The following is a 112595-nucleotide window of genomic DNA, read 5'->3' as shown; positions in this document are numbered from 1 at the left end:
CGACGTCGCCCCCGAGGCCAGTATTTTCCAGGAGGAGATCTTCGGTCCGGTGGTCGCCATCACTGCCTTCGACACCGAAGCTGAAGCTCTGGAGTTGGCGAACAACACCAAGTACGGTCTGGCTGCTTATGTCTGGACCAACGATCTGAAACGCTCCCACAACTTCGCCCAGGCCGTCGAGGCCGGAATGGTGTGGCTGAACTCCAATAATGTCCGCGACCTGCGCACCCCCTTCGGCGGGGTGAAGGCCTCGGGTCTGGGTCATGAGGGTGGTTACCGCTCCATAGACTTCTACACCGACCAGCAGGCAGTGCACATCAACCTCGGCGAGGTGCACAACCCCGTTTTCGGAAAAGCTGACTGAGACCCCCCGCCATGACTGAGCAAGGATGCCCGACATGACTGACCCCACCGCTGCCGCCATTCCCACCCCGAAGGCTCCGGCGCCCGATATTCTCCGCTGCGCCTACATGGAGCTGGTGGTCACCGATCTGAAGCGTTCCCGCGACTTCTACGTGGACGTATTGAACCTGGTGGTCACCTATGAGGACGACGACGCCATTTACCTGCGCTCCATGGAGGAGTTCATCCACCACAACCTGGTCCTGCGGCAGGGCGAGGCGGCCGCCGTGGCCGCGTTCTCCTACCGCGTGCGCAGCCCCGAGGAGCTCGACAAAGCCGAAGCGTTCTACGCCGAACTGGGCTGCCCGGTGCGGCGGAAGAAGGACGGGTTCGTCAGAGGCATCGGGGATTCCGTGCGCGTCCAAGACCCCCTGGGCTTCCCCTACGAGTTCTTCTACGACGTGGACCACGTGGACCGGTTGGCGTGGCGCTACGACCTCTATACCCCCGGTGCGCTGGTGCGCCTGGACCACTTCAACCAGGTCACCCCTGATGTGCCGAAAGCTGTGGGGTACATGGAGGATCTGGGCTTCCGCGTCACCGAAGACATTCAGGACCAGGCCGGCACCACCTATGCCGCCTGGATGCGCCGCAAACCGACGGTGCATGATACCGCCATGACCGGTGGGGCAGGCCCGCGCATGCACCACGTCGCCTTCGCGACCCACGAAAAGCACAACATTCTGGCCATCTGCGACAAGCTCGGCGCGCTGCGGCTCTCGGACCGGATTGAGCGGGGCCCCGGGCGCCACGGAGTCTCCAACGCGTTCTACCTCTACCTGCGGGACCCGGACGGGCACCGTATTGAGATCTACACCCAGGACTACTACACCGGCGACCCGGACAACCCGGTGGTGACCTGGGATGTGCACGACAACCAGCGCCGCGACTGGTGGGGCAATCCAGTGGTGCCCTCCTGGTACACCGAAGCCTCCACCGTGCTGGACCTCGACGGCAACCCTGTGGCGACCACCGAACGCACCGATGACTCCGAGATGGACGTCACCATCGGCGCCGACGGGTTCTCCTACACCCGCAAGGACGACGAGGAATCTCTCCCGGAGTGGAAACAGGGCGAGTACAAGCTCGGCCACCAGCTGTAGAGGAGCCAATATGCTGAGCAAAGAGACCATCACATCTATCGCCGACGAACTCGCCCGGGCCGAACGGAGCCGGACCACGGTCCCCCTGCTGACCGCCCGCCACCCGGAGATGACCATCGAGGACTCCTACGCGGTACAGAATGAATGGCGCCGCCGCGGAGTCGAGGCCGGACGAAGGCCGGTGGGACGCAAGATCGGGCTGACCTCCAAAGTCATGCAGGCCGCCACCGGCATCACAGAACCCGATTACGGCGCGATCTTCGCTGACATGGTCTACGAGAACGGTTCGGTGATTGACCACAGCCGGTTCTCCAATGTTCGCATTGAAGTGGAGCTGGCCTTCGTGCTCGGCAAAGCGCTCGCCGGCCCTGAGGTGACGGTCTTCGACGTCATCGACGCCACGGACTACGTCATCCCCGCGCTGGAGATTCTCTCCTCTCGGATTGAGATGCAGAACCGGACCATTGTGGACACCATCAGTGACAATGCGGCCATGGGAGCCATGGTCTACGGCGGAAACCCGGTCAGGCCCCAGGACATTGACCTGCGCTGGGTCTCGGCGTTGCTGTACCGCAACGAGACCATTGAGGAGTCCGGGGTGGCCGCGGCGGTGCTGAACCATCCAGCCAACGGTGTGGTGTGGCTGGCCAATAAGCTCGCCGCTCATGGCGACTCGCTGGCCGCCGGGGAGATCATTCTCGCCGGCTCCTTCACCCGGCCCATGTGGGTGGAATCCGGTGACACTGTCCTGTGCGATTACGGCACGATGGGAACGGTGACATGCCGCTTCAGCTGAACCCCACCTTCGCGTACGAGCTCTCCCAGGCCCAACGCCCCCTCTACGGCGGATGGGTCAGCTCCGGATCTGCGGTCGCGGCTGAGATCATGGCTGGCTCCGGCTTGGACATGCTGCTCATCGATATGGAGCATGCACCCAACGGCCTGGACTCGGTGCTCGCCCAGCTGCACGCCGCTTCCGGGTACCCCACTTCCGTCATGGTGCGGGTGCCTGCGGGCGATCCGGTCATCATCAAGCAGGTCCTGGACCTCGGGGTGCAGAACCTCTTGGTGCCGATGGTCTCCACCGCTGAGCAGGCGGCGCAGATCGCAGCGATGGTCCAGTACCCTCCACGCGGAATCAGAGGGGTCGGTAGTGCGCTGGCGCGCTCCGGGCGGTGGAACCGGGTGCCAAACTACGTGCAGGAGGCGGCAGAGCACGTGTGCGTATTTGTCCAGATCGAAACCCAAGAAGGCCTGGCCAATACCGCCGAGATCGCAGCAGTGGAGGGCATCGACGGCGTCCTGCTCGGCCCCAGTGACTTAGCGGCCTCCATGGGTCTGCTCGGCCAGCAGACGCACCCGGATGTGGTCTCTGCGGTCAAGAGCGCCTTCGCGCAGATCGACGCCGCCGGGAAACCCGCTGGAGTCAACGCCTTCGACCCCAGCGCCGCCCACGACTACGCCGCCGCTGGCGCCCGCTGGATTCTTGTCGGGGCCGACGTCGTCCTGATGGCCCGCGGCTCCGAGAAACTCGCCGCAGACTTCATTGACCAGCCCACCACGCCGGCGGCCGAACTGCCGTCCGGCACCTGAGGAGATCACATGCAGTTCCACCACCACGGTTATGTCTCCACCGACCCAAGAATCCAGCCGGTGGCCGGCATCGGGAAGGACCGTCCGGCTGAGCTGCCGGACCAGATGGACGTGCTGATCGTCGGCAGCGGACCTGCCGGAATGATCGCCGCCGCCCAGCTCTCCCAGTACCCCGAGGTGCACACCCGGATCATCGAGCGTCGGCCCGCGCGGCTGGAAGTCGGCCAGGCCGACGGCATCCAGGCCCGCAGTGTGGAGACCTTCCAGGCCTTCGGCTTCGCCGAGCGGCTCATCACCGAGGCCTTCCACCTGACGGAAATGGCATTCTGGAAGCCCGACCCCGCCAACCCCGCCCATATTGCGCGGTCCGCCCAGAAGGTCGATGACCCGCAGGGAGTCTCAGAGTTCCCCCACCTGATCGTGAACCAGGCCCGAATCTTGGACTATTTTGCGGAATTCATGGCCAACTCACCGAGCCGAATGCGCCCCGACTACGGCATTGAGTTCCTCGACCTCCAGGTCACCGGCGAGGGGGAGTACCCGGTTGAGGTGCGGGTGCGCCACACCTCCGCAGAGCGGGAGGGCGAGGAACGCACCATCCGGGCCAAGTACGTGCTCGGAGCCGATGGTGCCCGAAGCGGCGTGCGCACCGCCATTGGCCGCAGCCTGGAGGGCAAACAGGCCAATCACGCCTGGGGGGTCATGGACGTACTGGCCCGGACCGACTTCCCCGACATCCGGCTCAAATGCGCCATCCAGTCGCAGTCCGGCGGCTCGATCCTGCTCATTCCCCGCGAGGGCGGGCACCTCTTCCGGATGTACGTTGATCTCGGTGAGGTGAGCCCCGAGCGGGCACGTGAGATCCGCAAGACCACCCTGGACGAGATTGTGCAGAAGGCCAATGCCATCCTCCACCCCTACACCGTCGACGTCCGGCATGTGGCTTGGAACAGTGTCTACGAGGTCGGCCATCGCCTCACTGACAAGTTCGACGACGTCCCGGCCGAGCTCACCGGCGAACGCACCCCTCGGGTCTTCATCGCCGGAGACGCCTGCCACACCCACAGTGCGAAGGCCGGTCAAGGGATGAATGTCTCCATGCAGGACGGCTTCAACATCGGCTGGAAGCTCGGGCAGGTGGTCACCGGCCGCAGCCCTGAATCGCTGCTGGCGACCTATTCCGAAGAGCGCCAGGTGGTGGCCCAGAACCTCATCGACTTTGACCGGGAATGGTCAACCATGATGGCCAAGCGGCCCGAGGAGTTCGACGACCCCGCAGAGCTTGAAGAGTTCTACGACAAGACCTTTGAGTTCCCCGCCGGCTTCATGACCGAATACCAGCCCTCCATGATCACCGGCAAGGCCGACCACCAGGAATTGGCCGCAGGCTTCACAGTCGGCAAACGTTTCAAGTCTGAGAAGGTGGTGCGCGTCTGCGACACCAACCCGCTGCACCTGGGGCACTTGGCTGAAGCAGACGGCCGCTGGCGCATCTACGCTTTCGCGGATCAGCCTGCAGCCGGGCAGGCGTCGGCACTGACCGAGTGGGCGGCATGGATGGCGGAATCGCCTGAGTCGCCGGTGCGCAGGCACACCCCCACGGGGGCGGACACCAATTCGCTGTTCGACATCAAAGCGGTGTATCAGCAGCGGCACACGGAGTTCGAAGTGCTGGACGCCCCGGCGCTGTTCCTGCCCGAGGTCGGGCCCTTCCGCCTGCGGGACTTCAACAATGTTTTCGCCGTGGACCCGGAGCACAATATCTTCGAGCAGCGCAGCATCAGCCGCTCCGGAGCCGTGGTGGTGGTGCGGCCGGATCAGTACGTGGCACATGTGCTGCCGCTGACGGACACCGCCGCTCTGGCAGAGTTTTTCGCCGGGATCTTCACCGAATCCGCCGGCTGAACCTGCCGAGCCGCATGTGACCCCGCCTTACCAGGATGACCCTGCGCTATAGCCAGGGGTAGATCCGATAAGGCGGGGTCACACGCTGGAGCAGGGCCGGTGCAGCCTCAGAGGTGGCAGGGCCGCCGCGCAAGCGGCGGAGGGCCTACTCGTAGGAGTAGAACCCCTTGCCGGTCTTGCGCCCCAGTTCGCCGCGGGCGACCATATCGCGCATCAGCTGCGGAGGGGCGAACCGCTCGCCCAGGGTGGAGTGCAGGTACTCCGCGATCCCCAGCCGCACATCAAGGCCAACAATGTCGGTCAGCGCGAGCGGTCCGATGGGGTACTTGTAACCCAGCACCATCGCGTTGTCGATGTCCTCGGCGGAGGCCACCCCTTCTTCCACCATGCGAATCGCTTCGAGGCCGATCGCCACCCCGAGCCGGGAGGAGGCGAAGCCAGGGGCGTCGTTGACCACCACGGGGGTCTTCCCCAGAGCTTCCACCCATGTGCGCGCCAGTGCGGGAAGGTCGCTGTGCGTGCGCTCACCACGGACCACCTCCACCAGCTTCGAGGCAGGCACCGGGTTGAAGAAGTGCAGTCCGCAGAACCTCTCGGGCCGCCGCAGCGTGTTGCCCAGCTCCGTCACCGACATCGAGGACGTGTTGGTGGCCAGCCACGCGGTCTCTGCCAGGTGAGCTTCCACCTGCTGCAGGGAGGACACCTTCAGCTCCCACTTCTCCGGAACCGCTTCGACCACCAGCGAGCAGTCAGCGAAGACCGCAAAGTCGGTCGAGACTTGCAGCACTGACGCCCACTGAGCAAGGTCCCCGCTGATTTTTCCGCGATCCAGGCTGGAGCGCAGGTCGGCGAGGATGCGCTCATGCGCGGCAGCGGCGGCGTCGTCGTTGACCTCCACCACCGTGACCCGCTGTGCGCCCGCCACGATGAAGGCATGGGCAATACCCGAGCCCATGCGACCGCCGCCCAGGACGCCAACCTCTTGGGGAACTGCCTCGGTCACTGTGCTGCCTCCTTGGGGCGGGGTGTCTTCTTGCGGTCCAGAAATGCCTGCATGCGGTCGAACTTCGCCTGGGACTCGAACAGGATGGCCTGGGCGAGGTCGTCCACATGAGGGTGGGCCTCCCGCGGCATGGCGAACACGCGCTTCGCCACATGAACAGCGAGCGCATCCTGCTCAGCGATACGGTCAGCCAGCGCCTCAGCGGCGGGGAGCAGCTCGGCAGGTTCGTGCACGGAGGTCACCAGGCCGAACTGCAGCGCTTCATCGGCGCTGAGGACCCGGCCGGCAAGCAGTATCTCCTTGGCCAGGGACTCACCGGTGAGCTCCTTCAGCCGCCACAGGGCGCCGGCGGCGGGAATAATGCCCAGCTTGGTCTCCGGCTGACCCACCTTCACACGCGTGGTGGCCACCCGGAAGTCAGCAGCCCAGGCCAGCTCCGCCCCGCCACCCAGGGCGTACCCGTCCAGGGCGGCGATCACGGGCATCGGGAGCTTCGCCAAGCGGTCGAAGACACCGGAGTTGATCCCGCGCAGCGCGTCGGCCCGCCGGCGTTCGCGTAACTGGCCGATATCCGCCCCGGAGGCGAAGATCCCCTTGCCGTCGGCTTCCGCCCCGGAGAGGATCAGAATCTTCGGTTCGCTCTCCAGGTGGTCGCAGAGCGCATGCAGCTCAGCGACCATGGCGGCGTCGATGGCGTTGCGCACCTCAGGCCGGTCAAGCCGGGCGTGGACCCGGTCGGCCGACTCGGTGATGCGCAACGTGGTGAAATCGGCAGGGTGCCACTCCATGGAGCGTCACACCCTCTCGAGGAGCATCGCTGAGCCCTGACCGACCCCGACGCACATCGTGGCCAGGCCGCGGCGCAGATCATTGTCCTCCAGCCGGCGCAGCAGGGTCAGCACCAGGCGTGAGCCCGAGGAACCGAGGGGGTGCCCCAGCGCGATGGCTCCACCATCGGCGTTGACGATCTCCTGGTCCAGGCCCAGCCGGCGGATGCACGCCAGGGACTGGCTGGCGAATGCCTCATTCAGCTCCACTGCGTCCAGGTCCTCGATACTCCATCCGCTGCGGGCCAGGACTTTCTGTGTGGCGGGTACCGGGCCGATACCCATGATCTCCGGCGCCACGCCAGCGTTTGCCGCGCCGACGACGCGCGCCCGCGGCTGCAGGCCGTACTTCTCAACTGCGGCCGCACTGGCCACCAGCACCGCGGAGGCGCCGTCGTTCAGCGAGGAGGAGTTCCCCGCTGTGACCACACTGCCGCCGGCGACGACCGGACGCAGCCCGGCGAGGACCTCCAGGGTGGTGTCCGGCCGGGGCCCTTCGTCCTGGGTCACCGTGGTGCTGTTGCCCCGGCGGCCAGGAATCTCCACTGGGGTGATCTCGCGGGTCAGGCGACCCGCCTCGGTGGCTGCTACTGCGCGCCGGTGGGACTGCAGGGCGAACTCGTCGGCGTCCTCCCGGGTGATGTTGTCCACCCGGGCGACCTCCTCGGCCGTCTCCGGCATGGAGAAGGTGCGCTGCGGGTGCTCAAGGTGCTTAGGGTTGACGAACCGCCATCCGATCGAGGAGTCCACCACCTCACCGGGACGCCCGAAGGCCTTCTCCGGCTTGGCCATCACCCAGGGTGCGCGCGACATGGACTCGACGCCGCCGGCGACCACCAGGTCGGCAGCCCCGGCGGCGATCATCTGCTGTGCCTGGGCCACAGCCGAGAGCCCGGAGGCGCACAGCCGGTTGACCGTGATTCCGGGGACGGTGTCTTCAAAACCAGCCAGCAGCCACGCCATCCGGGCGACGTTGCGGTTCTCCTCGCCGGCGCCGTTGGAGTTGCCCAGAATCACTTCATCCACCTCGGCGGAGGGGATTCCGGCCTCCTGTACTACCTGCCGGATGACCAGCGCGGCCAGATCGTCCGGTCGGACGGTGGACAGTGCCCCGCCATAGCGTCCCACCGGGGTGCGCGTTCCGGATACGAGAAAAGCATCAGTCACAGTGTGTTCTCCTTCAGAAGTCGGCCAGGGCCACGGCGGGGTTCTCCAGGCAGCTCGCCACGTACCCGAGGAAGCCGCCTGCAGCACCACCGTCACAGACCCGATGATCGAAGGCCAGTGTCAGTGTGGTGATCTTCCGCACAACGATCTCTCCGTCCACCACCCACGGCCGGTCCAGGGTGCGTCCGATCCCCAGAATGCCCGCCTCCGGGTGATTGATGATGGGGGTAGCGCCGTCGGAGCCGAAGACCCCGTAGTTGTTGACCGTGAACGTCCCGCCCGAGAGCTCTTTGCCGCCGAGGGCGCCGGCCCGGGCAGCTTCCGCCAGACGGCGGATCTCCTGGTGCAGATTCTGCGCGGAGTGCTGCTCCGCGTGCCGGATCACCGGCACCACCAGTCCGGCGTCAGTCTGCGCGGCAAAGCCCAGGTTGACCCCCTCAAAGTGGACAATCTCTTCACCGCTGCCGGAGTCCACGATGCGTGAATTCAGCTCCGGGTACTTCTGCAGTCCTGCGACCACGAACCGGCTGAGGAAGGCGAGGATGGACGGTGCCGTATGCCCGGCGTCCTTCAGCTGCTGGCGCATGCTGCTCAGCTGGGTGACATCCACGTCCTGCCACACCGTCGCTTCGGGGATCTCGGTCCGGGACTGGGACATCTTATTGGCGATCGCCCGGCGCATTCCGGTCATGGGGACTCGTTCGCGGATCTGCAGTCCGGTGGGCGCGTCCTGCGCTGACGTCGGCGAAACCGCAGCTGCGGAGGCCGACCGGCTCACGGTCTGTTGGCCGGCCGCGGCCTGGACGTCACGACGCATGATCATTCCCTCCGGACCGGAACCGGTCACCGAGCGCAGGTCCACCCCGCTTTGGCGCGCCATCTTCCGCACCAGGGGGGAGGAGACCCGGGGTGCCCTGGTCTCTGCTGCGGTGGTCTCTGCTGCGGCGGGAGCGGCGGCGGCACCAGTGCCTCCGGCGGGCCGCTTGCGACGCCGCCTACGACCATTCTTGCTGGCAGAGGTGCCATAGCCGATGAGTACGTTTCCGGAGCCCTCCTCCGCTTCGGCCTCGGCCGGGACCGCGGTTCCGGCGCGCTCCTCCTCGCGGTAGGACAGCGCGCCGGAACCTGCCGGTGCAGAGGTCCCGTTGGCCTGGTCCTCGCTGGTGGTCACGGTGATCAGCGGCTTACCCACTTCGAGGGTCTCGCCCACTGCGCCGTGCAGCGTATGGACCGTCCCGGCGTAGGGGGAGGGGACTTCGATCGCGGACTTGGCGGTCTCGACCTCAGCGATGGCCTGGTCCACGGCGACCTCGTCGCCTTCGGCGACCAGCCAGCTCAGCAGCGTCGCCTCGGTGAGCCCTTCACCCAGATCGGGCAGATTGAACGTCGTCATGGTCAGTCCTCCCACTGCAGTTCGTCGAGGGCGTCCAGGATCCGGTCCACATCCGGAAGGTGGTGTTCCTCGAGCTTGGGGGAGGGGTAGGGGATGTCGAAGCCAGTCACCCGCAGCACCGGTGAGGCCAGGGAGTGGAAGCACCGCTCCTGGATGCGAGCGGTGATCTCGCTGGCCACCGAAACGAACCCCTGAGCCTCAGCGACCACTACGGCCCGGCCGGTCTTCTCCACGGTGCGCACCAGGGCGTCCTCGTCAAAGGGCACAATGCTGCGCATATCCAACACTTCCGCGCTGATCCCGTCCTCCGCAGCAGCTTCGGCGGCCTTCAGCGCGGTTTCCACAGACGGGCCGTAGGAAATGATCGAGACATCCTGACCTTCCCGCACCACCGCCGCCTGACCCTGGGCTCCGATCTTCCGGGAATCCTCGGCGCGGGACTCGTAGATCTCGCGCAGGGTGGAGAGGTCCTCGGCAGCTTTGGACCAGTAGAGCTTCTTCGGCTCGAAGAAGACCACTGGGTCCTCAGTGTCGATTGCCTCCCGAAGCATCAGGTAGGCGTCGGCGACCGTGGCCGGGGTGAAGACCTTCAGCCCAGCGGTGTGCGCGTAATAGGCCTCAGAGGAGTCACAGTGGTGTTCCACACCGCCGACGCCGCCGCCGTAGGGAATACGGATGACCATAGGGAGCCGGACCCGGCCGCGGGTGCGGTTCGCCATCTTGGCCACATGGCTGAAGATCTGCTCCAGCGCGGGATAGGCGAAGGCGTCGAACTGCATCTCGATGATCGGACGCATACCGTTGATCGCCATCCCCACGGCGGTCCCGGCGATGCCGGACTCGGCCAGGGGAGTGTCGAAGCAGCGGCTGGTCCCGAAGCGTTTGGTCAGCCCGTCAGTGATCCGGAAGACACCGCCCAGGGTGCCGACGTCCTCGCCGAAGACGACCACCGAGTTGTCGGCCTCCATGGCGTCAGACATGGCGGTGTTCAGCGCGGAGGCGAAGGTGGTGGTGGTCTTGGTCGCAGTCGTGGTGCTCATCACTTCTCCCCCTGGGTGGGTCCGGTGCGCTGCAGCTCGTCGCTGAGCTGGGCCCGCTGGGCCACCAGCTGCGCAGTGGGCTCGGCGTAGACGTGGTCGAAGATCTCCAGCGGATTCTCGGCCGGCTCGGCCGTCATCGCCTGGCGCAGCGAGCTGGCCACCTGCTCAGCTGCCTCGGTGATCTCGGCGGCGACGGCGTCGTCGAGAATTCCCTCCGAGGTCAGGTATCGCTGCATCCGCAGCAGGGGATCTTTCCGCTTCCACTGCTCCACTTCCTCGCGGTCTCGGTAGCGGGTCTCGTCGTCGGCGTTGGTGTGGGCCTGCATCCGGTACGTGACGGCCTCCAGCAGCAGCGGCATGGAGTTCTCGCGCGCCAGGTGAACGGCGCGGCGCAGCGTGGCCAGCACCGCCACCATGTCATTGCCGTCCACCCGTTCACCCGCCATGCCGTAGCCGATGGCTTTGTGCGCCAGCGAGGGCGCAGCCGACTGGCTGGAGAGCGGCACTGAGATGGCGTAGCCGTTGTTCTGGACGAAGAACACCACCGGGACCTCGAATACGGCGGCGAAGTTCAGCGCCTCGTGGAAGTCGCCCTCACTGGTGGCACCGTCACCGCACATGGCCAGGACGACGGTGTCCTCGCCGCGCAGCTTGGCGGCATGGGCGACCCCCACCGCGTGAAGCAGCTGGGTGGTCAGCGGAGTGGACATGGAGCCCACGCGGTGCTCCTTGGGGTTGTACCCGCAGTGCCAGTCACCGCGGAACGAGACCATCACTTCCAGCGGGTCCACCCCGCGGGAGATCACGGAGACGGTGTCGCGGTAGGTCGGGAACAGCCAGTCGCCGGCGTCCAGGCACAGCGCCGCACCCACCTGGCAGGCCTCCTGGCCGTGCGAGGACGGGTAGACCGCCAGCCTGCCCTGCCGGACCAGCGCGTAGTTCTGGTCATTGATCCGGCGCCCTGCCACCAGAGCGGTGTAAGCCTTCAGCAGCACCTCCGGCTCGGGGATGGGGTACTCGTGACCGGGCCCGGTGCCCTGCTGGTCGCTGGGAATGAGCGTGCCCTCGGGGTCCAGCATCTGGATCTGCTGCTGGGCCGGCAGCATGTACTGCTCGGGTGTGATGCCGAAGCTGCGGCTGGCCTCAAAAATTCTGGAAGCCTGCTCGGCCTTCGCGTGTCCGGGCTCCGCAGTTGTTACGGGTTCGTCCATGATCACCCTCTCTGGATGGACGGGGGGAATTGGCACATGCCATGTGTGATACCTGTCACGCTAGTGTATCGTAAATACTGACCGATTGGTCGGTAACATTTTGGACGACCAATGAAAGCCCGCAATCCGACTGTGGAGTTGAGGACGCTGATGACTGTCGAAACCACCCCTGCCCGTGCCCCTGAGGACATTCTCCCCAGCTTTATCGCCGGGGAGTGGTGGACGCCGCAGCACCCGGAGAAAGCCGCTGACATTCACGACGCCGCTACCGGTGAGCTGGTCTGCCGGATTTCCACCAGCGGCCTGGAGACCTCACGGGCGGTCGAGCACGCCCGCAGCGTGGGACAGCGTGGGCTGGGGGAGCTGACCTTCCACCAACGGGCGCTGCGGCTGAAGCAGCTGGCCCTCCACCTGGGCGAGCACAAGGAACTGCTCTATGAGCTCTCCGACAAGACCGGAGCCACACGCAAAGACCACTTGGTCGACGTCGACGGTGGCATCGGGACGCTGTTCGCCTACTCGTCGAAGGCCCGCAAAGAGCTGCCCAATTCCAATGTGATCATCGACGGCGCAGTCGAGCAGCTCTCCCGGGACGGCAGCTTCATCGGCGAGCACATCTACACGCGGCTGCCTGGTGCCGCAGTGCAGATCAACGCGTTCAACTTCCCCGTCTGGGGCATGCTGGAGAAGCTCGCCCCCAGCTTCATCGCCGGGGTCCCCACCATCGTGAAGCCGGCCAGCCAGACGGCCTACGTCACCGAAGCGTGTGTGCGCCTGATGCTGGAGTCCGGGCTGCTTCCGGAGGGCTCGCTGCAGCTGATCTCAGGTTCGGCCCGGGATATGCTGGATCACTTGGATTACCGCGACCATGTCGCCTTCACCGGTTCGGCAGGCACCGCCCAGCTCCTCCGGGCCCACCCCAATGTGCAGAACGAGGGCGTGCGCTTCACCGCCGAGACCGACTCACTGAACTCCGCGATCCTCGCTCCCGACGCTGGGCCCGGCACCCCGGAGTTTGAGGCGTTCATCAAGGCCGTGGTCCAGGAGATGACGGTGAAAGCCGGCCAGAAGTGCACCGCCATTCGCCGCACGATCGTTCCGAGCGAGCACGTCGATGCTGTGGTGCAGGCGCTGCGGGAGCGGGTCGAGGCCCGCGCAGTGCTCGGTGACCCGCGGGATGCGCAGACCACCGTGGGCGCACTGGCCTCAAAGGACCAGCAGGCTGAGGTCTCCCGTGCCGTTCAGCGGCTCGTGGACGCCGGAGCAGAGGTGTGCTTCGGCGGACCGGAGGCGCCCACCGGAAGCGCGAACGCCGAGACGGGTGCCTTCTACCCGGTGACCACGCTGAAATTCAGCGATGCCCGGACCCCTGAGGTCCACCAGGTGGAAGCCTTCGGGCCGGTCACCTCCGTGCTGGGCTACACCGACATCGACGACGCCGTGGAGCTGGCCGCCCTGGGCGGCGGGTCACTGGTGGCCACGGTGTGCACCCACGATCCGCTCATCGCTGCGGAGTTCGTCCGAGGCATCGGCGCACATCACGGACGGGTGCACCTGCTGGACCGCGACGACGCCAAGACCTCCACCGGGCACGGCTCGCCGCTGCCGCACCTGATCCACGGCGGGCCTGGGCGCGCAGGCGGGGGAGAGGAGCTGGGCGGTATGCGTGGAGTAAAGCATCATATGCAGCGCACCGCCATACAGGGCACCCCGGACCTGCTGACCGGCATCACCGGCGTCTGGCACCGGGGAGCCGCGGCGCGCACCGCAACGCCGGAGACCGTGGCGGAGGGAAGCGCGAGGCACCCGTTCCGCAAGTCCCTGTCCGAGCTGCGTATCGGAGACCAGTTTGCCTCCGGTCTGCGGAAGGTGCGCTTGGAAGATATCGAAGCTTTCGCAAAGTCCACCGGGGACACCTTCTACGCTCACACCAACGAGGAGGCGGCGACTGCGAACCCGTTCTTCCCGCGGAGGGTGGCACACGGCTACCTGCTTGTCTCTTGGGCCGCCGGGCTGTTTGTGGAGCCGGCCCCGGGTCCGGTGCTGGCGAACACCGGGCTCGAGAACCTGAGCTTTGTCACCCCGGTGACCTACGAGGACTCCATTCGGGTGACGCTGACTGCGAAGCAGATCACTCCGCGGGAGACCGACGACTACGGCGAGGTCCGCTGGGACACTGTGCTGCACAACCAGCATGATGAGATCGTGGCGACCTACGATGTGCTCACCCGGGTGGCGAAGGAGACCCCCGACTGGGCGCAGTGACACCGGCTGTGCGCGGTGCTGAGAGCCCGCCCTTGGGGGTTGACTCTCAGCACCGCGGCGGTGCGAACGACTAGGCGGTCACGGCGGCGTCCTGGTAGGCGGCGGACATTACCGCTTGAGCTACCCCTGCCGCGACCCGGTCGTCCAAGGGTGAGGGCACGATGTAGTCGGCACGCAGGTCATCACCAACAGCATCGGCGATGGCGGTGGCGGCAGCGACCTTCATCGCCGGGGTGATCTTTCGCGCCCCAGCGTCGAGTGCGCCCCGGAAGATGCCGGGGAAGGCCAGGACATTGTTGATCTGGTTGGGGAAATCAGAACGCCCGGTCGCCACCACGGCGGCGTGGCGGGCGGCCACATCAGGAGCGATTTCCGGATCCGGGTTGGACAGCGCAAAGATGATGGCGTTCTCCGCCATTCCGGCCACCGCCTCCTCGGGCACCGAGGATGAGGAGACGCCGATGAAAACATCCGCGCCCTGAAGTGCCTCCGTGATTCCGCCGGCGGTCTTGGCCAGATTCGTCTTCTCTGCGACGCGGGCCTTGGTGGAGTTGAGGTCCGAGCGGTCGCTGTGGATAGTGCCCTGGGAGTCGGTGAGGGTGATGTGGGAGACGCCTGCTTCGAGCAGGATCTCGGTCACCGCGATGCCGGCCGCTCCGGCACCTGCGATCACCACGCGCGTGTCAGCGAAGGTGCGGCCGGTCAGCCGCACCGCGTTGGTCAGCGCTGCCAGCACCACCACGGCGGTACCGTGCTGATCATCATGCATCACGGGGCAGTCGAGGGCCTCAATGAGCTTCTCCTCCAGCTCAAAGCAGCGGGGCGCGATGACGTCCTCAAGGTTCACCGCCCCGAAGCTGGGCCGCAGCCGCACCATGGTTTCGACGATCTCGTCCACATCGGTGGTGTTGACCACCAGCGGGATGGAGTTCAGCCCTCCGAATTCGCGGAAGAGTGCAGACTTGCCCTCCATCACGGGAAGGGAGGCTGCTGGTCCGATATCACCCAGGCCCAGCACCGCAGACCCGTCGGAGAGGACCACCACCAGCCGTGAGGCCCAGGTGTGGGAGGCGTGCATGCTGGGGTCATTGTGGATGGCTCGGGAGACCTGCGCCACTCCGGGGGTGTATGCGATGGACAAGGCCCGCTTGGAATCCAGGGGCCGCGTGGTTTCCACGCTGAGCTTGCCGCCCTCGTGAGCGGCAAAGATTTCCTGGTCGGTGATCGGTTCGGTCGCGCGGTTTTCCGGCATGAGAAAGTGCTCTCCTTGAAAGTAACTGTTCGGGTCGACACGGCGCATCGCGGATCCCGCGGGAGCCCCCACACATCATTGGGTGGGCCGAGTGCCCCGGCCGTGCGCTGCCGTGGGTGCCGAGATCGTCGGTTCTCCACGCCGTCGCAGTGGTCAGTACTTTCTTTAGACCGTCTCTGACAGAGTAATTGAAATCCTGCGCCGCAGTGCGGATTGCGGCGCAGGATTTCACTACGTGGACTTGTCCGTCCTACTGTCCGCTGAAGGCCGGGGTCCGCTTCTGTTGGAATGCGGCAAACCCTTCGATGTAGTCTGCCGAGGCGCACAGTGCCGCCTGCGCGTGGTTCTCCGCGGTCAGCGATTCCCACAGGCCGATGCGCTCATCGCGGATCTGGGCCACCAGCTTCTTGGACTCGCGGAAAGCCAGGGTGGCTCCCCGGGCGGCAGTCTGCGTCTTGTCCTTGGCGAAGGGAACCAGCGACTCGGCGGGTACTGCACGGGAGAAGAGCCCGGACGTCACAGCTTCCTGCCCTGACATCAGCTCTGCGGTGTAAATCAGGTCCAGGGTCCGGTGCGCGCCGAGCCGCTCCACGAACAGGGCGTGCCCGCCGGAGTCAAGGGTGGCGCCCAGTGCTGCGAAGGGGGAGCCGATCTTGGCGTCTTCGGCGACGTAGACCACGTCGGTGGCGATGGCCAGTCCCAGTCCCACGCCCAGGCAGGCCCCGTGGACGGCGGCGAAGGTGGGCGCGGGGAAGCTCGCCATGCGCTGCAGCAGCGGCGTGACCTTCCCGCCCAGGTATCCCAGCACGTCGTCGCTTTGTGGATCCACAGCGGAGATGTCCCGCCCGGCGCAGAAACCGCGGCCCTCACCACGCAGCAGCAGGGCTCGGACCCCGGCCTCCTCTGCTTCGCGGTAGGCGGCGTCGAGTTCCTCGAGTGCCTGCTCGTTGAGCGAATTCAGCTTCTGCGGCGCGTTGAGCACCACCTCGGCACAGTCGTCTCGGATGGTCAGGTCAATCATCGTCTGCTCCCTCACGCGGTGGCGTCGGCTGGCTGGGTCAGGCGTCGTAGTCGACGACGAGGCGGTCTGAGGTGGGTCGAGTCTGACAGGTCAGTACGTAGCCGCGTTCGATCTCGTCGGACTCCAGGGCGTAATTCTCCTGCATTTCAAAATCTCCGGAGACGACTTTGGCCCGGCAGGTCCCGCAGACTCCGCCGGCACATGCAAAGGGGACATCGGAGCGCTGCCGCAGCGCGGCATTGAGCACAGTCTCACCGGAGCCGGCCGGGGAGTCGACCTGGCCGGTGAGCCCGTCGAGGGTGAACTCAATACGGCGGGTGGGCCCACCGTCGGCCTCTTGGACCCGTCGGCCCTGCTGACCGGTAGGACGGTCCGGGCGGCCGGTGGAGAACAGTTCGAATCTCACATTGTCAGCGGGCACCTCGCGGGCGGCGAGCTCATCCCGGACCAGCTGGACCAGTTCGAAGGGTCCGCAGAGGAACCACTCATCAGTCTGCTCGGGCAGCAGTACGTGGTCCAGCAGCGCGGTGAGCTTCTCGGCGTCGATCCGGCCGGTCAGCAGGGGATTCAGCCGCTGCTCCCGGGAGAGCACGTGATGGACGGCGAACCGGGAGGGATACCGGTCCTTGAGGTCTCCCAGCTCCTCGGCGAACATCACATCAGCAGCGGAACGGTTGGCGTAGACCAGCTCGAATGTGGTCTGGTCCGAGGCTCGCAGCACAGACCGCGCAATGGCCATGATCGGGGTGATCCCGGAGCCCGCTGCGAACGCGACCAGCCGAGGGCTGGTGTGCCGGGAGACTGCCTCCTCGGCCAACTCGTCGGGGTGATTCATAGACGTCAGCGCCGTCTTGGAGATGAAGGCTCCGGAAGGGTTCATCACTTCAAGGGTGTCCCCGGCAGCCAGGTGCTCGTTGGCCCAGGTGGAGAAGACCCCGCCGATATCCCGCTTGACCGCTACCCGGATCTCACCGGGGACCGGCTCGGTGCAGATGGAGTAGGAACGCCGCACCTCATGGCCGTCGATCTCAGTGCGCAGCGCCACGTACTGCCCCGGGGCGTAGTCAAAGTCATCCGTCAGGTGCTCCGGCACCTCGAACGTGACCTCCACGGAATCGGCGGTGAGTTTGCGCACCTCTTGCACCCGCAGCGGGGCGAAGGTGGCACGGCGCCGGGCAGCGGGGCCGGCGTCAGTGGTGGGGGTTTCGAGAGTCATTACAGCACCTTGAAGTAGTCGAAGGGTTCCAAACAGCTGCGGCACTGGTACAGGGCCTTGCACGCGGTGGAGCCGAAGCGGGCCAGCTCCTGGGTCTGCAGCGAGTCGCACCGCGGGCACTTCACGCTCAGTCCCACGCGCACCGGGCCGCCGCGGACCGGGGCTGTGCCGCTGGGAGGAGTGATGCCGTATTCGCGCAGCTTCCGCTTGCCATCCTCCGTCATCCAGTCGGTGGTCCAGGCGGGGGTGAGAACGGTCTCCACCCGGACCTCGGCGTAACCGGCGGCGCGCACCGCTGCGCCAACATCGGTGGTGATGGTCTCCATGGCCGGGCAGCCGGAGTAGGTGGGAGTGATGATGACGACGGCGCCGTCGGGGGTGGCGGCCGCGGCCCGCAGAATGCCGAGATCAGCGATGCTGAGCACAGGAATCTCCGGGTCTGCCACCTGGGCGGCAGCATCCCACACCGCAGCGTCGGCCGGGTTCTCTGGGCGCACGCCGTCGGGGGTCAGCGGGTGCTCTGTCACTGCGCTCATGAGGGTCGCTCCGCTCACCACGTCGCGCCAGGGTGTTGACGGGCCAGCACCTGCATCTCAGCCAGAATGAAGCCGCGGTGTTCGGAGAAGCGACCGCTTCGGTCCGCTCCCAGTGCGCCTTTGGCCTCAGGCACACGCAGTCCGGCCTCTTCGATAGTGGTCCGCAGTCGGTGCAGCACCGGCTCCCGCAGCGAGGAGGGCAGTACCGCGATGCCCTGCTGCGCCAGTGCGGCAGTTGGCTCCACGTCGGCGAAGAGCTCCTCGAGGTATGGCCAGACGGCCTCCAGTCCGGCTTGCATCCGCCGGGCGGACTCCTCAGTGCCTCCGCCGAGGCGGAATAGCCACTGTGCGGCGTGGTCCTGGTGGTAGTCCACCTCCTTCAGCGCCTTGTCGGCAACGGCTGCCAGCGTGGTGTCGGCGGAGTCGACGAGGCGCTGATAGAGCTCGTAGGTGTAGAAGCTGAAAAGCAGCTGACGGGCGATGGTCTGCGCGAAGTCGCCGTTGTCCTGCTCCACCAGACGGCAGGAGCGGAACTCCTCCTCGGAGCGGAAGTAGGCAAGGTCATCCTCGCTCTTGCCCCATGCGGAGCCAGCGTAGGTCAGCAGGAAGCGGGCATGTCCGAGCAGGTCCAGGGCGATGTTCCCCAGGGCGATATCCTCCTCCAGCTCGGGGGCACGGGAGATCCAGTGCCCCAGCCGCTGGGCCAGGATCAGGCAGTCATCGCCCAGCAGCAGCGCATAGCGCGCCGTCTCTTCAGGAGCGGGGTCGCTGCTGGCGCCGAGGCTCTCGGGGGTGATGGCTTCCCCCACCGAGATGCGGGTGGCGGAGTCCTGTGAGGTGAAGTCTGCTGCGCTGTTCACAGGTGCGGCACTCCCTCGGACTGGGTGTAGTAAGTGGCATGGCGGTAGGCCTTGCCCTTGGCGGATTCGAAGTAGCCGCCCTTGGAGTCCGGGTCCGAGGCGACGATCTCAGCTGCCGGAATGACCCAGATGGAGGTGCCCTCATTGCGGCGGGTGTAGAGGTCACGGGCGTTGCGCAGTGCCATCGCCGCATCGGGGGCGTGCAACGAGCCGGCGTGGACGTGGGACAGTCCGCGGGCGGACCGGACGAACACCTCCCAGAGAGGCCAGACGCTGTGGTCGGCCGGATCCTCAATGACCACCCCACCGTCGGGGATGTGGTCGGCAGCGGCAGTGGGATCAGTCTTTGCCATTGTTCGGGCCTTTCTTGGCGAGGGGGACGTCAGAAGCGTCAGGCGCTGAGCAGTGCGCTGTCGCGGGAGGAATCAGCCTGTTTGGCTGCATAGGCTGCGGCGGCTTCACGGACCCAAGCGCCGTTGTCGCGCGCGGCCCGGTAGTGAGCCAGTCGCTGGTGGTTCAACGGACCGTTGCCCTTGACCACGCTGAAAAACTCGTCCCAGTCCAGGTCGGAGTAGTCGTAGTGGCCGCGTTCCTCGTTCCATTTCAGCTCTGGATCGGGCAGGGTCAGCCCCAGCGCCTCGGCCTGCGGGACGATCATGTCCACAAAGCGCTGACGCAGCTCATCGTTGGAGAAGCGCTTGATGTTCCAGGCCATGGACTGCTGTGAGTTCGGTGAGTCTGCGTCGGGCGGGCCGAACATCTGCAGGGCAGGGCCGTAGGTGCGGTCGACGGCGTCCTGTGCCATCTGCTTTTGGGCGGGGGTTCCGTGGGAGAGGGTGTAGAGAATCTCCCAGCCCTGCCTCTGGTGGAAGGACTCTTCCTTGCAGACCCGGACCATCGCACGCCCGTAGGGACCGTAGGAGGCACGGCACAGCGGGACCTGGTTGGTGATCGCGGCCCCGTCCACCAGCCAGCCGATGGCGCCCACGTCGGCCCAGGTGCGAGCCGGGTAGTTGAAGATGGAGGAGTACTTGGCTTTACCGGTGTAGAGCTGCTGATACATCTCATCCCGGGAGGTGCCCAATGTCTCAGCGGCCGAATAGAGATAGAGGCCGTGGCCAGCCTCGTCCTGGACCTTGGCCATCAGCACAGACTTGCGCTTCAGCGAAGGAGCCCGTGAGATCCAATTGCCTTCGGGCTGCATGCCGATGATCTCAGAGTGCGCGTGCTGGGAGACCTGGCGCACCAGTGTCTTGCGGTACTGCTCCGGCATCCAGTCTCGCGGCTCGACGCGCTTATCCTCCTCCATGAGCTGCTGGAAATGCTCCCAACCCACCCGGGCGTCGTCGGCGGCGGCCTGCGCCTGTTCTGTGATGGACCCATGCGTGGTGTCGACGGCGCGCAGATCTGGCTTCTCATTGGACATTGCGGAACCTCCTGAATTACTGACCGTTCGTTCAGTATATACCAGAAGGGGTGTGACCCACAACACCCGGAGGAGAGAGCGGGGCTTCAGTTCGCGGCGCGGCGCAGACCGCTCAGCAGAAGGTCGATCACCGCGTCCGCGACCGGGGCGGAGGAGTCCGCTCGTTCGGGGCGGTACCAGTCCACGATGGAGTTGACCATACCCATGGCCAGTCGGGAGGCGGTGCGGGCATCAATATCCGAGCGCAGATCGCCGTCAGCCTGGGCCTGGGCGATCAGCGCGGCGATGCGCCGGGTGATCTCACGGCGTCGGGCCAAGGCTGCGGTCTCCAGCTCGGAGTTGCCGCGGAGCCTGAGCAGCAGCGTGACATATGGCAGCGACCGAGTGAGGACATTGACCGATTCCCTGATGATCGTCTCCAGCTCCACCACTGCGGGGGTGCCCAGCGCCTCGGCCTCGGCCACCACCCGCTCCAGCTCACTGAGCGAGTGGGTCAGTGCGGCATCGAGGATCTCTTCCTTGGAATTGACGTGGTGGTAGATGGCTGACTTGGAGATACCCAGCTCTTGGGCCAGGACACCCATGGAGGTGGCCTCATACCCGCGGAGATTGAAGACCTCCACACACACCCGCACCAGAGTCTCCCGGTCGTATCCGGGGCGGCCGCGCTTGGGCGAGGTGCGTGGGCGGTGGGCACTGGCCTGGCGGCGTCGCTGCGGTGGCATGGCTCCTGCGGGCTCCCCTGAGTGGTCGCTGATCGTTCGGCTGTCAGAGTATCCCGTGGAGACCGCTCACCGGGGGCGCCGGTCGTAGATCCGGCGCAGCTTCCCGGAGGACCGAGCGAGCGTCTCGGGCTCGGCCACCCTGACCTGGCAACTGGATCCCACTTTGACTTTGATCTGGCGGCCCAGCTCCGCACCTGCGGCTTCAGCCTCCTCGCGGTCCATCTCCGGGCGACGTTCGATGTGCACGGTCATCTGGTCCATGGTGCCCGGGCGGGTGAGCTCGAGCTGGAAGTGCGGGGAGAGACCCCGGATCCCCAGTGCGATCTCCTCGATCTGGGTGGGGAAGAGGTTGACTCCGCGCAGGATGATCATGTCGTCGCTGCGGCCGGTGATGCGTCCCATGCGGCGGTGACCGGGGCGGTCGGTGCCCGGGGTGAGCCGGGTGAGGTCGTGGGTGCGGTAGCGAATCACCGGCAGAGCCTCTTTGGTCAAGGTCGTAAAGACCAACTCGCCGTGCTCACCGGTGGGCAGCACGTCCTCGGAGAGGGGGTCAATGATCTCGGGTCGGAAGTGGTCCTCCCAGATGGTCGAGCCGTCCTTGCTCGCCGCTGACTCGCCGGCCACACCGGGCCCCATCACTTCGGAGAGTCCGTAGATGTCACACGCGGTGATATTCCAGGCGGATTCGATTTCGCGGCGCATCTCCTCGGTCCACGGCTCCGCCCCGAGGACGCCGACCTCCAGGGAAGTCTCCCTCGGGTCGAGGCCCTGGCTGCGGAAGGCATCGGCCAAAGCCAGCAAGTAGGTGGGCGTGCAGAGGATGACGCGGGGCCGGAAGTCCTGGATCAGCTGAATCTGGCGCTCGGTCTGGCCTCCGGACATGGGGATGACCGTGCCGCCGAGCTTCTCAATGCCGTAATGCGCACCGAGGCCGCCGGTGAAGAGACCGTAGCCGTAGGCGTTGTGCACAATGTCGCCGGGCCGGACTCCGGAGAAGCGCAGGCAGCGGGCCAGCAGGGAGGCCCAGCGGCTGATGTCACCCTCGGTATAGCCCACCACCGTGGGTTTGCCGGTGGTGCCGGAGGAGGCGTGGATGCGCCGCACCTGATCCATCGGCACTGCAAAGGACTTGAAGGGGTAGGCGTTGCGCAGGAACTCTTTGTCCGTCAGCGGGAACTTGGCCAGATCCTCCAGGGTCTGCAGGTCAGCAGGGGTGACTCCGTGGGCGTCGTAGAGTTCACGGTATGCGCTGATGTTCTCGTAGGCGTGCGAGACAGTGGCCTGGAGGCGGGTGAGCTGAATCCGCTCGATCTCTTCCCGGCTCAGCATCTCCTCGGCATCCGGCTCTCCGGCGGCGGTGGGCTCCAGCTGGGTCGCGGTGATCGCTGCGGCCACGGCATTGGCCGCAGCGGAGCCTGCGGGGACGGTGCCGCCCTCAGGGGCGCTGGTGATGCTCATCGTGATCCACCTTCTTGCGGGAATGGAATGGTGCGGGAACGGCCGCGGAAGACCGCAACGGTCTCACCGGCACGGGTGACGACGACGTCGTAGACTCCGCTGCGGCCTGCTTGGGCGACGGGGTGGGCCTCCGCGGTGAGCACGTCTCCGACTCGCGCGGATTTCAGAAAGGTGATGTCGGCCCCGGAAGCGACCGTCACGGTCCCCTCGTCACCCTCAGGATGGTTGCACGCCATGGCGAAGCAGGTATCGGCCAGGGTGAAGATCATGCCGCCGTGGACAATGTCGAATCCGTTAGTCATTTCCGGGCGAACCGTCATCTGAATCTTGGCGTGTCCGGGGTCAGCAATGAGCACCTCTGCGCCGAGCCACTGCGTGCAACGGTCGGCGGCCAGCATGGTGTGCCGGGGTGTCTCAGGGGAGCCGGTGGCGCCGTCGAGCGTCGCGGGGGAGGCCTGATGGGCGTGGGTCATACGTGCTCCTGCTGTCACTGCTGATAATTACAGACCAATCGGTCAGTAAGTCAACCTAAGCAGTGTCACTCTGTGATGTCAAGCACATGCGGTGTCTCAGACAAAGGCTGAGACACCGGTCAGCGCCCGGCCCGCAATCAGCATATTAATGCCGTAGCTTCCCTCGTAGGTGTAGATGGCGTCGATGTCGCCGGCAATCTTGGCCACTTCGTGAGTGCTGAGTATCCCATTTCCGCCCAGCACATCGCGGGCTGTCGCTGCTGATTCGCGGGCCAACCGGGTCAAGGTGGCCTTCGCCAGGCTGGCCCGCAGCATGGTCAGGCGGCCTTCCTCCTGCAGCCGGGTCAACTCGCCCATCAGCGCCGTGGAGACTGCGAGATTGCCTGCCATGGTGGCCAGGGCAGTCTGCACCAGCTGGAAGGCGGCTAAGGGCTGCCCGAACTGCTCTCGGTTCAGCGCATAGCTGCGGGCGAGGTCGAGCAGTGCCTGCTGAGCGCCCACGGCCTGCCATCCGACCCAGGCCCGTGAGCCGCGGAGACCTTCGCTGGTGGCGGCAAAGCTGGTGGCCTTGGGCATCAGCGCCGATGCTGGGACGCTGAGGTCCAGCTCGACCTCGGCGTTCTGCATGATGCGCAGCCCCGTCTTGTGGGTGATCTTCTGTGCGTGGTAGCCCGGGGTGTCAGTGGGAACAAGGAAGCCCTTGATCTGGCCGTCAGCGGTGTCACGGGCCCAGATCACCGCCACCTCAGCGACGGTGCCGAGGCCGATCCAGCGCTTGGACCCCCGGATGTGCCACTGGTCTCCTTCCAATGTGGCGGAGGTGGCCAGTCCTCCCGCGATGTCGGAACCGTGCTCTGGTTCTGTGAGGCAGAAGGCGCCCAGGGTGGTCAGACGCTTGAGCCCGGGAAGCCACCGCTGACGCTGCTCAGTTGATCCCAGTGACTCGATGGTGCCCACAATCAGCTCATTGTGGATGCCGATAATCGCCGAGAAGGAGACATCGGCCCGAGCCAGTGCCGCGTGGGCCAGTCCCTGGAACAGCTGTGAGGAATCACCGGTGAACAGCTCGCCGAGCCCCAGTTCCCCTAGCGGCTGCAGCATGTGCAGAGGCAGTGTCTCCTGGTTCCACGGCTCGATGCTCTGGTGGCGGATGTGGGCCTGTGCATGTGCCTCGATTTGGCGCAGGCGCTCACGTTCCTCAGGGCCGAGGTGGCGCGCTAACTCGAGGAGCTCAAGGGGTTCCTCGAGCACCGACGTGTTCGTGGACTCCGGTGCCGACGTCGTGGCGTGCAGGGGGTGCATCACAGGTCTCCGTTCTCGCTCGGGACCATGGGTGAGGTCCCGAGCGATGCCGCGTTTTGGGGGTTACCAACTATAGGACTTCCAAGTATATTCGATGGTGACCAGTATCACACCTGCTGTCGCAGTCCTGGCGTGGGACACAGACTGCTGCAGCTGGCTCAGGTGTGTGGACGTGTGGTGGACCGGGTGCTCAGAGAAGTCCATAGAATGGGTTCCACCCTTCCGCCCGATAAGGAGCTCTGCAGATGCACCCCCCGATGGCCAAAGACCCGATCGCCGAGGTCCAGAAGAATTGGCGCCGGCACGGGTGGGTCTCGGCGGCGGCCCCAGCGGCAACTGTGACGGCCATCATGCGCACCCAGCAGATCCTGCTGGGCCGGGCTCAGGAGATCCTGAAGCCCTTCGATCTGACCTTTGCCCGGTATGAGGTCATTTCGCTGCTGAGCTTCTCACGCGAGAAACGCATGCCCATGAACAAAGCCAGCCGGCTGCTCCAGGTGCACCCCACCTCCATCACCAACGCAGTGGACCGGCTGGAGGCTGCGGGCCTGGTGGAGCGACAGCCTCATGACTCCGACCGCCGGGCGATACTCCTGGTCCTCACCCCGGAGGGCAAGCGGACCGCTGAGCAGGCCACCGAAGTGCTTAACGCGGAGCTTTTCGAGCAGACGGGCTTCACCCCCGAGGAGATCGAGGACTTGAACCGGATTCTCGCGAACTTCCGCGAACGCGCCGGGGACTTCACCCGCTGATCAGCAGCTTCAGCGGTGCCGCCATTCCGGGCCGCGCTTTTCCGCGAATGCGCTCATGCCCTCTGCCTGGTCCGCCAGTGCGAACAGCGAGTGAAAGAGCCGGCGCTCCAGACGCAGCCCCTGCTGCAGCGTCGTCTCGAACGAGGCTGCCACCGCCTCCTTAGCCATCTGCGCAGCTGGCTTGGACTTGGTCGCGATCAGCTCCGCGACCTCCTCAGCTGTGCTTGTGGCCTGGTCATCCGGCACCACGCGGGAGACCAGGCCGATCCGTTCAGCCTCGTCGGCGCCGATATGCCGGCCGGTGAGCACCATGTCCATGGCCTTAGCCTTGCCCACGGAGCGAGTCAGGCGCTGAGAGCCTCCCATCCCCGGGATGACGCCCAGGTTGATTTCGGGCTGCCCGAATGTGGCGCTTTCGCCAGCGACGATCACATCGGCCATCATTGCCAGTTCGCATCCGCCGCCCAGGGCATAGCCTTTGACCGCAGCCACAATCGGAGTGCGCAGCTGAGCCAGGTCCTCCCATCGGCGGAACCAGTCGGCAGCGTACATCTCGGGATAATCCTGCTGCGCCATTTCCTTGATGTCCGCACCAGCGGCGAAGGCCTTGTCCGAACCCAGGAGCAGAATCGCGCCGACCCCGGGATCGGAATCGAAGGTGACTGCCGCCGAAACCACTTCCTCCATCAGCTGCTGGTTCAGTGCGTTCAGCGCCTTGGGCCGATTGAGTTGGATTCTGCCGACTCTGCCTTCAGTGGAGACCACGATGGTCGAGGATTCGCTCATTCCTGTACTCCTTTGGGTGTCGAATTGTCACGGATAGTGTTGATGATCGCGGAGAAGTCCTTTCCCGCGCCGTCGCCGGCGGCAAAGTCCTCATAGATCGCTGCGGCCAGGCGCCCGAGTTTCGCGTCGACTCCCTGCTCATCCAGTGCGTTGGTGGCCAGCCCCAGGTCCTTGGCCATGAGAGCACCGGCGAACCCTGGGGTGTAGTCCCGGTTGGCCGGCGAGGTGGGGACCGGGCCCGGGACCGGACAGTTGGTGGTCAGTGCCCAGCATTGACCCGAGGCTCGGGAGACGACGTCGTAGAGCGCCTGGTCGCTCAGCCCCAGCTGTTCGGCCAGCACGAAGGCTTCCGCCACGGCAATCTGGGTGATGCCCAGGATCATGTTGTTGCAGATCTTCGCCGCCTGGCCCAGTCCGTTGTCTCCGCAGTGGACCACCCGTGCGCCCATGATGTCCAACAGCGGGTGCACCTGGTCAAAGACCTCGGAGTCCGCTCCGACCATGAAGGCCAGCGTGCCGGCCTCGGCGCCCACCACTCCGCCGGAGACGGGGGCATCAGCGGCCCGGAAGCCCGCCTGCTGGGCCAGCGCTGCCGCCTGCTGCGCCTCGGAGATATTGATGGTGGAGCAGTCCAAGAAGATCGTTCCCGGTTGCGCAGCGGAGAGCAGTCCGGGGGACTGCTCATAGGCGGACAGCACATGTTGACCGGAAGGCAGCATGGTGAGCACCACCTGCGCCTGCGCGACCGCGTCCAGCGGGTCGGAGACCACGTTGACGCCATTGCGGCGTGCGGCGTTCATCGCCTCGGGGACCACGTCGAAGCCCCACACCTGGACTCCGGCCTTAACGAGGTTGGCGGCCATGGGGCCGCCCATGTGTCCTAGGCCGATGAATGCGGTGCTGGGCAACGGGTGCGGATTCTCTGCTGTGGTGCTCATGAGGTGATCTCCTGGTGGGCTGCGTGGATAAGGGGGCCGTACCGGTGGGGCGGGACGCTCAGCTGCCCTCCGGCATCACGAAGCTGGCACCTTCCTTGGTCCCTGACGGCCAGCGGGTACTCACAGTCTTAGTCTTGGTGTAGAACTTCAGCCCGTCTGTGCCGTGCTGATTGAGGTCCCCGAACCCGGATCCCTTCCACCCGCCGAAGGTGTAGTAGGCGATGGGTACGGGAATCGGGACATTGACCCCCACCATTCCCACCTCAACGCGGGCAGTGAAGTCCCGGGCGGTGTCGCCGTCCCGGGTGAAGATCGCGACCCCGTTGCCGTATTCATGCTCCGTGGGAAGCCGCAGCGCCTCCTCGTAGTCAGCAGCCCTCACAATGCTCAGCACCGGCCCGAAGATCTCCTCGCGGTAGATCCGCATCTTCGGGGTGACGCGGTCGAAAAGTGTGGCACCGACCCAGAATCCGTCCGGATAGCCGTCGACTTCCACGCCGCGGCCGTCAGTGACCAGCTCTGCGCCTTCCTCCACGCCGATGCTGATGTAATCTTCGATCCGCTTCTTCGCATCGGCACCGACCACAGGTCCGAAGTCGCTGCCTGGGTCGAGCGAGGGCCCTACAGTGAGGGTGCTGATGCGTTCTACGAGCTTCTCACGCAGGGCCTCGGCCGTGGCCTCGCCCACCGGTACTGCGACAGAGATGGCCATACACCGTTCCCCGGCGGAGCCGAAGCCGGCCCCGATGAGGGCATCGGCGGCTTGGTCCAAGTCAGCATCGGGCATGATCACCATGTGGTTCTTGGCGCCGCCGAAGCATTGGGCGCGCTTGCCCTGCGCGGCCGCTGCTGCGTAGAGCGACTGTGCAATCGGTGTGGAGCCGACGAACCCGATGGCCTTGACGCGGGGGTCAGCGATGAGCGCGTCGACGGACTCCTTGTCTCCGTTGATGACGTTCAGTGTCCCCGGAGGCATCCCGGCCTCCAGCGCCAATTCCGCCAGGCGCAGTGGCACGGAGGGGTCGCGTTCGGAGGGTTTCAGGACAAAGGTGTTCCCGGCGGCCAGCGCCACACCGGCCTTCCACAGTGGGATCATGGCCGGGAAGTTGAAGGGGGTGATCCCGGCAACGACGCCCAGCGGCTGCCGCAGACTGTGCACATCGACCCCGGTGGCGACATCCTGGGAGAACTCGCCTTTGAGCAGATGCGGGGCGCCGGCACCGAACTCCACGACCTCGACGCCGCGCTGAATGTCACCCTTGGCGTCGTCGAAAGTCTTGCCGTGCTCGTTGGAAAGGGTCTCGGCGAGTTCGTCGCGGTGAGCCTGGATCAGATCGACCCATTTCAGCAGGATGCGTCCCCGCCGCTGCGGGTTCAGAGCGGACCATTCGGCAAAAGCCTCCTGCGCCGAGTCCACTGCCTGCCCGACCTCAATGCTCGTGGCCAGCGGCACATGGGCAGAGACTTCACCAAGTACGGGGTTGAAGACTTCCCGGAAGCGGCCGGAGGTGCCTCTGACATGCTCGCCGTGGATAAAATGGGACAGGTCGGGCATGTTGGGGGCTCCTTCGCGCACTGAAAGTGATCTAACTCTCATGTGCTAGCCTAGGCTCGAGTCGTTGGACGTGCAACTAATTGCTACACACAGTGAGGTGTCATGGCGGAATCAGTGATCATTGCCGGTGCACGCACCCCGATGGGAAAGCTGCTGGGCGGGTTGTCCTCCCGATCGGCAGCCCAGTTGGGCGGCGTCGCCATCCGGGGCGCCTTGGAACGCGCCGGGCTCAGCGCCGACGCGGTCGATTACGTGATCATGGGTCAGGTCATCCAGGCCGGTGCCGGTCAGAACCCCGCCCGCACCGCTGCATTGGCGGCCGGGATTCCTGCTGCCGTACCGTCCATCACCATCAATAAGGTCTGCCTCTCCGGTCTCAACGCGGTGGCCACCGCTGATCAGATGATCCGTGCTGGAGAGTGCGAGGTGCTCATCGCCGGGGGAATGGAGTCCATGTCTCAGGCTCCGCACCTGCTGCCGCAGTCCCGCACCGGCATCAAGTACGGTGACGCCACCGTCGTGGACTCCATGGGCCACGACGCTCTCTTCGATCAGGCCACGCAGCAGTCCATGGGCGCACTGACCGAGTCCTGCAACGTCGACGAGGTCAAAGTCAGCCGTGAAGAGCAGGACCAGATCGCCGCGGCCTCCCATCACCGGGCCGCCGCTGCGGCTGAGCAGGGCATCTTCGCGGAGGAGATCGTTCCGGTCAGCATCCCGCAGCGCAAAGGCGCGGATCGGGTGGTCGACACCGATGAGGGTGTCCGTCCAGACGTCACAGCGGAGGCTCTCGGCGCGCTGCGCCCGGCCTTCAGCAGGGAGGGCACGCTCACCGCCGGGTCCGCCTCCCAGATCTCCGACGGGGCGTGCGCCATGGTGATCATGTCCAAGCAGAAGGCCCAGGAGCTGGGCCTGGAGTGGATTGCCGAGATCGGTGCCCACGGCATGGTCGCAGGCCCCGACTCCAGCCTGCAGCTGCAGCCGGCCCGCGCCATCGAAGCGGCCTGCAGCAAGGCCGGTGTGGCCGCCCAAGATTTGGATCTCATCGAGATCAACGAGGCGTTCGCCGCAGTCTCGGCCGCTTCGGTGCGCCAGCTCGGCATCAATGCGGAGAAGGTCAATGTCAACGGCGGCGCGATCGCCCTGGGCCACCCGGTGGGCATGTCCGGGGCGCGCCTGGTGCTGCACCTGGCCCTCGAACTGGGACGCCGTGGCGGGGGCACGGGTGCGGCCGCACTCTGCGGCGGCGGCGGACAGGGTGACGCCCTGATTCTGCACGTGAACTCATGAGCCACGCCTGGGCCCCGGGCCTCGACCTCTCCGCCTCCAGCGCAGTCGTCACCGGTGGGGCTTCTGGCCTCGGCTACGCTACCGCCCGGGCGCTGATCAGCGCGGGCGCTGAGGTGGTGGTGGTCGACCTCCCGGATGCAGACGGCAGCGCCGACCGTGCCGAGGCGGTGGCCGCCCTCGGCGGTGCCGCGCACTTTCACCCCGGCGACGTCACCGACCCGCATACCAGCATCGAAGCGGTGACAACGGCCACGGCCAAGGCTCCGCTGCGCGTGGCTGTCAGCTGCGCCGGCGTTGCCACCCCCGGGAAATTGCTCGGACGCCGCGGCACCCTGCCGGCCGAACAGTTCATGAAGGTGATGGCGATCAACACTGGCGGCACCGTGAACCTCATGACCGCCGCCGCAGCGGCCATGCAGCACAATGAACCCGTCAACGGAGACCGGGGTGTGCTGGTCAATACTGCCTCCGTGGCAGCTTTCGACGGCCAGATCGGCCAGATCGCCTACTCTGCGTCCAAGGGCGCGGTCGCTTCCCTCACCCTCCCAGCCGCTCGCGAACTCGCCCGGCATGCCGTACGGGTGGTCACCATCGCCCCAGGTCTGTTCGAAACTCCCATGATGGCTGGTCTGCCGGAGGCGGCCCGGGAGTCCCTGCGCGCCAAGACGCTGCACCCGCCCCGGCTCGGCCAACCCGCGGACTACGCCCAGCTGGTGATGCAGATCATCGCCAATCCCATGCTCAACGGGGAGACCATCCGGCTCGACGGCGCGGTCCGCCTGGAGCCCCAGTGACTAGCATGTAGCTCATGCCTGCCGGTCGATACGCTCCCAGCCCGTCCGGCGACCTGCACGTGGGGAACCTGCGCACCGCAATGCTGGCCTGGCTGTTCGCCCGGGCCTCCGGCAGGCCGCTGCTGCTGCGTTACGAGGATCTCGACGCCGGGCGCACTGTGGAGGGATCCGCCCAGCGCCAGCGCGCCGACTTGCACGCCCTCGGGGTCACCTTCGAGGCCGAGCCGGTCTTCCAGTCGCACCGCAAAGCTGTCTACGACGACGCCGTCGCCACCCTTGCCGCACGCGGCCTCGTCTACGAGTGCTACTGCAGCAGGCGGGAGATCCAAGAGGCCACCCGGGCGCCGCACGCTCCACCGGGGGCCTACCCGGGCACCTGCCGCTCGTTGAGCGAGCAGCAGCGGAAGCGGCGTCGAACCCAGCGGCCCGGGGCGCTGCGGCTGCGCACTGATGGCTCGCGCAGCACTATTGACGACCGGCTGTTGGGTGCGGTCTCCGCGCCGGTGGACGATTTCGTGCTGGTGCGCAATGACGGTGCTGCCGCGTACAACCTGGCGGTGGTCGTCGACGACCAGCTCACCGGAGTTGACCAGGTGGTCCGGGCTGATGACCTCGCAGACTCTGCACCCCGGCAGCAGTATCTGCGCGGTCTGCTCTACGGGGACGCCGCTGCCGCGGCGGTGGAGTACGCGCATGTTCCGCTGGTGGTCAACCAGGCCGGGAGGCGCTTGGCCAAGCGTGATGGCGCAGTGACTCTGGCGCAGTTGCGGGACCAGGGTGTGACGCAGGAGCTGGTGCGCGACACCCTGTTGGCCTCGCTCCAGCTCCCGCCCGGGCCGCTGGATCAGGCGGTGCAGCACTTCGACCCCGACCGGCTGCCCCGCACCCCGTGGACGTGGCGGACGCCGGATCCGGATTGACCCCCGTGGCCGGTCCTACCTCCAGACCTCTCCTGACCCGCCCCTGTCCGCCGCTCTCCGCCGCTCTTCTCCCGGAGCGCGTCTCTGGATGTGGGAAACTGCCGCTGAATCGGCCCCCATTCCCCACATTCAGAGACGCTGTGTGCCGCGGAGAGGCCGGAGAGGCCTAAGGGGGGGCGGGAGAGGACCTGCCGGGGCCGGCGGCCGGCCTGAGGGGCCGCGGAATGCCGATGCGTCCCATATGACGGAATGTTGTGCGGCGACTTGCGCCGCCCAGGGACTTTCCGCAGACTTATGACCTAGGTCAAGAGTGCCACTGCAAAACCCCGGTTTAGTGGCCGGCAACCCTCCAGTTCGCGGTGGGGTGCCCCGGGTGAGGACCTGGCCGGACGGAACACCCCGCCCGGCAAGCGCGGACCTGACTGGACTCCAGTGCAGGTCTAGACGACCTTTGGAGTTCCATCAGTGACAGACACCAACAGCCCACCGAGATTCGAAACCCGGCAGATTCACGCAGGAGTGGAACCCGACCCAGGGTCAGGGGCCCGGGCGCTGCCCATCCAGCAGAGCACCAGTTTCGTCTTCCCCAGCACGGAGGCCGCCGCCAAACGGTTCGGGCTCGAGGAGCTCGGCCCCATCTACTCCCGGCTGACCAATCCCACCGTGGAAGCTGTGGAGAACAAGATCGCCTCGCTGGAAGGCGGCGTCGGCGCGCTCGCGGTGGGCTCCGGCCAGGCCGCTACCACACTGGCGCTGCTGAACGTCGCCCAGTCCGGAAGCCACATCGTCGCCTCGCCCTCGCTCTACGGCGGCACCCAGAACCTGTTCAAGCACACGCTGCCCAAGTTCGGCATCGAGGTCAGTTTTGTGGCCGATCCCGACGACCCGGAGTCCTGGCGGGCCGAAATCAGAGACAACACCGTGGCCTTCTTCGCCGAAAGTGTGGCCAATCCCCGCGGGGACGTGCTCGACTTCGCCGCAGTGACAGAGATCGCCCGCGAGTTCGGCGCTCCGCTGATCGTCGACAACACGCTGCCCACCCCCTACCTGCTGCGGCCGATCGAATTCGGAGCCGATGTGGTGGTCCACTCGGCAACCAAGTTCCTCGGCGGCCACGGCACGGCGATCGCCGGGGTCATCGTCGACTCCGGCAACTTCGACTACGGCTCCTACCCGGACCGTTTTCCCGGCTTCAGCCAGCCGGATGAGAGCTACCACGGGCTGGTCTTCGGCCGGGACCTCGGACCCGGTGGCCTGTTCGGGGTGAACATGTCCTACATCCTCAAGGCGCGGGTCCAGCTGCTGCGCGACATGGGCCCGGCGCTCTCACCGCACAACGCCTTCGAGATCAATCTGGGGCTCGAGACGCTGAGCCTGCGGGTGGAGCGCCACGTGGCCAACGCCGAGAGGGTCGCCCAGTACCTGGAGGAACACCCAGCGGTGCGCAGAGTGTTCTACTCGGGCCTGCCCTCCAGCCCGTGCTACGAACGCGGCAAGAAGTACCTGCCCCAGGGCGTCGGCGCGGTGCTGTCCTTTGACGTCCACGGCGGCGCTGAGGCCGGCCGGGCGCTGGTGGACGCATTGGAGCTGCACTCCCTGGTGGCGAACGTCGGTGACGTGCGCTCCCTGGCCATCCACCCCGCCTCCACCACACACCGTCAGCTCAACGAAGCCGACCAACGCGCCGCGGGCGTCAAACCCGGCCTGGTGCGGCTCTCCGTGGGGCTGGAGCACATCGACGACATCCTCGCCGACCTGGAGCAGGGTTTGGCCAAGACCGCATGAAGCAGAGAGCACAGTGACCACTATCAGCACCAGTTCCAACGGACGTTCCGCCGCCGCTGAATCGTATGCACCCACATCGCCCAGTGCGGCGCCTGCGGGGGAGTCCCACGTCCGGGACGTGGAGAATGACGGCGTGGAGAATGACTACGGGACGCGGCCTGACGGGGTGCTGAAAACGCACGACGCCGGCAGCTTCACCTTTGAAACCGGAGGTTACCTCCCGGCGGTCACCCTCGCCTACGAGACATGGGGAGAACTCAACGAAGCCGGTGACAACGCGGTGCTGGTCGCGCACGCGCTCACCGGTGACACACATGTGGCCTCCTCTGCGGCAGACCCGAGCGCCGGCTGGTGGGAGGGCCTGCTGGGCCCGGGACGGCCGATCGACACCGAGAAGTGGTTCGTGATCGCTCCGGCGATGGTCGGCGGGTGCTACGGCTCAACGGGTGCGAGCTCGCTGGACCCCGAAGGAGTCCCCTGGGGTGCCAGATTCCCTTTCGTCACGGTGCGTGACGCCGTCCATCTGGAGAAGCGTCTGCTGGACGCCCTGGGGGTCACCACCCTGCACACGGTCATCGGCGGCTCCATGGGCGGCGCGCGTGCACTGGAGTGGGCGGTGAGCTATCCCGAGTTCGTCCGAGGGTTCGCGGTCTTCGCCTGCGGTGCCGCCTCGACAGCCGAACAGATCGCCTTCGGCCAGGCCCAGGTGCTGGCCATCCGCAACGACCCCCACTTCAACGGTGGTGACTACTACGCAGGGAAGTCGCCGCAGACCGGACTGGGGATAGCCCGGCGCATTGCGCATGTGACATACCGGACTGAAGCTGAGCTGCAGCTGCGCTTCGGCCGTGCGGCCCAGGGCGAGGAAGACCCCTTCGGCGGCGCCCAGCTTGCTCAGCCGCGGCCGCGCACCGGCCGCTACCAGGTGGAGTCCTATCTGGACCACCAGGCTGCGAAACTTTCCCAGCGGTTCGACCCCAATGCCTACATCACCCTGGCCGAGGCGCTGATCAGCCACGACGTCGGCCGCGGCCGCGGGGGAGTGGAAGCCGCATTGGGCCGGGTCACCGCCACGCCGTTCCTCGCCGCAGTGGACACTGACCGGCTGTACTTCCCCGAGCAGTCCCAACAGATCGCGGACCTGATCCCCGGTGAGCACGTCGTGCACACCATCACCTCGCACATCGGCCACGATGGCTTCCTCACCTCCGCCGAGCAGTTGGGCGATCCCATGCGCGCCACGCTGGGCCTATAAGGTGAAACCCGTGACCGAAACCCTTCAGGAGCCTCAGCCCATGAACCCCACCGACACGATCGCCACCTCCGTCTGGCGCACCAAAGAGACTCCTCTGGTGCCGGGCTCGCCCCGCGGGCCGCTGCGCGGGGAGTCCGTGGCCGTCAAAGATGTGTTTGCTGTCGCCGGGGAGCCGATCGGGGCCGGCAACCCGCTGCGTCTGGCCCAGCAGCCGGCGCAGCCCCGCCATGCGGCGGCCGTTCAGGCGCTCATCACCGCCGGGGCGGACCTCACGGGCATCACCCAGGCGGACGAATTCGCCTGGTCCATGTCCGGCACCAACGCCCACTACGGGACGCCGCCGAATCCTGCAGCCCCGGGCCGAATCTCCGGCGGGTCCTCCAACGGTTCGGCCTCCGCCGTAGCGCTGGGCGAGGCGACTGTTGGGCTGGGCACTGACACCAGCGGCTCTGTTCGCGTTCCGGCGGCCTACCAGGGCTTGTGGGGGATCCGCACCACGCTGGGCCTGATCCCCACCACCGGGGTGCAGCCGCTGGCGCAGAGCTTCGATACTGTCGGCTGGTTCACCCGCACACCAGAACTGCTGTCTCGAGTGGCCCAGGCGGTCATCCCAGCTCCCAAGAAGGTCGCTCCGACCGCCCCCTCGGCCCTGGGTGGAATGGGCACCGGGTCCATCCCGGCCGTCCCGAAGGGCCCGGTGGCATGGGAGGCTGACCGCCCCCTGGGGGAGCTGCGCGTCCTACCGGACCTGTTCTCCCTGGCCGATGACGACGTCGCCGCAGCCTGCCGCCGCCTGCTGACTCAGCTGGAAGCCGGCGCAGGAGGAAGCGTGGCCATTCAGTGCCCCGGCCAGCAGGAGCTCCAGGAGTGGAGAGGAGTCTTTTCCACCATCCTGTCCCGGGAGGCTTGGGCGAACCACGGCCAGTGGGTTAGCGCGCACTGGGAGGCGATGACCCCCGAGGTCGGCGCCCGCTTCCGCGCGGCCCGCGACTACACCGACGAGGATGAAGCGGCGGCCCGCACCCGGCACTCCAGCATCCGCGAAACCATCCGTGGGTGGGTGGGAGACGGAGTGCTCGCACTTCCCTCAGCGGCCACAGTGGCCCCGCTTCTGGAATCCGCCGACGGTGCTGACAGCTTGCGCCAGCGGCATCTGCTGCTGACCATGCTGGGCTCCCTGGCCGGGCTGCCGGTGGTCAACGTGCCGACCCTCACCGACGACGGCCTGCCCACCGGGCTGAGCCTGATGGGCCCCTCCGGCAGCGACAAAGCGCTCATCGCGTACGCCGCACAGCTGGCCTAAGACCTCACCCGCCGGCAAAGGGTGGCAGCACGTCAACGACGTCGCCGGCGCGCACCTGGCCGGTGTCCACCGCGGCCCGGGTGCCGTTGATCAGGAAGCTGGACTGGTCACAGACCCGCTGCAGGCTGGGGCTCGTGCCGGAAGCTGCCGTCGAGGAGCTGGTCGCTGAGTCAGACGCTGCCGGGACGGTCTTCTGCAGCTGTGTGATCAGCTGCTGCAACGGGGCCGGGTCGTGGGGCAGCTGCAGGCCTAGCTGATGGGTTCCGGCAGCCTCGGCAGCTGCGGCGTAGAGCCGCACGGTCACCTCACCCATCTCAGCCTCCTATTGCGGACATTGAACGGTCCGGTCGTTCGAACCCGGGGAGGTCGAACCCCGGACGGTCGGTGCCGTGCGCGGCCGGTTTGGCCCACATGGCGTCCGCCCAGCGCTGGGCCACGGCCAGATCATCAGCGCCGGAACGCAGCAGGTCCATCAGGTCCACTTCTGTGCGGGAGAACAGGCAACTCATCACTCGGCCCTCTGCGGTGATCCGGGTGCGAGTGCAGGCGGCGCAGAACGGCTCGGTCACACTGGCGATGATCCCCACGGTGCCCCGAGCCTCGGCGGTGGCGGCGTCGCGCTTGTCCCAGACCGTGAACCGTTCTGCCGGGGCTCCGCCGCGTTCCTCGGCGGAGGGCCGCAGCCGGAACTGTTCGCCCAGCAGGCGGCGTGTCTCCGCGGCGGTTACGGTAGCCTCCCGCTCCCAGGTGCGGTCTGCCTCCAGCGGCATCTGCTCAATGAAACGCAGCTCATACCCCGCCTCCAGCGCCCAGCGCAACAGCTCGGGAGCCTGGTGGTCGTTGACCCCGCGGACCAGCACCGCGTTGACCTTCAGCGGAGTCAGGCCCGCCTCCGCCGCAGCCGCCACCCCGGTGAGCACCGCGTCCAGCGAATCACGCCGCGTCAGCTGAGCGAAGGTCTCGCGGTGCACCGAGTCCAGCGAGATGTTGACCCGGGTCAGCCCGGCACGCCGCAGGCCCTCCGCCCGGCGCTCCAGCCCGATCGCATTGGTGGTCAGCCCGATGGGCAGCTGCGGGTGATCGTCCCTGATGCCGGCGATGACCTCTTCCAGATCCTTGCGCACCAACGGCTCACCACCGGTGAGCCTGAGTTCACGGATCCCCAACTGCTCGACCCCGATGCGCACTAGCCGACGGATCTCCTCGGCACTGAGCAGCCGTTCTTTGGCAAGCCACGGCAGGCCCTGCGCCGGCATGCAGTAGGTGCAGCGCAGATTGCACTTATCGATCAGGGAGAGTCGGAGGTCGGTGGCCCGCCGGCCGAACCGGTCAAGCAGACCTGCCGCCGGGTCACCACCTTCGGGCGCGGCACCACGGGCCGCGGTGGGGGTCGGGAGCGCTACCCTGGGACTCATGGCTGACCAGTCTACGTCCTCGACCTCATCAGCCGCTGAGCGCGTCAGCCTCGAGGTGCATATTGCCCGGCTGCGCGAAATTCTGGGCCCAGCCCTGGCAAACCGCAGGTCAGAGACGCTTCAGCTGCACCCGCAGGTACCTCAGGGTGCGCACTCGCAGGGGTGCGCTGCAGGACGAGTCAGCGCCGCAGCAGTCACCGCGCCCGTGGCGCTGCCCGGGTTCGACAACTCTCAGATGGACGGCTTCGCGGTGCGCCTCACTGATGTCCCGGAGGCGGCAAGGCCCTTCTCGCTCCCGCTGGGCGGAGTGGCCCCCGCCGGTGCTGCCGCTGGCGAACTGCCGGCGGGTCAGTGCATGGCGGTGATGACTGGCGCGCCGATCCCTGCTGGGGCTGAGGCCGTGATCCCGGTGGAGCAGACCACTGAGGGCTTCGCGGTGCTTAACGCCCTCAGGTGCGGCGACGAGGTGTCGGTGCACTTCACTGAGACTGCCGCTGAGCAGGTGCACGCCGGGCGGTTCATCCGCCAGCGAGGCTCGGATGTCGCCGCCGGGGAGACCCTCCTGCGCGAGCAGCAGGTGCTGACCCCTGCCGCACTGGGGTTGTTGGCAGCCTGTGGGATCTCCCAGGTAGAGGTGGTCGAGCGGGTGCGCACGCTGGTGGTGGCCACCGGCCAGGAGCTGCGCCAGCCCGGCGACCCGCTGCGTACCGGGGAGCTCTATGACGCCAACACACCGCTGGTGGCTGCGGTGTGCCACGGGTTCGGCCACACCGTCCACACGGCGACCGTCGCCTCAGACGAGCCGGACGAATTTCAGTCCGCGTTTCAGGACCTGTTGGCCCGGCACCGCCCCCACCTGGTCATCACCGCCGGGGGTATCAGCGCCGGGGCTTTCGAGGTGGTACGCCAGGCGCTGTCTGCGCAGGGAGTCCGCTTCGGCGCGGTCGCCCAACAGCCTGGCGGCCCGCAGGGCTGGGGTCTGCTTCTCGGGAGCGCAGGTCCTGCGGCGATGGTGGCGCTTCCCGGGAACCCGGTCAGCTGTGCGGTGAGTTTGGAGACCCTGCTGCGGCCCGCGCTGGCCAGCCTGGACCCCGGCTGTCCCCCGCAGCGGCGAATCTGGACCACGGTGGGGGAGCCGCTGAGCTCCCCAGCGGGAACTCGTCAGTTCCGCCGCGTAGAGTTGAGCACCGGCGACGACGGCACTCCCACCGCCCTGCCCGTCGGCGGACCCAGCTCCCACCTGCTGGGTCACCTCGCCCGCGCGCAGGCCCTGCTTGAGCTGCGCGAAGACGACACTGACGTCCCTGCGGGGACCCGACGAGAGGCGATTCTGCTATGACCGAGTCTGTGCCCCCGCAGCTGACCCACGTGCAGCCCGACGGCAGCGCGCAGATGGTGGACGTTTCCGCCAAGCCGTCCACCGCGCGCACCGCACGCGCAGTCTCCACCGTGCAGACCACCGGAGAGGTGACCCAGCTGCTGGCACAGCACGGCCTGGCCAAGGGTGACGCGCTGGGCACCGCCCGGATCGCCGGCATCATGGCAGCCAAGAAGACCCCCGAGCTGGTGCCCCTGTGCCATCCGCTTCCGGTGGCCAAGGTCACTGTGGACCTCGAGCTCGATGCACCCGCACACGGAAGCGTGCGCATCACCTCAGAAGTCAAGACCACCGGCCCCACCGGAGTGGAGATGGAAGCCCTCACCGCAGCGTCGGTGGCTGCACTGACCCTCTACGACATGATCAAAGCAGTGGACCGCTCCGCAGTCATCGCCGAGACCAAAGTGCTCAGCAAATCAGGTGGCGCCTCCGGTGAATGGAGCCGCGCCTGATGAGCAAGCGCCTGATGAGCACGGTGCACGCCGAAGTCTCCGCACAGCCGCTGAGTCCCGCGCGGGCCGAGGCGGAGGTGTGGTCGCCGGAGTGCGGCGGCGTCGTCGTGTTCTCCGGCATTGTGCGCGACCACGACGGCGGCAGGTCGGTGGCGGCGCTGAACTACAGCGCTCACCCCACCGCCGAGCAGACGCTGGGGCAGGTCTGTCAGCTCATCACCGACAAGCATCCCGGGGTCCGGGTGTGGGCCAGTCACCGGATTGGACCGCTGCAGATCGGTGACCATGCGTTGGTGGCCGCCTGCGCCTCCGCGCACCGGGCTGAAGCGTTTGCCGCCTGTGCGGACCTGGTGGAGACCATCAAGGCGCAGGTGCCTATCTGGAAGGAGCAGCACTACACCGACGGCAGCAAGGACTGGGTAGGAATCGCTACGTAGGATGTCCCTATGACTGGTGACTACACAGTGGAATGGACGCGTCCGGAGACTCAACGGGAGGGCACCCCGCTGGCGGTGCTGCTGCACGGCCACGGGGCCAACGAACAAGATCTGCTCGGCATGGTGCCGGGACTTCCCAGTGAGTTCACCTACGCCTCCGTCCGCGCCCAGGTCTCCATGGGATTCAGCGCCTACACCTGGTTCGACTTGGATGTGGAGCGGCTGGCGTACTCTTCGGCTGCGGCGCGCCAGGCGGTGGACGACCTCTGGGAATGGATCGACTCGGTCCGTGGGCAGCACAGCTCGGTGACGCTCATCGGCTTCTCCATGGGTATGGCGATCGCCACCAGCCTGCTGCGGAGCAGGCCTGAGGCCTTCCAGGCCGTGGTGGGCCTCTCCGGCTTTGCGGTGGACCCGCAGCGTGGGGAGGGGATCGAGGGCTTCTTCGACGACGAGGCCCTCCGTGCCCGTCACATTCCCTTCTTCTGGGGCCGGGACCAAGCTGACCCCATCATCCCCGAGGACATGGTGGAGTACACCCACCGGTGGGCCAACTCAACAGTGGACCTGACCAAGGTGCTCTACGCCGGTGCCGGCCACGGCGTCGTCCCCCAGGAGATCTCCCATGTGGGAGAGTTCCTGCGCATGGCGGTGCTCGGCCGCCGCGTCAGTCCGCAGCGGTCACATTGAGCACAGCCTCCGGCAGGCCGTACTCCTCGCCGGAGAACTGCACCCGCTGGCCGGGCCGGATCTGCGCACCACGGCGGGTCTCCAACTCGCCGTCGACCCGCACCAGGCCCTCGGCGATCACCTCCCGGGCGATCACTCCGGTGTCGACCACGCCCGCCAGCTTCAGCAGCTGGCCCAGCCGGATCGCGCCCTCGCGGATCGGCACATCAATCGTTTCGCTCATAGTTCCATCCTTCCACGCAGCCCGGTCTACGCTTAGTGCCATGTCCTCTGAGCGCTCCTCCACCCCGCCGGCACGCTCCCCGCTGGTCTTGGCGGGCCTGCTGGGGGTGATGATCCTGGCCGGTATGGCCATCCCAGGTCAGGGCCGGGTCAACGCTGCACTGGCGGCCGAGACCGGTGACCCCTACCTTGCGGCGCTGCTGAGCTTCGCCATCGGCTTCGTGGTGATCTACGTCATCGCTTTCCTCACGCCGGCCGGGCGGCGCACCATGGCCCGGGTACGCCCGGCCATCCGCAGCGGGGCGGTGAAATGGTGGTACTTACTGGCCGGCTGCGTCGGCGGGTACTTCGTGCTCACGCAGACCCTGACCATCGGGATGATCGGCGTGGCGGTGTTCACCGTGGCGGTGGTTACCGGGCAGACCGTGGGCGGTCTGGTGTGGGACCGGGTGGGGCTGGGGCCCACCGGACGCAGACGCATCAGCCCCCTGCGCTTTGTGGGCGCCATCCTGACCGTGGTCGCGGTGACCTGGGCGGTCTCCCCGCAGCTGGCCGGGTCGGACCGGGAGCTGATCTGGCTGCTGCTGGTGATTCTGCCGTTCTCCGGAGGCTTCCTCAACGCGGGGCAGCAAGCGCTCAACGGCCGGCAGTCGGCTGCCTACCGCAGCCCCATTCCGGCAACCTTCTTCAACTTCGGTGCAGGATCAGCGCTGCTGCTGCTGGTCTGGGTCGGAAAGCTGATCGTCGCCGGCGGAGTCCCCGGACAGCTGCCCACCGCGTGGTGGTACTACATCGGCGGGCCGCTGGGGATCGTGTTCATCGCCGTCGGCGCCCTGCTGGTCACCCAGGTCGGGGTGCTGGTGGCCGCCATGGGCATGATCGCCGGGCAGCTGCTGGGGTCCCTGCTGCTGGACGTGGTGGTGCCCGCCCCCGGGTCAGTGGTGACTGTGGCCACAGTGCTGGGCACGGTGATGACTCTGGTGGCCGTCGTCGTCGCTGCACTGCCGGATCTGATGCGCGGCCGCGGCAAATGACCCCTGGACCCCTTGCAGCCGTCATCCCCGGTAAGCTGGCCTGCGTCGTCCTGACCACGCGCCCCTCAGATGCCTGAGGCCACAGTTCAACCAAGAGGAGTTCCTCCCCACCATGGCCAAAGAGTCCACGCTCGACAAAGTCACCAATCTGGCCAAGCGCCGCGGTTTTGTCTTCCAGTCGGGAGAGATCTACGGCGGCTCCCGCTCCGCCTGGGACTACGGTCCGCTGGGCACGGAGCTGAAGGAGAACATCAAGGCCGAATGGTGGCAGACGTTCGTGCGCGGACGCGGGGACATGGTGGGCCTGGACTCCGCGATCATTCTTCCGGCCGCGGTATGGGAGGCCTCCGGGCATGTGGAGACCTTCACCGACCCCCTGGTCGAGTCGCTGCACACCCACCGGCGCTACCGGGCCGATCACCTCATTGAGGCATACGAGGCCAAGCACGGCCGGCCCCCGGAGAACGGTCTGGCGGACATCCGCGACCCGGAGACCGGCCAGCCCGGGAAGTGGACCGAGCCGCAGCAGTTCTCCGGTCTGATGAAGACCTATCTGGGTCCGGTGGACAACCAGGAGGGCCTGCACTACCTGCGCCCGGAGACCGCCCAGGGGATCTTCGTCAACTTCGCCAATGTGGTCACCTCCGCCCGCCGGAAACCACCGTTCGGCATCGGGCAGATCGGCAAAGCCTTCCGCAACGAGATCACGCCCGGGAACTTCATCTTCCGCACCCGCGAGTTCGAACAGATGGAGATAGAGTACTTCGTGGCGCCGCAGGATGCCGGCGAGTGGTTCGACAAGTGGGTGGAGGCCTGCGAAGCCTGGTTCACCGACCTGGGCCTGAACCCGGAGAATCTGCGCCGGTTCGACGTCCCCGACGGCGAGCGTGCCCACTACTCGGCCAGCACCATTGACCTGGAGTACCGGTTCGGCTTCCACGGCTCGGAGTGGGGCGAGCTGATGGGCATCGCCAACCGCACCGACTATGACCTGGGCACCCACATCAAAAACTCCGGCAAGGAGCTCAGCTACTTCGACCAGGCAAGCGGGGAGCGCTACGTCCCCTACGTGATCGAACCCAGTTTTGGCCTGACCCGGTCCATGATGGCCTTCCTGGTGGATGCCTACACCGAGGACGAGGCCCCGAACACCAAGGGCGGCACCGATGTCCGTACGGTGCTGAAGCTGCACCCCAAGCTGGCGCCGGTGAAGGCGGCAGTGCTTCCGCTGTCGAAGAAGCCTGAGCTGGCCGAGCCTGCCCACCGGCTGGCGGAGACCCTGCGCCGGAACTGGAACATCGACTACGACGACGCCGGGGCCATCGGCCGCCGGTACCGCCGCCAGGACGAGATCGGCACCCCCTTCTGCATCACCGTGGACTTCGACACCCTCGAAGACCAGGCGGTTACCATCCGGGACCGGGACGCCATGACGCAGGAGCGGGTGGCGCTGGATCAGGTCCAGCGCTTCCTGGTCGACAAGCTGATGGCCTGATGTGGTGCGGCCTGGCAGGCGTGGCCTGCCAGATGTGGACGGGCCAGGTGTGGACTGGTCAGGTGTGCACTGGGAGCCGGCGTGGCGCGGCCTGGCCAGACCTGTCTCCGCCTCGGGGGCGCGCCAGCAGCGCGTTGCGCAGGCGCTGAAACGGGTCTACGCTAGCTGGCGATGTTTCCGAACGAGCCTTCGGGCCTGCCCACTCTGACTCTCGACTCGGGCCTCACCGTGCGGCCGTGGGCCGAAGGAGATGACCTCAAGCTCCTGGAAGTGTGGGGCGATCCCGAGAACCCCATGCACCACCGCGACCGCAGCCTGCTCCGGCCCTCTTCCAATGAGCCCTGGTCGCGCTGCATTGTGGCCGAAGACAACGGCATCCCCCTGGCCGCGGCCACCATCTTCCGCTCGGCGCTGCACCCGGACCGGCTCTCCTTCTACGCCGAGGTCGCGCCCGAATATCGGCGCCGGGGCATTGCGGTGCAGCTGCTGCAGATCCTCGAGGCGGAGATCCCCAACTGTGAGGTGCAGAGCCTCAAAGCTCGGTGCGCCAAGGGCTCGGCCGCCCAGTGCTTCCTGAAGGACAACGGGTTCACCAAGGTCCAGCACTCCCGGGAGGTGATCGTCCAGCCTGGGAGCCTGCCGGTGCCGGATGTGGAGAATCTGCCCATCGACCTGGAGGAGATTGCCACCGGCTCGGTGGAGCTGACCCAGTTGGTGACCGACTTCTACAACGCCGTGCACGGATGGGACCGCGCGGAGATGACCCTGGGCCGGGCTCAGCAGATGCTCCTGGCCCCGGAAGCCGGAGCCACCGGAGCGGTAGTGCTCCGCTCCACCGCCGATGAGCACCACAAACCCATCCTGGCCTTCGCGGTCAGCTACACACCCGAACGCACCGAGGACCCGGCTGATGTGCTGCTCGGTTGGGACCCGCAGTTGGGTCCGGAGCGGGCGGAGCACGCAGTCCGGCAGCTGCTGGGACTGGTGGCCGCGCGCTTCCCGGTCTCCGTGGAGGTCGACGACTCCATGGTGCCGCTGAAGCGGATCACCGATGAACTCGCAGCTGACGACGACGCCGAGATCGACTTCGAAGCCCTGATCTACGCTCGCGACGCCAGCTGAGCTGACGGGTGACCGGTCCCGCGACCGCGGCGCGCCGCCCCCCGCGTGCCGGTGCAGACTCGACCCTCGCCACAGCGCAAACCTCCGCACTGTTTCGCCTCCACCGCGGGGCATAACCTGCGGAGCAGGCGAAACAGCGCGGCGGCTTGACCAGATACGGACAATGGAGAACGTGACAGAGACGCTGAGCAACTCCCCGCGCCAGGCCCTGCTGCCGGCGCTGCAACTGGGACCGATCACCGTGGACACGCCGGTGGTGCTGGCCCCGATGGCCGGCATCACCAACACCGCCTTCCGCCGGCTCTGCCGGGAGTACGGCGGCGGACTCTACGTCAATGAGATGGTGACCGCCCGCGCTCTGGTCGAACGCCGGCCGGAATCGCTGCGCATCATCAAGCACGAGCCCGATGAGGTGCCTCGCTCCGTCCAGCTCTACTCCGTGGACCCGGTCACCACCGGGCATGCGGTGCGCATGCTGGTCGAAGAGGACCGGGCCGACCACATCGACCTCAACTTCGGCTGCCCGGTTCCCAAAGTCACCCGCAAAGGCGGCGGCTCAGCCCTGCCGTGGAAGATCCGGCTGTTCGAGTCCATCGTCGCCACCGCCGTACGCGAGGCCTCGCGGGCCAACATCCCGGTCACCGTCAAAATGCGCAAAGGGGTCGACGACGACCATCTCACCTACCGCGAAGCGGGCCGCGTCGCCCGCGATTCCGGTGTGGCTGCGGTGGCTCTGCACGGCCGCACCGCACGCCAGCACTACTCCGGTCAGGCGGACTGGGACGCGATCAAGGATCTGCGCGACACCCTGCCGGACCTGCCGGTGCTCGGCAACGGAGACATCTGGAGCGCCGAGGATGCTGTCCGGATGGTGGAACAGACCGGGGTCGACGGCGTCGTCGTCGGCCGTGGCTGCCAGGGCCGGCCATGGTTGTTCGGTGACCTGCAGGCAGCCTTCGAGGGCCGCGAGGACCGCTACCGTCCCGGCGTGGAGATGGTCTGCCGGACCCTGCTGCACCACGCCCAGATGCTGATCCCCTACTTCGACGGCGACGAGCGCAAAGCCATGCAGGACATCCGGAAGCATGTGGCCTGGTACTTCAAGGGCTACCCGGTGGGCTCCGCGCTGCGCACCCAGCTGGTCACCGTGGAGTCGCTGCAGCAGCTGCAGGACCTGCTGGGCCAGCTCGACCAGAGCCTGGGCTACCCGGGCCAGGCCGCCGAAGGCCCGCGCGGCCGCGCCGGATCACCCAAGAAAGTCCACCTCCCGCAGGACTGGCTGGCCTCTCAGGAGCTCAACGCGGACCAGCAGGAGATGATCCAGGCTGCCGAGGTGGACATCTCCGGGGGATAGGGTTGAGCTCATGAGCGTGCGGAACGTAGAGCGGATCGAGGGGAAGTATTCGGCGCTCGCCCCCGGGTACACCGAGGTCGATGAGGACCGCTGGGTTCCCGAGCACGGCAAATCGGTCTACCGCTCCAGCTTTGAACGTGACCGCGCTCGCCTGCTGCACTCCTCAGCCCTGCGCCGGCTGGGCGCCAAGACCCAGGTGGTCTCACCCAGCAGCGACGACTTCTCCCGCACCCGGCTGACCCACTCCCTGGAGGTCGCCCAGGTGGGCCGCGAACTGGGGCGCATGCTGGGCTGCGACCCGGATGTCGTCGACGCCGCCTGCCTCTCCCACGACTTGGGCCACCCCCCGTTCGGCCACCACGGCGAGAAGGTGCTCAACAGGCTCGCCGGGGACATCGGCGGGTTCGAGGGCAATGCCCAGACCTTAAGGGTGCTGTGCCGCCTGGAGACCAAACGCTTCCACCCCGACGGACGCTCAGCCGGGCTGAACCTCACCCGCGCCAGCCTGGACGCGGCAGTGAAGTACCCGTGGCGGGCGCACCAGGCACCGCTGACCGCCGAGGGCACCCGCAGCCCGAAGTTCGGCGCCTACGAGGATGATCTGGACGTCTTCACCTGGATGCGCGCCGGGGTCGCCGGGACGCGTAAGTGTATGGAGGCGCAGGTGATGGACGCCGCAGACGACATCGCCTACTCGGTGCACGATGTCGAAGACGGCATCGTCAACGGCCGCTTCCAGCTGAAGTTTCTCCAGGACAGCGTCCAGCGGGCCCGGGTCATCCAGACCGTGCAGGAGTGGTACCTCGCAGACACCCCGGAGGACCAGGTCGACGCCGCCATCTCCAGACTGGAGGCCAACGATCACTGGGTGCGGGAGTCTGACGGCTCTCGGCGCGCACTCGCGGCGCTGAAGAACATGACCTCCGAGCTCATCGGACGGTTCTGCCACGAGTTCTGGTCAGCCACCCGCACCGCACACGGAGACAAGCCGCTGGTGCGGCATGAGGCTGACCTGGTGATCCCCGATCACACCCTGGAGGAGATCGGGGTGATGAAAGGTATCGCCGCGCATTACATCATGGCCTCCCGGGAGCAGCTACCTGTGTACACCAGGCAGACCGAGGTGCTTCAAGCCCTCCACGGGCTGCTGATGGAAACCGGAGACCGGTTCCTGGAGCCGCCCTTCCAGGCGGACTTTCGTGCAGCGGCCGACGACGCCGGCAGACACCGTGCCATCATCGATCAGATCGCCTCGCTCACTGACGGGGCCTGTCTGGAGTGGTACGCCACCTTGGTCAAGGGACAGCCGGTCACCAACGCGCTCTTCGCCTGAGCCTGACTTGTTGTGGCCGGCGTCGCGCGATGCCAGGGTAGTCTAGGTGCGGTTGCCACAATGGGGTGGCGGCAATGAACGCATACTCGGAAGGCCTGCTTGATGTTTTCAAAGATCCTGGTCGCCAATCGCGGGGAGATCGCCATCCGCGCGCTGCGCGCTGGTGTGGAGCTCGGCGCTCGCACTGTCGCGGTGTACCCGCACGAGGACCGCAATTCCCTGCACCGGCAAAAAGCCGATGAGTCGTATCGCATCGGCAATGAGGGACACCCCGTGCGCGCCTACTTGGACGTCGACGAGATCATCCGGGTGGCTCAGCATGCTGGCGCGGAGGCCATCTACCCCGGCTACGGGTTCCTCTCCGAGAACCCTGAGCTGGCTCGCGCGGCAGAGCAGGCCGGAATCACCTTCGTCGGACCGCCGGCTGATGTGCTGGAGTCCACCGGAGACAAAGTGCGGGCACTGCGTGCAGCCAAGTCCGCCGGCATCCCGGTACTCGACAGCTCCGAGCCCTCCAAGGATATTGACCAGCTCACCGCAGAGGCTGAACGGATCGGCTTCCCCGTCTTCGTCAAAGCCGTCGCTGGCGGCGGCGGCCGCGGGATGCGCCGCGTCGAGCGCCGCGAGGACCTCACCGACGCACTGAAGTCTGCAATGCATGAGGCGGACACCGCCTTCGGCAACCCCACCGTGTTCATCGAAATGGCGGTGGCCCGGCCCCGGCACATCGAAGTGCAGGTGTTGGCTGATGCGCAGGGCAATATCGTCCACCTGTTCGAACGGGACTGCTCGCTGCAGCGCCGGCACCAGAAAGTGGTGGAGATCGCCCCGGCTCCCAACCTCGATGAGGAGATCCGACAGGCCCTGCACCGCGATGCCGTGGCGTTCGCAAAGGCCATGAACTACCGCAACGCGGGCACTGTGGAGTTCCTGCTGGAGACCGTCGGAGAACGCGCGGGGCAGCATGTGTTCATTGAGATGAACCCACGCATCCAGGTCGAGCACACGGTCACCGAGGAGATCACTGATGTGGACCTCGTGGCCTCCCAAATACGCATCGCGGCTGGCGAAACGCTGGAGGATCTCGGGATTCGGCAGGAGAACCTGCGAGTGCGCGGCTCAGCGCTGCAGTGCCGGATCACCACCGAGGACCCGGCCAACGGCTTCCGGCCCGATGTCGGCACCATCACCGCGTACCGCTCCGCCGGAGGTTCCGGGATCCGGCTCGATGGCGGCACTGCCTATGCCGGTGCGGAGATCAGCCCGCACTTCGACTCCATGCTGGTGAAGCTGACCAGCCGAGGGCGGGACTACCTCACCGCGGTCTCCCGGTCCCGCCGGGCTCTGGCCGAGTTCCGGATCCGGGGAGTCGCCACCAACATCCCCTTCCTGCTCAATGTGCTCAGCTCCGAGGAATTCCTCGCCGGCGACACCGCCACGGACTTCATCGACAAGCACCCTGAGCTGGCCACCGCCAACCGGTCCCAGGACCGGGGCTCGAAGGCGCTGCAGTACCTCTCTGACATCACGGTCAACCAACCGCACGGGCCGCGGGTGCAGGGCCTGGACCCGAGGGACAAACTGCCGAAGTTCCCCGGGGACAAACGCGACGAACCGGACCGCTCACCCTTCGACGGTCCCTCCGAGCAGCCGAAACCGCCGGGCTGGCGAGATCTCCTGCTGGCTCAGGGGCCGGAGGCCTTCGCGCGGAAGCTGCGCGAGACCCAGGCATTGGCGGTCACCGACACCACCTTCCGTGATGCGCATCAGTCACTGTTGGCCACCCGCGTGCGCACCCGTGACCTCCTGGCCGCAGCGCCGGCGGTAGCGCACGTGACTCCCGGACTGTTCTCCGCTGAGGTCTGGGGCGGGGCCACCTACGACGTCGCCCTCCGCTTCCTCTCCGAAGACCCCTGGGACCGGCTGGCCTGGTTGCGCGAGGAGATGCCGAACATCCCCCTGCAGATGCTGCTGCGCGGCCGCAACACCGTCGGCTACACCCCCTACCCGCTGAAGGTCACCGAGGCCTTCGTGCAGGAGGCCGCCGCCACCGGGGTGGACATCTTCCGCATCTTCGACGCGCTCAACGACGTCGATCAGGTCATCCCCGCCATTGAGGCAGTGCGCTCCACCGGCACCGCCGTCGCCGAGGCCGCGCTGTGCTACACCGGCAACCTCGCTGACCCGCAGGAGAGTCTGTACACCCTGGACTACTACCTGCAGCTGGCGCAGCGAATGGTCGACGCCGGCGCGCATATCCTGGCGATCAAGGACATGGCGGGCCTGCTGCGGCCGCAGGCGGCGAAGACCCTGGTCACCGCGCTGCGCCGGGAGTTCGACCTCCCGGTCCACCTGCACACCCATGACACCGCAGGAGGTCAGCTGGCGACGCTGCTCGCCGCGGCGGAGGCGGGTGTGGATGCGGTGGACGTGGCCACCGCGTCGATGGCCTCGACCACCTCCCAGCCCCCGGCCTCAGCGCTGGTGGCGGCGCTGGAGAACACCGAACGCGACACCGGGCTGGGATTGGAGGCGGTGGCCTCCCTGGAGCCGTACTGGGAAGCGGTGCGCGGTATCTACGCGCCGTTCGAGTCCGGCCTGCCCGGGCCCACCGGACGGGTCTACCGCCATGAGATCCCCGGCGGGCAGCTGTCCAACCTGCGGCAGCAGGCGATCGCCCTGGGCCTGGGGGAGCGGTTTGAGCAGATCGAGGACATGTACTACGCCGCGGACAAGATGCTCGGCAGGCTGGTGAAGGTGACCCCGAGCTCGAAGGTGGTCGGGGACCTGGCCCTGCAGCTGGTGGGCCTGGGCGCTGACCCGGCGGAGTTCGAGCGCAGCCCCCGCGACTACGACCTGCCCGATTCGGTCATTCAGTTCCTGGCCGGTCAGCTGGGCGACCCGCCAGGAGGCTGGCCGGAGCCGTTCCGTACCAAGGCACTTGAAGGCCGCACGGTGAAGCCCCTTGCCGAAGAGTTATCGGACGACGACGCCGCCGCGCTGGAGACTGATTCGGCCACCCGGCGCGCAGCACTGAACCGGCTGCTCTTCCCGGGGCCGACCAGTGACTTTGCCGCTTCCCGGGAGAAGTACGGGGACATTCATGTCCTGCATACCCGCGACTACCTCTACGGGATGACCCCGGGTCATGAGCATGTGATCTCCCTCGGCAAGGGGGTGCGCCTGCTGGTGACCCTGCAGACCATCTCGGAGCCGGACGAGAAGGGCATGCGCACGGTGATGTGTACCCTCAACGGGCAGGCACGCCAGGTCATGGTCCGGGACGAGTCGGTGGAGTCGAAGGTGGCCGCCGCGGAAAAGGCTGATCCCAAGAACCCCGCTCATGTGGCAGCCCCGTTCGCCGGCGCGGTCTCGGTCCAAGTCGCAGAGGGCGATGCGGTCGAGGCTGGACAGACCGTCGCAAGCATCGAGGCGATGAAGATGGAGTCCGGCATCACCGCCCCGGCCGCCGGCACGGTGGCGCGCTTGGCGGTCAACGGCCTGCAGCAAGTTGACGGAGGAGACCTGATACTGGTGCTGGAGTAGAGGCCCACCGGAGGCGGGGCTTCCCCGACGATTCAGCCGACTCTACAATTTTTCGTAGGGCTCTACCGGTGATGGCAGCGTTGTAGTCGACGGCGAGGTGGTAAATCGTATGGATGCTCGCCATCCTCGTCCGGTGAATTCCGACGTGGGGACGGCAAGCGATGGGTCGCGTGCCGCCGAAGCTCGCCGTCACCGTTTCCTCACCGAACCCCGCGGCCTACGCGGTTTGCTCAGCGCAAGCCAGCTGGTGACCGGAGAACTCGACCTCGAGAAACTCCTGCGCAGAATCGCGGAATCGGCAGTAACCCTGGTGGACGCCAGATACGGCGCGCTCGGAGTGATTGACTCCGAAGGACGTCTCGAACGGTTCATACACGTCGGCATGCCGCAGGACGTCGTCGACCGGATCGGTGACCTGCCTCGAGGTCGCGGAATTCTTGGTGCCGTGATCGAAAGCTCCGGTCCCATGAGGCTGAACGACCTGTCGGCGGATTCCAGATCAGTGGGCTTCCCCGAGCATCACCCGCCGATGCGCACATTCCTCGGCGTACCCATCAAGGTCGGCGGACAGGCGTACGGACACCTGTATCTCACCGACCGTGCGAACGGACCCTTCACAGACGATGATGAAGACCTTGCCACGGCGCTCGCGGCCACCGCAGCCACTGCCATCACTAACGCTCGCCTCTATGATCAGGCGCGTCGCGCCCAACGCATCAGCGCCGCCTTGAGCAATACCACCGCCGGCCTCTTGGAGTCCGTACAGAGCGATGCCTTCACCGTCCTTGTTGAGAACGCAGCAGCCCTCACCGGAGCGGACCGTGCCTACCTCGTCACGCCAATCCCCGACGACACAAGACTGCGCATCGCGGCTGTCCGCGGTGAGGGAGAGGAGCGGCTCCACGGCATGACCATTCCGCGCACAGATTCCGTCGTCACCCGCGCGATTGATGGAGAACGCGGAATCTCAGCCCCCGGGACCGACCCACCACCTCCGCTGGGCGCCAAGGACCAACGCGGTTCGACCCTCGCAGTGCCCCTCACCGTCTCAGGAAGAACTGTGGGGGCGCTCGGCCTCACGCGCGGGGAGGAGAGTTCTCGTTTCGTGTCGGGTGACCTCACCATGGTGTCCGAGTTTGCCGTCGAGGCGGGTATTGCTGTCGCCCTCGCACAGGCTCGGGCAGGACAGCAGCGATTGGAGCTCATGGAGGATCGTGCCCGCACCGCTCGGGACCTGCACGACCACGTCATTCAACGGTTGTTCAGCACAGGCCTGGGGTTGCAGGCTCTGGCGAGCACGATCCCTTCGCACGCCGAGATCTTGGAGGAGCACATCGGGGCCATCGACGCCGCCATTGCCGATATTCGAACGGCAATATTTACGCTTCAGACCCGAGGCCCATCCCAGGGGGCCCGTCAGCGCATTCTCGACGTCGTCACTGAGCATGGTTCTCAGTTCCCCACGGCTCCTAGGGTGGCATTGAGCGGGCCCATCGATCTCATCGTCACAGGTCAACTCATCGAAGACGTCATTGCGGCCATTCGGGAATCCTTGGTCAATGTCTCCCGTCATGCGGAGGCTGACGATGTTGAAGTGGCAGTGGCCGCCACCTCCGCAGACGTTACTGTCACAGTGAGCGACGACGGCGTTGGGCTCTCTGCCCCGCCGGGCCGTCCCAGTGGTACAGCCAACCTGAGCGAACGCGCTGCTGCCTATGGCGGTACCTTTTCGCTTCAAACCGGTCCTTCCGGCGGCACCTGCGCTCGCTGGTACGCTCCTGTCTCCACCGGCATGAGTGAATGACCTAGGGGCGCGTTTCTTGTGACATTGCGCCTGACACACAAGGGTGCACTCAGGGGATCACCACTGCCCGGCCGCGCAGCTCTCCGTCGTGCAGTTTCCGGTAAGCTTCCGGCCCCTGATTCAAAGTGAAGGATTCAGTCTCCACCCGGACCTGGCCGGCCCGAGCCAGCTCCAGGACCTCGATGAGCTCGGGTCTGGATCCCCAGTAGGGTGCGCGCAGGCGCGAGCCGAACGGCTGGCCAAGGAGCCCCACTGTGGTCTGCACCGAGCCGGCGCCCACCAGAACCAGGTCCGTGCGGGGACCGCTGACGGCACGAGCAATATTCAGCGCGGCTTCGTTGGTGACAAAATCGAAAACCGCCGCCGCTGGCCCCGATTTCACGTTCGCAGCGATCGTGGCCGCCGCGTCAGCGGTAGCGAGGAACGCGTAATGGGCGCCGACCTGTCGGGCAAAGTCGAGCTTGGCTTCAGTGATGTCCAGGGCAACCACAGTCGCCGCGGTCAATGTGCGAAGAAGCTGCACGGCCATATGCCCCAGGCCCCCTACGCCTATGACCACTGCCACACTGCCGGGGACCAGGACGTCCAGCGAGCCCTTGATCGCGTGGTAGGGTGTCAACCCCGCATCGGTCAGGGCCACTGTGGCCACCGGATCGAGCTCCCCCAGCGGAACCAGTAACCGAGGAGACTCCACAATCATGTACTCGGCCATCGCTCCGTCTTTGCCGAGTCCTGGAGGACGGATCGACATCCCCGGGGCGAACGGACAGTAATTCTCACTGCCCTGCGCACAGCTGTGGCAGCGTCCACATCCCTGAGGGCCGTATACAGCCACGGGGTCACCGACGCTGACCTCCGAGACGCCGGGGCCCAGCTCCTGGACCACTCCTACGGCCTCATGGCCAAGCGTCATGGGCAGGGGATATCCAAACGCCGAGTATTGATCGTCAGTCAGACTCATGACGAAACTGTCGGAATGACAAGCTCCTGCAGCGGTCACGCGTAATAAGACCTCACCGGGGCCAGGTGCCGGCGTCGGCACCTCACGCACCTCTGGCGGCTGGCCGATAGTCACATACTGAAGTGCTTTCATCAGTAGACCTCCCTGGTCCCACTCTTCTCGAAGAAACCTCATCGGTAAAGGGCCATTGGTCCCAGAGTTCGGATGACGGAACTTCCGGGCCCCCAAGAGTGCGGGGACCGACGTCGATGGATCTCCGGTAGGACCAATGGCCCTACTGGACACAGTATTTCGCCCACCACAATGAAGTCAGCACGGCTGAGGGCTGCGGTCGGATGGTGCTTCAAGTGACTTCAGCCCGGTGACAGAAGGAGCGTGAACGATGCTGGCAGGAACTTTCTACTTGGGGCTCTTCATCACCATTTTTTCCGTGCTTCTGATTGTTTTTGTGACCACAGTCGCACTGGTGATGCTGGCACTGGCATACCAGCCCGGACGCCGCGACGGGGCCCTGACAAAGGCGGGCAGGGGCAGCGCCGTTCGCAAGTAACTGTCGAGTGGTGGTGGGCGAGTCAAGCAGAAGCGTTGGTGTTTCTGGTGGCGCCGTAAACGGCGACTTGGGTCCGGCTGTCCATCCCGAGTTTCGCCAGAAGCCCCGAGACGTAGTTCTTCACTGTTTTTTCTCTGAGTTTCAGCCGTTCGCCGATTTGCCGGTTGGTCAGCCCCTCCGTGATGAGCTTGAGGATCTGTGTCTCACGAAGGGTCAGCTCGGTCGGTGGAGCTCCCGCCGGTCTGGCCGGACCTTGAGGTGTTCGCAGCGGGGTGAGCTCCGGAGGTGGAGGCGATGCCTGCGCGCGGAGGGAGGAATGCACTCGGCGTGCGAGGTCGCGGGGGATCAGTTTTTCGCCTTGGGCGACGCGCCGAATCGACTCGATCAGGTGCTGGCCGCGAATGCTCTTGATGACGTAGCCCGATGCGCCAGCGACAACTGCCGAGGTGGTCGCCGCGTCGTCGTCATAGGCAGTGAGCATCAGACATGCAGTCTCAGGGTGCGATGACCGGATCTGGCGGCACAGTTCGATGCCGTTGCCGTCAGGCAGTTGTACGTCCAGCACGGCGACATCGGGGTTGGTGGCCGCGACACCACTCAGAGTTTTCTGCGCGGTGCCAGATTCACCGACGACCTCTAATCCTGGGTCGGCATTGATCAGATGCGCGATTCCGCGCCGGACTATCTCATGATCGTCAACGAGGAAGACTCGGATCATCGCAGCCGCCCAGGGCTGATCGGCACCTTCCAGAGGGCTCGGGTCCCTCGGGGGCTGCGCGCCGACAATGTGAACTCCCCCCCGTGATCCTGCGCCCGGGCGGTGAGGTTTCGGGTACCACTTGAACGGGATGGTTCCGAAGGCGGTCCTACACCGTCGTCATCGACGGTGATGGCGATGTGGGTGTCAGAGGCGGCAATTTCTACTTCGATGGTCCGGGCATTGGCGTGGCGGGCGACATTGGTCAGTGATTCGCGCAGCACGGCTACGACATCATCAGCCAGGGCGCCGTCGAGGATGAGGCCCACCGGCCCCGTGAAGGTCATACGCGGGATGCTGGGGAGGCTGGGGGAGATTTCAGTGATGACCTCGAGAAGTCGGTGCCTGATCTCGTCGGCAGATGCTTGAGTCTGTAATGCGAATATCGCAGTGCGTATGTCTGTGATCGCAGAGTCGATCCGCCTCACGTGGGGGCCGAGGGTTTCGGTGAGCTGCGGATCTGTCGACGCGAGAGCTTGGAGCTCGAGGCCGGTGGCGAAGAGCTTCTGGATGACGTGATCGTGGAGGTCCCGGGCGATGCGGGCGCGTTCTGCCACCATTTCCATGCGCAACCGGTCCGCTCTTGCCCAGGCCAGGGCAATAGCGAGATTGGCTTGGTTGGCGAACTCTCCGAGCAGATCGAGGTCATCGTGGGTGAAGCTCGGGTCACGCTCGGAGCGTGTGGCACACAGGGCGGCTACTCGTTCTCCGGAGACCGAGAGCGGCACGGCGATCATCGACGCGTTTGGAAGATCATCGGTGAACGGGTTGGGTTCCCCGTCCTGCACTGTGGTGATGCCGCGCTCACCTTCCATGGCGCGGGACAGAACGCAGTCCATCCAGGGAACTTGCGACCCCTCAATCTGGGCAGCGCCTTCCCCCCGAGCGGTGTCGACGTACAGCGCCTTTCCCACCGATTCCGCAACGCTCACAAGAACAAGCTGCGCGTCCAGGAGCGAAACCAAGCTGTGCGCCAGTACGCCGAATACCTCGCCATCCTCAACTGCCAATAACTTGGTGGTGACATCACTGAGCGTGGAATGGAGTTCTTTGGCCCGGCGGGTTTGTTCGTAGAGCTGGGCATTGCTGATCGCTGTTGCTGCGGTGCCCGCAAGGGCACCAATGAGGAGTTCATCCTCGGCGGTGAAGGCTTCTGCCGAGGGGTTGGTGAGGTAGAGGGCCCCATATGTGCTGCCCTGGATGGTGATCGGCACCCCCAGGAAGGCCTGCATCGCGGGATGATCCACGGGCGCACCGACGGAACGGGGGTCCTCCTGCAGCTTTTCCAGACGAATGGTCTCTCCGCTGAGCACTGCGCCGAGTACCCCCAAGCCTCGGGGAGGGTGCCCGATGCGACTGACCAACTCTGCGGGCATGCCTATGTGAATGAAGCGTCCAAGCTTTCCGTGATCATCCAGGACACCGAGTGCGGCAAAATGTGCGTCGACAAGTGCGCGAGCCGCTTCGACCAGATGCCGCAAGACGTGATCGAGGTCGAGGTCCTCTGTCACGAGGTGGCTTGCCCGTATCAGATGCAGTAGCCCATGTTGATCCCTCAGTTTTTCGGATCGCACTGCTGCGGCGACGCCATCTGCGCCCCTGCCCGGTTCCCTGCGGGGACCGGAGAGATCTGTAAATGGATCCGGCATGGGGACCCCTTACAAGCGTCGGGGCGATCAAGTGGTACAAGTTGTACTACGTAGCCTGGTGCGTTGTAAAGATTTTGTGGCCCATGCCCATATGCCCATATGCCCATGCCCTGGTCCTGACTGCTCAAGGATGGGCGCAGGCTCGATTCATCGCCACGTGAGCCGGGCGTCAGACCACTTGGTCTTGTGTTTCTCGGGTGCTGAGTTCCTTGCCAAAATTATCAGCAGTACGATCCACCCGATAATGGGAATTGTCACGAGAAAGAACACCGTGCCCGGAAGTCCTACGTCGTGGAGGCGGCGCCACGTGACAGCGATCAGCGGCAAGATGGTCACGGCGCCGATAAGCACGTGCAGGCTCACCAGTGCCAGCGCGAACACTGCCCCGGTTCCCTGGATTCCTATCTCGAGGAGCACGAGGTTGACGCCGAGCGGACTGTTTGTGTGGTCGACAATATCCTCTGCAAATGACGTGGCGATGATAAGGAGACCCGTGGTGGCAATGGTCAGGTGAAGCGCCAATATGAGGACAAACGGCCACCAAAACTCCGCACGCGTGGCGAAGCCCTTGAACTTGGCGAAATCCTCCAGGAAAAAGGTGAGTGTCTGGTCGGGCCCGTACGCTGCGGCGGTGGGTGCAGATGCTGCGTACGCGTGGTGAGTCAGGCGAGGTGATGCGCTTTTTCTGTCTCGGTACGGTCGTGCTGGTGTGTAGGTCATCATGTATCTGCTTTGGCAGGGAAGTCACCCCAGGTCGGGTGAGTAATAGATGAGTCCACTCCGCGCATCTTTGTGCGGAGGATGCGGAGAATGTCTTCCTCGGGTAGATCGCATCGCGGGACTTCCACGCCTAAGAAGCTGTCAAATCGAACAACAGGTTCAGTCACGCCATTTCCTTTGCTAGTACGGTCAACTGAGCTCAGGACCGGGGCAGGCCACACTGGTTGAGGGGCCATGTTCCACTCTCCGTTACGAATGACAATCCGGGTAGGGTCATAGGTCCCATGATGTTGCGTGGAGCTTCACCTGTGGAGTGCGCACAGCGCTGAGAGCACTGAAATGACGGCTAAGAAGATTCGCCTAGACCGGGGCGTTGGTCGGGCGTATCTTAAATCTATGAGACGCGCAGCGGCGGCGAATGGCGAACCGAAGTCGATTGTCCTCGTTGGGATCGACGGCTCCCGAGGGAGCGAGCGGGCGTTCAGGGTGGGGCTGAAGATTGCGCAGAAGCGGAGTCTCACCCTGCGTCTGGTAGGAATCTTTCCACGACCAGTGATGATGGACTCCTCCTATGTTGCCTTGATGAACCAGTATCTCGACACTGCGGTCAACGAGATTCTGGCCATGCTCAAGGGATACGCCGCACAGGCGGAAGAGTCCGGGGTCCCCGTCACCACCAGAGCGTTCGTAGGGGAGCCCGGAGGGGCGCTGGTGGAGGAGAGCAAGTCGGCGCGGGTCGCGGTGGTGGGAAAGCGGGGGCGGAATCGTTTCGCAGGACGATTCTTGGGGAGTGTCTCAGCACACCTGGCTGCCCATTCGCACTGTCCCACCCTGGTGGTCCCTGAAGAGCGGGGGATCGACTCCTCCACAGAACCGCGGGCCCCGGAGCAGGAGCTTGCCCACGGTGATGATGCGGCAGATGAGCCTTTGTCCCTTATCGAGGAGTCAAAGCCTCGAGCGCATCAGCGCCGGCTCTTCGCCAATGTTTCGGATCCGCTGAACTTCGATTCTGAAGTCGTTGTCGGCCTCGACGTGGGCACGGAAGCCGATGAGATGTTGCAGGTGGCAGGTCAGGCCGCGCAGCTGGTCGATCGGCCTCTTGCTCTGGTGTCCGCTTCGCCGCTGAACGCAGCCGGACATTGGGGCCCCAACCCTGTGGAGCACAATATTGAAATTCCGAATCTGCGCCGTCCCTATATTGAACATCTCCAGGGCGCAGCAGACCACCTGTCTGGGCAGTTTCCTGACCTCACCGTCAGGTGGCAATTTTTCGACGGTACCCCTGCCGGTGTCCTCTCAGAGGCCTCCAGAACAGCTGAACTCATCATCATCGGCACTCGCGGCCACGGCGGATTCCCCGGTCTCTTGCTCGGCTCAGTGAGCCAGGCAGTGTTGAATCGCGCGGTGTGCCCGGTGCTCGTGGTCCCCACGGCAAAGAGCTGAGAGACAGGCCCACGCCCGGTTATCCACAGGCGTGGCGGCGGCGTCGTGCTGGGCCCGGTAGATTGGTGCTATGGCAGGTCTCATCCGGCGCGAGGATATCGATGCGGTGCGCGAGCGCGCCGACCTGCGGGAAGTGGTGGAGCAGTACGTCACGTTGAAGAAGGCCGGTATCGGCTCCTACAAAGGACTGTGTCCCTTTCACGACGAGCGCACCCCCAGCTTCCACATCCGTCCGCAGGTCGGCAGCTATCACTGCTTCGGCTGCGGGGAGTCTGGTGACGTCATCGCCTTCCTCCAGGCTATGGAGCACACCACCTTCCAGGAGACAGTGGAGCGATTGGCGCAGCGGCATGGCATCGAGCTGCGCTACGAGGACGGGGGCACCGGACCTGACAAGGTCGAAACCGGCCGGCGGCAGCGGCTGCTGGACGCGCACAAGATCGCCGATGAGTTCTATCAGCGTTGCTTGGGCATACCGGAGGCGCAGATCGGGCGGGACTTCCTCACCCGGCGCGGCTTCACCCGCGAACATGCCCAACAGTACGGTGTCGGCTACGCGCCTCAGGGGTGGAGCAACCTGCTGGGCCACCTGCGCACCAAGGGATTCCGCGAGGATGAACTGCAGGCCACCGGTCTGTTCTCAGAGGGCCGCCGGGGGCTGTACGACCGTTTCCGCGGCCGGTTGATGTGGCCGATCCGGGACATGACCGGCAGCACCGTAGGCTTCGGGGGGCGCCGGCTCTATGAGGATGACCCGGGCCCGAAGTACCTGAACTCACCCGAGACCACCGTGTACAAGAAGTCTCAGGTGCTCTACGGGATCGAGCATGCCAAGCGGCACATCGCCAAACAGCGGCAGCTTGTGGTGGTGGAGGGGTACACCGACGTCATGGCCTGCCACATCGCCGGGGTGGACACGGCAGTGGCCACCTGTGGGACTGCCTTCGGCGAGGGACACATCAAGATTGCCCGCCGGCTGCTCTCCGATGACGGATCACCGGCTGAGGTGGTGTTCACCTTCGACGGTGACGAGGCCGGCCAGCAGGCGGCAGTGAAGGCGTTCAATGAGGCTCATCAGTTCAACGCCCAAACGTTCATCGCGGTCGGTCCTGACGGGATGGACCCTTGTGATGTCCGCCAGCAGCGCGGCGACGAGGCGGTGCGAGCGGTGGTGGCGTCGAAAACCCCGCTGGTGGAGTTCGTCATCCGCCGCAGACTCAGGGAATGGGACCTCAACGCCGTCGAAGGGCGCCTCGGCGCGCTGCGAGCGGCGGCCCCGGTGGTCGCGGAGATCCGGGACGATTCGCTGCGTGCGGCCTACACCCGCGAACTCGCCGGGTGGCTGGGCACCGACGTCAATGAAGTTCAGAGCGCGGTGAGCGGCGCACTGAAGGCCCAGCACAGCGGAACAGCCCAGCGTGCCGGTTCAGCCCAGCGTCAAGGAACACCGCAGAGGTCAGTACCTTCGGCGCAGCAGGCCCACGGCGGCGTCGGCGGATTTGCCTTCCCCCGTCCGGACACCCGTGACCCAGCGGTGATGATGGAGCGCCAAGCGCTCGAGGTGATTCTGCAGCACCCCACCCGGCTGACGGCTGAGCAGTGGGAAGAGATTTTCACCGTCAGGTTCAGCGCACCGGCGCACCTGGCGGTTCACGACGGCATCCGGATCGCCGCGGCCGAGGCCTCCGACCCCAGGACATGGGTGGAATCTGTCCGGCAAGAGGTGCCCGAGCCGCTGCGCGGGTTCGTCTCCGAGCTGGCGGTCACCGCCCTGCCTGCCCGGGATGAGGAGCACCTGGATCGGTACTGTCAGGAGATCCTCAACCGGCTGGTGGAGCTGCAGATCCAGCATGAGAAAGCCAACCTGCTCGGACAGCTCCAACGCATGGACCCTCAAGAGTCCGCCGAGGCCTACCGGCGCGTCAATGCGGAGCTGATGGAGCTGGAACGACGCCGCCGCGCCCTGCGCAGCGCGGACTAGAGCGCCGGTGGGCAGCGCGCAGCGACCCTACTTGGCAATGTCGGCGCAGGTGACGTCGAAGCTGCGGAAGAGCTCAGCGGCCTCCACGAAGAGATTCAGGCCGGGTTCGCCGGCGCCCATGCAGATCTGCCCCGCGATGGACTCATCAGCGAAGATCGGCAGTGCGTGCCCCTCCACGGTGCCCGCCCCGAACGGGGTGATGGTGCCCGGGCGGTAGCCGGTGACCTCGAACCCCTCCTCCGGAGCGGCCATGGCGGCCTTCTTCACACCGGCGCTGCGGCGCAGCTTGGCCCAGTCCACCTGCTGGTCGCCGCGGATCAGCACCATCAGATAACTGTGCGAGGCAGCCGTCTGAGTGAGCCGGACTTTCGCGATCAGGGTCTTCACGATCTCACTGGGGGCAATCCCCAGATTCGCTGCCGCTTCCTCCAGCGAGGTGGCCGGACCCCGGTCAGCGAAATCGACCCGCACGCCCCTGCGCTGGGCATCAGCCAGCACTCGTTCACGTCCTGAGTATTCGCTCATGGAAGTCACCATACGGCAGCGGATCCTCCGGCCGGCTGACACCGGCACCGCGCAGTGCGTGCTCCCGGCCGCCGCAATTGATTGATACGGTGTTGCTCACCACACAATTCGCGTGACGACGGGGTCTCGCCTGATTCCAAGCGTGCAGAACGTTTGATCATCGAGGAGGACCCGCACCATGACCGAGCGCACCCTGGCAGAGGATCACTCCCGCCGCGCCGCCGAGCACGAGATCCCGGACGCCATGCGCCGGGACGTGGGCCTGCTCGGTGGCCTGTTGGGCACCGTCCTGAGCGAATACGGCTCCGCAGGGCTGCTCGAGGACGTCGAGACGTTGCGCTCGCTGACGATCGCCGCAGCCGAGCACGACTCCGAGCAGACGCTGGCGCAGGCCGAGGAGTTCGTGGAGAGCCTCAGTGCAGAGCGCGCCAAGGAGGTCGCGCGCGCATTCACCTGCTACTTCCTGCTCGCCAACCTCTCCGAAGAGCAGCACCGGGTGCGCACCCTGCGTGCCCGCGACGGCGAAGTCCCGCTCGAGATGCAGCAGCCCTCGGATTCCGTGGCGGCAGCGTTCAACCATCTGGCCCAGGAGGTGGGCCAGTCCGAGGCCCAGCGCCGGCTCGAAGAGCTGCGGTTCCACCCGGTTCTTACCGCCCACCCCACCGAGGCCAGACGCAACGCCATCACCGCCAGTGTCCGGCGGATCGGGCAGCTGCTGGATCAGCGCGATGACCCGCGCATGGGTGCTGCCGCCCAGGCGCGCAACACTCGGGAGCTGACCGAAGAGATCGACAATATGTGGCGCACCGCCCAGCTCCGGGTCTCCAACCCCTCCCCCCTGGACGAGGTGCGCACCGCCTTGGGCGTGTTCGAATCCTCCTTCAGCTCAGTCTTCACCGAGGCCTACCGCCGGATGGACGACTGGCTCCAAGGTGAAGAGGCCGGCAGAGCAGCACCGCAGGCTCCGGCGTTCATCCGGCTGGGTTCCTGGATCGCCGGGGACCGGGACGGCAACCCCAATGTCACCGCCTCCATCACTCGCCAGGCGGTGGCTCAGGCCGCAGACCGGATCCTGGAGAACCTCGAGCGCCGCACCCGCACAGTGGGGCTGTCGATGACCCTGGACGATCGCTACACCGCACCTCATACCGATCTGCAGAAGCTCTGGCATCAGCAGCGCCAGCTCTCCGAGGAACTCACCGAACGGGCCGCCGAGCACTCACCCGGTGAACCGCACCGCCAGGTGCTGCTGGCGATCGCCGGACGTGTCCAAGCCACCCGGGACCGCAACGCCGACTTGGCCTACGGCGGGCCCGAAGAGCTGCTGGGCGAACTGCGAATTGTGCAAGCCTCACTGGCCGCAGGGGGAGCCGCACGCGCAGCCTACGGTGAGCTCCAGGAGCTCATCTGGCAGGTGGAGACGTTCGGGTTCCATTTAGCGCAGTTGGAGGTACGCCAGCACTCTGCGGTGCACACCCAAACACTGAAGTGGCTCGACGACCCAGCCTCCGTGGAGAAAATGGCAGTGCCCGGAGAAGAAGTGCTGGAGACCTTCCGCGCCATCGCCTCGCTCCAACAGCGCTATGGCGTCGACGCCGCCCGGCGCTACATCGTCTCCTTCACGCACAGCGCCCAGAACCTCTCCGACGTCTACGTGTTGGCCGAGCAGGCCCTCGGCGGCCCGGACCAGGCCCCGGTGCTCGACGTCATCCCGCTGTTCGAAACCTATGAGGACCTGCAGAACGCCCCCCGGATCCTGGAGGAATCGCTGCAGAGCCACCACCTGCAGCAGAGGCTCGAGCAGACCGGGCGCCGGATGGAGGTGATGCTCGGCTACTCCGACTCCTCCAAAGACGTCGGACCGGTGGCCGCGACTCTGGCGCTCTACCAGGCGCAGGAGCGGATCGCCGCCTGGGCGGTGAAGAACAACATCCAGCTCACCCAGTTCCACGGTCGGGGAGGAGCTCTGGGCCGCGGCGGCGGACCGGCCAACCGCGCCATTCTCGCCCAGCCCCCGCATTCGGTGGACCTGCGGTTCAAAGTCACCGACCAGGGTGAAGTCATCGACGCCAGGTACGGCAATCCGGAGATCGCTCTGCGGCACATCGAGCAAGTGGCCGCTGCCGCCCTGATGGCCAGCGCCCCCTCCACGGAGAAGCGCAACGCTGCTGCGGCTGAGAAGTACGCAGACCTCGCGGGCCGGCTTGACGATGCCTCGCGCGCCCGCTTCCATCAGCTGGTCCGAGCGGAGGGCTTCGCACCCTGGTTCGCCCAGGTGACCCCTCAGGAGGAGATCGGTCTGCTGGCAATCGGCTCCCGTCCCTCAAAACGTGGACTCTCCGTGGAGTCGCTGGAGGACCTCCGGGCCATCCCGTGGAACTTCGCCTGGGGCCAGGCGCGGATCAACCTCACCGGCTGGTACGGTCTCGGCACCGCGCTGGAGACGGTCGACGACCTGGACCTGGTGCAGCAGGCCTATGCCGAATGGCCGCTCTTTGCGGCCATGATCGACAACATCGAGATGTCCCTTGCGAAGACGGACACGCGGATCGCCCGGCGCTACCTGGATCTGGGTGACCGCGCAGAGCTGGCGCAGGCGGTGCTGCAGGAGGTGCAGCTGACGGAGAAGTGGGTGCTGGCCATCACCGGGCAGGACCGGCTGCTGGCCGACCACCGGGTGCTGGGCCGTGCGGTCCAGCTGCGCAACCCCTATGTGGATGCGCTCAGTCTCCTGCAGCTGCGCGCCCTGCGGCGGCTGCGCTCCGGTGAGCTGAGTCAGGAACAGATCCGCGACCCGCGCAACCTTCTGCTGATCACACTCAAAGGAGTGGCTGCTGGCCTGCAGAACACTGGGTAGGGTGGCAACATGACCCATCGCGTGATCGACCCCGCCTGCGACCGCTTTCAATGGTTGGAAGAGGTGGATGGTGCCGAAGCATTGGCCTGGGTCGAGGAACGCAATCGCCGGGCCGAGCAGCAGCTCCGAGACCAGCAGTACGGACCCCTGAAGGATTCACTGCGTCAGATTCTCGACGCCTCGGACCGTATCCCCGGCGTCACCGTCCGCGGAGAGTGGCTCTACAATTTCTGGACTGACGCGGACCACCCCCAGGGGCTCTGGCGGCGCACCACACTGGAGTCCTACAAGTCCGAGACTCCGGAATGGGACGTGCTGCTGGACCTGGACGCGCTCTCCGAAGACGAAGGAACCACCTGGGTGTGGCACGGCGCGGCAGTGCTGCGGCCCGAGCAGTCCTCCGATGAGGTGCCCGGTTACTCGCGGGCCCTGATCGACCTCTCACCCGGGGGTTCCGACGCTGACGTCACTCGTGAGTTCGATCTGCACACCCGTCGCTTCCTCACCCCTGAGGAAGGCGGGTTCTACCGCCCGCAGGGTAAGGGTGGGCTCGGGTGGATCGATGCCGACACGGTCTACGCCTCCACCGACCGCAGCAGCCCCCATGAGGACACCCCGGTCACCAGCTCCGGATATCCCCGGGTGGCGCGGCGCTGGAGCCGGGGCACCCCGCTCGACGACGCCCCACCCATCATCTCGGTGGCAGAGGATGACATGGTCGCCTCCGCAGGGTTCGACTCCACACCAGGGTTCGAACGGCACGTGGGCACCCGGGTACTGGGCTTCTACGATTCGGAAACCTACCTCATCGAGTACCGCACCGAGGATGGCGAACCCTCCCCGACGCTGACTCTGATCGACGTCCCCACCGACCTCAACGTCGGCTTCCACCGTGACCTGATCTTCTTCTCCCCGCGCACCGAGGCGAGGGTCCGCGGCGTCGTTCTCCCGGCGGGGAGCCTGTATGTCGCACCCGCAGAGGAGTTCCTGCACGGTCACCGCGACGGCGCCGAGCTGCTCACCGCCCTGTTCACGCCGACTGAGTCCACCTCCCTGCAGGGTGTCACGGCCACCAAGAACGTCTTCGCGCTGACAGTGATGGAAGACGTGGTGGAGCATGTGGAAGCACATTGGCGCGATGCCGCTGGAGCCTGGCAGTCGCGACAGGTGCTCAGCGAGATCACCGGATCGCTGTCCGTGACCGCCTACGACGCCCGGACCAGTGACGATATCTGGATCACCGCCCAGGACTTCCTCACCCCCAGCACCCGCTACCTCGGTTCGCTGGCGCCGCTGCTGCACGGTGAGACGGAGACCCATGGACTGATCAAGCAGGCCCCGGAACGCTTCCACGCCGAAGGTTTGGCTGCGGTGCAGAGCTTCGCGACCAGCGCTGACGGCACCCGGGTGCCGTACTTCGTGATCGGCCCTGCCGAGACAGTCCAATTCGCCGCCGACGGCGCGCCCCGGGAAGCCATCGCTGGCGCCGAGCCCCTGCCCACCGTGCTCTACGGCTACGGGGGGTTCGAAATTTCGCAGAAGCCGGGCTACCTGCCGCTAGTGGGCAAGGCCTGGTTGGAGCGCGGAGGCGTCTTTGTGGTGGCGAACATTCGCGGCGGCGGCGAGTACGGCCCCCGGTGGCACCAGGCGGCGCTGAAGGATCAACGCCACAAGGCGTACGAGGACTTCGCTGCCGTGGCCCAGGCGCTGGTCTCTTCCGGGGTGACCACCACCGAGCAGCTCGGGTGCCGCGGCGGCTCGAACGGGGGACTGCTGACCGGGAACATGCTCACTCAGTACCCTGAGCTCTTCGGGGCGGTGGTCATCCAAGTGCCGCTGCTGGACATGAAACGGTACTCCCATCTGCTCGCAGGTGCCTCGTGGCGCGCTGAGTACGGGGATCCGGACACCGCCGACTGGGAACACCTCCAGCACATCAGCCCCTATCACCAGGTGCAGCATGAGGGGAACTACCCGCCGGTGCTGCTGACCACCAGCACCAAAGATGATCGGGTCCACCCCGGTCACGCCCGGAAGATGACCGCAGCCCTGGAGGCAGCTTCCGCCGACGTCACCTATTGGGAGAACACCGAAGGCGGTCACGGCGGAGCCGCCAACCCCGAGCAGCAGGCCACCATGAATGCGCTCATCTACCGATTCCTGGGCCAACGTCTGGGTCTGGGATGACCCGGTGCCACTGACCGGGCCGGCGCGGCGGGTCATCCCAGGAAACAAAGGTGTAAGATTCTGACGCACTGACGGTTCTTCCTGAGAGGTAGCTGTGGCTGAGTCCCCCTATGCCGTCGAGGCCCATGGCCTGGTGAAGTCTTTCGGCAACAACCTCGCCGTTGACGGGGTCGATCTCACGATCCCCCGCGGCGGGATCTACGGTGTGCTCGGGCCGAATGGGGCCGGGAAGACCACGGTCATCCGCATGCTGGCCACCCTGCTGCGACCCGATGCGGGCCAGGCGCAGGTGCTCGGACACGACATCTACACCGCCCCCAAAGCGGTCCGGGAACGGATCGCCCTGACCGGGCAGTTCGCCTCCCTTGACGAGGACCTCACCGGGATGGAGAACCTGATCCTGCTGGGGCGGCTGCTGGGGTTCAGCAAACAGGGGGCCCGCCGGCGTGGCACAGACCTGCTCAGCGCGTTCGGACTGGCAGAGGCCGCAGACCGCCAGGTGAAAAAGTACTCCGGGGGCATGCGGCGCCGTTTGGACATTGCCGGCTCACTGATCATCACCCCGGAGATGATGTTCCTCGATGAGCCCACCACAGGTATCGATCCGCGCAGCAGAAATCAGGTCTGGGACATCATCCGCACCCTGGTGGCAGGCGGCACCACCATCTTGCTGACCACCCAGTACCTGGAAGAGGCCGACCAGCTGGCCGACCGCATCGCCGTCATTGACCATGGGCGCGTCATCGCCGAGGGAACTCCGGGGCAGCTGAAGGCCCAGGTGGGAGCCGGGGCGCTGAAAGTCAGGCTGGCTGACCCGGCCCAGCGTGAAGACGCCGCAGAGATCCTTGAGCGCAGCCTCGGAAACCAGGTGGTCCGGGAGAAGGACAGCGCCGCGCTCACCGTCCGGCTCGGTGAGGGCAATGGCGCCACGCCAGCCATGAGCGCACTGGAGGACAGCGGACTCGAGGTGGAGACTTTCTCCTACGGGCAGCCCAGCCTGGACGAGGTTTTCCTGGCGCTGACCGGTAAGCCGGCGCAGACCCAGAACGACGACGCCGGAGCAGACAGCGAGAAGGTGCCCTGATGAGCCAAACTTCTACGACCACTGAGCATGGAGGCCCGGCGGAGACCGCCCGAATCCAGGGAGTGCTGCTGCCGCTGGAGGAACGACCGACCCCATCCGGTCCGCTCAGCGGCTCGATCACCTTCGGTTGGCGGGCGCTGCTGAAGATCAAGCACATTCCCATGCAGCTGTTCGACGTCACGATTTTCCCCATCATGATGACGGTAATGTTCACCTTCATCTTTGGTGGGGCGATGGGTGCGGTGGTCTCGGGAACCGGCCAGACCGGAGGCCCCGCGATCAGCGAATACGTTCAATTCTTCATCCCGGGGATCTTCGTCCAGACGCTGATCATGATCACCATGTACACCGGCGTCACGCTGAACAAGGACATCTCAAAAGGCATCTTCGACAGGTTCCGCTCCCTGCCGGTGTGGAGGCCAGCCCAGCTTGTGGGAGCTCTGCTGGGGGACCAGGTGCGCTACGGACTGGCCGGATCCATCATCCTTGCCGTGGGATTCTTGGTGGGATTCCGGCCCGAGGGCGGCCTGCTCGGGGTGCTCGCCGGGTTTGCGCTGCTGCTGGTCTTCAGCTTCTGCCTCTCCTGGGTCTGGACCATGGTCTCATTGCTGATGCCCAGCGAGGAGGCGGTCATGGGGGTCTCCATGACCATCATCTTCCCGTTGACGTTCGCGTCCAACATCTTTGTCCCCACCGCCACCATGCCCGGATGGCTCTCCGGCATTGTGGAGGCCAACCCGGTCAGCGTGTTGGTCTCGGCGGTGCGGGAACTCATGGACGGCGTCTACGACCCCGGGAGCATCATCGCGGTGTTCATCTACAGCGCAGTGGTCGTGGCGGTCTTCGCCCCGGTGTCGATGTATCTCTACAACCGGAAGTCCTGACCCCCAACCGGTTGCGCCCGGTACGCTGAGGAACGTGCAGGTACTCAGCGGTGTGACAGACGAACTGGCTGCCCTGGTGCGCTCGGCCTCCAGGGTGGCGGTGCTCAGCGGAGCCGGGATCTCCGCCGAGTCGGGGGTGCCGACGTTCCGGGAGTCCCAGACCGGGCTGTGGGAGGAGTTCTCCGCCGAGGACCTCGCCACACCTGAGGCATTCCAGCACGCCCCGGCGCTGGTGTGGACCTGGTACCGCTGGCGGCAGTCCCTGATCCAGCAAGTGGCGCCGAACCCCGGGCACGCCGCCCTGGCCCGCTGGCAGCGGGGCATGGCCGGGGCCGGAGGAGTCCTCAGCATCATCACCCAGAACGTGGATGATCTCCACGAACGAGCCGGTGCTGAGGTGCTGGCCCACCTGCATGGGTCCATCTTCGAGCACCGCTGCGCAGAGTGTGGGAAGCCAGCTGAGCTTCCCCCGCCGGACTATGACGGGTTCACCGCCCCACCCGAGCCGGAGCAGCCTCCCACCTGTGCCTGCTGCGGGGCATTCGTACGCCCTGGGGTGGTGTGGTTCGGTGAGATGCTGCCCATGGAGGCATTTGAAGCGGCGTCGGCCGCTGTCCGGTCAGCGGATGTCGTGATCGTCGCGGGAACATCGGGTATTGTTCAGCCGGCGGCGTCGCTGCCGCTGCTGGCATTAGAACGGGGTGCCCCGCTGATTGAGGTCAACCCCGTCGAGTCGGACATCAGTGAGGTGATGGACTTCTGCCTCCGCGGGCCGGCAGGGGAGATGCTGCCGGCACTGGCGGCCCACTGAGCCGGCAGCCCCCGCCCCTACCGACCCGAACAAAGTGAGGACTCGTCTGTGACGTTATGGGAAGCGGTGCTCCTGGGTGCCATCCAGGGGCTCTTCATGTTCATCCCGGTGAGCTCTTCGTCACATCTGGTGATCGCCGAGCACTGGCTGATGGACACCGGCTCACTGATCCCGGGCCCTGACACCCCGGAGATGATCTTCTTCAATCTGGTGGTGCACCTGGGAACTATGGTCTCAGTGGCGGTGGTGATGTGGCGTCCGCTGCGGAAACTGATCGCCGGTACCGTCCGAGAGCTGGGCTGGGTCTTCCGACGCCGGACCCTGCGGCACATGATCCACCTGAAGCTGATGCTGCTGGGCGTGATCGTGGTGGGGATCACCGGTGTGCTGGGTCTGTTCATCCGCGAATACGGCACCGAGGCATTCGCCACCCCCTGGCTGGTCGCGGTCTTTCTGCTCGTGACCGCAGGCATACTCTGGTGGACCGACAGCGTGACCCACACCTGGCGCGGGGCGGCCCAGATGACCATCATGGTCGCAGTGGTCATCGGCCTGGCGCAGGCGCTGGCGCTGTTCCCGGGGATCTCGCGGTCCGGGATCACCATCGCCGCGGCGCTGGCCCTGGGAATGCACCGCAGAATCGCCGCCCAGTTCAGTTTCTTCGTCGCGATTCCGACTATCCTCTCGGCCACTGCGGTGCAGTCGCGCAGCTTAGTGGGACATCAGGGCGGTTTCAGCATCGGCGCCGATGCCTACTGGGCGGCATTCATCGTCGCCGCTGTGGTGGGCGCCTTCGCGCTGTGGATGGTGCTGACCCTGCTGTACCGCGCGAGGTTCCGGATCTTCGCGATCTATGTGGTGCTCTTTGCGATTTTCATCCTCATTTTCCAGCCCGACCTCGCCGACCCGCCGCCGGTGGACGAAATCCCCGTCGAAGAGGAGCAGGACCCCGAGGCCTCGCTGACCGGCAGCCAGCGGTAGGCTGGCAGCGGCCCGGCACCTCCACGACCAGAGGGGAGACTGCAATCCATGATGTGGCTCTACATAGGGGCGCTGGTGATCCTCTGCGCCATCGTGGTCCTGCTGGTGGGCAAGTGGGACGGCGCCTCCGCTCCTCCGGAGGAACCCCCAGCAGGGGGCCGCAGCCCCGTTGAACTGCTGCTTGCAGAGCGCACCGGGAGGGACCTCAGCGCAGCCGATCTGCACCGGGTGCAGTTCGACACCGCCGTACGCGGCTACCGAATGGAGCAGGTGGATCAGCTGCTTGACGCCCTGGCCGACCAGCTCGGAGAACCCGACCCTGATGCTGAGGACTCCGGCGAGACTGCGCGTCGTGACATCCCCCACGAGTGAGAGATAATAATCAGGTACACGCTGACCGGCACGACGAGGGAAAGAGGATAATCCAGATGGCTGCTATGAAACCGCGTACAGGTGACGGTCCGATGGAGGTCGCTCAGGAAGGGCGCAGCCTGATCATGCGCGTGCCGATTGACGGTGGCGGTCGTCTGGTGCTCGAGATCAACAATGAGGAAGCCGAATCTCTCAAGCAGTGCTTGATCCAAGCAGTCGGCGAATAGTTACCTCTTCACCGCCACGAGCACGCCGGTACCGGTGCTGAACATGGCAGTCACCACCGCATCATCCTCACGCAAAAGCGCCTCGGCACGCCGCATCGCCTGAGTGGAGGCTTCACGCACCGCAGGTTTGGGGACGCGGTCTCCGTCCAACGCATCATTGAGGATCAGGGTCCCTCCGGGATGGAGCAGTCGCAGACCGTGACTGAGGTAGTCCACTGCCGACTCGCCTGCGGCGTCGATGAACACCAGGTCGTAGCCCTCCGGCGTCAGCCGGGGCAGGACTTCGGTTGCCTTGCCTGTAATCAGCCGGGTGCGTGAGGACGCCACTCCCAGGCTGCCCAGCAGCTGGCGAGTCGCGCTGACGCAGTCAGCATCAGCGTCGATTCCGGTGAATACGGCATCAGCGGCGGCACCGCGCAGCAGAGCTGCCCCGGCAAGCCCGGCTCCCAGACCGATGCCCACCATGCTGCGGGCCCGGCAGGCTGCGGCAAGTGTGGTCAGCGCCGCGGCAGTGCCGTCGGAGATGGGATCGGTGCCCACATTCGCTGCGAGGACGCGTGCGCGTTCCACCAGCTCATCAGGGACACTGTGCTCTTCCGCGTACGCCCAGCTGGCGTACTTGGTCTTCTCCGGCGTACTCATGTGTGAAGCATATATCGCGGTGCAGAGCCCCAGAAGCGCCAGCATTCCCAGCGAAAAATAAGCGTAATACCAGCCAATATGTGCACAATATTGGCGATGTCTCGGACGACTCTCAGTTCAGCACCGCATGCGCGCTCCCGTTCTTACCCCTCCATCGGTTGGGTCATCGCTGTGCTCATGGCGTCGATCGCTGTGGTGGCATGTGTGATCGTCGCCGCTGCCTGGGTCGTTGGTGGACGCTCAGCGCCGATGACTGCCTCCGTTCAGGAGCTGCTGCCGCCTGAGCCGAGGCAGTCTCCACCGGTGACCTCAGGTGATGCGGAGACGGAGGCGGTCTCCGCAGTCCAACCGCCTGAGGCTCCGGAGAGTATGCTCAGCGAAGCGGCGGCTGTGCGTCCGGGAGATCAGGACGCTGGTGCCGTGGTGGAGATCCCGGTGCAACAGCTCAACGACCTGAAGTCATTCGGCTGGGCGGTGCCCTTTCTGGACCGCTCTGGGTTCAGCCCGGAGCTGGTGCGCACCAGCTCCGCCGGGGGTGAGCGCACTGTCCACGTCCACTTCTCCGACGGTACGGACGTCATCAGTGTCGCCGAGACGCGGGCTGAGACCGGTGAGCGTGACCTCAGCCCGCTTCGTGACAAGCTCGACGACGTCGTCGAGCTCAGCCAAGTTCGAATGGAAGCGGTGGAGCTGAGCACCGGGCATGAGTCTACCCTCTACATCTCCGAGGAGTCGGAGGCGTGGGCCGCCGGTGTGGAGACTCCCCATGTGCGGTACCTCATCTCTGCGAGCTTGGACCCCGCCGCAGCCGAAGACCTCGCGTCATGGGTGATGATCACCGACCGGTCGCGGGTGCATCTGTCGGACTCGGCGCCCGGGCCTGCAGACCGCCTTGAGCGCGGCTTCGATGAAATCCTCACCTGGTTTGACGCGGGGTAGCACACGGTAAAGTTGAGCTGTGCCCGGCTTCAATGTCTACGAAATCTTCATCCTCATCGTGCTTGCCCTGGTACTCCTGGGCCCCGAGCGGCTTCCGCAGTACGCACAGTCGCTGGCACGCTGGGTGAAGAAGGCCCGGCACTGGGCTGATGATGCGAAAGTCCGTTTCAAGGAAGAGACCGGCGCCGACTTCGACGACGTCGACTGGCAGAAGTACGATCCCCGGCAGTACGATCCCCGGCGAATTATCCGCGACGCACTGGCCGATGAGCTCGATGATGTCTCTCCGACAGGAACAGCTCGGCCTGCGCCGGGTGCGGCGCGCGTGGCGGGCGGGAGCTCGAGCAAGCCGATTGACCCGTTGGAGCTGTTCGGCGGCGGCTCAGGCAGTCGAGGGGCGTTGGCCGCCGGTGTGGCTGGAGCTGCAGCCGCAGGCGCGGCCAGCACAGATGCCACCGATCCCGGGGTGCCAGAACCCGCCCCGTACGATGCAGACGCTACTTGAGGGTACGCTCAGCCAACCAGGGCGCGGATCCCCATGACGAGAGCCAGGATCCCGCCCAGCAGCGCAATCACCGTCACAGCCTGGCGCAGCCGAGACTCATTCATGTGCCGCTGGACCCACTCTCCGGCGTACATTCCTGCGACGATCGCGATCACTGAGCCCAGCCACGCCCACCACGGCAGCTCCGGCAGCTGCCCGTCGTCGATGGCCCACTTCGTGCCGAAGGAGACCACCGACACCACCAGCCATAGCGGCTGCACAGTCGCGATCATGACCGGGATGGACCAGCGCGCCAGCACCGTATAGATAGCGGTGGCCGGCGCGCCCACCGCTGCCAGCACTGTCCCGGCACCGACAGCGGCACCGGTAGCGGTTCGGACCAGCGGCCCATCGAGGGTCAGCCGCACTCTGTGGATCACCAGGGACACCGCAATCCCGAAGATGACCAGCGAGCCGACTGCGACGTAGAGCACACCTTCAGGGGCGTGGACCGAAACCCATGCTGCTGGCGGCATCACGGCCAAGGCGGGCAGCAGGATCCACATCAGCCGCCGCCACTCAATGAGCCGCCAGGTGCGCCACATCACGAAGATGGGGGCGAAGATGGAGAGGAAGTTGGCCAGCATGACGCCCTCGTGGGCTCCGATGAGCAGCACCACGAATGGCGAGAGGATGAGTCCGAACCCGGAGCCGGTGACACGCTGGATGCCCGAGGTGGCGAACACCAGGGCCACGATGGCCAGTGAGACCCACATCAGCTCCGCCACTCAGCGTCCTTTCCCTCAGTGCAGCCAGGCCATGCCGGACTGCTGGGGTGATATCTCCTTCGCCCCGGTGATGACCAGTGCAAAGGAAGCCTATCCGTTCAGGCCAAGGTCAGGGGCAGCTGTTTCCCCGCGATGCCGCGGGCGCGGCCTCCGAGCCGCTCGGCCACCTCGCGCAAAGCCCTCCCTGCGGGGGAGTCTGGGGTGGAGATCACCGCCGGGGCGCCGTCGTCGCCTGCTTGCCGCAGGGCAGGATCCAACGGCACCGAACCCAGCAGGGGCACCTCGGTATCGAGCTGCTCGCTGAGCCGGTCCGCCACGATCTGTCCGCCCCCGGAGCCGAAGAGGTCCAGCACGGTGCCGTCCGGGAGGGTCATGGGTCCCATGTTCTCGATAACCCCGGCGAGCGTCTGCCCCGTCTGGGTGCTCAGTGCTCCGGCCCGCTCAGCGATCTCGGCTGCTGCGTGCTGCGGGGTGGTGACCACCAACAGCTGTGCGCCGGGCAACAGTTGGGCCACCGAAATGGCGATGTCCCCGGTCCCCGGGGGGAGATCCAGCAGCAGCACGTCGAGGTCGCCAAAGTGCACATCGGTGAGGAACTGTTCCACGGCACGGTGCAGCATGGGTCCCCGCCACGCCACTGCCTGATTGCCCTCGACGAACATGCCGATGGAGATGGTCTTCACGTCAAAGGCCACTGGGGGAAGGATCATCTCGTCGAGCCGGGTGGGTTTGTCAGTGATGCCCATCAGGCCGGGCACGGAGAACCCGTGCACATCGGCATCGATGATCCCCACCTTCAACCCCTGGGTGGCCAGGGCGCAGGCCAGATTGACGGTGACGGTGGACTTTCCGACCCCGCCTTTGCCGGAGGCGACGGCGTAGACTTGGGTCAGCGAGTCCGGCTGGGCGAAGCGGTTGACCTTTGCGCCGTGGCCCTCACGCAGTTGCTCCTTCAGTGCGCCGCGCTCTTCGGGGGTCATGACCCCCAAGTGCACCTCAGCGGTGCGCACGCCCGCGGCGCGCACGGCGGCGGCGCTGACCTCGTCGATGATCCTGCTGCGCATCGGACAGGCCTCGGTGGTGAGCTTGACCCAGATCTCGGCGGTTCCAGCGGCGTCGACCTCCACCTCACCGATCATGCCCAGTTGGGTGACGGGGACGCGGAGCTCAGGGTCTAAGACGTCGTCGAGCTGACGGCGCACTCGTTCGGCAGCAGCGGATTCGGACACCTGACCAGTCTAGTAGGGGGCACAATAGAGACCATGGCGACTCTTCCCTTGCATACTGGTGCCCTGCCCCGAGGCGAACTGCTGGGGCGCTACCGCTCCTATGAGGACGCGCAGAAGGTGGTGGATCACCTGGCAGCCGACCACGACTTCGAGGTCAAGACGCTGACCATTGTGGGCAATGATCTGCGGTCGGTGGAGAAGGTGCGCGGCCGCCTCAGTTACCCGCGGGTGGCCGGCACGGGAGCGCTGCAGGGGGCGCTGTTCGGCGCTTTCATCGGTTTGTTGCTGATGCTGTTCTCTCCGGAGGCTCCGCTGCTGAACCTGGCGATGGCTGTGCTGATGGGTATGGCGATCTGGATGATTGTGGGAGTGGTGAGTTTCGCCGCCCGGCGCGGAACCCGCGGGTTCGTCTCCGCCTCCCAGCTGACTGCGACCACCTATGACGTGGTCTGCGACTTCCAGGTGGCTCAGCAGGCGCGCCGACTGGTGGCCGGGGCGGGGGTCACCAGCCTGAACGCATTGAATGACCCCACCGGGCGCCCGCCCGGCATGGCCCAGCACGGGCAGGCTGGCCAGGGCCCCGCGACGCCGGCCGCAGTACCACCGCCCGCTGGTTCCTCCGGAGGTCCCTCCGCTAGTCCGAGCCATGCTGCAGGCCCGGGCCAGCCTCCGAATCAGCACCAGCCTCAGGGTCAGCACCACCCTCAGGGCCCGGGCCAAGTTCCAGCCTCGGCTCAGCCGCAGCATCGCGGCCCCGCCCCGGGCGTGGCCACCACACATGGCGCGGCAGCCACCCAGCAGCACCCGGGGGACACCCCGGAAGGCGTCGACCACGCTGACCGCAGCCGCGCCGCCCAGCAGTGGCAGCAGCCCGATGGCAGGCCTCGGTACGGGGTGCGGCTGCAGGATGCGCAGCAATCGGCCCCCACCCCAACACAGAGCCCAGCGCCGCAGTCCGGCTCAGAGTGGCAGCATCCCGGTTCGGGCCCGGAGCAAGGTACGGACACCACTGGGAGCGAAGCTGACGGCGCATCGGACACCCAGGATCAGGACTCCGCTCAGGAGTCAGCTCAGGAGTCCGCTGAGGGCTCCGCAGGCCGCCGGTCGGAGCAGACGTCGACTGCTGATGAGGAGAACTCCCGGGCCTGAGGTCCGCCGATGCAGCGCTGCCGGTGCGTCCGCTGGGGTCCCGTCTCGTCCCAGCACGGTGGCCCTGCTGCGCTGTGAGTCCGGCCTGGGCCAGCCTTGAGTCAGACTGCGCTCTCCGCATCCCGGAGCCTCAGAGCTCAGGTATCTCAGGGCCTAGGTGTCTGGGCGTCTGGGCGTCTCGGCGTCTAGGTGTCTCAGAGCCCAGGTGTCTCGGCGTTTAGGGCACCTGCCCCTGCCCTGCGGCGGGCAATCCTATGGGACACGCAGGGCTGAGCGGGAGATGTATCCCATCGATTGTTGCGTTTGACGCCTCTGGGGGCGCCTTTGCGCTACATCGGATGGGATGCCGGGCGGTTCATGACGGTGGTGTCCCATCCGATGTGCCGCTCGACCCCTCGCCGGCAGCCTGGACGGTCAGAGCGCCCACGGTCGAGGGCTCGCAGACTGCCCTGATGCCGGAGCCGCGCCGGTGAGCGTGGCACCTCCGGCCTCCAGCGCGGCCTCCTACTCAGTATCCTGCACGGCCTCGACCCTGGCGTCGCCGCTGTCCAAGAATCTGCTGCCGCCGCACCCCTAGGAGTGCCTCCGCCGCTGCCCGGGGCCATTCTCCTCATCGGCGGAATAAATTCCGGTAAGATCATAGAATGACAACAAAATCTACTGTCATGGGACCGGCGGACGCAGATTTCACAGACGCCCCGGGCCGTGGGCCGGTCACGGTGTTCGGCCCGGACTTCCCCTTCGACTATGCGGCCTGGCTGGAGCACCCTGCAGGGCTCGGGGCACTCCCGGCTGCGGCGCACGGGAAGGAAGTGGCCGTCATCGGCGGCGGAATCGCGGGTTTGGTGGCGGCTTACGAGCTGATGCGTCTGGGGTTGCGCCCGGTGGTCTACGAGGCTGAGCGGCTGGGTGGGCGGCTGAGATCAGAACGTTTCCCCATGCCATCGGCTCACCAAGACGCCGGGGGCACCGCCAGTAGCGAGGTCGTTGCTGAGCTCGGCGGCATGCGGTTCCCGATTTCTTCGACCAGCTTCTTCCACTACCTCAAGCTTCTGGGCCTGCGCACCGCACCCTTCCCGAACCCGCTCACTGAGGCGGCCGGCAGCACAGTGATCGATCTCGGCGGCCAGACCTGGTACGCCGAAAGCCTCTCCGATCTTCCAGCGCTGTTCGCAGAGGTGGCGCAGGCATGGGATGCGGCACTGCAGCGGGAATTCGACCTCGGCGGGCTGCAGGAAGCCATTCGAAACCGGGACGCCCAGACGCTGAAGCAGCTGTGGAATAAGATCGTCGCCGGATGGGATGACACGAGCTTCTACGAATTCGTCTCGCGGGCGGAGGAATTCGCCGAGCTGTCCTTCCGGCATCGGGAGGTCTTCGGCCAGGTCGGATTCGGCACCGGAGGGTGGGACTCCGACTTCGCCAACTCCATGCTCGAGATCCTCCGGGTCGTCGTCACCGAATGTGACACTGACCAGGAACTCGTCATCGGAGGGGTCGAGCAGCTGCCAGTGGGCCTGTGGCACCGGGGAGCGGATGACTGCGCCCACTGGCCGCCAGGCACCTCGCTGGCCAGCCTGCACGCGTCCACCGTCGACGCCGCTCCCAGCCCGCAGCCCGGATCTACACCCCATTCCCGCGCGGGAGCTCGGGGGGCGGTGGCCTCCGTATGTCGTGACGCCGAAGGCAGGATCGCCGTCACCGAAACAACAGGGGAGGTCCGCAGCTATGACGCAGTTCTGGCGACCTGTCAGAGCTGGTTGCTCACCACAGAGATTGACTGCGACGAGAACCTGTTCTCCCAAGGCATGTGGATGGCCCTGGACCGGACCCGCTACATGCAGTCCTCCAAAACGTTCGTGGTGGTGGATCGCCCGTTCTGGAAGCAGATCGACCCGAAGACTGGCCGCCAGCTGATGAGCATGACGCTGACCGATCGGCTGACCCGCGGGACGTATTTGTTCGACAACGGACCCGAGCAGCCCGGGGTCATCTGTCTGACCTATTCATGGATGTCCGACGCACTCAAGATGCTGCCGTACAGCGCGGAGAAGCGCGCCGAGCTCGCCATCCGCGCTCTGGAGAAGATCTACCCGGACCTGGATCTCCGTGCGCACATCCTCGGAGAGCCGGTGACCGTCTCCTGGGAGTCCAACCCCTATTTCCTGGGCGCATTCAAAGGCGCGCTGCCGGGGCACTACCGCTACAATCACCGCATGTACGGCCACTTCATGCAGGATGATATGCCGGAGGCGGAGCGTGGCATTTTCCTGGCCGGGGACAGCATCTCCTTCACCCCAGCGTGGGCTGAAGGTGCGGTGCAGACGGCCCTGAACGCCGTGTGGGGCATCCTCCGGCACTTCGGCGGAGGCACGCACCCGGACAATCCCGGACCAGGGGACCAGTACCCCGAGTGGGGTCCCGTGGAACTTCCGGAATGAGCTCCACCCTCCGCCTGGCCCTTGCCCAGGTGCCACCGCAGACCGGAGCCCCAGGACCGAACCTGCGCACCCTCGACCGGCTGGCCGCAGCCGCCAGCGCGGCCGGGGCCGACGTGCTGATCCTCCCCGAGATGTTCCTCACCGGCTACGTGCTGGGCAGAGCACAGACGCGTGCGCTGGCGGAACCCTCGGACGGCCCCTCGGCACAGCAGGTGGCAGCCATTGCACACAAGCACGACGTCGCCATCATCTATGGGTATCCGGAGCAGGAGACCACCGGACGAGTGTTCAACGCGGTCGCCTTCATTGCCCCCGACGGCCAGCGGATCCTCAACTACCGGAAGCTGCACTACTTCGGAGACGTCGATGCCGAACAGTTCGACCCCCCTCCACTGCCCGCGCCAGCCGCCGAAAGTACGACCCCCGAACTCGGTGAGGACGCTGGCGAGGCCTTACCCGTGGTGAGCTGGCGAGGGTGGCGGCTGGGCGTCGCGGTCTGCTACGACATCGAATTTCCCGAGACTGCGCGTGCACTCGCCGTCAAGGGGGCAGATCTGATCTGCGTCCCGACTGCGAATATGGAGAACTTTGACCATGTGCAGCAACTGCTGCTTCCCGCGCGCGCCCTGGAGAACCAGGTCTACCTCGCCTATGCCAATTACTGCGGCCAGGACAGCCGCTTCCGCTATGGCGGACTCAGCTGCCTCGTCGGGCCCGACGGCGCTATGGTGAAGAGCGCGGACCGGGCGGAGGAGCTGGTGATCGGCGAGGTTCACCGTGAGACGTTGGAGTCCTCGCGAGAGCAGAACCCCTACCTGCGGGACCGACGGTTCGACCTCGTTGCCCGCGCCGACGCCCCCGACTGGCGGACGCGGACGTGAGATACCCTGAGCACATGGTAGGTCCCGGAAACCACGACCCCGTCGATGCGGTCATCCTCCGGGAACTGTCCCGGGACGCCCGCACCACCTTGTCCCAGCTCTCTGAGCGGGCCGGGCTCTCCGTCTCGGCCGTGCAGGCCCGGGTCCGCCGGCTGGAGTCCAAAGGGGTGATCCGCGGATATCGCGCGGCGCTGTCACCGGAGGAGCTGGGCAAACCGCTCTCCGCTTTCATCGAGATCACGCCGCTGGACCCCGGCCAGGCCGACGACGCCCCGCAGCGGCTGGAGCATTTGGAAGCTATCGAAGCCTGCTACTCGGTGGCCGGTGAGGCCAGCTACATGCTCTTTGTCCGGGTCCCGACGCCCCGCGACCTGGAGGCTCTGATCCGAGAGATCCGCCAGTCAGCCTCCGTCAACACCCGCACCACTGTGGTGCTCCAGACGTTTTTCGAGGGCAGGCCGATTACGGTGCCCACTCCGGAGACCGCACCCGACCACCTGGTGTGACGCCCGACGACCTGCGCTCGCGCACCTGTGCTGTGCCGGTGCGCCTACCTGTCAGATGGCTTTGATCCGCAAGTTGTCGTTCTGACGGGCCTTGATCATCTGGACTGCAAGGACCGCCAGCACCATGCCCAGACCTATCAGGTCGTACAGGAGGTTGGTATTGAGCATCATGATGGCACCGGCACCGATGATCGGACGCAAATACCAGGCCATCGGCTCCATGAAGTGACCTTCCAGTGCGATGGACAGCAGCAGCACCGCCACGATGGCCGAGGTCACCACCCAGACACCGTCGATGAAGCCCACGTCGCGCAGCAGCAGGTCGGGGTTGAACACGAAGATATAGGGGATCACGATCCCGGCGCCGGCGAGCTTGAACGCAGCTCCGCCGGTGGCCATCGGGCGCCCTCCGGAGACCCCGGCGGCGGCGAAAGCAGCAAGCGCCACCGGCGGGGTGATATTGGCGAAGAGCCCGAAGTAGAACACAAAGAGGTGGGCGACCAGCGGCTCCACGCCCAGGGTGGTCAGCGCCGGTGCAGCCATGGTGGCGGTGACGATATAGGCCGGAATGGAAGGCAACCCCATACCCAGCACCAGGCAGGCGATCATCGTGAAGAACAGCGTCCAGAACAGCACGCCGCCGGACAATTGCACAATGGCCGAGGCGAGGGTGACTCCGAAGCCGGAGATGGTCACGACCCCGACGATGACACCGACTGAGGCGCAGGCCACGGCGACACCGATCGCCGAGCGGGTGCCGTCCTCCAGTGCCTGAAGGATCTGGCGGAGGTTCATGCGGCTGGTCTTGCGCAAGGTCGCGCAGGCGATGGTCACCAGGATGGTCAGGAACGCGGAGTAGAGAATAGTGCGGCCCGAGAAGAACAGCATGTAGAGCAGGAAGACCAGGGGCAGAAGCATGTGTCCGCGCTCCTTGAGCACGGTCAGCACCGCCGGCAGGTTGTCCTTGGAGACCCCTTTGAGCCCCAGACGGGTCGCCCGCAGGTGAATCTGGGTGATGAGGCTGATGTAGTACAGCACCGCCGGGACGATGGCGGCCAGTGCGACCGTGGTGTACGGCACGCCGATGGTCTCAGCCATGATGAACGCCGCCGCACCCATGATCGGCGGCAGGATCTGCCCACCCACGGAGGCCGAGGACTCCACCGCCCCGGAGAAGTTCTTGCTGTAGCCGACCTTCTTCATCAGCGGGATGGTGAAGGCCCCGGTGGAGACGACGTTGGCGATGGCCGAACCGTTGATCGAGCCCATCAGGCCGGAAGCCAGTGTGGCCACCTTGGCGGGCCCACCACGAGTCTGTCCCGCGATCGCCAGTGCGAGGTCGTTGAACAGTTGGCTCATGCCGGACTTCGCCAGGAAAGCGCCGAAGATAATAAACAGGATGATGTAGGTGGCAGAGACACCGATTGCGGTGCCGTAGATCCCCTCAGTCGTGGCGAAGAACTGGTAGGCCAGGGTGTCCCAGTCGAAGCCGCGGTGGCGCAGCAGACCAGGCATGTCGCGGCCGAACATGCCGAAGAGGACGAACAAGATCGCCAGAATCGGCAGAGCCCAGCCTGTTACTCGCCGTGCTGCCTCGAGGACCAGAACCACCAGCAGCGTGGCCACGAGGGCGTCAGTCGCGGTGAACCGGCCGGCTTGGATGACCAACTGCTGGTAGTTGAGCCAGATGTAGAGCCAAGGCACCAGTGAGAGCAGGGCCAGCGCCGCGTCAGGGATCCGCCACCAGTTTGCCTGAGCCCGGCGCGAGGGTGGGTAGACCAGGAACACGAGGAAAAGAATGAGGCTGACGTGCAGGGCACGGTGGATAAGCGTGGGAGGGGCGCCGAAGTACGCCGTGTACATGTGGTAGACGGCGGTGAAGACCGCCACAGCACTGATGATGAGGGCCAGCGGACGCCAGTGCGTGTCTCTGACGCGGGACTCGGCGTCGTACTTCGCCGCGGCCTCCGAGGCTTCTTTCTCCCGGGCCCGCCGCTCCTCCTCGGACTCTGGCACCAGCGTCAAAGATTCCTGCGACGCGGTGTCGGAGGGACCTTCGGGCGAGCGCTCCTCCGGGTGCTCAGCGGGGCTTCCAGCACTGGTCGAAGTGTCCCGGATCATCTTGGCCTCAGTTCTATGGGTTCACGGTCGGGCAACTGGTCGGTGTCGATGAGACCGGTGTCGCCATCAATGCCGATCCGGTAGTCCACCCGATGCGAGTGGATCCAGCCGATGGCCTCGAAGGGACGGTCAATGTTCTCAATCACTATTTTGCCGTCTCTGTATGTGAGGTCTCCCTCGTCCAGTGGCATTCCTGCTCCGTACTCCTCGAATTCAGTGCTGATCAGCATCAGCTGTTCTGCCTCGAACCTGTAGATGTCCGTCCAACGGGACAATTCGATGGAGTGCAGCCAGGAGTGGGTGATGATCGCCCCGAGGTCGATATTCAGTTCTGCATACACTTCGCCTGTGCGTTGGTGCTGGCAGATGAGTCGGTGACTTTGGCTCCCGGCACAACTGCTGGCCAGAGCCAGCGCGGAGGCGGCAGCAGCCGCTTGCAGCAGCTGCCGCCTCCGCAGAGATGCCGAGCAGAGTAAGCCGGAGCGGGTCAGGCTACTCCTCGTCGTCGGCGTCCTCGTCACTGCCTTCATCAGTGTCTACGCCCTGCTCCTCGTAGTACTGCTCAGCGCCAGGGTGCAAGGGGATCACCAAGCCTTCAGTGGCAGTCTCCAGGGTGATGTTCTCCGCCTCAGCATGTGAGCTGTGGATACGATCAATGTTGTCGAAGAGGGTGGCGGTGATGTCATAGACGGCCTCTTCGCTGAGCTCAGAGCTCACGATCAGGTGGTTGGTCACGCTGACAGTCTCCACATCGGAGTCGTCATCGTAGGTGTCCGCCGGCACCGTGGCCTCCTGGAAGAATTCATACTCCGAGAGCAGATTCTCCCGGCCTTCGCCGTCGATGGGCACGGTGATGAAATCCGTATTGGTGGCCAGCTCGGTCAGCGCCGGGTTGGGCAGACCGGAGGTCGCGAACAGCGCGTCGATATGCCCGTTGGCCATCTGGTCGGTCGCCTCGGCGTAGGAGAGGTAGTCGGCGTTCAGATCGTCATAGGTCATGTCATAGGCACCGAGGACCATCTGGGCGTTGAGCTCCACGCCGGAGCCGACATCCCCGACAGCGACATTCGCGCCAGCCAGGTCCTCGACCGACTCGATGCCAGCATCAGCCCGGGCAATGAGCTGCACAGTGTTGGGGTACATGGTCATGATCGCCATCAGGCCTTCACGCGGGTCATCCTCGAACGGTCCGGAGCCCTCGAGTGCCTGCACCGTGGCGTCGCCCATGGTCATGGCCAGCTCAGCATTTTCGTCGGTGATGAGGTTGATGTTCTCCGCCGATGCGCCTGTGGCCTGCACCGAGGTGTCTGAGCCGAGTTCCTCGGCCAGCACGTCTGCCATGGTGGCGCCGATCTGGTAATACACTCCGGATGAGCCGCCGGTGGCAATGGTCAGGAATTCGGCGTCGGTATCGCCGACCTCCTCCTCGGCACCATCAGCGCCTTCGGTTCCTCCGTTGCCATCGTCACCGCAGGCTGATAGCAGCAGCGCACTGGCAGCTAGTGCCGCACCCGCGGCGGTCCAACGTCCTCGCTTGACTAGCATGGTGCTCCTCTTCATTGGGGGCGAGTTGTTTCTTATGGGGTTTCGTGAGCCATCTTACGTTGAGTCTCCTTCTTGAAGGCTCAGCAAGGCGGTCTCTTTGTGGTGGCTGGCTCCGGTCACGCGCGCTGAGGAGGCGTTCTCTCATATGTGTCAACATCACCTATGCGTCGTGACGCGCGTTACATCGTACAGTGTTGCATGCAACAGGCAACCCGGCGTACCTTGACGTGACGATCTCTCCTGGGGTGCTGCGCCTGCTGCGGCCCTGGAGACCTGCATACGAGCGTGAAGGACGGTTGATCAGCGTGGGCCGAGCAGCGGTCATCGGAGGAGGGATCATCGGCTTGGCCGTGGCCCGGGAGCTTCTTGAGCGCCGTCCGAATTCGGAAGTGGTGGTCTTCGAGAAGGAGGACCGGGTGGCGACGCACCAGACCGGCCGCAACAGCGGGGTGGTCCATGCCGGCTTGTACTACACCCCCGGGGGTCTCAAAGCACGGCTGTGCCGGCGCGGTGTGGGTCTGCTCCGGGAGTTCGCTCATGCGCACGGAGTTGCCTACCAGGAGTGCGGCAAGGTCGTGGTGGCCAAGAATGAGGTGGAACTGGCCCGGCTGAAGAACATCCACGAACGGGCTGTGGCAAACGGTGTACCCGGGATCCGGCTCATCGGGCCCGACGAGCTCTCAGAGCTGGAACCGGCTGCCGCAGGTGTGGCGGCCCTGCATTCCCCGACGACCGCAATCGCAGACTTTGCCGGAGTGGCTGAAGCGCTGGCGGGGGTGATCTCGTCCCATGGGGGAGAAGTGCGGTTGTCCACCGAGGTCACCGGCATTGTGGAGGGGGCGGCGTCGTCGTCCTCCACACGTGGGGCTGTGCGGGTGACCGCCCGGCAGCGCGGGGCTGCGGACGGCCCCGCGACCACCGAGCACTTCGATCAGGTGATCACCTGCGCCGGCACCCAGTCGGACCGACTCGCCCGCGGCAGCGGTGACGATGCGTTTCCCAAGATCGTGCCGTTCTACGGCGATTACTTCATGCTCGCGAAGCAGAAAGCTGCCCAAGTCAACGGCCTGATCTATCCGGTGCCGGATCCGAAGTATCCCTTCCTGGGGGTGCACATCACCCGGCGCTACGACGGTGAGGTCATGCTGGGGCCCAACGCGTTTCTCGCCCTGGGTCGGGAGCGTTACGGCAGGTTCGGACTCAAGACCAGGGACGTGTGGGATGTGGTGCGCAGCCCCGGCTTTTGGAAGTTTGCGTCCCACAACATCCCCGCCGCCGTGCGTGAGACCCGCACCGCGATGAGCAAGCGGGTATTCGTGGAGGAAGCCAAGCAGTACATGCCCGGCATCACGCTCGACGAGGTCACCCGGGGGCATCGGGGAATTCGCGCGCAGGCGATGAACGCCGATGGAAGCCTGGTGGACGACTTCGTCATCACGGGTTCAGCACGTGTGGTGCATGTGCGCAACGCCCCCTCTCCGGCAGCCACAAGCGCACTGGCAATCGCCGAACACATCGTCGCCGAGGCGCTGGGCGAGGAACGCTCTGGGTAAGTGTTGGATGTCCGCGCGGGTGGGCGGGGCCGTGGGTGTGCGGCCGTTTCTCAATCCTGCAGCGGTCCTCAGCCCTGCAGCTTGGCGATCCAGGCCTCCACCGCATCCGGAGTCCGCGGCAGCGCAGCCGAGAGGTTCTCCGCGCCGTCCTGGGTGACCAGCACGTCATCCTCAATCCGCACCCCGATGCCGCGGAAGCTCTCCGGCACGGCGAGGTCCTCATTCTTGAAGTACAGCCCTGGTTCGATCGTGAAGATCATGCCCGGTTCCAGAATCCCGTCCAAGTAGAGGTCGCGCTTGGCCTGCGCGCAGTCGTGGACGTCCAGCCCCAGGTGGTGGCTGGTCCCGTGCGGCATCCACCGCCGGTGGTGCTGACCTTCGGCAGAGAGCGCCTCCTCCAATGGCACCGGCAGCAGGCCCCACTCATCCAAGTGTTCGGCCAGCACAGCCACCGCGGCTTGGTGGATCTCCCGGAACCGGATGCCGGGCTTGACCACCGCAAAGGCCGCGTCTGCGGCGGCCAGCACTGCCTCGTAGACCCGCCGCTGCACCGGGCTGAAGGTCCCGGAGACGGGAATGGTCCGGGTCAGATCCGCGGTGTAGAGCGAATCCGCCTCCACTCCGGCATCTAGCAACAGCAGCTCGCCGGGCTCAATCCGGTCATGGTTGCGGATCCAGTGCAGGACGGTCGCATTATTGCCTGAGGCGGCAATGGTGTCGTATCCCAGATCATTGCCCTCCAGCCGGGCCCGGGCGAAGAACGCCCCCTCCACGATCCGCTCTCCGCGGTCGTGTCCCACCGCACGGGGGAGGGCCCGGACCACATCGTCGAATCCCGCGATGGTCGCCTCCACCGAGTGCCGCATCTGCGCGATCTCCCAATCGTCCTTCACCAGGCGCAGCTCCGAGCAGAACTCGGTCAGTTCCGCGTCCAACGCGTCGGAGGCCTCCAGGTCCACCCCGGTGTTGACCCGGGAGGTGTCCACCAGCGCCTCCACATTCAGATCCACTTCGCGCAGCAGCCTGATGCGGGTCCCGCCGATCTCCACCGCCCCGGCATTCTTGGTCACTGCCGGCTCCAGCTCCCCCAGATCCTTGGTGCGGATCCCCAGCCGCTGCTGGAACTCCTCCAGCCCCGGGCGCGGCCCAATCCAGAACTCGCCGTAGCGGGAGTCCGCATAGAACTCTTCGGTGTCCCGGCCGGCCATCGGTTTGAAGTACAGCGTGACCTCGTGGTCGCCTCCGTCGTCCCCGCTGCCGGGCTCCACGGGTTCGAACACCAACACGGCGTTGGGTTCGTGGTCCACGCCCAATCCGGTCAGGTGCGCAAACGCCGAGTGCGGCCGGAAGCGGTAGTCGGTGTCATTGGACCGGACTTTCAGCGGGCCTGCTGGGATGACCACCCGCTCCCCGGAGAACCGCTCGGAGACCGCACGACGCCGCTGCGGAGAATACTCAGCCACCGCATCGGGAGAGTGGGTGGCTGTGGACGACTCAGCCCAATGGGCGGCCATGAACTGTTTGAAGGCCGCCGACTGCGGGCGCTGCGACCGGTTGTTGACCCGGTCCTGGAGCTGCTGGGTGTCCTGGCTGGTGTGCTCGTCAGAAGTCATGGTTTTCAGTCTAAGTGCCGGCTCTCGGTCAGCACGGAGGTGGGCTGGATACAGTAATCAGATGAGCTTTGACCTGCACACCCACTCCACGGTCTCTGACGGCACCGAGTCGCCGGCGCATGTGGTGGCTGAGGCTGCGCGCGCCGGAGTGGCCGGTCTGGCACTGACTGACCACGACTCCAGCGCCGGTTGGGAAGAGGCGCGCACGCAGGCTTCCGCACTGGGGGTGGCGTTCATCCCAGGGATGGAGATCACCTCCAAGACCTCCAAGATTAGTGTGCATATGCTCAGCTACCTCCATGATCCTGAGCACCCGGGGATGCTGGAGATCAATGCGGCCGCCCGCGGAGGGCGCGTCGAGAGGGCCAAGCGCATTTGTGACCGGCTCTCCGAAGCCTTCCCCCTGACCTGGGACTTGGTGCTGGAGCAGGTGCAGGCGGAGACCTCCATCGGGCGCCCGCACATCGCCGATGCCCTGGTCGCCGCCGGCGTGGTCAGCGACCGCAGCGAGGCCTTCCGCAGGTACCTGCACCGAGGGACCAAGTACTTCGTGGACCAGGACAATCCGCACCCGGTGGAGGTGGTCCAGCGGGTGCGCGCCGCCGGCGGAGTCCCGATCATCGCCCACGCCATGGCCGGCACACGCGGCGGTACGCTCAGCCGGGCAGAGCTGGAGGAGCTGGTGGACGCCGGGCTGGCCGGAGTGGAGGTCTACCATCGGGACAACCCAGAACCCGGCCGTCAGCTGCTGCTGGACCTCGCCGCCCGGCACGATCTCATCGTCACCGGGTCCTCCGACTACCACGGCGCCCGGGGCAAGCCGAACCTGCTGGGGGAGAACACCACTGCGGCGGATGAGCTGGTGCGCATCTTGGAGCTGGGCACCGGCAGCGCAGCCACCGGACCACTGCCGCGGTAGCGGGTGCTGCGGGCCACAAGGTGCTCTACACTTTTCACCCATGAGCACGGCACCGGTGTCCGAACCTTCCAGAGCCAAACGGCTTCCGCGCGAACAGCGCCGCATTCAGCTCCTGGAGTGCGCGCTTCAGGTATTCGTCGCCAAGGGGTTCCACTCCGCGTCCATGGATGACATCGCTGAGGCCGCCGCGGTGTCCAAACCGGTGCTCTACCAGCACTTTCCGGGCAAACATGAGCTCTTCCTGGATCTGCTGGACACCCACCTGGGCCAGCTGCAGCACGAACTCACCACCGTGCTGGCGCAGGAGCAGACGAACAAGGCGCGGGTTTCCGGCACCATCACCGCCTTCTACGAATATATCGCCCGCAAGGATGAGGCCTACCGGCTGATCTTCTCCTCCGGGATGGACAATGACGACGACGTCACCGAGCGGCTGGAGCGGTTTCACGACGTCATGGCCGGGGCTATCGCAGAGGTCATCGCTGATGACACCGGACAGCCGATGGCTGAGGCCACCATGCTCGGTCATGGTCTGCTGGGCATGGCCACCGCCGCGGCCCGGCACTGGTCAAAGCTGTCCGAGAGGCCCGACCTGGAGACCTCAGCGCAGCTGACGGCTCGTTTGGCCTGGAGAGGAATCTCCGGATTCCCTAAGGAGTCGGAGAGCTGGTAAAAGGTAGGATGAGCAGTGAGACCCGAAATGCGGCGTCGTCGTGCTCTTTTCCTACATGCTGGCGGCGCCGAACCCGAACCAAGGAGTGGCATGGAAGTACGCATCGGAGTCCAGAACGTTGCCCGCGAGATCCTCGTCGAGACTGAGGCCTCCGCAGAGGATGTTCAGAAGGCTGTCGCCGAAGCGATCGAGAAGTCCAAGCCGCTGCTGACCCTCACCGACCGCCGCGACAAGACCGTAGTGGTCCCGGTGGCCTCCATCGGATACGTGGAGATCGGTTCGGACACCAAACAGACGGTGGGTTTCGCCGCCGTCGCTGAGTGAAAGAACGAATGACAGACACTTCAACAAACACGTTGACCTTCGCGGACTTCAATGTCCGCAGCGAGATCGTCGAGGCGCTGGCCGAGAAAGGCATCACCACGCCCTTCCCCATCCAGGCGGAGACGCTGCCGATCGCCCTGGCCGGAAACGACATCATCGGCCAGGCCAAGACCGGTACGGGGAAGACCCTCGGCTTCGGCATTCCCGCACTGCAGCGCATCGCCGCGCCCGGCACCCCGGAGTTTGACCAACTGCCCAGCCCAGGGGCGCCCCAGGCGCTGATCGTGGCTCCGACCCGAGAGCTGGCAGTTCAGGTAGCCGGAGACATCGCCGCCGCCGGAGGAAAACTCAGTGCGCGCATCGCCACCATCTACGGCGGGCGCGACTATGAGCCGCAGATCAAACAGCTCAACGCTGGTGTCGAAGTGGTGGTTGGGACCCCCGGCCGGCTGATCGACCTGCACCGGCAGAAGCACCTGAACCTGAAGAACGTGAAGATCGTGGTGCTGGACGAAGCGGATGAGATGCTCGACCTCGGGTTCCTGCCCGATGTGGAGAAGCTGCTCTCCTACGTCCCTGAGGTCCGGCAGACCATGCTGTTCTCGGCAACGATGCCCGGCCCCGTGGTGTCCATGGCGCGGCGCTTCATGACCAAGCCCACCCACATCAGCGCCGCAGACCCATTCGACGCCGGGGTGACCAAGAAGGACATCCGGCAGGTGGTCTACCGTGCGCACCAGCTGGACAAGGATGAGATGATCGCCAGGATCCTGCAGGCTGAGGGCCGCGGGCGGACCATTATCTTCACCCGTACCAAGCGTCAGGCGGACAAGCTCTCTGAAGAGCTGAAGACCCGCGGGTTCGCCGCCGGCGCCATCCACGGAGATCTGGGCCAGGGTGCGCGGGAGCAGGCGCTGCGCGCCTTCCGCAATGACAAGGTGGATGTGCTGGTGGCTACCGACGTCGCCGCCCGCGGCATCGACGTCACCGATGTCACCCACGTGATCAACTACGTCTGCCCGGAGGACGACAACACCTACCTGCACCGCATCGGCAGGACCGGACGCGCCGGCCAGAAGGGCACGGCTGTCACTTTTGTTGACTGGGAGGACATGCCCCGCTGGAGCCTCATCAACAAAGCGGTCGGCTTGGACATCCCGGAACCGGTGGAGACCTACTCCTCCTCGGCGCACCTGTTTGAGGATCTCGACATTCCGAAGGGGACCAAGGGCCGGCTGCCCCGGCACCAGCGCTCCAAAGAAGGACTCGAGGGCGAGAAGCTGGAAGACCTCGGCGGGCCCAGCAGGGAGAAGTCCACCTCCGGGCGCGGGGGCGAGGGCCGTTCCGGGCGCGGCGGGTCAAAGAACCGCAGCCGTCGGCGCAGCGGATCCGGCCGTACCGCCGAGGGTGAATCCGCTCCCCAGACACAGCAGAAGTCTTCCGAGGGTACCGGCAGCGGTCAGCGCCGCCGTCGTCGCCGCAGAAGGGTCTCCGGCTCCGAAGGCGGCAGCTGAGCCGCTGCCCGCTGGAGGTGGGCTGCTCGGCTGAGGCGTCAGTCGAGCATGCCTTGCTCCTCCAACCACCACTGGGCGACGTCGCCCGGGCTGTCCTGGGTGGTCTGGGAGTGTGAATTGATGTCCAGCAGCTGCTGCTGATCGAGCACGGCTTGGACCTGGAGCAGTGCCTCCCGGGCGGCCTCGTCCACGTTGTCAGAGACGATCGGCACCACGTTCTGCGGCAGCACCAGTGACTCGGTGTCCTCCAGGATGACCAAGTCATTGTCCTCAATGGCGGGATCGGCGCTGTAGATGTTGGCGACTTCGACTTCCCCGTCCAGCAGTGCGCCCAGGGTCAGTGGCCCCCCGGAATCCTCCACCGGGACCAGCTCCAGCTCGACCCCATAGGTTTCAGCCAGCCCCTCGATCCCATAGGGACGGGTCTCGAACTCGGAGTTCGCGGCGATCCGCAGATCCTGCTCCACCTCGGCGAGGTCGCCCACTGTCTGCAGGTCGTGTTCCTGGGCAAACTCCTCGGTCACCACGTAGCTGTCCTGGTCGGTGGCCTCCGCGTAGTCCAGGGCCTCAAGGCCTTCCGGGAGGGCCTCTCCCAGGGCTGCGTGGACCTCCTCGGCGTCGCCAGGCTCGTTCTCCGGGTCGAAGTAGTCCAGCAGATTGCCGGTGTACTCGGGGAAGACGTCAATCGCCCCGGACTCCAGCTCGGGGATATAGACCTCCCGCTGGCCGATCTCGTACTCCCGCTGGATCTCGTAGCCCTCCTGCTCCAGGACCTGGGCGTAGATCTCGGCCAGGACTGTATTGGAGTAGTACTGCTGGGAGCCCACTGTCAGCGCCCCGCCGTTCTCGGCCGCGGTGTCCTCTGCGCCGTCGTCGTCGGTCTCCAGCGGGTCCCCGCCGCCGCAGGCGCTCAGCGCGAGCACGGTGAGTCCAGCTGCTGCTGCAGACATGCGTTTCATGATGGTTCCTCTTCCTCGTCGGGGTCAGGCTCTGGCGGTCAGGCTCGTGGGGGTCAGACTCGTGGGGGTCAGACTCGTGGGGGTCAGACCACACCCATCCGGCGCCGCAGCAGCCGTTGGGACAGTTCGAACAGCGCATCCAAGACAATAGCCAATAGTATGACCGCCAACGAGGCGGCCAGCATCAGCGGGTAGTCCTGGGTCCGCAGGCCCAGGAACAGCTGCCGGCCCAGGCCGCCAGCACCCACATAGGCGGCCAGCGTCGCGGTGGCGACCACCTGCAGGGTCGCGTTGCGCAGCCCGCCGATGATCAGCGGCAGACCCAGCGGGATCTCCACCCGGAGAAGCACCTGCCAGCCGCTCATACCCTGTGCGGTGGCGGCATCTTTGGTGGCGGGGTTGACCGATTCCACCCCGGCGTAGGCGCCGGCCAGTATCGAGGGTATGGCCAGGACCACGAAAGCGATCATGGGGGCGGTGAGTCCGATGCCGACGAAGAGGGCCGCCAGGGTGATGACCCCCAGGGTGGGCAGAGCGCGGACCATTCCGCTGCTGATTACCGCCAACGCGCGCCACCGGCCGGTGTGGCCCACCAGCAGTCCCACCGGCAGTGCGAGCGCTGCGGAGATCAACAGGGCCAGCCCGGTGTACCAGAGGTGTTCCAACATGCGGGCTCCGAATCCGCTGGGCCCGCTCCAGGCGTCGGGGTCCAGCAGCACGCTGACGGCCTCCATCAGGTGGTTCATGCCCGGCCTCCCCGGGCCCAGGGCATCAGCAGGCGTCCGGCTGTGACCAGCAGCAGATCCATCATCAGCGCGAGCACGGCGGTGAGCACTATGCCCGCCGCAATGGACGGCACGATGCCGCGTTCGAATCCGTCGGTGAACAGGGATCCCAGTGACTGGACCCCCAGTACGGCGCTGACAGAGACCAGCGAGATAGTGCTGACCGAGATCACCCGCAGCCCCGCCAGCAGCGCCGGACCGGCCAAGGGCAGTTCCACGGAGAAGAACCGCTTCACCGGGGAGTACCCCACTGCGGTGGATGCCACCCGGATGCCGGCGTCCACCGAGTCCAGCGCGTCTGCTGCGGAGCGGACCATCAGGGCCAGGCCGAACAGCGTCAGCGCGACGATGACGTTGAAGGTGTCCCGGACGCCGGTGCCCAGGAGAATCGGCAGCACGATGAACAGCGGCAGCGAGGGCACCGCGTACAACAGGCCGGTGCCGGAGACCACCACCTCACGCAGCGGGCGCACCCGGTTCGCCGCCCATGCGATTGGCACAGCCAGCATGAAGGCCGCCGCCACGGCCGGCAGCGCGAGAACCAGATGCGCCAGGGTGAGGTCGGTGATGCGGGGCAGGTTGTTCAGCGTCCACTCCATCGCAGGTGCCGGTTCAGTCGGCGTCCGTGTGGGTGTCCGGCATCGAGTCAACCACTCCCAGCGGCCGGCCCCGTCCGTCACTGACCAGCCACCCGCCGGTGGCGCGCGGGACCGCGTTCAACGTCCGGCGTGCGGAGTCCAAGCCCAGGAACTGGGCGACGAAGTCATTGGCCGGGGCCTCCACAATCTCCTGCGGGGTCCCGCTCTGGGCGACCTCGGCGCTTTTCTTCAGCACCACAATCTGATCCCCCAGCGTCAGCGCCTCATCGATGTCATGGGTGACAAAGAGGATCGTCTTGCGCAGCTCGGTCTGGATGCGCTGCAGTTCCCGCTGCAGCTCCACCCTCACCAGCGGATCGACCGCGCCGAACGGTTCATCCATCAGCAGGATGTTGGGGTCTGCGGCCAATGCCCGGGCCACCCCCACCCGCTGCTGCTGGCCTCCCGAGAGCTGACGCGGGTACCGCCGCGCCAGCGCAGAATCCAGGCCCACGATCTCCATCAGCGTGTGGGCCCGGCGGTGGGCCTCCGCAGTGGAGGCCCCCTTCAGCCGGGGCACAGTGGCGATATTGTCGACCACCCTGCGGTGGGGGAGCAGGCCAGCCTCCTGCATCACGTATCCGATGCGTCGGCGCAGTGCCACCGGCTCGGTGGTGGCGACGTCGGCCTCGTCAATCAGCACCGCTCCGGAGGTGGGGTCCACCATCCGGTTGACCATCCGCAGCAGTGTGGACTTCCCGCACCCGGAGGAGCCCAGCAGCACCGTGCAGGTGTGCGAAGGTACGTGCAGGCTGAACTCATCTACCGCGACAGTGCCGTCGGGGTAGGTTTTGGTCACCTTGCGGAAGTCGATGGCCATAGCCCAGCCTCACCAGCACCGTGCGCCAGCTGACGGGGGCGTCGGCTCTGCTCCTGGCCCAGCCCCGGGGCTGTGAATGCCGTCCATGTGACCACTCTAGGTCCTGATCAGCTGATTGGTCTCCGGACAACACTGACGCAGCGCAAAATGTGTCCCAGCGCGGCGCAACGCTCGCTGTGCAAAGATGGGGGGCTATGAGTACGACGACGTCAGCCACGGTCGTGATCCGCCCTGCTCACCCCGGCGAATTCGCTCAGGTGGGGGAGCTGACTGCGGCCGCCTACGTCCAAGGAGGACACCTGCAGCGTGAGGATTCCTATGTGCAGGAGTTGACCCGGGTCGCTGAGCGCGCGCAAAGTTCGACCGTGCTCGTGGCCCATGCCGAAGGCCAGCTGGTCGGCACTGTCACGGTGACAGAGGCGGAAGGTCCCTTTGCTGAAGTCTCGCGGCCCGGGGAGCTGGAGTTCCGCATGCTGGCGGTGGCGCCGGAGGCGCAGGGCCGCGGGGTGGCCCGGGCACTGGTGCGCCATATTGTGGCTGAAGCGGCGGCCCGGCCAGAGATCCGTGCGGTCTGCCTATGCAGCCTGAAGTCCATGACCGCAGCCCATGCGCTGTATGAGTCCGAAGGGTTCATCCGCGAGCCCCGACGGGACTTCGTGCTTGATATCCCCGAAAAGCGCGCGACATTCCCGTTCTTCATCAGATCTGTATGAGAGAGGCGTGAGTCTACGGTGGCCACCACATATACGGTCCTGGCAGTCTGCACTGGCAACATCTGCCGCTCCCCAGCAATGGAGCGGCTGCTGGCCCGGATCTTCCGGGAGGAGCCGGACATTGAGGTTCGCTCCGCCGGCACCTACGCCCACGACGGCGAGGACATGCAGGAGCCCATGAAGCAGCGGGTCTCCGACTACGGGGCCGACGCCGAGGATTTCACCGCCCAGCAGCTGACCCCTTCAGCGGTTGAGGATGCTGACCTCATCCTCGCCGCCACCCGAGAGCACATTGAGGATATGGCAGCTGAGGTCCCGGCCGCCCGGGCGCGGATGTTCACCCTTCCGGAGTTCGCACGCCTGCTGCAGAGCGGGGGCTCGGCCGAGATCGACGACGCCGCAGGTGGCGGCAGGACCGCCGCAGAAACTCTGGCGGCCCTGGTTCCTCGACTGGACCAGGCACGCCTCGCATCCGGTGCCGCGACCAGGGAGGACGACGTCGTCGACCCCTATATGCTGCCAGAATCAGTCTTTGACACCTCCTTCCGGCAGATCCGCGAGCCGGTGGAGGCCCTGGCCGATGCCCTCGGGCTCTCAGAGTGAGTTCAGGCCGAAGGTCTGCAGCACTAAGGGGAAAGCGAGGAAGGCCACGGCGTCGAGCAGGAAATGCGCGATGACCAGGGGCATCACACGCCCGTACTTCAGGTAGACGGCGGCGAAGATCACCCCCATCAGCGCGTTGCCGATTCCGGGGCCGAACCCCTGATACAGATGGTAGGCCCCGCGCAGCAGCGCGGTGACCAGCACCAGTGCAGCCACCGCCGCCGCTGAACTGCGCAGCTGCGGCCAGATCCGCCGCGCCCGGTCAAAGAGGTAGGCGATCATGATGACCTCCTCCAGCAGTGAGTGGCGCAGTGCCGCCAGCAGCAGCATCGGTGAGGTCCACCAATATTGAGTGACATCAGCTGGGACGATCTGCGCGGTCAGCCCCAGGCTGCGTCCGGCAAAGTACACCCCCAGAGTGCCGAGCCCGATGATGGTGAAGAGACCGGCGCCCAGCGCCCAATCGGCCCCGGGGCGGCGGAAGTCCAACCCCCAGCGGCGGAACGGGTTCCCACCATGGAGGAAGACCAGGTAGAGCACCAGCGCCACCGGTGCCAGGGCGAACAGCGAGTCCAGCACTTGGAAGGTGAAGTCGTAGAACTCTGCCTGTGAGCGGGAGCGCTGGACAGTGGCGGTCTGGTCTGCCAGCGGGGCGATGCTGAGCCGTTCAGCCAGCTGCAGCACCGCGTAGACCCCACTGCGTCCCAAAGACAGGGCCAGCACAATGCCGACCTCCCAGGCGTAGAAGCGGCGTTCAGTGCCGGAGGCTGCGGTCATGGCATGAAGTGTAGAGAACAGAGAAGCCGGCCCGACAATGCGGACCGGCTTCCCACAGGTGTGTTCAGAGGATCAGTGGTCCTCGTCCTGCTCCTTCTTCTCGACCACCAGAGTCTCGGTGGTCAGCACCAGTGCGGCGATGGAGGCGGCGTTCTGCAGTGCGGAACGGGTCACCTTCACCGGGTCAATCACACCCTCGTTGATCAGGTCGCCATAGGCGCCGGTCTTGGCGTTGAACCCGTGGTTGGGCTCCAGTTCAGCGACCTTAGAGGCCACCACGAACCCGTCCTCACCGGCATTCTGCGCAATCCAGCGCAGCGGCTGGATCAGGGCGCGCTTGACGATGCCCACTGCCGCAGCAGCGTCACCGGTCAGGGCGGTGACGTCGGAATCCTCATCCAGCACGGACAGCGCGTTGATCAGTGCGGTGCCGCCGCCTGCGACGATCCCTTCCTCCAGAGCGGCACGGGTGGAGGACACAGCGTCCTCGATCCGGTGCTTGCGCTCCTTAAGCTCCACCTCGGTGGCGGCACCGACGCGGATGACGCTGACGCCGCCGGCCAGTTTGGCCAGCCGCTCCTGCAGCTTCTCGCGGTCCCACTCGGAGTCGCTGGCCTCCACCTGGGACTTGATGACCGCAACGCGGGCGTCGACGTCCTCTTTGGAGCCGGCGCCGTCGACGATGGTGGTCTCATCCTTGGTGACGGTCACGCGCCGTGCAGTGCCCAGATCATCCAGACCCACCTGGTCCAGCTTCAGCCCCAGGTCCTGGGTGATGACGGTGGCACCGGTGAGGGTAGCGATGTCTTCCAGCATGGCCTTGCGGCGGTCGCCAAAGCCGGGAGCCTTCACGGCCACAGCGTTGAGGGTGCCGCGCAGCTTGTTGACCACCAGGGTGGACAGGGCCTCGCCCTCAACGTCCTCGGCGATGATGAACAGCGGCTTCTTGGACTGCAGCACCTTCTCCAGCACCGGGAGGAACTCCTGCATATTGGAGATCTTGCCCTGGTGGATCAGGATCAGCGGATCCTCAAGCACCGCTTCCTGACGCTCGGCGTCAGTGACGAAATGCGGGGAGAGGAACCCCTTGTCGAACTGCATGCCTTCGGTGATGTCGAGGTCCGTGGAGGTGGTCGAGCCTTCTTCGATGGTGATCACACCATCAGCGCCCACAGCGTCGAACGCGCGGGCCAGGAGCTGACCGATCTCATCGTCCTGCGCGGAGATCGCGCCGACGTAGGAGACCTCCTGCTGGCCGTTGAGCTCGCGGGCGTTCTCCTTCAGCCGCCGGGTCACGGCGTCCACCGCAACCTCGATGCCGCGCTTGATCTCACTCGGTGCGGCTCCGGCGGCCACATTGCGCAGCCCTTCCTTCACCAGTGCCTGGGCGAGGACGGTCGCGGTGGTGGTGCCGTCGCCGGCGACGTCGTTGGTCTTGGTGGCAACCTCTTTGGCCAGCTGCGCGCCGAGGTTCTCGTAGGGGTCGTCGAGCTCTACATCACGGGCGATGGTCACACCATCATTGGTGATGGTGGGTGCGCCCCAGGACTTGTCGAGCACCACATTGCGGCCGCGGGGGCCCAGCGTGACCTTGACGGTGTCGGCGAGCTTGTTGATGCCGGTTTCCAGTGCCTTGCGGGCGGCATCATCGTATAGCAGCTCTTTTGCCATAGGTTCTTACTCCTTCAGAAGTCGAGCGGTGGGGTTTATTTCTCGACCTTGGCCAGCACGTCGCGGGCGTTGAGCACCAGGTACTCCTCGCCGCCGACCTTGACCTCGGTGCCGCCGAACTTGGAGTAGATGACCACGTCACCTTCTGCGACGTCGACCGGCAGGCGCTCGCCGGCGTCGGACACCTTGCCCGGGCCTACGGCCACAACTTCACCCTCCTGGGGCTTTTCCTTGGCGGTGTCCGGGATGACCAGACCGGAAGCGGTGGTCTGCTCAGCTTCCAGGGGGCGGACAACAATACGATCCTCGAGGGGCTTGATGGAGACTGACACGTCAGTTCTCTCCTTTGCTGAAGTTGAATCTTCTCTTGGCTGATACCGGGCACGACGACGCCGCGCTCGGTCTTCTTGTTGCTCGCCTTGGGAGTGACCAACCGTCGTCGCGGGAGCCGGAGGTCTCCTTCAGGCTTTGATGGTCTCAGCCGGTTGACGGCCGCCCGAGACTTAGCACCCGAGTACCTCGAGTGCTAAGAGAACTATAGAACGGGCTTTAGCACTCAATCAAGCAGAGTGCTAAGCCGCGTCACGTTCCCGCCTCTGGTGTCTCATGTATCGGCCCCGCCCGGCCCCGCCCGGTCCCGCCCGGCCCTAGGGCCAGGGCCAGCCCCACCCCCAGGTCCAGCCTTGGCTCCCGCCCCACCCTCGGGCGCAGCCCCCGCCCCAGCCCCCTGGGCCGCCCCCTCGTCCTCGCCACCCTCCCCAGAGCGTCTCGGGATGTGGGAAACTCGGCCGGTTTCCCGTGCCATTTCCCACATCTGGAGACGCTCTGCTGCGGAGGACGGACGGCCGGGCTGGCGGGAGGTCACGCGTTATGGCCAGTAAACCGTGGCCGAGTAGACTGGCACCGGCTCGGCACCGAGCCGCCGCGAACGATCCGAGAGGCCCCACTTTGAGCCACATCCATGACGAGGGATACGATCCCTTCGCCCTGGTCGGTCTGACCTACGACGACGTGCTGCTGCTGCCGGGGGAGACCGACGTCCTCCCCTCCAATGCGGATACGTCCACCAGGCTGACCCGCAACATCCAGCTCTCAGCACCTGTGGTCTCAGCCGCGATGGACACTGTCACCGAAGCTCCCATGGCGATAGGCCTGGCACGGCTGGGTGGTATCGGCATCATCCACCGCAATCTCTCCATCGAGGACCAGGCCAAGCAGGTGGACCAGGTCAAGCGCTCCGAATCCGGCATGATCTCCGATCCGGTGACCATCCGCCCGGAGGCCACCATCGCGGAGTTGGACGAGATCTGCGGGCACTACCGGATCTCCGGGCTGCCGGTGGTCGATGAGCGCGGCACGCTGGTCGGCATCATCACCAACCGGGACATCCGCTTCATCCCGGAGGCCGAGTACGCCACCATGACCGTGCGCGAGAAGATGACTCCGGTGCCGCTGGTGACCGCCAAGGAAGGCATCTCCAACGATGAAGTCCTGAGAATCTTCAGTGAGCACCGGATCGAGAAGCTGCCCCTGGTGGACGACGACGGCCGCCTCACCGGGCTGATCACCATCAAAGACTTCGACAAAGCGGACAAATACCCCCAGGCCACCAAGGACGAGGACGGCCGACTGCGGGTCGGGGCCGCCGTGGGATTCTTCGGCGACGGGTACGAACGTGCCATGAGCCTCATCGAAGCTGGTGTCGACGTGCTGGTGGTGGATACCGCCAATGGGCACACCCGCGGGGTGCTGGAGATGATCGCCAAGCTGAAGTCGGACCCCGCTGTCCGCGGCACGGACGTCATCGGCGGCCAGGCCGCCACCCGGCAGGCTGCGGCCGCGCTGGTGGATGCCGGGGCAGATGCCATCAAGGTCGGCGTCGGCCCGGGGTCCATCTGCACCACTCGCGTGGTGGCCGGCGTCGGGGTCCCGCAGGTGACCGCCATCTACGAATCCGCCAAAGCCGCGATCCCCGCCGGTGTGCCGGTGATCGCCGACGGCGGCCTCCAGCACCCCGGAGACATCGGCAAGGCCCTGCTCGCAGGTGCCGACTCCGTCATGCTGGGGTCACTGCTGGCCGGTGCCGCTGAATCGCCGGGGGACCTGGTGTTCTACAACGGCAAGCAGTTCAAGGCCTACCGCGGCATGGGCTCTCTGGGGGCGATGCAATCCCGCGGGAAGAACACCAGCTACTCCAAGGACCGGTACTTCCAGGCCGATGTGCCCAGCGATGAGAAGCTGATCCCCGAAGGGATCGAGGGCCAGGTGCCCTACCGCGGACCGCTCTCCGCTGTGCTGCACCAGCTCACCGGCGGGCTGCGCCAGACCATGTTCTACGTGGGGGCGAACACCATCCCAGAGCTGAAAGCCAAGGGGAAGTTTGTCCGCATCACCACGGCAGGGCTGAAGGAGTCCCACCCGCATGATGTGATGATGACCGTCGAATCCCCCAACTACCGCGGCCGGTAAGGACGTATGACAGTGAATGAGATCCCGATCGGTCTAGCAAAGTCCGGGCGCCGCGCCTGGGCGCTCGACGACGTCAACCTCACCCCCTCGCGCCGCACCCGCAGCCCGCAGGATGTCTCCCTGGACTGGCGGATTGACGCCTACACCTTCTCGATGCCGGTCATCGGGGCTCCAATGGATTCGGTGATGTCACCGGCGACGGCGATCGCGCTGGGGCAGCTCGGCGGTTTGGGTGTGCTGAATCTGGAAGGCCTCTGGACCCGTTATGAGGATCCGGAGCCGGTGCTGCAGGAAATTGCGCACTTGGACGCCAGGGAGATTTCCCCGGCCAACACCCGCCGAATGCAGCAGCTGTACGCGGAGCCGATCAAGGCCGAACTCATCACTGCCCGGCTGGCAGAGATGCGCGAGGCCGGCGTCGTCGTCTCGGGTTCTCTTACCCCGCAGAACACCAAGGAGTTCTACCAGACGGTGGTCGATGCCGGGGTCGACATGTTTGTCATTCGCGGCACCACCGTCTCCGCGGAGCATGTGTCCGAGTCGCAGGACCCGCTGAACCTCAAGGAATTCATCTATGAGCTCGACGTCCCGGTCATCGTCGGCGGGGCAGCCGGTTACACGCCTGCACTGCACCTGATGCGCACCGGCGCAGCCGGCGTGCTGGCGGGGTTCGGCGGCGGGAGCGCGACGACGACGCACCGCGCCTTGGGCATCCGGGTACCGATGGCCACCGCCATCAGTGATATCGCCGCCGCGCGCCGGGACTACTTGGACGAATCCGGCGGACGCTATGTGCACGTCATTGCTGACGGTGGACTGGGTTCCTCCGGGGACATTGTCAAAGCGTTGGCGATGGGCGCTGACGCGGTCATGCTCGGTGCCGCCTTGGCCCGTGCGGAGGATGCCCCCGGTCAGGGTTGGCATTGGGGATTGGAGGCGGTTCACCCGAACTTCCCGCGCGGCCACCGCACGCGGGTAGGCACGGTCGCTTCACTCGAAGAGGTGCTGCTGGGCCCGGGCCACCACACCGACGGATCGTCCAACCTTATGGGCGGGTTGCGGCATGCGATGGCGTCCTGCGGATACGTGGACCTCAAGTCCTTCCAGCGGGTGGACGCCACGGTCTCTCCGGTGGGCCGCGGTCTCCAGATGTAACGATAAAGGCGCCGCACTTTCACCCAAAGATCTGGTTTTAGATGTTATCTTGGTAACATTCGGTGCAGACCGGAAGTCAGTGCGTCTCGGCCAGTAATGGGCTGACCCGCCGCGCGCTGGGGATGATCGTTCCTCACCCTCTGGAGGCTCCATGTCAACGATGTACCAAACCGTCGACCCTTCGACCGGACAGGCCACTGCGGACTACCCGACTGCCAGTGATGCGCAGGTCAGGGAGGCAATCGCGGCCGCGCATCAGGGGTACCGGAGCTGGGCGGCGACCCCGCTGGCGGAACGGATCGCGGTGTTGAACCGAGTCGCGGCCATCTACCGGGAGCGCGCCCACGAGCTGGCCGAGCTGATCACGTTGGAGATGGGCAAGCCCATAAGGCAGGCCAAGGGCGAGATCGCCGTCTCGGCGGAGATCTTTCAGTACTACGCCGATCATGCCGAGGAGTTCTTGGCGCCCCAACAGCTGGCGGTGGAGTCCGGTTCGGCGGAGATCCACCTGCAGCCCACCGGCGTACTGCTGGGCATCATGCCGTGGAACTACCCTCACTACCAGGTGGCGCGCTTCGCCGCCCCGAACCTGGCGCTGGGTAACACGATACTGCTCAAGCACGCCGCCAACTGCCCACAGTCGGCTTTGGCCATCGCAGACATCCTTCGCCAGGCAGGGCTTCCCGACGACGCCTACATCAACATCTTCGCCACCCACGAACAGCTCTCCGAGGTCATCGCCGACCCGCGCGTGCAGGGAGTGTCGCTGACCGGCAGTGAGCGCGCTGGGGCCATCGTGGCAGAGCAGTGCGGCCGCCACCTGAAGAAGGTCGTCCTGGAACTGGGCGGCAGCGACCCTTTCATTGTCCTCGACGCCGAGAACGTCGCAGCCACGGCCAAGCAGGCGGTGGCAGGCCGACTCTCCAACGCCGGCCAAGCCTGCACCTCACCTAAACGACTCATTGTGGTGGATGCTGCCTATGATCAGTTCGTCGACGAGGTTCAGCGACGCCTGGAGCGGGTCACGCTCGGGGACCCGGCCCAGCCGGACACGTCGCTGGGCCCACTGTCCTCCGCCGCAGCCAGAGCCGACGTGATTGACCAGCTCCACGACGCCGTGGCCAATGGTGCGGTGCTGCGGGCTGGGGGCCAGCCGACGAAGGAGGGGTTCTACCTCACTCCGGCGCTGCTGACCGACCTCAACCGCAATTGCCGGCTCTGGCACGAGGAGGCGTTCGGCCCGGTGGTGATGGTGTACAAAGTGGCCGATGCAGACGCGGCGGTGGAGTTGGCCAACGACTCTCCCTATGGCTTGGGGGCAGCGGTTTTCGGCTCTGACCCGACCCAGACGGATCAGGTGGCACAGCAGTTGGAGGCGGGCATGGTCTTCATCAACAGCAACACCGACTCGCAGGCGAACCTGCCCTTCGGGGGTGTCAAACGCTCAGGGTTCGGCCGGGAATTGGGCCCGCTGGGGATCGAGGAGTTCGCCAACAAGAAACTCGTCCGCAGAGTCTGAGGGCAACCCTGGTGGGCGTATGAGACTCTTAGTTTGTGAGAATTCCACCCCGTCGGCCGACGCCCGGGAGATGTACCCAGCATCCGCTGGTGGGGCCAGGGGGTGGGTGTGATCTACGTTGACGATCCCTCCCAGCGCATACCGCCCGGATCCGGGGCCGGTGGGTCGCAAGGTCTCCGGCAGCACATCTACCGCGCCCTGCCGGAGATTGACCGGGCCGAGGCGATTGTGACCCGGCTGCGGGACTCGATGTCTTTAGGCCTGCTCAGAGAAGGTGATCGGCTCCCCAGCGAGGTGGAGATGGCCGAGTCCTTCGGCGTTTCGCCGACAACAGTTCGCGAGGCCCTCTCAGCACTGCGTGCCAAGGGACTCGTCGAGACCCGCCGGGGCCGCAGCGGCGGGACGTTTGTGGTCTCGTTGCCGGCGTCCTCGGTGCCGCTGATGCGCCAGCGGCTGGAGAGTATGAGCGTGGTGGAGCTGCGCGACATGGGTGATCACCGGGCGGCAGTCTCGGCTGCCTCGATCCAGCTGGCTGCCTCACGCGCGGTCGACTCCGACCTCCACGCCATTGAGCGCCTGGTCGAAGCCTTCGACGCCGCAGAAGGGGCCCACGCGCTGGCACGGGCCGACAGCCGGATCTGGTTGGAGATTGCGGTCAGTGCGCAGTCCCGGCGCCTGCTGATCGCCCAGCTGCACCTGCAGCTGGAATCCTCCGAACTGCTGTGGGCCCCGCTGGGGAACCCGCGCAGTAAGGAGATGGTGATGCCCTACTTCACGCACATGATTGAGGCCCTGCACCGGCGCGACCGTGAGTCGGCGGTCAGCGCAGCGGCGCAACGCATTCAGGACGACACCTTCCACATGATTGACCAGAAGCTCACTCTCGCCCTGCATGAGGGCTCAAAGGATGACACTGATGTCCGTTGAAGAAGAAATCCGCGGCTTCGCGCGCGACCTTGCCGCAGACCTGGACCGACTGTTCGACCATCTGAACCGTATCGCTTCCCTGGTGCGGCAACGCCTCGGCGCGGAGAACGCCCATGAGCGGCGTTGGGGACCCTTCCAACCTGATCAGCTGCGCATGATGGAGGCCGAGGCTGACCAGCTCCTGGAGCAGCATCCGCTGGTCTCCGGGGCGGGGATCATCTTCGACCCCGACCGGATTGTCTCCCCTGAGCAGCTCATCCCGTGGCGGGTGCGGGGAGAACGCGGCGCCCCGGAGGCGTACGGCTTTGACTTCGACGAACACTCTCGAGACTACTACGACTTCCTCCAGCTGCCCTGGTTTGCTGAGCCGAAATCGACGGGCGCCCCGAAGCTCACCACCCCCTATGTGGACTTCCTCGGCGTCGACGAGTACATCTTGACCGCTGCGGTGCCATTCGCCGATGAGCACGGCTTCGTCGGCGTCGCCGGTTCTGACATTGAAGTCAACACCCTCGAAAAGGTGATGATGCGCGCGGCGAAGACGGTCTCAGGGCGGTTCGTGCTCCTTGGCGCTCAGGGCCGAATCGTGTGTTCGACGACGGCGCGGTTCCTTCCCGGGGAGTTGCTGGAGCAGAATACCGAGCGTGGCCACCACCTCGAGCTGCCGACGCAGGTGCCCACGCTCAGCCTCTACTGGGAGTGAGGCTGGCCCGAGTTCGGGCCTCATCAAGGAAGGCGTTGAACAGCGCGATCCGGTCCTGTTCAGATCCGGCATCGTCCTCGGGGTGCCACTGGACGCCGAGGATCCACGTATTGTCGATCCGTTCAGTACCCTCCACCACGCCGTCGTCCGCCACGGCGGTCACTCGGAGGCCAGCGCCCAAGGCGTCGACTGCCTGATGGTGGCCGCTGCGGACGGTGAGTCGCTCCCGGCCGAAGATGTTGCGCACCTTGGTCCCCGGAAGCAGAGTCAGCGTCTCATCCAGGAAGCTGGGCTCCCCTTCGGCACCGTGGTGCAGATGCGAGGGCTGAATATCCGGGATGATGGTCCCGCCACAGGCAACGTTTAGTATCTGGGATCCTCGGCAGATGGCCAACAGTGCCGCATCGGTGTCGATGGCCCAGCGCGTGATCGCCAGCTGGCGGGTGTCGGAGACGGGGTCGCGGCCGTATTCGTTGGCGATCTCGCCGCTGTGGCCGTAGAAACTGGGATCAATGTCCCCGCCGCCGAGCATGAGCACTCCGTGGGACCGGTCGAGCAATTCGAAGTCCGGCTCCTCGCTGGTGACATCAATCAGGTGCACGCGCGCTCCCAGGTCCTGCAGGGACTGCAGGGTGACAGTGGTGAACCTGCGCAGCAGTCCGTGGGTCTCCCGGCTCTGCTGCGGCAGGTTCAACTGGGCGACCACCGCGATGTCCACGTCCGCCTCTGCCGGGGCAGGGCGGTCCGGCATGACCTCCGCACGCGTGAGAACCAGGTTGTGGGAGCTCGGCATTATTAGGGGACCTCCTGATGGGTCGGCATGGTGTGGCGGGCGGTGCGCCGCTGATCCTCAGCGGCAGAAACGATCCAGGCAAACAGGGCGTGGTCGCCTGGATGGTGGTGCGCCCGGTCTTCTGGGTGCCACTGTACGGCGATGATCTGATGCTCGGGGTCCTCTAGCGCTTCCACGCAGCCGTCCCCGGCGCGGGACACGACCCGAAGTCCCTCTCCAAGTGCGCCCACCGCCTGATGATGATAACTGGATACGTCAGTACTGGTGGATCCCTGCAGTGCGTGAGACAGTAGCGTCCCTGGTGTGATGGCGACGTCGTGCACCGTGCTGACATGCTGCTGGGGCTCTCTGGGCCAGTGCTGGATCAGCGAGCCTCCGCGTTCCACGTTCCACAGCTGCATCCCACGGCAGATCAGCAGCGCTGGGATTCCCAAGGCCTCCGCGGCGCGGATCGCCCGGGCGTCGGCGTCGTCCTGTCCGGAGTAATCGGAGACGCTCAGGTGGGGGCCGGGCTCTTGCCCGTAGCGACCCGGCGCGATATCTGAACCGCCGGGCAGCACCAGGCCGTCAAGCAGGTCCCAGTCGTGAAAATCCGCGCCAGGAAAGATCATCACCGGCTGACCCCCCGCCCGGACAATGGACTCCAGGACAGCATTGGCCACTACTGACCCGGAGTAGCGCAGCCCGTTGACCGATTCCGACCACATGGCCGGCACGCCGATGCGCGGCCGTCTCGCGTTGGGGACCATGCTCATGAGCGCCTCCCGGTATGGAGGTCCGCCGGGAACGGCAGCTGCGGCATCCACCGGGCCCAGCTCTGTGCAAGCCCTCCGGAATTGATGACACTGCTCAGCGCTCCATCCAGGGCATTCAGCACCTCGAGCCGGTCTTTGGCGACCCCCACACCCCATGCGTTCTGGGTGGGAGCGGTGAAGGCGATCGCAAAATCTGGGTCGTCGCCCAGCGGCACAGTGACCACGTCGTCGTCGACCATCGCGTCGACATTGCCGTCGCGGACTGCGGCAATCATGTCGCCGAAGACGTCGTCGGAGGCGGTGAACGGAACCGGGATGGCACCGGGAAACGTTTGCGCCAGGCGCATATTGGCGCTGCCCGCAATGGCCGCGACCCGCCGCCCGGAGAAGTCCTCTGGTCCGCGCGCGGGGTCTCCGGCGCGGACCAGCACGGACTCATCGAAAATGGCATAGGGCCGAGTGAAGTTCACCTGTTCCTGACGGGAGGGGATGATGCCCTGTCCGCACCACACGGCGTCGGCCTGGTGGCGCTGGACCATGGGGATCATATTGTCCCAAGAGGTCATCACCCACCTCAGTTCCGCACCCAGCTGGTCAGCCACCAGCTGCGCCACCTCAGGCTCGTAGCCGGTGCGGGTGCGGCCGCCGTCGGGGGAGAGGTTGAACAGAGGTGGGGCCTGTGAGTCAATGCAGGCCAGCGTCAGGGTTCGCATCAAGACCCGGTCTCCTTCGGTGCGCCCGGGCTCACGGGATGGCCTGCCAGTACTGCTTGTACTCCCATTCGGTCACGGCCCCGCAGTAGCGAGCCCATTCGTCGGTCTTGAGCTCCAAGTACAATGCGGCCAGGTCTTCGGGCAGCGTGCTCTGGATGTAGTCGTCGGCCTTGAAAGCATCCAGGGCGTCCCCCAGCGTCATCGGCAGGTTCTGGCCGGAGGACCCGGGAGCGGGGGGCGCAATCCGGTTGCCGATACCGTCGGCCATGGCCGCCAGTAGTAGCGAATGGGAGAGGTACGGGTTGACGGAGGCGTCAGGTATGCGCATTTCGGCGCGGCCGTTGGCAGAGATGCGCACCGAGCTGGCCCGGTCGTCGAGTCCCCAGTCGGCCCGTGCGGGGGCGAACTGCCCCGGATCCCAGAACCGCTTATAGGAGTTCACGGTGCTGGACATCACCAGCATCATGCCTGGGGCGTGCTTGAGGATGCCTCCGATGGCCCAGCGGCCCAGCTGCGACATGTGCAGCTCCTCCACCCCGTCGATCACGAAGGCATTGTTGCCTTCGGTGTCCCATAGGCTGATGTTGTGGTGGCAGCCATTTCCCATGGAGCCGAGGTACGGCTTGGGCATGAAGCTGGCCTCCACATCAAATTCGCGGGCGACCTGTGAGCAGATCTGGCGATAGGTCACCAACCGGTCGGAGGTGAGCTCGGCGTCGTCGAAGTTCCAGTTGCATTCAATCTGGCCTTGATCCTCGTAGTCGGTCTCGATCATGTCGAAACCCAGCGCGGTGGCGTACTCCTGGATCCGCTTGTAGATCGGCCGCATCCCCTCCAGGTTTTCCACCTGGTAGGCGGGGGAGTGCCCGGGAATGAGCACCGGCTCAATGGATTTTCCGTACCATGTCATCTCCGGCTCAGTCCCGGATTTCATGGTGAGCCCGAAGGTGTCCTTCATCAGCTGGTGGGTGCGCATCAGGTGCGCGCGGGAGTCGGTGCCCAGGGGCCGTCCACCGACTTCCGGCAGGTGCGGAGGCTCATAGGTAGTGCAGAACATGCGCCCCACTTCCCGGTCCCAGGGGTACCTCTGGAACGTGTCCGGCAACGGCAGCGCCACAAACTCTTTGGCGCCGATTCCACCGATCAGATTGCCGAAGATATCGTTTTGCAGGTCGGAGATCGCCGTGCGGTGAAAATTGATGCCGCGCTCCAGATTTCGCACCACGTGCTTGGCGGGCACCATCTTGGCAACGGTGCGGGATTTCAGTGTGGGGATCGTGTAATAGATGTACTTTACCCCTGAGCGTGCAATCTCCTCCGTGATCCGATCCACCGTTTCCTCAGTGAGGTTCGCGCTCTGGTGCCGGTGGAAAGCGTCGCGGTCAGTCAGCGCTGTGTGCGCCCGGTGCTGGTAGAGGCTGGTAAGGCTCTGGCCTGCGGTCCGGGTGGCCTCGTGCAGCTGGTCAATCAGGGGCTCACGGCCGGTCGGGAGATCGGTGTCAATGTTGGTGGTGGTCATGATTTTTCCCATCTCGATGGTTGAACTGCTCAGGTGGTGGTCAGCTGCAGGGGGCTCAGGAGGTCGGAGAGCGGATGTCCTAGGTGTGGGCGCAGCTCCATCAGCCGCGCTGGCGGCAAAGCGATTGTCACCAGGCCCACCACGTAACCTTCCCGGGTGTAGGCGATGGCGACTCCCGCCTCCGGGGTCTCCAGGCTGCCTTCGAGGACCTCGGTGGCGGTGCCGAAGTGAGGTACGCCGAGCCCTTGAACCCGGGTGCCGAAGACGTCGCTCCAGAAACTTGGTATTGAGGCGTACGGTGGTGGGACCTGTCCACCGGTGAGCCCCGCGACCAGGCTGCGGGCAGCGGTCTTCGCGGTGTCAATCGCGCCCTGCCAGTGTTCGACCCGTCGCGGGACTCCACCGGTCCACGGGTCGGGGTAGCGGGCAATGTCCCCAACCGCCACCGCGTGCTGCGCGCCGCGAACGCGCAGGTGTTCGTCAACCAGTACGCCGTCGGAGAGGTCGAGGCTATTGCCGTAGAGCCATTCGGCGTTCGGCAGCGACCCGACTGCTTCCACCACTATTTCTGCCTCCAGCTTGGTGCCATCGTCGAGTCGTGCTCCGCTGACCTGGTTGAGCCGGTCAGGGAAGTGGGCCAGAAACTCGACGACGCCGCGGCCTGCGTGGATCTGCAACCCCCGCCGGGTGAGCCAGTGGCGCATGGCCGTAGCCACGGTGGCTCCCAGCGCCCGGTGCATGGGACCGTGGGAGCCTTCCACTAGCTGCACGTCGCAGCCGAGACTGAGAGCGCTCGCAGCCACTTCGCAACCGATGAAGCCGCAGCCGATGACCAGCACTTTCGTTCCAGGCCGCAGCTGCTGCCGCAGAGCCAGCGCATCCTCGAGCGTCCGCACCACGTAACGCCCACTGGTGGGCCCCGGCACCGCCAGACGGCGGGGACGGATGCCCGTGGCGACCACGAGCCCGTCGTAACTCAGGCGCTCCCCGGTGGAGAGGGTGACGCGCTGTCCTGCAAGGTTGCACGCTGCTACCGACTGTCCAAGGCGGAACGTGAAAGATGCAGCTGAGGCGCGTTGCCGAAGAAGCACAGCGGAGAGTGCTTCTTCGGGGTGCTGTTGAGAACTCAGGACCTCTTTGGACAGCGGCGGCCGGTTATAGGGCGGGTGGGCCTCGTCGCCAATGAGGACCACCTCGTCGTGCCAGCCCGCGCTGCGTATCTGCTCAGCGGTGCGCAGCCCCGCCATCGATGCTCCGACGACGACGATGCGGCGCCCGCGACCTTGATAGCTCACCTCAGATCACTGCTCACCTTTGAGGAAAATCGCCTGAACGGGGCAGACGTCCATGGCGTCTTCTATGTATTCCAGATCGGAGTCCGGGAAGTCCTCCTTATACTGGAGCACGCCCTCGGCGTCGAGCCAGAAGTTTTCCGGTGCCGCGATAGCGCACTGTCCGTGGTTGTCGCAGATGTTCCTATCGACCCAGACCTTCATGCGAGTTGTCCTTTCCAGAGGGTTGGCAGCTGTTCGGGGTGGCACGGTGGGCAAGGGGTCAGCCTGAATTCGCTGTAACGGTGGCGCGCTTGTCGAACGCGATGTTCAGCCGGACGGGTCCGGTGTTGCCGGAGTCGGGCATCCATTCGTCGCCGCCTGCAACAATGCGGAGATTCGTCAGGCGCGTGGCCAGCGCCGGCAGGGCGGCCTGCATATCGGAGCGAGCAACAAAGTGACCCAGACAGTGGTGAATTCCGCCGCCGAAAGCGTAGTGCGGTTTGCGATCGGCCTCCAGGTTGATCCGGGTCGGGTCCGTGAACACTTTTGGGTCAGTCCCGGATGCATAGGTGAACATGTGGACCGTGTCGCCCGGGCAGAAAGTGAGATCCTTGTGCTGGAAGGTCTCCACCACCTCGCGGGTGACCCATCGGGTGGTGGGGTTGACTCTCAGTGACTCCTCCACTGCAGGGGCTGCCAGCTCCTGCGGGCGTTCGGCCAGCAGCTCCCACTGGTGCGGTTGGCGGATGAATGACTGGATCGCCAGGCCCAGCTGATTCCGTGTGGTGTCCATGCCTCCGAAGATCAGCAGGACCAGGAGGTTCTGCAGCTGGGCATCGCTGAGGCTGTCGCCGTCACGGTTGGCGTCCACCAGTCGCGTGACAAAGTCGTCTTTGGGGTTCTGTTGCCGGTCGGAGATCAGCTGGTCGGCATACCGGTGCAGCTCTTCTAGTGCGGCATCAATCGCGCCAATCTCTTCCTTGATGTTCACGCCCAGTGCGGCACCGACGGTGGACGCCAACCGGTTGATGGTGGGCCACTCCTTCTCATCAATGCCGAGCATGATGCACAGCACGCGGGTGGCGAACGGCGCGGCGAACCCCTCGACGAACTCGACCTCCCCATTGTCGATCCATTGGTCGATCAGCTCGTGGGCCAGCTCGTCGAACCGACCCCCCAGTGCCTTGATCTTGCGCGGAGAGAACGCCGGGTTCGCCAAGCGTCTGATCCGATGATGGTCCTCCCCTTCGAGGACGAGAAGGTTCTTGGCCCACCAATCGTGGAAGAGACCGTCGTGGACACCGTGGTGCTGAGGCCATCTGGCTGAGCCCTGGATCATGCGGGGACTTTTCATCAGTGTGGAGACGTCCTCGTAGGAGAGGACGGCGATGCCGTAATTGGTCCGCGCAAACCAGTGTGCATCGCGGGCGTCCCGGACGGCCTCCGAGGCCATGGCGAAGTCCGAAGCTGAAATGTCCAGGTACGGGACGGTGTCGGTTGTGGTCGGCATGCCGGTTCTCCCTCATCAGGGTTGTCGTTATGAGTGATAGCTCCTGAGCCACTGTTTCTGCGAGTCCAGCCGTTGTGTAACCTGCATCACTCCATGTGAGCAGAAATACTAACAGAAATAGATGTTTTGGCAAGTGCGCCTCAGACGCCGTCTTGCCGACCCTTCCGATGAGAATTTCTCCACTTGGTACTCGGCCAGCCGGGTCATTTCTTGGTGGGAACCACAGAAGGCGCGGACTATCTACAACACTGTCGGCAAATTCGTTACGAAAACGTGACCTCAATCACACCGGACAGGCTTTAGTGTTTTATCAACCAAACACAGAGGTTTTGGTGATTCTCATCTTGATCACGCCGCTAGGACCATGGGTAAGTGGCGTGCCATTCGGCGACGGAGGTCACACTCATGGAGTTCCTTGGTGAAGTCATCATTTACATAATGATGATCTCTCTTCTGATCGGAGCGGGAGCGCATATAGTCCGCCCCAGTTCCCAGCTTGGACTGGAATTCAAAGAAGGCATTCTGATGATGGGTCATATATTTATACCCATCGCGGGCATTATGACGCTCATTCCCGTTATTGTTCCTGCGATCAATGCTGTCGTTGCGCCCGTATATTCGGCGATGCATTCGGATGCAGCGATCGCCACCAGCACCTTCATTCCTAGTGACCTCGGCGCCTATCACTTGGCATACGAGGTAGCCGACGGACACGGAGCGTGGATTCTGGCCTTTACGGTTAGTCTGACGGCAGGGGCAACGATCGCCTTCTGCATTCCGGTGGGTCTGTCCATCCTGGAGCGGCGGGACCATAAGTACCTAGCGCTCGGTGTCATGTCAGGCTTCTTGGCCATCCCATTTGCTTCGCTGTTTATGGCCATTATTCTGCTCCAGAGCGGTGTTCCGCTGCGCGAGGGAGTCGAGGCGACAGGCCCCGGGACGCGCCCCTTTGATCTCAGTTATGGGGAGGTTTTGCTGAACCTGATACCGCTGGTGATCATGATGGGCCTGCTCTCTTTGGCGCTACGGTTCTTCACCCAGAAAATGATTGCCGCGTTCCTGTACTTCGGGCGATTCCTGCAAATCGTGACAACGGCTGCTGTGGCACTCTCTGTGGCTGAATACTTCACCGGAGCGTTCTCGGCGATCTTCGGTGGCTGGCCCCTGGCGCCATTCATTGCTGATGCTGAGGATCAGTTCCGCGCCTTGGAGATTGTTGGTTACATCGCCGTCATGCTTGCCGGGGCATTCCCCCTCATTTACATGATTCGGAAGTTGCTGGCGGCTCCGCTGCAGGTGGCCGGCCGCAGAATCGGCATCTCTGAAGCCGGGATTGCAGGGTTCCTGGCGACTATGGCCAATGCGGTGGCACTGTTCCAATTGGTTCGTCTCATGCCTCCGAAGGACAAAGTGTTGACCATTGCTTTCATGGTCTGCGCGGCATTCGCCGTGGGGGACTATCTCGCCTTCACCGCTACGTTCCAGCCGAACATGATTGTCACCATGGTGATCGGCAAGCTGGCCGGCGGACTCTTGGCCGTGGGCTTCGCGTTCTGGCTGGCCTTGCCATACGCGCGCCGCCTCGAAATGCAGGACCGCGCAGATGGTCTAATCGACGAAAATGGCATCGGGGTCACTGTGCCCGACGAAGCTCCTGAGCCAGCCACCGTGGCAGCAGATGTCGCGCCTGTGGGCCGTGGGAAAGAGTGGGGTCAAGTCCCGGATGCAAAGGACATCTGAGACCCGCGAGCCAAGATCGGCGCCACCTGTCGGGGCCTGAGTCTGCGGATTCAGGGCCCCGACGGGTCAAGACGCTGATTGGCTTTGCCGCGTAAGTCGATTCCAGTGCCGCTGAAGGTGAACGATGTCCCGACACACCCCCGCGCCAAAAAAGAGAAGGCGGAATCTAGTGGTCGTTGCAACAGCCTGAGTTTCAGGAGTTGCATTGGACTACACCGAAGAGCCACGTAGGCAGGTGCGCCGCTATACCCCGGAGGATCGACTGGGATATCAGCAGCTGGTAGGTCAGGGGTTGAGCGTGCGGCAGGCGGCTGCGCAGCTGGGCTTTGCAGCATCGACCGCAGCGAAGTGGTTGCACTGGGAGACCGCAGAGTCCTCCTCGAAGACTCCAGCGCCGATGGGCTGCCCCCCGCATCCAGGACGTGACCGATACCATCAGCTGCGCGAGGCCGGGTCCAGCCTCGCTGCTGCGGCTGCGGCAGTCGGGGTCACCCGGCGAGCTGGCCATAAATGGGATAGACAACTACGCGACTCAGGTGAGACCGCGCCGCTGCGGCCGAGTCCTCGGCAGGTGGAGTATAACCAGGCCATGGATACCATGAGGCTGATCAGCCACGCTCCCCAGATCTCGTCCCGGTTTCTGTCGGTGCTGGAGCGAGAACGGATCAAAGATCTGCAACAGTCTGGGGCTTCGCTGCGGATGATCGCAGCGGAGTTAGGCCGATCGGCGTCGACGATCAGCCGAGAGCTCACCCGCAACAGTGACCGGTATGGCCGGTATCTTCCTTACGGGGCTCAGCGACTGGCTGTGACCCGGAGAGCGCGTCCGAAGCAGCCCAAACTCCTGGAGGCTTCCCCGTTGCGTGATTGGGTCCAGTCCAAGCTGGAGTTGCAGTGGTCACCGGCACAGATCAGTGCCACCCTGGTCAAGGAGTTCCCTGATCAGTTGGAGATGCGTGTGAGCCACGAGACGGTCTACCAAGCCCTGTACTTCCAAGCCCGCGGCGGGCTGAAAAAAGAAGTACAGGCCGCCTTGCGTACCGGCAGAGCCCGCCGGAAACCCCGGGGCCAGCAACGTCGGCCCCGCCAGTTAGGCCAGGAGATGATCATGATCAGTGATCGTCCTGCCGAGGTCAACGACCGGGCGGTGCCTGGCCATTGGGAAGGTGATCTGATCATGGGTGCTGGGAACCGCTCAGCGATCGCCACTCTGGTCGAACGCAAGAGCCGGTTCCTGATGCTCTGCTACCTGCCCGAGGATCACACCGCAGCAGGGGGTGTCAATTAGTTTGTGTACCGGGTCACTCATGAAAGGACGTGATGGTGACTGTGATTGATGCACATTCGAATTCGGGAGCGGCTGCTGAGCTTGTCGAGCAGCTGAAGAACTCCGGCGCTCTGGAT

At 65.7% G+C, this 112595-nt stretch carries 104 protein-coding genes and 1 riboswitch (1 of these 105 running past the window's edge); of the genes, 55 read left to right on the top strand and 49 right to left on the bottom strand.

Annotation, left to right across the window (positions count from 1 at the left end; genetic code table 11):
• The 5 genes in view from hpaE to FEF27_RS03405 are tightly spaced (at most 34 nt apart) and all read left to right on the top strand, a layout consistent with a single transcriptional unit that may run on beyond the window.
• Window positions 1-364, top strand: the end of a protein-coding gene (gene hpaE, locus FEF27_RS03425) for a 5-carboxymethyl-2-hydroxymuconate semialdehyde dehydrogenase (protein ID WP_138169436.1). It extends 1142 nt beyond the left edge of the window; 364 of the gene's 1506 nt are visible here — the last part of the coding sequence; the start codon falls outside the window, past its left edge; the stop codon is at window positions 362-364.
• Window positions 365-398: 34 nt separating this feature from the next.
• Window positions 399-1505, top strand: coding sequence for a 3,4-dihydroxyphenylacetate 2,3-dioxygenase (gene hpaD, locus FEF27_RS03420; RefSeq protein ID WP_243729003.1), 1107 nt, complete (start codon window positions 399-401; stop codon window positions 1503-1505).
• Between the two features lie 10 nt (window positions 1506-1515).
• Window positions 1516-2301, top strand: a complete 786-nt coding sequence (hpaH, locus tag FEF27_RS03415) for a 2-oxo-hept-4-ene-1,7-dioate hydratase (protein WP_138169434.1) — start codon at window positions 1516-1518, stop codon at window positions 2299-2301.
• Window positions 2286-3098, top strand: coding sequence for an HpcH/HpaI aldolase family protein (locus FEF27_RS03410; protein WP_138169433.1), 813 nt, complete (start codon window positions 2286-2288; stop codon window positions 3096-3098). The genes hpaH and FEF27_RS03410 overlap by 16 nt, the downstream gene beginning before the upstream one ends.
• A 9-nt stretch (window positions 3099-3107) precedes the next feature.
• Window positions 3108-5003: an FAD-binding monooxygenase gene (locus tag FEF27_RS03405; RefSeq protein WP_138169432.1), complete on the top strand. Its 1896-nt coding sequence runs from the start codon at window positions 3108-3110 to the stop codon at window positions 5001-5003.
• 145 nt (window positions 5004-5148) lie between these two features.
• Here the strand turns inward: FEF27_RS03405 and FEF27_RS03400 are convergent, their stop codons facing one another.
• The 6 genes from FEF27_RS03400 to pdhA are packed head-to-tail and all read right to left on the bottom strand — an operon-like array spanning window position 5149 to window position 11644.
• Window positions 5149-5958 carry a 3-hydroxyacyl-CoA dehydrogenase family protein gene (locus FEF27_RS03400; RefSeq protein ID WP_138169577.1) on the bottom strand — a complete coding sequence of 270 codons (810 nt, stop codon included), beginning with the start codon at window positions 5956-5958 and terminating at the stop codon, window positions 5149-5151.
• A gap of 44 nt (window positions 5959-6002) precedes the next feature.
• On the bottom strand, window positions 6003-6794 hold the full coding sequence (locus FEF27_RS03395) for an enoyl-CoA hydratase/isomerase family protein (protein WP_138169431.1): 792 nt from the start codon (window positions 6792-6794) through the stop codon (window positions 6003-6005).
• 6 nt (window positions 6795-6800) lie between these two features.
• Window positions 6801-8000, bottom strand: coding sequence for a thiolase family protein (locus FEF27_RS03390; protein WP_138169430.1), 1200 nt, complete (start codon window positions 7998-8000; stop codon window positions 6801-6803).
• Between the two features lie 13 nt (window positions 8001-8013).
• On the bottom strand, window positions 8014-9393 hold the full coding sequence (locus tag FEF27_RS03385) for a dihydrolipoamide acetyltransferase family protein (RefSeq protein ID WP_424991666.1): 1380 nt from the start codon (window positions 9391-9393) through the stop codon (window positions 8014-8016).
• Between the two features lie 2 nt (window positions 9394-9395).
• Window positions 9396-10433, bottom strand: a complete 1038-nt coding sequence (locus FEF27_RS03380; protein ID WP_138169429.1) for an alpha-ketoacid dehydrogenase subunit beta — start codon at window positions 10431-10433, stop codon at window positions 9396-9398.
• On the bottom strand, window positions 10433-11644 hold the full coding sequence (gene pdhA / locus FEF27_RS03375; protein ID WP_138169428.1) for a pyruvate dehydrogenase (acetyl-transferring) E1 component subunit alpha: 1212 nt from the start codon (window positions 11642-11644) through the stop codon (window positions 10433-10435). Before pdhA ends, FEF27_RS03380 begins: the two co-directional genes overlap by 1 nt.
• A gap of 150 nt (window positions 11645-11794) precedes the next feature.
• Here pdhA and paaZ point away from each other — a divergent pair, with 150 nt between their 5' ends.
• Window positions 11795-13909 (top strand): phenylacetic acid degradation bifunctional protein PaaZ, encoded by a 2115-nt coding sequence (gene paaZ, locus FEF27_RS03370; RefSeq protein WP_138169427.1) that lies wholly within the window; start codon window positions 11795-11797, stop codon window positions 13907-13909.
• A gap of 70 nt (window positions 13910-13979) precedes the next feature.
• Here the strand turns inward: paaZ and FEF27_RS03365 are convergent, their stop codons facing one another.
• The 11 genes from FEF27_RS03365 to FEF27_RS03315 form a co-directional block, all read right to left on the bottom strand.
• Window positions 13980-15161, bottom strand: a complete 1182-nt coding sequence (locus FEF27_RS03365; protein ID WP_138169426.1) for an NAD(P)-dependent malic enzyme — start codon at window positions 15159-15161, stop codon at window positions 13980-13982.
• Window positions 15162-15411: 250 nt separating this feature from the next.
• Window positions 15412-16182, bottom strand: coding sequence for an enoyl-CoA hydratase/isomerase family protein (locus FEF27_RS03360; protein ID WP_138169425.1), 771 nt, complete (start codon window positions 16180-16182; stop codon window positions 15412-15414).
• A 37-nt stretch (window positions 16183-16219) separates the two neighbouring features.
• Window positions 16220-17398, bottom strand: a complete 1179-nt coding sequence (paaE, locus tag FEF27_RS03355; RefSeq protein ID WP_138169424.1) for a 1,2-phenylacetyl-CoA epoxidase subunit PaaE — start codon at window positions 17396-17398, stop codon at window positions 16220-16222.
• Window positions 17398-17934, bottom strand: a complete 537-nt coding sequence (paaD, locus tag FEF27_RS03350; RefSeq protein WP_208009649.1) for a 1,2-phenylacetyl-CoA epoxidase subunit PaaD — start codon at window positions 17932-17934, stop codon at window positions 17398-17400. Before paaD ends, paaE begins: the two co-directional genes overlap by 1 nt.
• Before the next feature lie 14 nt (window positions 17935-17948).
• The gene (paaC, locus tag FEF27_RS03345; RefSeq protein ID WP_138169423.1) at window positions 17949-18794 is read right to left on the bottom strand and encodes a 1,2-phenylacetyl-CoA epoxidase subunit PaaC; all 846 of its coding nucleotides are present in this window, start codon (window positions 18792-18794) and stop codon (window positions 17949-17951) included.
• Window positions 18791-19147: a 1,2-phenylacetyl-CoA epoxidase subunit PaaB gene (paaB, locus tag FEF27_RS03340; RefSeq protein ID WP_138169422.1), complete on the bottom strand. Its 357-nt coding sequence runs from the start codon at window positions 19145-19147 to the stop codon at window positions 18791-18793. Before paaB ends, paaC begins: the two co-directional genes overlap by 4 nt.
• A 38-nt stretch (window positions 19148-19185) precedes the next feature.
• A complete protein-coding gene (paaA, locus tag FEF27_RS03335; RefSeq protein WP_138169421.1) occupies window positions 19186-20220 on the bottom strand; it encodes a 1,2-phenylacetyl-CoA epoxidase subunit PaaA in 1035 nt (344 codons plus the stop codon).
• An 86-nt stretch (window positions 20221-20306) separates the two neighbouring features.
• The gene (locus tag FEF27_RS03330; RefSeq protein ID WP_138169420.1) at window positions 20307-20945 is read right to left on the bottom strand and encodes a TetR/AcrR family transcriptional regulator; all 639 of its coding nucleotides are present in this window, start codon (window positions 20943-20945) and stop codon (window positions 20307-20309) included.
• Window positions 20946-21011: 66 nt separating this feature from the next.
• Window positions 21012-22274 (bottom strand): AMP-binding protein, encoded by a 1263-nt coding sequence (locus FEF27_RS03325; RefSeq protein ID WP_243729058.1) that lies wholly within the window; start codon window positions 22272-22274, stop codon window positions 21012-21014.
• Window positions 22275-22399: 125 nt separating this feature from the next.
• Complete coding sequence (gene paaI, locus FEF27_RS03320; protein ID WP_208009641.1) at window positions 22400-22876, bottom strand: hydroxyphenylacetyl-CoA thioesterase PaaI; 477 nt, start codon at window positions 22874-22876, stop codon at window positions 22400-22402.
• A gap of 96 nt (window positions 22877-22972) precedes the next feature.
• Window positions 22973-24178 carry an acyl-CoA dehydrogenase family protein gene (locus FEF27_RS03315; protein ID WP_138169418.1) on the bottom strand — a complete coding sequence of 402 codons (1206 nt, stop codon included), beginning with the start codon at window positions 24176-24178 and terminating at the stop codon, window positions 22973-22975.
• Between the two features lie 245 nt (window positions 24179-24423).
• Between FEF27_RS03315 and FEF27_RS03310 the strand changes: the two genes are divergently transcribed.
• Window positions 24424-24930 (top strand): MarR family winged helix-turn-helix transcriptional regulator, encoded by a 507-nt coding sequence (locus tag FEF27_RS03310; protein WP_138169417.1) that lies wholly within the window; start codon window positions 24424-24426, stop codon window positions 24928-24930.
• A gap of 9 nt (window positions 24931-24939) precedes the next feature.
• On the opposite strand, the gene FEF27_RS03305 is transcribed toward FEF27_RS03310, so the two are convergent.
• From FEF27_RS03305 to FEF27_RS03295, 3 genes are read right to left on the bottom strand one after another with little or no spacing between them, the layout of a single operon-like run.
• Entirely contained in the window at window positions 24940-25716 is a 777-nt protein-coding gene (locus FEF27_RS03305) for an enoyl-CoA hydratase (protein ID WP_138169416.1), read from the bottom strand.
• Window positions 25713-26654, bottom strand: a complete 942-nt coding sequence (mmsB, locus tag FEF27_RS03300; RefSeq protein WP_208009639.1) for a 3-hydroxyisobutyrate dehydrogenase — start codon at window positions 26652-26654, stop codon at window positions 25713-25715. Before mmsB ends, FEF27_RS03305 begins: the two co-directional genes overlap by 4 nt.
• A gap of 58 nt (window positions 26655-26712) precedes the next feature.
• Complete coding sequence (locus tag FEF27_RS03295) at window positions 26713-28209, bottom strand: CoA-acylating methylmalonate-semialdehyde dehydrogenase (protein ID WP_138169415.1); 1497 nt, start codon at window positions 28207-28209, stop codon at window positions 26713-26715.
• Window positions 28210-28311: 102 nt separating this feature from the next.
• Here FEF27_RS03295 and FEF27_RS03290 point away from each other — a divergent pair, with 102 nt between their 5' ends.
• The 6 genes from FEF27_RS03290 to FEF27_RS03265 all read left to right on the top strand — a co-directional run bounded on the left by FEF27_RS03290 (window position 28312) and on the right by FEF27_RS03265 (window position 35556).
• Window positions 28312-29499 (top strand): acetyl-CoA C-acyltransferase, encoded by a 1188-nt coding sequence (locus FEF27_RS03290; protein ID WP_138169414.1) that lies wholly within the window; start codon window positions 28312-28314, stop codon window positions 29497-29499.
• The gene (locus tag FEF27_RS03285; protein WP_138169413.1) at window positions 29496-30293 is read left to right on the top strand and encodes an SDR family NAD(P)-dependent oxidoreductase; all 798 of its coding nucleotides are present in this window, start codon (window positions 29496-29498) and stop codon (window positions 30291-30293) included. Before FEF27_RS03290 ends, FEF27_RS03285 begins: the two co-directional genes overlap by 4 nt.
• Window positions 30294-30307: 14 nt before the next feature.
• Window positions 30308-31213, top strand: a complete 906-nt coding sequence (gluQRS, locus tag FEF27_RS03280) for a tRNA glutamyl-Q(34) synthetase GluQRS (protein ID WP_138169412.1) — start codon at window positions 30308-30310, stop codon at window positions 31211-31213.
• Between the two features lie 302 nt (window positions 31214-31515).
• Window positions 31516-31632: riboswitch (SAM riboswitch) on the top strand.
• Between the two features lie 46 nt (window positions 31633-31678).
• Window positions 31679-32998 carry an O-acetylhomoserine aminocarboxypropyltransferase/cysteine synthase family protein gene (locus tag FEF27_RS03275; RefSeq protein ID WP_138169411.1) on the top strand — a complete coding sequence of 440 codons (1320 nt, stop codon included), beginning with the start codon at window positions 31679-31681 and terminating at the stop codon, window positions 32996-32998.
• Window positions 32999-33131: 133 nt separating this feature from the next.
• Window positions 33132-34253: a homoserine O-acetyltransferase MetX gene (gene metX / locus FEF27_RS03270; protein ID WP_208009661.1), complete on the top strand. Its 1122-nt coding sequence runs from the start codon at window positions 33132-33134 to the stop codon at window positions 34251-34253.
• 10 nt (window positions 34254-34263) lie between these two features.
• Window positions 34264-35556, top strand: a complete 1293-nt coding sequence (locus FEF27_RS03265; RefSeq protein WP_243729001.1) for an amidase family protein — start codon at window positions 34264-34266, stop codon at window positions 35554-35556.
• A gap of 4 nt (window positions 35557-35560) precedes the next feature.
• Here the strand turns inward: FEF27_RS03265 and FEF27_RS03260 are convergent, their stop codons facing one another.
• On the bottom strand, window positions 35561-35869 hold the full coding sequence (locus FEF27_RS03260; RefSeq protein WP_138169410.1) for a MoaD/ThiS family protein: 309 nt from the start codon (window positions 35867-35869) through the stop codon (window positions 35561-35563).
• Window position 35870: 1 nt separating this feature from the next.
• Complete coding sequence (gene moaA / locus FEF27_RS03255; protein WP_138169409.1) at window positions 35871-36971, bottom strand: GTP 3',8-cyclase MoaA; 1101 nt, start codon at window positions 36969-36971, stop codon at window positions 35871-35873.
• On the opposite strand from moaA, the gene FEF27_RS03250 reads away from it, so the two are divergent.
• From FEF27_RS03250 to FEF27_RS03235, 4 genes are read left to right on the top strand one after another with little or no spacing between them, the layout of a single operon-like run.
• Complete coding sequence (locus FEF27_RS03250; protein WP_138169408.1) at window positions 36970-38310, top strand: molybdopterin molybdotransferase MoeA; 1341 nt, start codon at window positions 36970-36972, stop codon at window positions 38308-38310. The genes moaA and FEF27_RS03250 overlap by 2 nt on opposite strands.
• Complete coding sequence (moaC, locus tag FEF27_RS03245; RefSeq protein ID WP_138169407.1) at window positions 38307-38801, top strand: cyclic pyranopterin monophosphate synthase MoaC; 495 nt, start codon at window positions 38307-38309, stop codon at window positions 38799-38801. The genes FEF27_RS03250 and moaC overlap by 4 nt, the downstream gene beginning before the upstream one ends.
• Entirely contained in the window at window positions 38801-39238 is a 438-nt protein-coding gene (locus tag FEF27_RS03240) for a molybdenum cofactor biosynthesis protein MoaE (RefSeq protein ID WP_243729000.1), read from the top strand. The genes moaC and FEF27_RS03240 overlap by 1 nt, the downstream gene beginning before the upstream one ends.
• Before the next feature lie 9 nt (window positions 39239-39247).
• The gene (locus FEF27_RS03235; RefSeq protein ID WP_138169406.1) at window positions 39248-39928 is read left to right on the top strand and encodes an alpha/beta hydrolase; all 681 of its coding nucleotides are present in this window, start codon (window positions 39248-39250) and stop codon (window positions 39926-39928) included.
• Here the strand turns inward: FEF27_RS03235 and FEF27_RS03230 are convergent.
• Complete coding sequence (locus FEF27_RS03230; RefSeq protein ID WP_138169405.1) at window positions 39906-40151, bottom strand: RNA-binding S4 domain-containing protein; 246 nt, start codon at window positions 40149-40151, stop codon at window positions 39906-39908. The two genes, FEF27_RS03235 and FEF27_RS03230, sit on opposite strands and share 23 nt — an antisense overlap.
• Window positions 40152-40191: 40 nt before the next feature.
• Between FEF27_RS03230 and FEF27_RS03225 the strand changes: the two genes are divergently transcribed.
• From FEF27_RS03225 to FEF27_RS03195, 7 genes are all read left to right on the top strand, one after another.
• The gene (locus FEF27_RS03225; RefSeq protein WP_138169404.1) at window positions 40192-41184 is read left to right on the top strand and encodes a DMT family transporter; all 993 of its coding nucleotides are present in this window, start codon (window positions 40192-40194) and stop codon (window positions 41182-41184) included.
• A 112-nt stretch (window positions 41185-41296) separates the two neighbouring features.
• A complete protein-coding gene (locus FEF27_RS03220) occupies window positions 41297-42679 on the top strand; it encodes a glycine--tRNA ligase (protein ID WP_138169403.1) in 1383 nt (460 codons plus the stop codon).
• A gap of 171 nt (window positions 42680-42850) precedes the next feature.
• Window positions 42851-43801: a GNAT family N-acetyltransferase gene (locus tag FEF27_RS03215; protein ID WP_138169402.1), complete on the top strand. Its 951-nt coding sequence runs from the start codon at window positions 42851-42853 to the stop codon at window positions 43799-43801.
• Between the two features lie 163 nt (window positions 43802-43964).
• On the top strand, window positions 43965-45155 hold the full coding sequence (dusB, locus tag FEF27_RS03210; protein WP_138169401.1) for a tRNA dihydrouridine synthase DusB: 1191 nt from the start codon (window positions 43965-43967) through the stop codon (window positions 45153-45155).
• A gap of 10 nt (window positions 45156-45165) precedes the next feature.
• Window positions 45166-46488: a deoxyguanosinetriphosphate triphosphohydrolase gene (locus FEF27_RS03205; RefSeq protein WP_138169400.1), complete on the top strand. Its 1323-nt coding sequence runs from the start codon at window positions 45166-45168 to the stop codon at window positions 46486-46488.
• A 102-nt stretch (window positions 46489-46590) separates the two neighbouring features.
• The gene (locus FEF27_RS03200; RefSeq protein WP_138169399.1) at window positions 46591-50034 is read left to right on the top strand and encodes a pyruvate carboxylase; all 3444 of its coding nucleotides are present in this window, start codon (window positions 46591-46593) and stop codon (window positions 50032-50034) included.
• 133 nt (window positions 50035-50167) lie between these two features.
• The gene (locus tag FEF27_RS03195; protein WP_166429894.1) at window positions 50168-51838 is read left to right on the top strand and encodes a sensor histidine kinase; all 1671 of its coding nucleotides are present in this window, start codon (window positions 50168-50170) and stop codon (window positions 51836-51838) included.
• Between the two features lie 49 nt (window positions 51839-51887).
• Here FEF27_RS03195 and FEF27_RS03190 read toward each other — a convergent pair whose 3' ends face one another.
• Window positions 51888-52931 (bottom strand): NAD(P)-dependent alcohol dehydrogenase, encoded by a 1044-nt coding sequence (locus FEF27_RS03190; protein WP_138169397.1) that lies wholly within the window; start codon window positions 52929-52931, stop codon window positions 51888-51890.
• 250 nt (window positions 52932-53181) lie between these two features.
• Here FEF27_RS03190 and FEF27_RS13280 point away from each other — a divergent pair, with 250 nt between their 5' ends.
• Entirely contained in the window at window positions 53182-53349 is a 168-nt protein-coding gene (locus FEF27_RS13280) for a hypothetical protein (RefSeq protein WP_166429893.1), read from the top strand.
• 22 nt (window positions 53350-53371) lie between these two features.
• On the opposite strand, the gene FEF27_RS03185 is transcribed toward FEF27_RS13280, so the two are convergent.
• The 3 genes from FEF27_RS03185 to FEF27_RS03175 form a co-directional block, all read right to left on the bottom strand.
• Window positions 53372-54067 carry a response regulator gene (locus FEF27_RS03185; protein ID WP_138169396.1) on the bottom strand — a complete coding sequence of 232 codons (696 nt, stop codon included), beginning with the start codon at window positions 54065-54067 and terminating at the stop codon, window positions 53372-53374.
• Complete coding sequence (locus tag FEF27_RS03180) at window positions 54064-55617, bottom strand: sensor histidine kinase (RefSeq protein WP_166429892.1); 1554 nt, start codon at window positions 55615-55617, stop codon at window positions 54064-54066. The genes FEF27_RS03185 and FEF27_RS03180 overlap by 4 nt, the downstream gene beginning before the upstream one ends.
• Window positions 55618-55902: 285 nt before the next feature.
• A complete protein-coding gene (locus tag FEF27_RS03175) occupies window positions 55903-56478 on the bottom strand; it encodes a DUF805 domain-containing protein (protein ID WP_138169394.1) in 576 nt (191 codons plus the stop codon).
• 393 nt (window positions 56479-56871) lie between these two features.
• On the opposite strand from FEF27_RS03175, the gene FEF27_RS03170 reads away from it, so the two are divergent.
• Window positions 56872-57918 (top strand): universal stress protein, encoded by a 1047-nt coding sequence (locus FEF27_RS03170; RefSeq protein WP_166429891.1) that lies wholly within the window; start codon window positions 56872-56874, stop codon window positions 57916-57918.
• Between the two features lie 70 nt (window positions 57919-57988).
• Entirely contained in the window at window positions 57989-59899 is a 1911-nt protein-coding gene (gene dnaG / locus FEF27_RS03165) for a DNA primase (protein WP_138169392.1), read from the top strand.
• A gap of 27 nt (window positions 59900-59926) precedes the next feature.
• On the opposite strand, the gene FEF27_RS03160 is transcribed toward dnaG, so the two are convergent.
• Window positions 59927-60424: an aminoacyl-tRNA deacylase gene (locus tag FEF27_RS03160; RefSeq protein ID WP_138169391.1), complete on the bottom strand. Its 498-nt coding sequence runs from the start codon at window positions 60422-60424 to the stop codon at window positions 59927-59929.
• A gap of 178 nt (window positions 60425-60602) precedes the next feature.
• Here FEF27_RS03160 and FEF27_RS03155 point away from each other — a divergent pair, with 178 nt between their 5' ends.
• The 8 genes from FEF27_RS03155 to FEF27_RS03120 all read left to right on the top strand — a co-directional run bounded on the left by FEF27_RS03155 (window position 60603) and on the right by FEF27_RS03120 (window position 69827).
• Window positions 60603-63281, top strand: coding sequence for a phosphoenolpyruvate carboxylase (locus FEF27_RS03155; RefSeq protein ID WP_138169390.1), 2679 nt, complete (start codon window positions 60603-60605; stop codon window positions 63279-63281).
• A gap of 9 nt (window positions 63282-63290) precedes the next feature.
• Window positions 63291-65468, top strand: coding sequence for a prolyl oligopeptidase family serine peptidase (locus tag FEF27_RS03150; protein WP_138169389.1), 2178 nt, complete (start codon window positions 63291-63293; stop codon window positions 65466-65468).
• A 94-nt stretch (window positions 65469-65562) separates the two neighbouring features.
• On the top strand, window positions 65563-66552 hold the full coding sequence (locus tag FEF27_RS03145; RefSeq protein WP_138169388.1) for an ATP-binding cassette domain-containing protein: 990 nt from the start codon (window positions 65563-65565) through the stop codon (window positions 66550-66552).
• On the top strand, window positions 66552-67436 hold the full coding sequence (locus tag FEF27_RS03140; protein ID WP_138169387.1) for an ABC transporter permease: 885 nt from the start codon (window positions 66552-66554) through the stop codon (window positions 67434-67436). The genes FEF27_RS03145 and FEF27_RS03140 overlap by 1 nt, the downstream gene beginning before the upstream one ends.
• 34 nt (window positions 67437-67470) lie before the next feature.
• Entirely contained in the window at window positions 67471-68247 is a 777-nt protein-coding gene (locus FEF27_RS03135; protein WP_279526777.1) for an SIR2 family NAD-dependent protein deacylase, read from the top strand.
• Between the two features lie 48 nt (window positions 68248-68295).
• Entirely contained in the window at window positions 68296-69228 is a 933-nt protein-coding gene (locus FEF27_RS03130) for an undecaprenyl-diphosphate phosphatase (RefSeq protein WP_138169386.1), read from the top strand.
• 48 nt (window positions 69229-69276) lie between these two features.
• A complete protein-coding gene (locus tag FEF27_RS03125; protein ID WP_138169385.1) occupies window positions 69277-69600 on the top strand; it encodes a DivIVA domain-containing protein in 324 nt (107 codons plus the stop codon).
• Between the two features lie 56 nt (window positions 69601-69656).
• Window positions 69657-69827 (top strand): DUF3117 domain-containing protein, encoded by a 171-nt coding sequence (locus FEF27_RS03120; protein WP_138169384.1) that lies wholly within the window; start codon window positions 69657-69659, stop codon window positions 69825-69827.
• On the opposite strand, the gene FEF27_RS03115 is transcribed toward FEF27_RS03120, so the two are convergent.
• On the bottom strand, window positions 69828-70469 hold the full coding sequence (locus FEF27_RS03115) for an O-methyltransferase (RefSeq protein WP_138169383.1): 642 nt from the start codon (window positions 70467-70469) through the stop codon (window positions 69828-69830).
• 96 nt (window positions 70470-70565) lie between these two features.
• On the opposite strand from FEF27_RS03115, the gene FEF27_RS03110 reads away from it, so the two are divergent.
• Together FEF27_RS03110 and FEF27_RS03105 are read left to right on the top strand one after the other, a co-directional pair.
• Window positions 70566-71408, top strand: a complete 843-nt coding sequence (locus tag FEF27_RS03110) for a hypothetical protein (RefSeq protein WP_138169382.1) — start codon at window positions 70566-70568, stop codon at window positions 71406-71408.
• A 19-nt stretch (window positions 71409-71427) separates the two neighbouring features.
• Window positions 71428-71913 (top strand): twin-arginine translocase TatA/TatE family subunit, encoded by a 486-nt coding sequence (locus FEF27_RS03105; protein ID WP_138169381.1) that lies wholly within the window; start codon window positions 71428-71430, stop codon window positions 71911-71913.
• An 8-nt stretch (window positions 71914-71921) separates the two neighbouring features.
• Here FEF27_RS03105 and FEF27_RS03100 read toward each other — a convergent pair whose 3' ends face one another.
• Both FEF27_RS03100 and FEF27_RS03095 read right to left on the bottom strand, forming a co-directional pair.
• A complete protein-coding gene (locus FEF27_RS03100; protein ID WP_138169380.1) occupies window positions 71922-72680 on the bottom strand; it encodes a sulfite exporter TauE/SafE family protein in 759 nt (252 codons plus the stop codon).
• Window positions 72681-72778: 98 nt separating this feature from the next.
• On the bottom strand, window positions 72779-73909 hold the full coding sequence (locus FEF27_RS03095; protein ID WP_243728998.1) for an Mrp/NBP35 family ATP-binding protein: 1131 nt from the start codon (window positions 73907-73909) through the stop codon (window positions 72779-72781).
• Window positions 73910-73942: 33 nt separating this feature from the next.
• On the opposite strand from FEF27_RS03095, the gene FEF27_RS03090 reads away from it, so the two are divergent.
• The 4 genes from FEF27_RS03090 (at window position 73943) to FEF27_RS03075 (ending at window position 78886) form a co-directional block, all read left to right on the top strand.
• Window positions 73943-75058, top strand: coding sequence for a general stress protein (locus FEF27_RS03090; RefSeq protein WP_138169379.1), 1116 nt, complete (start codon window positions 73943-73945; stop codon window positions 75056-75058).
• A gap of 644 nt (window positions 75059-75702) precedes the next feature.
• Window positions 75703-77499: a flavin monoamine oxidase family protein gene (locus tag FEF27_RS03085; RefSeq protein WP_208009631.1), complete on the top strand. Its 1797-nt coding sequence runs from the start codon at window positions 75703-75705 to the stop codon at window positions 77497-77499.
• The gene (locus FEF27_RS03080) at window positions 77496-78380 is read left to right on the top strand and encodes a carbon-nitrogen hydrolase family protein (RefSeq protein WP_138169378.1); all 885 of its coding nucleotides are present in this window, start codon (window positions 77496-77498) and stop codon (window positions 78378-78380) included. Before FEF27_RS03085 ends, FEF27_RS03080 begins: the two co-directional genes overlap by 4 nt.
• Window positions 78381-78394: 14 nt before the next feature.
• Window positions 78395-78886, top strand: a complete 492-nt coding sequence (locus tag FEF27_RS03075; RefSeq protein WP_138169377.1) for an Lrp/AsnC family transcriptional regulator — start codon at window positions 78395-78397, stop codon at window positions 78884-78886.
• Window positions 78887-78937: 51 nt separating this feature from the next.
• Here the strand turns inward: FEF27_RS03075 and FEF27_RS03070 are convergent, their stop codons facing one another.
• The 3 genes from FEF27_RS03070 to FEF27_RS03060 all read right to left on the bottom strand — a co-directional run bounded on the left by FEF27_RS03070 (window position 78938) and on the right by FEF27_RS03060 (window position 82552).
• On the bottom strand, window positions 78938-81007 hold the full coding sequence (locus FEF27_RS03070) for a TRAP transporter permease (RefSeq protein ID WP_138169376.1): 2070 nt from the start codon (window positions 81005-81007) through the stop codon (window positions 78938-78940).
• Window positions 81004-81348, bottom strand: coding sequence for a DUF1850 domain-containing protein (locus FEF27_RS13275; protein WP_166429890.1), 345 nt, complete (start codon window positions 81346-81348; stop codon window positions 81004-81006). The genes FEF27_RS03070 and FEF27_RS13275 overlap by 4 nt, the downstream gene beginning before the upstream one ends.
• A gap of 151 nt (window positions 81349-81499) precedes the next feature.
• Window positions 81500-82552, bottom strand: coding sequence for a TAXI family TRAP transporter solute-binding subunit (locus FEF27_RS03060; RefSeq protein ID WP_138169374.1), 1053 nt, complete (start codon window positions 82550-82552; stop codon window positions 81500-81502).
• Between the two features lie 191 nt (window positions 82553-82743).
• Here FEF27_RS03060 and lhgO point away from each other — a divergent pair, with 191 nt between their 5' ends.
• Window positions 82744-84105, top strand: a complete 1362-nt coding sequence (lhgO, locus tag FEF27_RS03055) for an L-2-hydroxyglutarate oxidase (RefSeq protein ID WP_341805633.1) — start codon at window positions 82744-82746, stop codon at window positions 84103-84105.
• Window positions 84106-84173: 68 nt separating this feature from the next.
• Here the strand turns inward: lhgO and FEF27_RS03050 are convergent, their stop codons facing one another.
• Window positions 84174-85718, bottom strand: coding sequence for an aminopeptidase P family protein (locus tag FEF27_RS03050; protein ID WP_138169373.1), 1545 nt, complete (start codon window positions 85716-85718; stop codon window positions 84174-84176).
• 61 nt (window positions 85719-85779) lie between these two features.
• Between FEF27_RS03050 and FEF27_RS03045 the strand changes: the two genes are divergently transcribed.
• The 4 genes from FEF27_RS03045 (at window position 85780) to FEF27_RS03030 (ending at window position 89148) form a co-directional block, all read left to right on the top strand.
• Window positions 85780-86637: a PHP domain-containing protein gene (locus FEF27_RS03045; RefSeq protein WP_138169372.1), complete on the top strand. Its 858-nt coding sequence runs from the start codon at window positions 85780-85782 to the stop codon at window positions 86635-86637.
• Between the two features lie 40 nt (window positions 86638-86677).
• Window positions 86678-87310 carry a TetR/AcrR family transcriptional regulator gene (locus FEF27_RS03040; RefSeq protein ID WP_138169371.1) on the top strand — a complete coding sequence of 211 codons (633 nt, stop codon included), beginning with the start codon at window positions 86678-86680 and terminating at the stop codon, window positions 87308-87310.
• A 90-nt stretch (window positions 87311-87400) separates the two neighbouring features.
• A complete protein-coding gene (locus FEF27_RS03035; RefSeq protein ID WP_138169370.1) occupies window positions 87401-87634 on the top strand; it encodes a DUF3107 domain-containing protein in 234 nt (77 codons plus the stop codon).
• A gap of 8 nt (window positions 87635-87642) precedes the next feature.
• Window positions 87643-89148: a DEAD/DEAH box helicase gene (locus FEF27_RS03030; protein ID WP_138169369.1), complete on the top strand. Its 1506-nt coding sequence runs from the start codon at window positions 87643-87645 to the stop codon at window positions 89146-89148.
• A gap of 38 nt (window positions 89149-89186) precedes the next feature.
• On the opposite strand, the gene FEF27_RS03025 is transcribed toward FEF27_RS03030, so the two are convergent.
• The 4 genes from FEF27_RS03025 to FEF27_RS03010 form a co-directional block, all read right to left on the bottom strand.
• Complete coding sequence (locus tag FEF27_RS03025; RefSeq protein WP_138169368.1) at window positions 89187-90107, bottom strand: ABC transporter substrate-binding protein; 921 nt, start codon at window positions 90105-90107, stop codon at window positions 89187-89189.
• Window positions 90108-90190: 83 nt separating this feature from the next.
• Window positions 90191-90853: an ABC transporter permease gene (locus FEF27_RS03020; RefSeq protein ID WP_138169367.1), complete on the bottom strand. Its 663-nt coding sequence runs from the start codon at window positions 90851-90853 to the stop codon at window positions 90191-90193.
• The gene (locus FEF27_RS03015; protein ID WP_138169366.1) at window positions 90850-91491 is read right to left on the bottom strand and encodes an ABC transporter permease; all 642 of its coding nucleotides are present in this window, start codon (window positions 91489-91491) and stop codon (window positions 90850-90852) included. The genes FEF27_RS03020 and FEF27_RS03015 overlap by 4 nt, the downstream gene beginning before the upstream one ends.
• Window positions 91492-91504: 13 nt before the next feature.
• Window positions 91505-92350: an ABC transporter ATP-binding protein gene (locus FEF27_RS03010; RefSeq protein WP_138169365.1), complete on the bottom strand. Its 846-nt coding sequence runs from the start codon at window positions 92348-92350 to the stop codon at window positions 91505-91507.
• A 194-nt stretch (window positions 92351-92544) separates the two neighbouring features.
• Here FEF27_RS03010 and FEF27_RS03005 point away from each other — a divergent pair, with 194 nt between their 5' ends.
• Together FEF27_RS03005 and FEF27_RS03000 are read left to right on the top strand one after the other, a co-directional pair.
• A complete protein-coding gene (locus tag FEF27_RS03005) occupies window positions 92545-93063 on the top strand; it encodes a GNAT family N-acetyltransferase (protein ID WP_138169364.1) in 519 nt (172 codons plus the stop codon).
• A gap of 18 nt (window positions 93064-93081) precedes the next feature.
• Window positions 93082-93666 carry an arsenate reductase/protein-tyrosine-phosphatase family protein gene (locus tag FEF27_RS03000; RefSeq protein ID WP_138169363.1) on the top strand — a complete coding sequence of 195 codons (585 nt, stop codon included), beginning with the start codon at window positions 93082-93084 and terminating at the stop codon, window positions 93664-93666.
• Here the strand turns inward: FEF27_RS03000 and FEF27_RS02995 are convergent.
• The 3 genes from FEF27_RS02995 to groES all read right to left on the bottom strand — a co-directional run bounded on the left by FEF27_RS02995 (window position 93658) and on the right by groES (window position 96446).
• Window positions 93658-94443 carry a CPBP family intramembrane glutamic endopeptidase gene (locus tag FEF27_RS02995; RefSeq protein WP_138169362.1) on the bottom strand — a complete coding sequence of 262 codons (786 nt, stop codon included), beginning with the start codon at window positions 94441-94443 and terminating at the stop codon, window positions 93658-93660. The genes FEF27_RS03000 and FEF27_RS02995 overlap by 9 nt on opposite strands.
• 72 nt (window positions 94444-94515) lie before the next feature.
• Entirely contained in the window at window positions 94516-96114 is a 1599-nt protein-coding gene (groL, locus tag FEF27_RS02990) for a chaperonin GroEL (RefSeq protein WP_138169361.1), read from the bottom strand.
• A 35-nt stretch (window positions 96115-96149) separates the two neighbouring features.
• Complete coding sequence (gene groES, locus FEF27_RS02985) at window positions 96150-96446, bottom strand: co-chaperone GroES (protein ID WP_119901963.1); 297 nt, start codon at window positions 96444-96446, stop codon at window positions 96150-96152.
• Window positions 96447-96984: 538 nt separating this feature from the next.
• Here groES and guaB point away from each other — a divergent pair.
• The 5 genes from guaB to FEF27_RS02960 all read left to right on the top strand — a co-directional run bounded on the left by guaB (window position 96985) and on the right by FEF27_RS02960 (window position 102887).
• Complete coding sequence (guaB, locus tag FEF27_RS02980; RefSeq protein WP_138169360.1) at window positions 96985-98583, top strand: IMP dehydrogenase; 1599 nt, start codon at window positions 96985-96987, stop codon at window positions 98581-98583.
• Window positions 98584-98589: 6 nt separating this feature from the next.
• On the top strand, window positions 98590-99738 hold the full coding sequence (locus FEF27_RS02975) for a GuaB3 family IMP dehydrogenase-related protein (protein WP_138169359.1): 1149 nt from the start codon (window positions 98590-98592) through the stop codon (window positions 99736-99738).
• 151 nt (window positions 99739-99889) lie between these two features.
• Window positions 99890-101257, top strand: coding sequence for an NAD-dependent succinate-semialdehyde dehydrogenase (locus FEF27_RS02970; RefSeq protein ID WP_138169358.1), 1368 nt, complete (start codon window positions 99890-99892; stop codon window positions 101255-101257).
• A 108-nt stretch (window positions 101258-101365) separates the two neighbouring features.
• A complete protein-coding gene (locus tag FEF27_RS02965) occupies window positions 101366-102184 on the top strand; it encodes a FadR/GntR family transcriptional regulator (RefSeq protein ID WP_138169357.1) in 819 nt (272 codons plus the stop codon).
• Complete coding sequence (locus tag FEF27_RS02960; protein WP_166429889.1) at window positions 102174-102887, top strand: cache domain-containing protein; 714 nt, start codon at window positions 102174-102176, stop codon at window positions 102885-102887. The genes FEF27_RS02965 and FEF27_RS02960 overlap by 11 nt, the downstream gene beginning before the upstream one ends.
• Here FEF27_RS02960 and FEF27_RS02955 read toward each other — a convergent pair.
• The 7 genes from FEF27_RS02955 to FEF27_RS02925 are packed head-to-tail and all read right to left on the bottom strand — an operon-like array spanning window position 102868 to window position 109451.
• Window positions 102868-103680 carry a gamma-glutamyl-gamma-aminobutyrate hydrolase family protein gene (locus FEF27_RS02955; RefSeq protein WP_138169355.1) on the bottom strand — a complete coding sequence of 271 codons (813 nt, stop codon included), beginning with the start codon at window positions 103678-103680 and terminating at the stop codon, window positions 102868-102870. The genes FEF27_RS02960 and FEF27_RS02955 overlap by 20 nt on opposite strands.
• A 2-nt stretch (window positions 103681-103682) precedes the next feature.
• Complete coding sequence (locus FEF27_RS02950) at window positions 103683-104435, bottom strand: gamma-glutamyl-gamma-aminobutyrate hydrolase family protein (protein WP_138169354.1); 753 nt, start codon at window positions 104433-104435, stop codon at window positions 103683-103685.
• On the bottom strand, window positions 104432-105148 hold the full coding sequence (locus FEF27_RS02945; protein ID WP_138169353.1) for a substrate-binding periplasmic protein: 717 nt from the start codon (window positions 105146-105148) through the stop codon (window positions 104432-104434). Before FEF27_RS02945 ends, FEF27_RS02950 begins: the two co-directional genes overlap by 4 nt.
• Before the next feature lie 31 nt (window positions 105149-105179).
• A complete protein-coding gene (locus FEF27_RS02940) occupies window positions 105180-106667 on the bottom strand; it encodes a glutamine synthetase family protein (protein WP_138169352.1) in 1488 nt (495 codons plus the stop codon).
• Between the two features lie 29 nt (window positions 106668-106696).
• Entirely contained in the window at window positions 106697-107962 is a 1266-nt protein-coding gene (locus FEF27_RS02935) for an NAD(P)/FAD-dependent oxidoreductase (RefSeq protein ID WP_208009622.1), read from the bottom strand.
• Window positions 107963-107968: 6 nt separating this feature from the next.
• Window positions 107969-108163 carry a ferredoxin gene (locus tag FEF27_RS02930; RefSeq protein ID WP_138169351.1) on the bottom strand — a complete coding sequence of 65 codons (195 nt, stop codon included), beginning with the start codon at window positions 108161-108163 and terminating at the stop codon, window positions 107969-107971.
• Window positions 108164-108221: 58 nt separating this feature from the next.
• Window positions 108222-109451, bottom strand: a complete 1230-nt coding sequence (locus tag FEF27_RS02925) for a cytochrome P450 (RefSeq protein ID WP_138169350.1) — start codon at window positions 109449-109451, stop codon at window positions 108222-108224.
• A gap of 405 nt (window positions 109452-109856) precedes the next feature.
• Here FEF27_RS02925 and FEF27_RS02920 point away from each other — a divergent pair, with 405 nt between their 5' ends.
• Together FEF27_RS02920 and FEF27_RS02915 are read left to right on the top strand one after the other, a co-directional pair.
• The gene (locus FEF27_RS02920) at window positions 109857-111191 is read left to right on the top strand and encodes an ethanolamine utilization protein EutH (RefSeq protein WP_138169349.1); all 1335 of its coding nucleotides are present in this window, start codon (window positions 109857-109859) and stop codon (window positions 111189-111191) included.
• Between the two features lie 205 nt (window positions 111192-111396).
• Entirely contained in the window at window positions 111397-112479 is a 1083-nt protein-coding gene (locus FEF27_RS02915; protein ID WP_138169348.1) for an IS30 family transposase, read from the top strand.
• The last annotated feature ends 116 nt before the right edge of the window (window positions 112480-112595 follow it).

It is taken from the genome of Nesterenkonia sphaerica (assembly GCF_005771565.1).
Classification (GTDB): Bacteria; Actinomycetota; Actinomycetes; order Actinomycetales; family Micrococcaceae; genus Nesterenkonia; species Nesterenkonia sphaerica.
Note: the sequence above shows the minus strand (reverse complement) of the source record. Positions and strands in the feature narration are given on the sequence as shown.

What these genes read in the sequence shown, in the direction of transcription:
- hpaD (WP_243729003.1), top strand. Translation starts at nt 399, where the DNA reads ATGACTGACCCCACCGCTGCCGCCATTCCCACCCCGAAGGCTCCGGCG.
- hpaH (WP_138169434.1), top strand. Translation starts at nt 1,516, where the DNA reads ATGCTGAGCAAAGAGACCATCACATCTATCGCCGACGAACTCGCCCGG.
- FEF27_RS03410 (WP_138169433.1), top strand. Translation starts at nt 2,286, where the DNA reads ATGCCGCTTCAGCTGAACCCCACCTTCGCGTACGAGCTCTCCCAGGCC.
- FEF27_RS03405 (WP_138169432.1), top strand. Translation starts at nt 3,108, where the DNA reads ATGCAGTTCCACCACCACGGTTATGTCTCCACCGACCCAAGAATCCAG.
- FEF27_RS03400 (WP_138169577.1), bottom strand. Translation starts at nt 5,958, where the DNA reads ATGGGCTCGGGTATTGCCCATGCCTTCATCGTGGCGGGCGCACAGCGG.
- FEF27_RS03395 (WP_138169431.1), bottom strand. Translation starts at nt 6,794, where the DNA reads ATGGAGTGGCACCCTGCCGATTTCACCACGTTGCGCATCACCGAGTCG.
- FEF27_RS03385 (WP_424991666.1), bottom strand. Translation starts at nt 9,393, where the DNA reads ATGACGACGTTCAATCTGCCCGATCTGGGTGAAGGGCTCACCGAGGCG.
- FEF27_RS03380 (WP_138169429.1), bottom strand. Translation starts at nt 10,433, where the DNA reads ATGAGCACCACGACTGCGACCAAGACCACCACCACCTTCGCCTCCGCG.
- pdhA (WP_138169428.1), bottom strand. Translation starts at nt 11,644, where the DNA reads ATGGACGAACCCGTAACAACTGCGGAGCCCGGACACGCGAAGGCCGAG.
- paaZ (WP_138169427.1), top strand. Translation starts at nt 11,795, where the DNA reads ATGACTGTCGAAACCACCCCTGCCCGTGCCCCTGAGGACATTCTCCCC.
- FEF27_RS03365 (WP_138169426.1), bottom strand. Translation starts at nt 15,161, where the DNA reads ATGCCGGAAAACCGCGCGACCGAACCGATCACCGACCAGGAAATCTTT.
- FEF27_RS03360 (WP_138169425.1), bottom strand. Translation starts at nt 16,182, where the DNA reads ATGATTGACCTGACCATCCGAGACGACTGTGCCGAGGTGGTGCTCAAC.
- paaE (WP_138169424.1), bottom strand. Translation starts at nt 17,398, where the DNA reads ATGACTCTCGAAACCCCCACCACTGACGCCGGCCCCGCTGCCCGGCGC.
- paaD (WP_208009649.1), bottom strand. Translation starts at nt 17,934, where the DNA reads ATGAGCGCAGTGACAGAGCACCCGCTGACCCCCGACGGCGTGCGCCCA.
- paaB (WP_138169422.1), bottom strand. Translation starts at nt 19,147, where the DNA reads ATGGCAAAGACTGATCCCACTGCCGCTGCCGACCACATCCCCGACGGT.
- paaA (WP_138169421.1), bottom strand. Translation starts at nt 20,220, where the DNA reads ATGTCCAATGAGAAGCCAGATCTGCGCGCCGTCGACACCACGCATGGG.
- FEF27_RS03330 (WP_138169420.1), bottom strand. Translation starts at nt 20,945, where the DNA reads ATGCCACCGCAGCGACGCCGCCAGGCCAGTGCCCACCGCCCACGCACC.
- FEF27_RS03325 (WP_243729058.1), bottom strand. Translation starts at nt 22,274, where the DNA reads ATGCTGAGCCGGGAAGAGATCGAGCGGATTCAGCTCACCCGCCTCCAG.
- paaI (WP_208009641.1), bottom strand. Translation starts at nt 22,876, where the DNA reads ATGACCCACGCCCATCAGGCCTCCCCCGCGACGCTCGACGGCGCCACC.
- FEF27_RS03315 (WP_138169418.1), bottom strand. Translation starts at nt 24,178, where the DNA reads ATGCACCCCCTGCACGCCACGACGTCGGCACCGGAGTCCACGAACACG.
- FEF27_RS03310 (WP_138169417.1), top strand. Translation starts at nt 24,424, where the DNA reads ATGCACCCCCCGATGGCCAAAGACCCGATCGCCGAGGTCCAGAAGAAT.
- FEF27_RS03305 (WP_138169416.1), bottom strand. Translation starts at nt 25,716, where the DNA reads ATGAGCGAATCCTCGACCATCGTGGTCTCCACTGAAGGCAGAGTCGGC.
- mmsB (WP_208009639.1), bottom strand. Translation starts at nt 26,654, where the DNA reads ATGAGCACCACAGCAGAGAATCCGCACCCGTTGCCCAGCACCGCATTC.
- FEF27_RS03295 (WP_138169415.1), bottom strand. Translation starts at nt 28,209, where the DNA reads ATGCCCGACCTGTCCCATTTTATCCACGGCGAGCATGTCAGAGGCACC.
- FEF27_RS03290 (WP_138169414.1), top strand. Translation starts at nt 28,312, where the DNA reads ATGGCGGAATCAGTGATCATTGCCGGTGCACGCACCCCGATGGGAAAG.
- FEF27_RS03285 (WP_138169413.1), top strand. Translation starts at nt 29,496, where the DNA reads ATGAGCCACGCCTGGGCCCCGGGCCTCGACCTCTCCGCCTCCAGCGCA.
- gluQRS (WP_138169412.1), top strand. Translation starts at nt 30,308, where the DNA reads ATGCCTGCCGGTCGATACGCTCCCAGCCCGTCCGGCGACCTGCACGTG.
- FEF27_RS03260 (WP_138169410.1), bottom strand. Translation starts at nt 35,869, where the DNA reads ATGGGTGAGGTGACCGTGCGGCTCTACGCCGCAGCTGCCGAGGCTGCC.
- FEF27_RS03250 (WP_138169408.1), top strand. Translation starts at nt 36,970, where the DNA reads ATGGCTGACCAGTCTACGTCCTCGACCTCATCAGCCGCTGAGCGCGTC.
- moaA (WP_138169409.1), bottom strand. Translation starts at nt 36,971, where the DNA reads ATGAGTCCCAGGGTAGCGCTCCCGACCCCCACCGCGGCCCGTGGTGCC.
- moaC (WP_138169407.1), top strand. Translation starts at nt 38,307, where the DNA reads ATGACCGAGTCTGTGCCCCCGCAGCTGACCCACGTGCAGCCCGACGGC.
- FEF27_RS03240 (WP_243729000.1), top strand. Translation starts at nt 38,801, where the DNA reads ATGAGCAAGCGCCTGATGAGCACGGTGCACGCCGAAGTCTCCGCACAG.
- FEF27_RS03235 (WP_138169406.1), top strand. Translation starts at nt 39,248, where the DNA reads ATGACTGGTGACTACACAGTGGAATGGACGCGTCCGGAGACTCAACGG.
- FEF27_RS03230 (WP_138169405.1), bottom strand. Translation starts at nt 40,151, where the DNA reads ATGAGCGAAACGATTGATGTGCCGATCCGCGAGGGCGCGATCCGGCTG.
- FEF27_RS03225 (WP_138169404.1), top strand. Translation starts at nt 40,192, where the DNA reads ATGTCCTCTGAGCGCTCCTCCACCCCGCCGGCACGCTCCCCGCTGGTC.
- FEF27_RS03220 (WP_138169403.1), top strand. Translation starts at nt 41,297, where the DNA reads ATGGCCAAAGAGTCCACGCTCGACAAAGTCACCAATCTGGCCAAGCGC.
- FEF27_RS03215 (WP_138169402.1), top strand. Translation starts at nt 42,851, where the DNA reads ATGTTTCCGAACGAGCCTTCGGGCCTGCCCACTCTGACTCTCGACTCG.
- dusB (WP_138169401.1), top strand. Translation starts at nt 43,965, where the DNA reads ATGGAGAACGTGACAGAGACGCTGAGCAACTCCCCGCGCCAGGCCCTG.
- FEF27_RS03205 (WP_138169400.1), top strand. Translation starts at nt 45,166, where the DNA reads ATGAGCGTGCGGAACGTAGAGCGGATCGAGGGGAAGTATTCGGCGCTC.
- FEF27_RS03200 (WP_138169399.1), top strand. Translation starts at nt 46,591, where the DNA reads ATGTTTTCAAAGATCCTGGTCGCCAATCGCGGGGAGATCGCCATCCGC.
- FEF27_RS03190 (WP_138169397.1), bottom strand. Translation starts at nt 52,931, where the DNA reads ATGAAAGCACTTCAGTATGTGACTATCGGCCAGCCGCCAGAGGTGCGT.
- FEF27_RS13280 (WP_166429893.1), top strand. Translation starts at nt 53,182, where the DNA reads ATGCTGGCAGGAACTTTCTACTTGGGGCTCTTCATCACCATTTTTTCC.
- FEF27_RS03185 (WP_138169396.1), bottom strand. Translation starts at nt 54,067, where the DNA reads ATGATCCGAGTCTTCCTCGTTGACGATCATGAGATAGTCCGGCGCGGA.
- FEF27_RS03175 (WP_138169394.1), bottom strand. Translation starts at nt 56,478, where the DNA reads ATGATGACCTACACACCAGCACGACCGTACCGAGACAGAAAAAGCGCA.
- FEF27_RS03170 (WP_166429891.1), top strand. Translation starts at nt 56,872, where the DNA reads ATGAGACGCGCAGCGGCGGCGAATGGCGAACCGAAGTCGATTGTCCTC.
- dnaG (WP_138169392.1), top strand. Translation starts at nt 57,989, where the DNA reads ATGGCAGGTCTCATCCGGCGCGAGGATATCGATGCGGTGCGCGAGCGC.
- FEF27_RS03160 (WP_138169391.1), bottom strand. Translation starts at nt 60,424, where the DNA reads ATGAGCGAATACTCAGGACGTGAACGAGTGCTGGCTGATGCCCAGCGC.
- FEF27_RS03155 (WP_138169390.1), top strand. Translation starts at nt 60,603, where the DNA reads ATGACCGAGCGCACCCTGGCAGAGGATCACTCCCGCCGCGCCGCCGAG.
- FEF27_RS03150 (WP_138169389.1), top strand. Translation starts at nt 63,291, where the DNA reads ATGACCCATCGCGTGATCGACCCCGCCTGCGACCGCTTTCAATGGTTG.
- FEF27_RS03140 (WP_138169387.1), top strand. Translation starts at nt 66,552, where the DNA reads ATGAGCCAAACTTCTACGACCACTGAGCATGGAGGCCCGGCGGAGACC.
- FEF27_RS03125 (WP_138169385.1), top strand. Translation starts at nt 69,277, where the DNA reads ATGATGTGGCTCTACATAGGGGCGCTGGTGATCCTCTGCGCCATCGTG.
- FEF27_RS03120 (WP_138169384.1), top strand. Translation starts at nt 69,657, where the DNA reads ATGGCTGCTATGAAACCGCGTACAGGTGACGGTCCGATGGAGGTCGCT.
- FEF27_RS03115 (WP_138169383.1), bottom strand. Translation starts at nt 70,469, where the DNA reads ATGAGTACGCCGGAGAAGACCAAGTACGCCAGCTGGGCGTACGCGGAA.
- FEF27_RS03110 (WP_138169382.1), top strand. Translation starts at nt 70,566, where the DNA reads ATGTCTCGGACGACTCTCAGTTCAGCACCGCATGCGCGCTCCCGTTCT.
- FEF27_RS03090 (WP_138169379.1), top strand. Translation starts at nt 73,943, where the DNA reads ATGGCGACTCTTCCCTTGCATACTGGTGCCCTGCCCCGAGGCGAACTG.
- FEF27_RS03085 (WP_208009631.1), top strand. Translation starts at nt 75,703, where the DNA reads ATGACAACAAAATCTACTGTCATGGGACCGGCGGACGCAGATTTCACA.
- FEF27_RS03080 (WP_138169378.1), top strand. Translation starts at nt 77,496, where the DNA reads ATGAGCTCCACCCTCCGCCTGGCCCTTGCCCAGGTGCCACCGCAGACC.
- FEF27_RS03075 (WP_138169377.1), top strand. Translation starts at nt 78,395, where the DNA reads ATGGTAGGTCCCGGAAACCACGACCCCGTCGATGCGGTCATCCTCCGG.
- FEF27_RS03070 (WP_138169376.1), bottom strand. Translation starts at nt 81,007, where the DNA reads ATGATCCGGGACACTTCGACCAGTGCTGGAAGCCCCGCTGAGCACCCG.
- FEF27_RS03060 (WP_138169374.1), bottom strand. Translation starts at nt 82,552, where the DNA reads ATGCTAGTCAAGCGAGGACGTTGGACCGCCGCGGGTGCGGCACTAGCT.
- FEF27_RS03050 (WP_138169373.1), bottom strand. Translation starts at nt 85,718, where the DNA reads ATGACTTCTGACGAGCACACCAGCCAGGACACCCAGCAGCTCCAGGAC.
- FEF27_RS03045 (WP_138169372.1), top strand. Translation starts at nt 85,780, where the DNA reads ATGAGCTTTGACCTGCACACCCACTCCACGGTCTCTGACGGCACCGAG.
- FEF27_RS03040 (WP_138169371.1), top strand. Translation starts at nt 86,678, where the DNA reads ATGAGCACGGCACCGGTGTCCGAACCTTCCAGAGCCAAACGGCTTCCG.
- FEF27_RS03035 (WP_138169370.1), top strand. Translation starts at nt 87,401, where the DNA reads ATGGAAGTACGCATCGGAGTCCAGAACGTTGCCCGCGAGATCCTCGTC.
- FEF27_RS03030 (WP_138169369.1), top strand. Translation starts at nt 87,643, where the DNA reads ATGACAGACACTTCAACAAACACGTTGACCTTCGCGGACTTCAATGTC.
- FEF27_RS03025 (WP_138169368.1), bottom strand. Translation starts at nt 90,107, where the DNA reads ATGAAACGCATGTCTGCAGCAGCAGCTGGACTCACCGTGCTCGCGCTG.
- FEF27_RS03020 (WP_138169367.1), bottom strand. Translation starts at nt 90,853, where the DNA reads ATGAACCACCTGATGGAGGCCGTCAGCGTGCTGCTGGACCCCGACGCC.
- FEF27_RS03015 (WP_138169366.1), bottom strand. Translation starts at nt 91,491, where the DNA reads ATGGAGTGGACGCTGAACAACCTGCCCCGCATCACCGACCTCACCCTG.
- FEF27_RS03010 (WP_138169365.1), bottom strand. Translation starts at nt 92,350, where the DNA reads ATGGCCATCGACTTCCGCAAGGTGACCAAAACCTACCCCGACGGCACT.
- FEF27_RS03005 (WP_138169364.1), top strand. Translation starts at nt 92,545, where the DNA reads ATGAGTACGACGACGTCAGCCACGGTCGTGATCCGCCCTGCTCACCCC.
- FEF27_RS02995 (WP_138169362.1), bottom strand. Translation starts at nt 94,443, where the DNA reads ATGACCGCAGCCTCCGGCACTGAACGCCGCTTCTACGCCTGGGAGGTC.
- groL (WP_138169361.1), bottom strand. Translation starts at nt 96,114, where the DNA reads ATGGCAAAAGAGCTGCTATACGATGATGCCGCCCGCAAGGCACTGGAA.
- guaB (WP_138169360.1), top strand. Translation starts at nt 96,985, where the DNA reads ATGGCCAGTAAACCGTGGCCGAGTAGACTGGCACCGGCTCGGCACCGA.
- FEF27_RS02975 (WP_138169359.1), top strand. Translation starts at nt 98,590, where the DNA reads ATGACAGTGAATGAGATCCCGATCGGTCTAGCAAAGTCCGGGCGCCGC.
- FEF27_RS02970 (WP_138169358.1), top strand. Translation starts at nt 99,890, where the DNA reads ATGTCAACGATGTACCAAACCGTCGACCCTTCGACCGGACAGGCCACT.
- FEF27_RS02960 (WP_166429889.1), top strand. Translation starts at nt 102,174, where the DNA reads ATGTCCGTTGAAGAAGAAATCCGCGGCTTCGCGCGCGACCTTGCCGCA.
- FEF27_RS02955 (WP_138169355.1), bottom strand. Translation starts at nt 103,680, where the DNA reads ATGCCGAGCTCCCACAACCTGGTTCTCACGCGTGCGGAGGTCATGCCG.
- FEF27_RS02950 (WP_138169354.1), bottom strand. Translation starts at nt 104,435, where the DNA reads ATGAGCATGGTCCCCAACGCGAGACGGCCGCGCATCGGCGTGCCGGCC.
- FEF27_RS02945 (WP_138169353.1), bottom strand. Translation starts at nt 105,148, where the DNA reads ATGCGAACCCTGACGCTGGCCTGCATTGACTCACAGGCCCCACCTCTG.
- FEF27_RS02940 (WP_138169352.1), bottom strand. Translation starts at nt 106,667, where the DNA reads ATGACCACCACCAACATTGACACCGATCTCCCGACCGGCCGTGAGCCC.
- FEF27_RS02930 (WP_138169351.1), bottom strand. Translation starts at nt 108,163, where the DNA reads ATGAAGGTCTGGGTCGATAGGAACATCTGCGACAACCACGGACAGTGC.
- FEF27_RS02925 (WP_138169350.1), bottom strand. Translation starts at nt 109,451, where the DNA reads ATGCCGACCACAACCGACACCGTCCCGTACCTGGACATTTCAGCTTCG.
- FEF27_RS02920 (WP_138169349.1), top strand. Translation starts at nt 109,857, where the DNA reads ATGGAGTTCCTTGGTGAAGTCATCATTTACATAATGATGATCTCTCTT.